Annotated in this window: 100 protein-coding genes, 4 tRNA genes, 3 pseudogenes and 3 riboswitches (1 of these 110 only partly in view); of the genes and pseudogenes, 57 read left to right on the forward strand and 50 right to left on the reverse strand. The window is 61.7% G+C overall.

Going from position 1 to position 115,343, the window contains the following annotated elements; genetic code table 11:
* Window positions 1-156, forward strand: the end of a protein-coding gene (locus ACSW29_RS16095) for a hypothetical protein (protein WP_448277692.1). 429 nt of this gene lie to the left of the window's left edge; 156 of the gene's 585 nt are visible here — the last part of the coding sequence; the start codon falls outside the window, past its left edge; it ends in the stop codon at window positions 154-156.
* Window positions 157-346: 190 nt separating this feature from the next.
* The gene (locus tag ACSW29_RS16100) at window positions 347-574 is read left to right on the forward strand and encodes a hypothetical protein (protein ID WP_448277693.1); all 228 of its coding nucleotides are present in this window, start codon (window positions 347-349) and stop codon (window positions 572-574) included.
* Window positions 575-668: 94 nt separating this feature from the next.
* Here ACSW29_RS16100 and ACSW29_RS16105 read toward each other — a convergent pair whose 3' ends face one another.
* Entirely contained in the window at window positions 669-1,085 is a 417-nt protein-coding gene (locus tag ACSW29_RS16105; protein WP_448277694.1) for a DUF7144 family membrane protein, read from the reverse strand.
* 147 nt (window positions 1,086-1,232) lie between these two features.
* Here ACSW29_RS16105 and ACSW29_RS16110 point away from each other — a divergent pair, with 147 nt between their 5' ends.
* Window positions 1,233-1,865 carry an alpha-ketoglutarate-dependent dioxygenase AlkB gene (locus tag ACSW29_RS16110; RefSeq protein ID WP_448277695.1) on the forward strand — a complete coding sequence of 211 codons (633 nt, stop codon included), beginning with the start codon at window positions 1,233-1,235 and terminating at the stop codon, window positions 1,863-1,865.
* Here the strand turns inward: ACSW29_RS16110 and ACSW29_RS16115 are convergent.
* Complete coding sequence (locus ACSW29_RS16115) at window positions 1,858-3,396, reverse strand: AMP-binding protein (RefSeq protein WP_448277696.1); 1,539 nt, start codon at window positions 3,394-3,396, stop codon at window positions 1,858-1,860. The genes ACSW29_RS16110 and ACSW29_RS16115 overlap by 8 nt on opposite strands.
* A complete protein-coding gene (locus tag ACSW29_RS16120; RefSeq protein ID WP_317828700.1) occupies window positions 3,393-4,220 on the reverse strand; it encodes a crotonase/enoyl-CoA hydratase family protein in 828 nt (275 codons plus the stop codon). The genes ACSW29_RS16115 and ACSW29_RS16120 overlap by 4 nt, the downstream gene beginning before the upstream one ends.
* A 105-nt stretch (window positions 4,221-4,325) precedes the next feature.
* On the opposite strand from ACSW29_RS16120, the gene ACSW29_RS16125 reads away from it, so the two are divergent.
* Entirely contained in the window at window positions 4,326-5,099 is a 774-nt protein-coding gene (locus ACSW29_RS16125) for a hypothetical protein (RefSeq protein ID WP_317828699.1), read from the forward strand.
* Window positions 5,100-5,121: 22 nt separating this feature from the next.
* Here the strand turns inward: ACSW29_RS16125 and ACSW29_RS16130 are convergent, their stop codons facing one another.
* Complete coding sequence (locus ACSW29_RS16130) at window positions 5,122-5,814, reverse strand: SDR family NAD(P)-dependent oxidoreductase (protein ID WP_448277697.1); 693 nt, start codon at window positions 5,812-5,814, stop codon at window positions 5,122-5,124.
* Window positions 5,815-5,948: 134 nt separating this feature from the next.
* On the opposite strand from ACSW29_RS16130, the gene ACSW29_RS16135 reads away from it, so the two are divergent.
* The 8 genes from ACSW29_RS16135 (at window position 5,949) to ACSW29_RS16170 (ending at window position 15,763) form a co-directional block, all read left to right on the forward strand.
* Window positions 5,949-6,866, forward strand: coding sequence for a LysR substrate-binding domain-containing protein (locus ACSW29_RS16135; protein ID WP_448278159.1), 918 nt, complete (start codon window positions 5,949-5,951; stop codon window positions 6,864-6,866).
* A 139-nt stretch (window positions 6,867-7,005) separates the two neighbouring features.
* The gene (locus ACSW29_RS16140) at window positions 7,006-8,382 is read left to right on the forward strand and encodes an MFS transporter (protein WP_448277698.1); all 1,377 of its coding nucleotides are present in this window, start codon (window positions 7,006-7,008) and stop codon (window positions 8,380-8,382) included.
* A 63-nt stretch (window positions 8,383-8,445) separates the two neighbouring features.
* Window positions 8,446-9,327 carry a shikimate dehydrogenase gene (locus ACSW29_RS16145; RefSeq protein ID WP_448277699.1) on the forward strand — a complete coding sequence of 294 codons (882 nt, stop codon included), beginning with the start codon at window positions 8,446-8,448 and terminating at the stop codon, window positions 9,325-9,327.
* A 44-nt stretch (window positions 9,328-9,371) separates the two neighbouring features.
* The gene (locus ACSW29_RS16150) at window positions 9,372-11,324 is read left to right on the forward strand and encodes an oxidoreductase (protein ID WP_448278160.1); all 1,953 of its coding nucleotides are present in this window, start codon (window positions 9,372-9,374) and stop codon (window positions 11,322-11,324) included.
* Complete coding sequence (locus ACSW29_RS16155; protein WP_347874532.1) at window positions 11,321-12,145, forward strand: aldo/keto reductase; 825 nt, start codon at window positions 11,321-11,323, stop codon at window positions 12,143-12,145. Before ACSW29_RS16150 ends, ACSW29_RS16155 begins: the two co-directional genes overlap by 4 nt.
* A complete protein-coding gene (locus ACSW29_RS16160; RefSeq protein ID WP_230814574.1) occupies window positions 12,145-13,239 on the forward strand; it encodes a Gfo/Idh/MocA family protein in 1,095 nt (364 codons plus the stop codon). The genes ACSW29_RS16155 and ACSW29_RS16160 overlap by 1 nt, the downstream gene beginning before the upstream one ends.
* Window positions 13,236-14,963 (forward strand): FAD-dependent oxidoreductase, encoded by a 1,728-nt coding sequence (locus ACSW29_RS16165; protein ID WP_448277700.1) that lies wholly within the window; start codon window positions 13,236-13,238, stop codon window positions 14,961-14,963. The genes ACSW29_RS16160 and ACSW29_RS16165 overlap by 4 nt, the downstream gene beginning before the upstream one ends.
* Complete coding sequence (locus ACSW29_RS16170) at window positions 14,960-15,763, forward strand: sugar phosphate isomerase/epimerase family protein (protein ID WP_448277701.1); 804 nt, start codon at window positions 14,960-14,962, stop codon at window positions 15,761-15,763. Before ACSW29_RS16165 ends, ACSW29_RS16170 begins: the two co-directional genes overlap by 4 nt.
* Before the next feature lie 54 nt (window positions 15,764-15,817).
* Here ACSW29_RS16170 and ACSW29_RS16175 read toward each other — a convergent pair whose 3' ends face one another.
* Complete coding sequence (locus tag ACSW29_RS16175) at window positions 15,818-16,906, reverse strand: 3-deoxy-7-phosphoheptulonate synthase (RefSeq protein WP_003940571.1); 1,089 nt, start codon at window positions 16,904-16,906, stop codon at window positions 15,818-15,820.
* A gap of 256 nt (window positions 16,907-17,162) precedes the next feature.
* Between ACSW29_RS16175 and ACSW29_RS16180 the strand changes: the two genes are divergently transcribed.
* The gene (locus ACSW29_RS16180) at window positions 17,163-17,873 is read left to right on the forward strand and encodes a hypothetical protein (RefSeq protein WP_230814577.1); all 711 of its coding nucleotides are present in this window, start codon (window positions 17,163-17,165) and stop codon (window positions 17,871-17,873) included.
* On the opposite strand, the gene ACSW29_RS16185 is transcribed toward ACSW29_RS16180, so the two are convergent.
* The 3 genes from ACSW29_RS16185 to ACSW29_RS16195 are packed head-to-tail and all read right to left on the reverse strand — an operon-like array spanning window position 17,795 to window position 20,879.
* On the reverse strand, window positions 17,795-18,895 hold the full coding sequence (locus tag ACSW29_RS16185; RefSeq protein WP_448277702.1) for a DNA alkylation repair protein: 1,101 nt from the start codon (window positions 18,893-18,895) through the stop codon (window positions 17,795-17,797). The two genes, ACSW29_RS16180 and ACSW29_RS16185, sit on opposite strands and share 79 nt — an antisense overlap.
* Entirely contained in the window at window positions 18,895-19,212 is a 318-nt protein-coding gene (locus ACSW29_RS16190; protein WP_019744997.1) for a nuclear transport factor 2 family protein, read from the reverse strand. Before ACSW29_RS16190 ends, ACSW29_RS16185 begins: the two co-directional genes overlap by 1 nt.
* Window positions 19,209-20,879, reverse strand: coding sequence for a PucR family transcriptional regulator (locus ACSW29_RS16195; protein WP_448277703.1), 1,671 nt, complete (start codon window positions 20,877-20,879; stop codon window positions 19,209-19,211). Before ACSW29_RS16195 ends, ACSW29_RS16190 begins: the two co-directional genes overlap by 4 nt.
* 195 nt (window positions 20,880-21,074) lie before the next feature.
* On the opposite strand from ACSW29_RS16195, the gene pruA reads away from it, so the two are divergent.
* Entirely contained in the window at window positions 21,075-22,736 is a 1,662-nt protein-coding gene (gene pruA, locus ACSW29_RS16200) for an L-glutamate gamma-semialdehyde dehydrogenase (RefSeq protein ID WP_020723601.1), read from the forward strand.
* On the forward strand, window positions 22,736-23,701 hold the full coding sequence (locus ACSW29_RS16205) for a proline dehydrogenase family protein (protein WP_448277704.1): 966 nt from the start codon (window positions 22,736-22,738) through the stop codon (window positions 23,699-23,701). The genes pruA and ACSW29_RS16205 overlap by 1 nt, the downstream gene beginning before the upstream one ends.
* Here the strand turns inward: ACSW29_RS16205 and ACSW29_RS16210 are convergent.
* Together ACSW29_RS16210 and ACSW29_RS16215 are read right to left on the reverse strand one after the other, a co-directional pair.
* Complete coding sequence (locus tag ACSW29_RS16210) at window positions 23,698-24,996, reverse strand: NtaA/DmoA family FMN-dependent monooxygenase (RefSeq protein ID WP_448277705.1); 1,299 nt, start codon at window positions 24,994-24,996, stop codon at window positions 23,698-23,700. The genes ACSW29_RS16205 and ACSW29_RS16210 overlap by 4 nt on opposite strands.
* 113 nt (window positions 24,997-25,109) lie before the next feature.
* Entirely contained in the window at window positions 25,110-25,655 is a 546-nt protein-coding gene (locus ACSW29_RS16215; RefSeq protein WP_230814584.1) for a CGNR zinc finger domain-containing protein, read from the reverse strand.
* Window positions 25,656-25,723: 68 nt separating this feature from the next.
* On the opposite strand from ACSW29_RS16215, the gene ACSW29_RS16220 reads away from it, so the two are divergent.
* From ACSW29_RS16220 to metE, 7 genes are all read left to right on the forward strand, one after another.
* Window positions 25,724-26,671 (forward strand): EamA family transporter, encoded by a 948-nt coding sequence (locus tag ACSW29_RS16220; RefSeq protein WP_448277706.1) that lies wholly within the window; start codon window positions 25,724-25,726, stop codon window positions 26,669-26,671.
* A 45-nt stretch (window positions 26,672-26,716) separates the two neighbouring features.
* Complete coding sequence (locus ACSW29_RS16225; protein ID WP_448277707.1) at window positions 26,717-27,655, forward strand: ABC transporter ATP-binding protein; 939 nt, start codon at window positions 26,717-26,719, stop codon at window positions 27,653-27,655.
* Window positions 27,655-28,449: an ABC transporter permease gene (locus tag ACSW29_RS16230; protein WP_448277708.1), complete on the forward strand. Its 795-nt coding sequence runs from the start codon at window positions 27,655-27,657 to the stop codon at window positions 28,447-28,449. Before ACSW29_RS16225 ends, ACSW29_RS16230 begins: the two co-directional genes overlap by 1 nt.
* Window positions 28,450-29,574: a sensor histidine kinase gene (locus ACSW29_RS16235; RefSeq protein ID WP_448277709.1), complete on the forward strand. Its 1,125-nt coding sequence runs from the start codon at window positions 28,450-28,452 to the stop codon at window positions 29,572-29,574.
* Entirely contained in the window at window positions 29,571-30,200 is a 630-nt protein-coding gene (locus ACSW29_RS16240) for a response regulator transcription factor (RefSeq protein WP_095968766.1), read from the forward strand. The genes ACSW29_RS16235 and ACSW29_RS16240 overlap by 4 nt, the downstream gene beginning before the upstream one ends.
* Before the next feature lie 220 nt (window positions 30,201-30,420).
* Window positions 30,421-30,858: a helix-turn-helix domain-containing protein gene (locus tag ACSW29_RS16245; RefSeq protein ID WP_124567623.1), complete on the forward strand. Its 438-nt coding sequence runs from the start codon at window positions 30,421-30,423 to the stop codon at window positions 30,856-30,858.
* Window positions 30,859-30,955: 97 nt separating this feature from the next.
* Window positions 30,956-31,164, forward strand: a riboswitch (cobalamin riboswitch).
* Window positions 31,165-31,323: 159 nt separating this feature from the next.
* Window positions 31,324-33,588: a 5-methyltetrahydropteroyltriglutamate--homocysteine S-methyltransferase gene (gene metE, locus ACSW29_RS16250; RefSeq protein ID WP_448277710.1), complete on the forward strand. Its 2,265-nt coding sequence runs from the start codon at window positions 31,324-31,326 to the stop codon at window positions 33,586-33,588.
* Window positions 33,589-33,646: 58 nt separating this feature from the next.
* Here the strand turns inward: metE and ACSW29_RS16255 are convergent, their stop codons facing one another.
* A complete protein-coding gene (locus ACSW29_RS16255) occupies window positions 33,647-35,245 on the reverse strand; it encodes an ABC transporter substrate-binding protein (protein ID WP_448277711.1) in 1,599 nt (532 codons plus the stop codon).
* A gap of 173 nt (window positions 35,246-35,418) precedes the next feature.
* Window positions 35,419-36,033 carry a TetR/AcrR family transcriptional regulator gene (locus tag ACSW29_RS16260; protein ID WP_448277712.1) on the reverse strand — a complete coding sequence of 205 codons (615 nt, stop codon included), beginning with the start codon at window positions 36,031-36,033 and terminating at the stop codon, window positions 35,419-35,421.
* 104 nt (window positions 36,034-36,137) lie between these two features.
* Here ACSW29_RS16260 and ACSW29_RS16265 point away from each other — a divergent pair, with 104 nt between their 5' ends.
* From ACSW29_RS16265 to ACSW29_RS16285, 5 genes are all read left to right on the forward strand, one after another.
* Window positions 36,138-36,689, forward strand: coding sequence for a MarR family winged helix-turn-helix transcriptional regulator (locus ACSW29_RS16265; RefSeq protein ID WP_317828678.1), 552 nt, complete (start codon window positions 36,138-36,140; stop codon window positions 36,687-36,689).
* Between the two features lie 109 nt (window positions 36,690-36,798).
* The gene (locus tag ACSW29_RS16270) at window positions 36,799-37,998 is read left to right on the forward strand and encodes a homogentisate 1,2-dioxygenase (RefSeq protein WP_347874541.1); all 1,200 of its coding nucleotides are present in this window, start codon (window positions 36,799-36,801) and stop codon (window positions 37,996-37,998) included.
* Window positions 37,995-38,864 (forward strand): hypothetical protein, encoded by an 870-nt coding sequence (locus tag ACSW29_RS16275; protein WP_448277713.1) that lies wholly within the window; start codon window positions 37,995-37,997, stop codon window positions 38,862-38,864. Before ACSW29_RS16270 ends, ACSW29_RS16275 begins: the two co-directional genes overlap by 4 nt.
* Entirely contained in the window at window positions 38,861-40,051 is a 1,191-nt protein-coding gene (fahA, locus tag ACSW29_RS16280; protein ID WP_448277714.1) for a fumarylacetoacetase, read from the forward strand. The genes ACSW29_RS16275 and fahA overlap by 4 nt, the downstream gene beginning before the upstream one ends.
* A gap of 103 nt (window positions 40,052-40,154) precedes the next feature.
* Window positions 40,155-40,248: riboswitch (SAM riboswitch) on the forward strand.
* A gap of 4 nt (window positions 40,249-40,252) precedes the next feature.
* The gene (locus ACSW29_RS16285; RefSeq protein WP_448277715.1) at window positions 40,253-42,145 is read left to right on the forward strand and encodes an FAD/NAD(P)-binding protein; all 1,893 of its coding nucleotides are present in this window, start codon (window positions 40,253-40,255) and stop codon (window positions 42,143-42,145) included.
* Between the two features lie 52 nt (window positions 42,146-42,197).
* Here the strand turns inward: ACSW29_RS16285 and ACSW29_RS16290 are convergent, their stop codons facing one another.
* The 4 genes from ACSW29_RS16290 to ACSW29_RS16305 all read right to left on the reverse strand — a co-directional run bounded on the left by ACSW29_RS16290 (window position 42,198) and on the right by ACSW29_RS16305 (window position 46,906).
* On the reverse strand, window positions 42,198-44,621 hold the full coding sequence (locus tag ACSW29_RS16290; protein WP_448277716.1) for an ATP-dependent Clp protease ATP-binding subunit: 2,424 nt from the start codon (window positions 44,619-44,621) through the stop codon (window positions 42,198-42,200).
* A 114-nt stretch (window positions 44,622-44,735) separates the two neighbouring features.
* Entirely contained in the window at window positions 44,736-45,251 is a 516-nt protein-coding gene (locus ACSW29_RS16295) for an Rv2253 family sensor-like surface protein (RefSeq protein ID WP_317828673.1), read from the reverse strand.
* Between the two features lie 12 nt (window positions 45,252-45,263).
* On the reverse strand, window positions 45,264-46,463 hold the full coding sequence (locus tag ACSW29_RS16300; RefSeq protein WP_448277717.1) for an MFS transporter: 1,200 nt from the start codon (window positions 46,461-46,463) through the stop codon (window positions 45,264-45,266).
* On the reverse strand, window positions 46,460-46,906 hold the full coding sequence (locus ACSW29_RS16305) for an NAD-binding protein (RefSeq protein ID WP_448277718.1): 447 nt from the start codon (window positions 46,904-46,906) through the stop codon (window positions 46,460-46,462). The genes ACSW29_RS16300 and ACSW29_RS16305 overlap by 4 nt, the downstream gene beginning before the upstream one ends.
* Between ACSW29_RS16305 and ACSW29_RS16310 the strand changes: the two are divergent.
* Window positions 46,853-47,104 (forward strand): annotated as a pseudogene (locus ACSW29_RS16310) (CGNR zinc finger domain-containing protein); the annotation flags it as partial. The gene ACSW29_RS16305 and the pseudogene ACSW29_RS16310 sit on opposite strands and share 54 nt — an antisense overlap.
* A gap of 1 nt (window position 47,105) precedes the next feature.
* Here ACSW29_RS16310 and ACSW29_RS16315 read toward each other — a convergent pair.
* Window positions 47,106-47,714 carry a TMEM175 family protein gene (locus tag ACSW29_RS16315; protein ID WP_448277719.1) on the reverse strand — a complete coding sequence of 203 codons (609 nt, stop codon included), beginning with the start codon at window positions 47,712-47,714 and terminating at the stop codon, window positions 47,106-47,108.
* Between the two features lie 216 nt (window positions 47,715-47,930).
* On the opposite strand from ACSW29_RS16315, the gene ACSW29_RS16320 reads away from it, so the two are divergent.
* The 3 genes from ACSW29_RS16320 to ACSW29_RS16330 all read left to right on the forward strand — a co-directional run bounded on the left by ACSW29_RS16320 (window position 47,931) and on the right by ACSW29_RS16330 (window position 51,610).
* Entirely contained in the window at window positions 47,931-49,181 is a 1,251-nt protein-coding gene (locus ACSW29_RS16320) for an MFS transporter (protein WP_448277720.1), read from the forward strand.
* A 16-nt stretch (window positions 49,182-49,197) separates the two neighbouring features.
* A complete protein-coding gene (locus ACSW29_RS16325) occupies window positions 49,198-50,862 on the forward strand; it encodes an amidohydrolase (protein WP_448277721.1) in 1,665 nt (554 codons plus the stop codon).
* Window positions 50,863-50,959: 97 nt separating this feature from the next.
* A complete protein-coding gene (locus tag ACSW29_RS16330; protein WP_448277722.1) occupies window positions 50,960-51,610 on the forward strand; it encodes an LppP/LprE family lipoprotein in 651 nt (216 codons plus the stop codon).
* Window positions 51,611-51,702: 92 nt separating this feature from the next.
* On the opposite strand, the gene ACSW29_RS16335 is transcribed toward ACSW29_RS16330, so the two are convergent.
* The gene (locus ACSW29_RS16335; RefSeq protein WP_448277723.1) at window positions 51,703-55,158 is read right to left on the reverse strand and encodes an indolepyruvate ferredoxin oxidoreductase family protein; all 3,456 of its coding nucleotides are present in this window, start codon (window positions 55,156-55,158) and stop codon (window positions 51,703-51,705) included.
* Between the two features lie 321 nt (window positions 55,159-55,479).
* Between ACSW29_RS16335 and ACSW29_RS16340 the strand changes: the two genes are divergently transcribed.
* A complete protein-coding gene (locus ACSW29_RS16340; protein WP_347874553.1) occupies window positions 55,480-56,235 on the forward strand; it encodes a MerR family transcriptional regulator in 756 nt (251 codons plus the stop codon).
* Window positions 56,236-56,242: 7 nt separating this feature from the next.
* On the opposite strand, the gene ACSW29_RS16345 is transcribed toward ACSW29_RS16340, so the two are convergent.
* Entirely contained in the window at window positions 56,243-58,762 is a 2,520-nt protein-coding gene (locus tag ACSW29_RS16345; RefSeq protein ID WP_347874554.1) for a helix-turn-helix transcriptional regulator, read from the reverse strand.
* A gap of 364 nt (window positions 58,763-59,126) precedes the next feature.
* On the opposite strand from ACSW29_RS16345, the gene ACSW29_RS16350 reads away from it, so the two are divergent.
* The gene (locus tag ACSW29_RS16350) at window positions 59,127-60,128 is read left to right on the forward strand and encodes an AraC family transcriptional regulator (RefSeq protein WP_317828790.1); all 1,002 of its coding nucleotides are present in this window, start codon (window positions 59,127-59,129) and stop codon (window positions 60,126-60,128) included.
* A 198-nt stretch (window positions 60,129-60,326) separates the two neighbouring features.
* Window positions 60,327-60,485 (forward strand): hypothetical protein, encoded by a 159-nt coding sequence (locus ACSW29_RS16355; RefSeq protein ID WP_448277724.1) that lies wholly within the window; start codon window positions 60,327-60,329, stop codon window positions 60,483-60,485.
* Between the two features lie 568 nt (window positions 60,486-61,053).
* Here the strand turns inward: ACSW29_RS16355 and ACSW29_RS16360 are convergent.
* The 3 genes from ACSW29_RS16360 to sthA all read right to left on the reverse strand — a co-directional run bounded on the left by ACSW29_RS16360 (window position 61,054) and on the right by sthA (window position 64,485).
* The gene (locus ACSW29_RS16360) at window positions 61,054-61,926 is read right to left on the reverse strand and encodes a class I SAM-dependent methyltransferase (protein ID WP_448277725.1); all 873 of its coding nucleotides are present in this window, start codon (window positions 61,924-61,926) and stop codon (window positions 61,054-61,056) included.
* Window positions 61,927-62,018: 92 nt separating this feature from the next.
* Window positions 62,019-62,921 (reverse strand): hypothetical protein, encoded by a 903-nt coding sequence (locus ACSW29_RS16365; RefSeq protein WP_448277726.1) that lies wholly within the window; start codon window positions 62,919-62,921, stop codon window positions 62,019-62,021.
* 151 nt (window positions 62,922-63,072) lie between these two features.
* Window positions 63,073-64,485, reverse strand: coding sequence for a Si-specific NAD(P)(+) transhydrogenase (gene sthA, locus ACSW29_RS16370; protein WP_448277727.1), 1,413 nt, complete (start codon window positions 64,483-64,485; stop codon window positions 63,073-63,075).
* A 473-nt stretch (window positions 64,486-64,958) separates the two neighbouring features.
* Between sthA and ACSW29_RS16375 the strand changes: the two genes are divergently transcribed.
* From ACSW29_RS16375 to ACSW29_RS16400, 6 genes are all read left to right on the forward strand, one after another.
* Window positions 64,959-66,455: a condensation domain-containing protein gene (locus ACSW29_RS16375; protein ID WP_448277728.1), complete on the forward strand. Its 1,497-nt coding sequence runs from the start codon at window positions 64,959-64,961 to the stop codon at window positions 66,453-66,455.
* Window positions 66,388-67,860, forward strand: coding sequence for a condensation domain-containing protein (locus ACSW29_RS16380; protein WP_448277729.1), 1,473 nt, complete (start codon window positions 66,388-66,390; stop codon window positions 67,858-67,860). Before ACSW29_RS16375 ends, ACSW29_RS16380 begins: the two co-directional genes overlap by 68 nt.
* Window positions 67,860-69,257, forward strand: coding sequence for a condensation domain-containing protein (locus ACSW29_RS16385; RefSeq protein WP_448277730.1), 1,398 nt, complete (start codon window positions 67,860-67,862; stop codon window positions 69,255-69,257). The genes ACSW29_RS16380 and ACSW29_RS16385 overlap by 1 nt, the downstream gene beginning before the upstream one ends.
* Window positions 69,258-69,335: 78 nt before the next feature.
* The gene (locus ACSW29_RS16390; protein ID WP_003940568.1) at window positions 69,336-69,797 is read left to right on the forward strand and encodes a MarR family winged helix-turn-helix transcriptional regulator; all 462 of its coding nucleotides are present in this window, start codon (window positions 69,336-69,338) and stop codon (window positions 69,795-69,797) included.
* Window positions 69,794-70,222 carry an organic hydroperoxide resistance protein gene (locus tag ACSW29_RS16395; RefSeq protein WP_003939720.1) on the forward strand — a complete coding sequence of 143 codons (429 nt, stop codon included), beginning with the start codon at window positions 69,794-69,796 and terminating at the stop codon, window positions 70,220-70,222. Before ACSW29_RS16390 ends, ACSW29_RS16395 begins: the two co-directional genes overlap by 4 nt.
* Window positions 70,219-71,226 (forward strand): NADP-dependent oxidoreductase, encoded by a 1,008-nt coding sequence (locus tag ACSW29_RS16400; protein ID WP_448277731.1) that lies wholly within the window; start codon window positions 70,219-70,221, stop codon window positions 71,224-71,226. The genes ACSW29_RS16395 and ACSW29_RS16400 overlap by 4 nt, the downstream gene beginning before the upstream one ends.
* A 76-nt stretch (window positions 71,227-71,302) precedes the next feature.
* Here the strand turns inward: ACSW29_RS16400 and ACSW29_RS16405 are convergent, their stop codons facing one another.
* The 5 genes from ACSW29_RS16405 to ACSW29_RS16425 all read right to left on the reverse strand — a co-directional run bounded on the left by ACSW29_RS16405 (window position 71,303) and on the right by ACSW29_RS16425 (window position 76,789).
* A complete protein-coding gene (locus ACSW29_RS16405; RefSeq protein ID WP_317828652.1) occupies window positions 71,303-72,178 on the reverse strand; it encodes an oxidoreductase in 876 nt (291 codons plus the stop codon).
* Between the two features lie 50 nt (window positions 72,179-72,228).
* On the reverse strand, window positions 72,229-73,158 hold the full coding sequence (gene yidC / locus ACSW29_RS16410; RefSeq protein WP_448277732.1) for a membrane protein insertase YidC: 930 nt from the start codon (window positions 73,156-73,158) through the stop codon (window positions 72,229-72,231).
* A 112-nt stretch (window positions 73,159-73,270) separates the two neighbouring features.
* Entirely contained in the window at window positions 73,271-73,576 is a 306-nt protein-coding gene (locus tag ACSW29_RS16415) for a DUF6412 domain-containing protein (RefSeq protein WP_448277733.1), read from the reverse strand.
* A gap of 34 nt (window positions 73,577-73,610) precedes the next feature.
* On the reverse strand, window positions 73,611-74,180 hold the full coding sequence (locus tag ACSW29_RS16420) for a LysR substrate-binding domain-containing protein (protein WP_448278161.1): 570 nt from the start codon (window positions 74,178-74,180) through the stop codon (window positions 73,611-73,613).
* Window positions 74,181-74,452: 272 nt separating this feature from the next.
* Window positions 74,453-76,789 (reverse strand): ATP-binding protein, encoded by a 2,337-nt coding sequence (locus ACSW29_RS16425; RefSeq protein WP_448277734.1) that lies wholly within the window; start codon window positions 76,787-76,789, stop codon window positions 74,453-74,455.
* A gap of 196 nt (window positions 76,790-76,985) precedes the next feature.
* On the opposite strand from ACSW29_RS16425, the gene ACSW29_RS16430 reads away from it, so the two are divergent.
* From ACSW29_RS16430 to ACSW29_RS16440, 3 genes are all read left to right on the forward strand, one after another.
* Window positions 76,986-77,711 carry a GntR family transcriptional regulator gene (locus ACSW29_RS16430; RefSeq protein WP_230814622.1) on the forward strand — a complete coding sequence of 242 codons (726 nt, stop codon included), beginning with the start codon at window positions 76,986-76,988 and terminating at the stop codon, window positions 77,709-77,711.
* A gap of 107 nt (window positions 77,712-77,818) precedes the next feature.
* On the forward strand, window positions 77,819-79,393 hold the full coding sequence (locus tag ACSW29_RS16435) for an NCS1 family nucleobase:cation symporter-1 (RefSeq protein ID WP_448277735.1): 1,575 nt from the start codon (window positions 77,819-77,821) through the stop codon (window positions 79,391-79,393).
* 5 nt (window positions 79,394-79,398) lie between these two features.
* On the forward strand, window positions 79,399-80,127 hold the full coding sequence (locus ACSW29_RS16440; protein WP_317828647.1) for an aspartate/glutamate racemase family protein: 729 nt from the start codon (window positions 79,399-79,401) through the stop codon (window positions 80,125-80,127).
* On the opposite strand, the gene ACSW29_RS16445 is transcribed toward ACSW29_RS16440, so the two are convergent.
* Both ACSW29_RS16445 and ACSW29_RS16450 read right to left on the reverse strand, forming a co-directional pair.
* On the reverse strand, window positions 80,094-81,269 hold the full coding sequence (locus ACSW29_RS16445; RefSeq protein WP_448277736.1) for an MFS transporter: 1,176 nt from the start codon (window positions 81,267-81,269) through the stop codon (window positions 80,094-80,096). The two genes, ACSW29_RS16440 and ACSW29_RS16445, sit on opposite strands and share 34 nt — an antisense overlap.
* A 100-nt stretch (window positions 81,270-81,369) precedes the next feature.
* On the reverse strand, window positions 81,370-81,681 hold the full coding sequence (locus tag ACSW29_RS16450) for an ArsR/SmtB family transcription factor (RefSeq protein ID WP_230814626.1): 312 nt from the start codon (window positions 81,679-81,681) through the stop codon (window positions 81,370-81,372).
* 338 nt (window positions 81,682-82,019) lie between these two features.
* Between ACSW29_RS16450 and ACSW29_RS16455 the strand changes: the two genes are divergently transcribed.
* Window positions 82,020-83,270, forward strand: coding sequence for an MCE family protein (locus ACSW29_RS16455; protein WP_448277737.1), 1,251 nt, complete (start codon window positions 82,020-82,022; stop codon window positions 83,268-83,270).
* Between the two features lie 82 nt (window positions 83,271-83,352).
* The gene (locus ACSW29_RS16460) at window positions 83,353-84,108 is read left to right on the forward strand and encodes a class I SAM-dependent methyltransferase (RefSeq protein ID WP_448278162.1); all 756 of its coding nucleotides are present in this window, start codon (window positions 83,353-83,355) and stop codon (window positions 84,106-84,108) included.
* Window positions 84,109-84,152: 44 nt separating this feature from the next.
* Here the strand turns inward: ACSW29_RS16460 and ACSW29_RS16465 are convergent, their stop codons facing one another.
* The 8 genes from ACSW29_RS16465 to ACSW29_RS16500 all read right to left on the reverse strand — a co-directional run bounded on the left by ACSW29_RS16465 (window position 84,153) and on the right by ACSW29_RS16500 (window position 93,740).
* Entirely contained in the window at window positions 84,153-84,905 is a 753-nt protein-coding gene (locus ACSW29_RS16465; RefSeq protein WP_448277738.1) for a MerR family transcriptional regulator, read from the reverse strand.
* Window positions 84,906-84,980: 75 nt separating this feature from the next.
* Complete coding sequence (locus ACSW29_RS16470) at window positions 84,981-86,468, reverse strand: flavin-containing monooxygenase (RefSeq protein ID WP_448277739.1); 1,488 nt, start codon at window positions 86,466-86,468, stop codon at window positions 84,981-84,983.
* The gene (locus ACSW29_RS16475; protein ID WP_283302521.1) at window positions 86,465-87,385 is read right to left on the reverse strand and encodes a ferritin-like domain-containing protein; all 921 of its coding nucleotides are present in this window, start codon (window positions 87,383-87,385) and stop codon (window positions 86,465-86,467) included. Before ACSW29_RS16475 ends, ACSW29_RS16470 begins: the two co-directional genes overlap by 4 nt.
* A gap of 1 nt (window position 87,386) precedes the next feature.
* Window positions 87,387-88,298 carry an SDR family NAD(P)-dependent oxidoreductase gene (locus tag ACSW29_RS16480; RefSeq protein ID WP_317828643.1) on the reverse strand — a complete coding sequence of 304 codons (912 nt, stop codon included), beginning with the start codon at window positions 88,296-88,298 and terminating at the stop codon, window positions 87,387-87,389.
* A gap of 159 nt (window positions 88,299-88,457) precedes the next feature.
* Window positions 88,458-89,399: an allantoinase PuuE gene (gene puuE / locus ACSW29_RS16485; protein WP_448277740.1), complete on the reverse strand. Its 942-nt coding sequence runs from the start codon at window positions 89,397-89,399 to the stop codon at window positions 88,458-88,460.
* Window positions 89,400-89,415: 16 nt separating this feature from the next.
* A complete protein-coding gene (gene alc, locus ACSW29_RS16490; RefSeq protein WP_448277741.1) occupies window positions 89,416-90,402 on the reverse strand; it encodes an allantoicase in 987 nt (328 codons plus the stop codon).
* A gap of 3 nt (window positions 90,403-90,405) precedes the next feature.
* Complete coding sequence (locus tag ACSW29_RS16495; protein ID WP_448277742.1) at window positions 90,406-91,650, reverse strand: DUF6986 family protein; 1,245 nt, start codon at window positions 91,648-91,650, stop codon at window positions 90,406-90,408.
* 62 nt (window positions 91,651-91,712) lie between these two features.
* Complete coding sequence (locus ACSW29_RS16500; RefSeq protein ID WP_448277743.1) at window positions 91,713-93,740, reverse strand: CocE/NonD family hydrolase; 2,028 nt, start codon at window positions 93,738-93,740, stop codon at window positions 91,713-91,715.
* A 92-nt stretch (window positions 93,741-93,832) separates the two neighbouring features.
* On the opposite strand from ACSW29_RS16500, the gene ACSW29_RS16505 reads away from it, so the two are divergent.
* From ACSW29_RS16505 to ACSW29_RS16515, 3 genes are all read left to right on the forward strand, one after another.
* Window positions 93,833-94,804 carry a pseudouridine synthase gene (locus tag ACSW29_RS16505; protein WP_448277744.1) on the forward strand — a complete coding sequence of 324 codons (972 nt, stop codon included), beginning with the start codon at window positions 93,833-93,835 and terminating at the stop codon, window positions 94,802-94,804.
* Window positions 94,805-94,879: 75 nt separating this feature from the next.
* The gene (locus ACSW29_RS16510; protein WP_448277745.1) at window positions 94,880-96,415 is read left to right on the forward strand and encodes a CYTH and CHAD domain-containing protein; all 1,536 of its coding nucleotides are present in this window, start codon (window positions 94,880-94,882) and stop codon (window positions 96,413-96,415) included.
* A 49-nt stretch (window positions 96,416-96,464) separates the two neighbouring features.
* Window positions 96,465-97,355 (forward strand): universal stress protein, encoded by an 891-nt coding sequence (locus ACSW29_RS16515; RefSeq protein ID WP_230814637.1) that lies wholly within the window; start codon window positions 96,465-96,467, stop codon window positions 97,353-97,355.
* Window positions 97,356-97,407: 52 nt separating this feature from the next.
* Here the strand turns inward: ACSW29_RS16515 and ACSW29_RS16520 are convergent, their stop codons facing one another.
* Window positions 97,408-98,148 carry a VIT1/CCC1 transporter family protein gene (locus tag ACSW29_RS16520; protein ID WP_317828635.1) on the reverse strand — a complete coding sequence of 247 codons (741 nt, stop codon included), beginning with the start codon at window positions 98,146-98,148 and terminating at the stop codon, window positions 97,408-97,410.
* Between the two features lie 131 nt (window positions 98,149-98,279).
* On the opposite strand from ACSW29_RS16520, the gene ACSW29_RS16525 reads away from it, so the two are divergent.
* On the forward strand, window positions 98,280-99,038 hold the full coding sequence (locus ACSW29_RS16525) for an SDR family NAD(P)-dependent oxidoreductase (RefSeq protein ID WP_448277746.1): 759 nt from the start codon (window positions 98,280-98,282) through the stop codon (window positions 99,036-99,038).
* 3 nt (window positions 99,039-99,041) lie between these two features.
* On the opposite strand, the gene ACSW29_RS16530 is transcribed toward ACSW29_RS16525, so the two are convergent.
* From ACSW29_RS16530 to ACSW29_RS16575, 10 genes and pseudogenes are all read right to left on the reverse strand, one after another.
* The gene (locus ACSW29_RS16530) at window positions 99,042-99,674 is read right to left on the reverse strand and encodes a TetR family transcriptional regulator (protein ID WP_019745059.1); all 633 of its coding nucleotides are present in this window, start codon (window positions 99,672-99,674) and stop codon (window positions 99,042-99,044) included.
* Between the two features lie 114 nt (window positions 99,675-99,788).
* Window positions 99,789-101,165: a putative lipid II flippase FtsW gene (gene ftsW, locus ACSW29_RS16535; protein WP_230814752.1), complete on the reverse strand. Its 1,377-nt coding sequence runs from the start codon at window positions 101,163-101,165 to the stop codon at window positions 99,789-99,791.
* Between the two features lie 224 nt (window positions 101,166-101,389).
* Window positions 101,390-102,384: pseudogene (locus tag ACSW29_RS16540) on the reverse strand (MFS transporter).
* A 117-nt stretch (window positions 102,385-102,501) separates the two neighbouring features.
* On the reverse strand, window positions 102,502-103,896 hold the full coding sequence (locus ACSW29_RS16545; RefSeq protein ID WP_448277747.1) for an NtaA/DmoA family FMN-dependent monooxygenase: 1,395 nt from the start codon (window positions 103,894-103,896) through the stop codon (window positions 102,502-102,504).
* 29 nt (window positions 103,897-103,925) lie between these two features.
* Window positions 103,926-105,005 carry an LLM class flavin-dependent oxidoreductase gene (locus ACSW29_RS16550; protein WP_448277748.1) on the reverse strand — a complete coding sequence of 360 codons (1,080 nt, stop codon included), beginning with the start codon at window positions 105,003-105,005 and terminating at the stop codon, window positions 103,926-103,928.
* Window positions 105,006-105,009: 4 nt separating this feature from the next.
* Window positions 105,010-105,105, reverse strand: a riboswitch (SAM riboswitch).
* 183 nt (window positions 105,106-105,288) lie between these two features.
* Complete coding sequence (locus tag ACSW29_RS16555) at window positions 105,289-106,917, reverse strand: ABC transporter substrate-binding protein (RefSeq protein ID WP_448277749.1); 1,629 nt, start codon at window positions 106,915-106,917, stop codon at window positions 105,289-105,291.
* Between the two features lie 242 nt (window positions 106,918-107,159).
* Window positions 107,160-107,236: transfer RNA gene (locus tag ACSW29_RS16560), tRNA-Phe, on the reverse strand.
* Between the two features lie 70 nt (window positions 107,237-107,306).
* Window positions 107,307-107,380: transfer RNA gene (locus ACSW29_RS16565), tRNA-Asp, on the reverse strand.
* A 135-nt stretch (window positions 107,381-107,515) separates the two neighbouring features.
* Window positions 107,516-107,588: transfer RNA gene (locus ACSW29_RS16570), tRNA-Glu, on the reverse strand.
* A gap of 112 nt (window positions 107,589-107,700) precedes the next feature.
* Window positions 107,701-108,354, reverse strand: coding sequence for a TetR family transcriptional regulator (locus ACSW29_RS16575; protein ID WP_448277750.1), 654 nt, complete (start codon window positions 108,352-108,354; stop codon window positions 107,701-107,703).
* Window positions 108,355-108,759: 405 nt separating this feature from the next.
* On the opposite strand from ACSW29_RS16575, the gene ACSW29_RS16580 reads away from it, so the two are divergent.
* From ACSW29_RS16580 to ACSW29_RS16590, 3 genes are all read left to right on the forward strand, one after another.
* A complete protein-coding gene (locus ACSW29_RS16580) occupies window positions 108,760-109,257 on the forward strand; it encodes a MarR family winged helix-turn-helix transcriptional regulator (RefSeq protein ID WP_448277751.1) in 498 nt (165 codons plus the stop codon).
* The gene (locus ACSW29_RS16585; protein WP_448277752.1) at window positions 109,254-110,645 is read left to right on the forward strand and encodes an MFS transporter; all 1,392 of its coding nucleotides are present in this window, start codon (window positions 109,254-109,256) and stop codon (window positions 110,643-110,645) included. Before ACSW29_RS16580 ends, ACSW29_RS16585 begins: the two co-directional genes overlap by 4 nt.
* A 12-nt stretch (window positions 110,646-110,657) precedes the next feature.
* Window positions 110,658-110,733: transfer RNA gene (locus ACSW29_RS16590), tRNA-Lys, on the forward strand.
* Window positions 110,734-110,948: 215 nt separating this feature from the next.
* On the opposite strand, the pseudogene ACSW29_RS16595 reads toward ACSW29_RS16590, so the two are convergent.
* Window positions 110,949-112,106: pseudogene (locus ACSW29_RS16595) on the reverse strand (site-specific integrase); the annotation flags it as partial.
* Window positions 112,103-112,819, reverse strand: coding sequence for a helix-turn-helix domain-containing protein (locus ACSW29_RS16600; protein ID WP_448277753.1), 717 nt, complete (start codon window positions 112,817-112,819; stop codon window positions 112,103-112,105). The gene ACSW29_RS16600 and the pseudogene ACSW29_RS16595, both read right to left, overlap by 4 nt.
* A 113-nt stretch (window positions 112,820-112,932) precedes the next feature.
* On the opposite strand from ACSW29_RS16600, the gene ACSW29_RS16605 reads away from it, so the two are divergent.
* The 5 genes from ACSW29_RS16605 (at window position 112,933) to ACSW29_RS16625 (ending at window position 115,164) form a co-directional block, all read left to right on the forward strand.
* Window positions 112,933-113,175 carry a DNA-binding protein gene (locus ACSW29_RS16605; RefSeq protein ID WP_448277754.1) on the forward strand — a complete coding sequence of 81 codons (243 nt, stop codon included), beginning with the start codon at window positions 112,933-112,935 and terminating at the stop codon, window positions 113,173-113,175.
* 109 nt (window positions 113,176-113,284) lie between these two features.
* Window positions 113,285-113,749 carry a hypothetical protein gene (locus ACSW29_RS16610; protein WP_448277755.1) on the forward strand — a complete coding sequence of 155 codons (465 nt, stop codon included), beginning with the start codon at window positions 113,285-113,287 and terminating at the stop codon, window positions 113,747-113,749.
* Entirely contained in the window at window positions 113,749-113,991 is a 243-nt protein-coding gene (locus tag ACSW29_RS16615; RefSeq protein WP_448277756.1) for a hypothetical protein, read from the forward strand. The genes ACSW29_RS16610 and ACSW29_RS16615 overlap by 1 nt, the downstream gene beginning before the upstream one ends.
* A 100-nt stretch (window positions 113,992-114,091) precedes the next feature.
* Complete coding sequence (locus ACSW29_RS16620; RefSeq protein WP_448277757.1) at window positions 114,092-114,922, forward strand: hypothetical protein; 831 nt, start codon at window positions 114,092-114,094, stop codon at window positions 114,920-114,922.
* Window positions 114,919-115,164 carry an FDXHR family putative zinc-binding protein gene (locus ACSW29_RS16625; RefSeq protein ID WP_448277758.1) on the forward strand — a complete coding sequence of 82 codons (246 nt, stop codon included), beginning with the start codon at window positions 114,919-114,921 and terminating at the stop codon, window positions 115,162-115,164. The genes ACSW29_RS16620 and ACSW29_RS16625 overlap by 4 nt, the downstream gene beginning before the upstream one ends.
* The last annotated feature ends 179 nt before the right edge of the window (window positions 115,165-115,343 follow it).

A 115,343-nucleotide genomic window follows, 5' to 3' on the forward strand; every position in this document is an offset into this window, starting at 1 on the left:
CAGACCGACATCGTCTACTACGGGGCAAACCTCCTCGAATATCTCGCCAATGAGTTCCCCCGCGGACAGGGCCGAAAGACACTCTCTCCCATTAGCGTCCGCGTACCGTGCTGGTCCCGATTCATCGAGGCGGCCAACCGCGCGGACTCGATCTGACCGGGCAAAGGTCCTGTTCTATCGGTCAGGAGTTTCACGGACGAATTTGCCGGGTATTGATCACTTGCGGCGGCGATTTCCAAAGCGAGGGGTCAGCCGCGCAAGGTCTGCCCCCGGCTGTCACTCGCCGGGTGGCGGGCCGCCAAAACAAGCGGGCCGCCAAAACAATCTGCGCCAGGCGATGATTTCGATGCAAACGACACGACTCGACACCATCCTGATTCTGATCGTCGGGACGGCAATCGGACTGAGCGTATGGCTGGCCACACAGGAACCAATCGCGTCGATCGGACTCGGAATAGTAACGGTCGTGATCTGCTGGATTTCTTGCTCGATGATCCACGGCTTCCCACACCGATCGACGAAGGACATGCGTCCGCGCGAGAACCAGGAGCGCGAATCACCGAAACGGCGTTGACGCCGTGCGGTGATGGAGCCAACCGTGGAGGCCCGGACACAGCAGAGTGAGTGGTTCACCTGTCGCAGGTGAACCACTCACTCTGGTCAGTCGATCAGACCTCGTCGGGTCGCCATGTCGCGACAGCCCAGATCACAGCGACGTCGAGAGCGATGATCACGATCGACCACAGCGGGTAGTAGGGCAACCACAGAAAGTTCGCCACGATCGAAAGTGCCGCGATGACGAATGCCATCCCGCGGGCCCACGCCATGCCGACGAACAATCCCAACGACACCGCGATGCCGATGATTCCGAGCACGGTGTGGATCCAACCCCACGTCGTGACGTCGAATTCGAAGGTGTAATTGACTCCGACGATCAGAAGATCGTTGTCCGCGAGAGCCGCTATGCCTTGCAGCAGCGCGACGATTCCCGCAACGAAGAGCAGGCAGGCTGCCGCCACTGTGGTCCCGATGGCAAAGCCTTGTCGGACAGGGTGGTTCGCATGAGATTGGCGCGGAGCAGTCATGACATCCCCTTCATCGGCGAAATAGCGTGAGAACAGTATTCAAAGGTTCACGCCGCCGGACATCACCCAGCAAGGATGAACAGCCGTCCAGCACTGCAATCCGAATTCATGGGAACATATGTTCGATTCCGGTGTACTGTGGTGCCCATGACCGCCACGATGCAACCGTCTTTGTTCGACAACGGTGACCTGGGCGTCTCTTTGGACGATCTCGAGGGCACGGTGCAGAGACGTATCCTCACCGCGGGCGCTTGGGTCGACCATCGCCCTGCTTGGCTGACCGGATCGGAGGCCGTGTTCGACAATCTGGAAGCTACGGTCCCGTGGCGATCCGAACGGCGTCAGATGTACGACCGCGTTGTCGACGTCCCTCGTCTGGTGTGTTTCTACGCGGAGAATCAACGACTGCCGGACGCACTTCTCACCGAAGCGAAGGACGTGCTGAGCAGGCACTACTTCAACGAACTCGGCGAACCATTCACCACATCGGGTCTGTGTTTCTATCGCGACGGTTCCGACAGCGTTGCCTGGCACGGGGACGACACCGGACGAAGCCGCACCGAGGACACGATGGTTGCCATCCTGTCTCTCGGCGCCGCTCGCCCACTACTACTGCGTCCCCGTGGGGGCGGCGAATCCATCCGGTTCAATCTCGGGCACGGCGATCTCCTCGTGATGGGCGGATCCTGCCAACGCACGTGGGAACACTGCGTCCCCAAGAGTGCGCGGGCCCTCGGGCCGAGAATCAGCGTTCAATTCCGCACTCGCGGAGTCAGATAGCGTCGCGGAGTCCGTCTCGCAGCGCCTTCCGATTGAGCTTGCCGACGGCCGTCTTCGGTATGGATTCTGCGAAAACGACCCGACGCGGCTTCTTGTACGACGCCAGTCGCTCGCCAACATGAGCGACCAATGATGCTTGCAGTGAGTCGTTTTCGACGGTCCCGTCCGCGAGGACAACCACGGCCGTGACCGCCTCCACCCACTTGGCATCTGCGGTGCCCACCACGGCGACCTCACGAACAGACGGATGCGTCAGGAGTGCATCCTCGACTTCACGGGGGTAGACGTTGTATCCGCCGCTGATGATCATGTCCGAAGCCCGGTCCTTCAGGAACAGGAATCCGTCGGCATCGAACTGGCCGATGTCGCGTGTGTGAACCCAACCGTCTTCGGTGAAGGTGTCCGCATTCAGTTCCGGTGCGTTGAAGTATCCGGCGATCGCAGATGGCGAGCGGATCACAATTTCACCCGGTTCTCCCTGCGGCACTTCGCGTCCTTCGCCGTCGAGCAGCCTGATCTCGACGTCGATGGCGGGCTGACCACAGGACAGTAGTCGATCCTCCGTATGGTCTTCGGGCCGAAGGACTGCGATACACAGCGGCGCCTCGGTCTGCCCGTAGTACTGCAGGAAGCGGTGTTGCCCCCACGCCTGCATTGCCCGTTCGATGGTGGCCAGTGGCATCGGCGACGCACCGTAGATCACGGATTTCAGACTCGAGACGTCTGCGCTGGCGAAATCAGGGCGTTCGAGGAGCATCTGAATCATCGTCGGCACCAGATTGATCGCGGTGGCACGATGCTCGGTTATCGAGTTCAAGAACGTCGACGGGTCGAAACCGGGAAGGATGACGGTTTTTCCGCCGCGGAGCCAGAACGGAAGCACGAACACACCGCTGGCATGGATCAGCGATGCCGCATGCAGCATGGTGTCGTCCTGAGTCGCCGGAAGAAGATTGAGCAGCACATTGCGGCAGATGGCGGCGTAACTGCGCTGAGTGTGCTGCGCGGCCTTCAATGTTCCCGTAGTGCCGGACGTGAACAGCGTCAGGATCACATCGTCGGGAGCCACCTCGATGTCCGGCATGTCCGAAGGCATGCTCTGCGCTCGATCCAACAGCGAAAGCTGTCCCTCCGAGTTCGTTTCCAGCCCGACGAACGTCCGATCTGGGAACCTGGCGGACAGTTCAGCAGCTCGGTCCGCAAGGTCAGTACCGAAAACGACGTGCGAGGTGTCGGTGTCCTCGAGCATTCTCGCGTGCTCGTCCAGCGACAGTCGCGAGTTGAGCGGAACCCTGTTGATGCCGGCTTTGACACACGCAAAATCGACAGGCACGCTGGCAAGAGAGTTGTTGACCAGCAACGCAACCCGTGCACCCCGCCCGATACCGAGGGCGATGAATGTATGCGCCAATCGGCTGCTGAGTTCGTCCACTTCCGTGAACGTCATCGATCGATCGCCGAAGACGACGGCTGTTCGCGGTCCGTGCTGTCGCGCGCCACGGGCGATCAGGTCTTTGGTTATGGGCATCATGGTTCAGTTTCCTCGTTCGAATTCGGGTTGTTCTCGAATCGGCCGTGCCGGCCGGCGCCCGCGGCGAACGCAGCAGCGCCGCGCACACCTTCAGCGATGACAATGGGATTTCCTGCGACGCCCTCGGCTCGCAAGGCTTCCGCAAGTGGTCGATCAAAAGATCGGTAGGCCGACGCGCGATCCGCGAGCATGCAGAGTTGAGGAAAAGCGGTCAACTGGTGCGCAAGGTCCTTGGCCGCCTGGAGTGATTGACCCACTGGAACAACACGATTGGCCAGTCCGAAGGTCAGCGCCTCCGGAGCGTCAACCGGACGACCGGTCAAGATCATGTCGAGCGCTCGCCCCTGCCCGACAATTCGCGGCAGTCGCACGGTCCCGCCGTCGATGAGTGGAACTCCCCAGCGTCGGCAGAAGACTCCGAACACGGAATCTTCCTCGCAGATCCTCAGGTCCGCGAGCAACGACAGCTCGAGCCCTCCTGCAACCGCGTATCCACTGACGGCGGCGATCAACGGTTTGGACAACACCAACCGACTCGGCCCCATCGGACCGGTGCCGCCGCCTTCCGGATGCAACTCGTGCACGCGGGCGGGATCGGAGACTGCGGTCAAATCCGCACCGGCACAAAATGTGCCGCCCGCACCCCACAGAATCGCCACCTTCTGGCTCTCGTCCGACTCGAACTCCAGGAAGGCATCACGCAACTGCGCCGCCATCGGTCCGTCAACCGCATTCTTGCGATCGGGGCGATTCATCACGACAACGGTGACGCCACCGTCACGCTCCACATAGACATCGCCACCTGGTCGATCGGAGTCGGTCACGATATTTCCTCACTGCTCGCGGATAAGGTTTCCCGGTACCCACCATGCCACTTGTAACAGAATTTGTCAGGAGTTGTTCAAAAGTTGTTACAAACTGATCGAGGAATGTCCGCAACCCGAGTTGTGCTGGACCTCGCAACGGCGAGCCCGGACGCCGAGTTCAGCACCGCCGTGCTGACCCGGGCCGGCGAGATTGTCGGCGTCAGCGCATCGAGCATTCGCGTGGCAGCGGGCCGTCTGTGCCGCGAGGACAAACTGCGTCGCACCGCCCGGGGAACGTACGTCCTCAACCCGGACGGCATCCCCACCTACAGCGAGGTCGAGGGGTGGCGAACTCGTACCGATCGCATACGTCCATGGGACGGCACCTGGATCGCCGTCGAGCACTCAGGGCTCAAACGAAGCGATCGCACCGCCGCCCGCCGGCACGATCAAGCGTTGCGCCTGGCGGGCTACGAGGACTGGAAGCCCACACTGGCAGTCCGTCCGAACAATCTCGCCGGCGGAATCGACATCGCTCGCCGCACTCTCCGTCGACTCGGCGCCGCTCCCGAATCGTCGCTCATGAAAGTTGATCACCTTGCCCCCGAGGATGATTCGACAATCCGCACACTCTGGAACTCGGAGGCCCTGTTGGCCGACATTGCCGAGGCTCGCCAAGCACTCACACAGGCGCAAACCCGCCTGGCGGCAATCGGCCGCGAGGAAGCCGCCCGCGAATCACTTGCCCTGGGCAGTGCGATCATCGCGGTCATCGTCCGCAATCCACTACTTCCGGAAGAGCTCGAACCAACGCAGCCACTGCGAGACCTGATCTCGCACATGCTCGAGTACCAGGATGCGTCTCGTGAACTGTGGCAGTCGCTGCTCCAATTCTGATCGGCTCCCTCCAGAAGGCATTTCAGTACGTTGCGCGGCCACCGCTGGCGTCGTACACGGCACCGGTCGAGTAACTCACCGCAGACGACGACAGCCAGGAGATCAGTTCGGCGATCTCGTCCGCCTTCCCCATCCGCGCCATCGGCGTCAATGATTGCGAACGGGCGAGAATGGCCGGATCGGTGCCGGCATTCATGGGGCTTTCCACGGCCGCCGGCGCTATCGCGTTGACCAGCACGCCGGTGGTGGCGACCTCTTTGCCGAGTGATTTAGTCAGCGCGACAACGGCCGCCTTGGACGCCGAATACGCACTCTGATTCGGGTTTCCGTCCTTGGCAGCAATACTCGCGAGATTGACGACCCGCCCCCACCCCGACGCGACCATCCCCGGCACGAATGCCCGGCACATGAGGAATGTTCCCTCGACGTTGATGCGGAACGTACGCTGCCAGGCCGCAAGATCGACGTCGACCAGCGGCGCTGACGGCCCGACAATTCCCGCACTGTTGATCAAGATGTCGACACTGCCGACTCGGGCACGAAGCGCGTCGACGGCGACCGGGTCACTCACGTCGAGTTGTTCGTGCGCTCCCTCGGTAAGATCTGCCGTTATCACCCGAACCCCCTTCTCCATCAGCAACTTTGCGCTGGCGGCGCCGATTCCGCTCGCACCGCCGGTGATGAGCGCGGTGACACCTTCCGGGTAACTCTGCATCCTCTTCACTCCTGAGTTTCTGTGCATTACGCACTCAGTTTATGTTGCAAATAGGCATAATTGCCGTCACACTGTGTAGAAATTCTGAATATATGGCGTTTGTCCTCGACGTCAAATACCTGGAGGCGTTGTCGATGGAAACCCGCTGGTTGCACGCGTTCGTCGCGGTTGCGGAAGAACTTCACTTCGGACGGGCCGCGTCACGGCTCCAGATGGCGCAGTCGCCGCTCAGCCAAATGATCCGAAAGCTCGAAAAAGACATCGGCGTCAAGTTGTTCGAACGAAGCACCCGTAGCGTCGCGCTCACGTCCGGCGGACACGCCTTTCTCCCCCACGCCTATCGCGTCATCGAGAACATGGAAACCGCACGGCACGCTACGCGTGCGTCCTCGGGAGGCGTCTACGGACGAGTCACGATCGGATTCACCGGAGTGCTCAACTATCAAGCACTTCCGCCGCTCACCCGCGCGTTGCGTCAGCGCTATCCCGAAGTCGAACTGACACTTCTCGGCCGGATCATGACGCGCGACGCGGTCATTCAACTCGAGAGCGGCGCCCTCGATCTCGCCTTCGTCGGGCTACCGGTGGAATCCGCATCGCTCTCTACCCGACTTATCCGACGGGAGGCGTTCGGCGCAGTACTTCCGATCGACCATCCCCTTGCCGAGAGGGACGCGATCGATCTCCGCGAATTGGCCGGCGACGGATTCGTGACCACCCCGCTCTCGGCCGGCTCGGCACTGCAGGAGACCGCGATGCGGGCCTGCATGAATGCCGACTTCAGACCTCGCGTAGTCCAGGAGATCACCGATCCGTACATGATCCTGATGCTTGTTGCTGCCGGCGTCGGTGTAGCCCTGATGACGTCCGGCATGGCTGCCATCACCCCACCTGGCAGTGTGTTCGTCCCGCTCACCGGCGAGCCGACGTTCATGAATCACGGAATTGCCTGGTCACCCCGACATATGACCGATGCGCTCGCCGTCGCACTGGAGACATCCGAGGAGATTCTGCCTACGCCGGATATTGAGACCAAAAACGTCATTATCTGAGACTCATTTAGTGTTGGACGCGCCATAGTCCTTCGTGGCACTGTCGTCTCAGCCGCCGAAAGGTGAGGGACGTCACCGATGCGTGGTGCATCACCAAACGTGCCGCCACGGCCGGCCCATCGGGACGAAAGGACTTCACATGGCACCACCGATCACCTCCACCGGTTCCACGCACTCCACCGAGGAGCACCCGAATTCGAATGCGCGCCGCGCCGCTGTTTCGGGCTTCCTCGGCAGCACCCTCGAGTACTATGACTTCTTCATCTACGGCTCCGCAGCCGCGCTCGTGTTCCCCAAGATCTTCTTTCCTGGCGGCGGCTCGACGGCAACGCTGCTCTCGATCAGCACCCTGGGCGTGGCCTACGTCGCGCGCCCACTCGGCGCAGTGATGTGGGGACACCTCGGCGATCGGTACGGACGCAAGAACGCGCTTCTCGCCTGCCTGCTCCTCATGGGTGTTGCGACGGTCATCGTCGGTTGCCTGCCGACCTACGACCAGATCGGCATCGCCGCGCCGATCATTCTCGTCTTGCTTCGCCTACTTCAAGGGCTCTCTGCCGGCGGTGAATCACCCGGCTCTTCGGCACTGACGCTCGAACACGCACCGGATCACCGTCGTTCGTTCTTCACCTCGTTCACCATGAGCGGGATCATGTTCGGCATCGTCGTCTCCAGCCTGGTATTCATCCCAGTGGCGAGCCTGCCCGACGAAGACCTCTACTCGTGGGGTTGGCGAGTTCCCTTCTGGCTCAGCATCATCGTGACCGTCGTTGCGCTGTGGCTACGTCGAGCCCTTGATGAGCCTGAGGTATTCGAAGAACTCAAGGAACAGGACGAGACGGCCGGAATTCCCGTCGTCGAGATGTTCCGCTCGCACTGGCGCACCGTAATCCGTATCAGCATGAGCTCGACCTTCGCGATGATCAACACCATCGTCAACGTCTTCGCCCTGGCGTACGCCGTCGAATCCGGATTCGAACGCTCCACGATGCTGTGGGCCATCGCGACCGCCAATTTTGTTGCCGTACTGACTCAGCCGCTGTTCGGCATTCTCTCGGATCGCTACGGACGTAAGCCCATCTTCGTCGTCGGTGCCATCGGAGCCGGCCTGATGATCTTCGTGTTCTTCCATTCGATCGGAACCCAAAGCGTCCCCATGGTCTTCGCTTCGGGAATTGTCATGATCGGCATCTTCTACGCGATGCCCAACGGCACGTACCCGGCATACTTCCCGGAGCAGTTCCCCGCGAAGGTCCGATACACCGGAATGGCCGTCAGCCTCATGCTCGGACTCCTTGTCGCCGGCTTCACACCTGCTATCGCCCAAGCGATTTCGGCCGGAGACAAGAGCAACTGGACACCGGTTGCATGGATGTGCCTGGGCTTCGCCGTCATCTCAGCCATCGCGGCAATGACCGGACCGGAAACGTACCGCACGCCCACAGCGGAACTGGGCCAACCGAAGCCGAGCCTGCCGAGCAAGCAGGACTCAGAGCTCACCAGCAACAACGCTTGACCGGACCGGCCCCTCGCGCTGAATTGCCGCGAGGGGCCGTCCCCACTTATGCAGGAGAATGTCATGACTACCGAATACACACGTCACCGCATCGGCCTGGTCGGGTCGGGTATCGCCACCTCACTCTCGCCCGCGTTGCACGCATACGAAGCAGCAGCACTCGGACTCGACGATTACAGCTACGAACTGATCGATCTCGAGAACCTGAATATCTCGGTCGAGAAAACCGGTGAGGTGGTGCGTGGCGCCGTCGCGAGCGACTTCACCGGACTGAACATCACCCACCCGTGCAAGCAGGTTGTCGTGGACGCGCTCGACAAGCTGTCCGACAACGCGCGGTTGCTCGGTGCCGTCAACACGGTTGTGGTCGACAACGGGCGTTTGATCGGCCACAACACAGACCACAGCGGATTCCTCACAGCACTGCAGCGCGGTTTGCCCGACGCTGCCTTGGACCGAGTGGTGCTTGCAGGGGCAGGAGGGGCGGGTTCCGCTGTGGCATACGCACTCGCCGCCGCCGGTACCACGGATCTTCGCATCGCAGATATTGATCCCGATCGCGCTGCCGATGTGTGTTCTCGCGTCGCCTCGGCCTTCCCTGGCACGCGCACAACGGCTTTGACGATCGATCAGATCGCCGACAATCTGGCTACGTGCGACGGAGTCGTGAATGCGTCACCAATCGGCATGGTCGGTCATCCCGGAACCCCCTTCGACCCCGCGGCACTGCACTCCGAGTTATGGGTCGCGGACATCGTTTATCGACCGATGCGCACCGAATTACTCGACGCTGCACTCGCTCTCGGATGCTCGGTTCTCGATGGTGGCCAGATGCTGGTGGCACAAGCCTCGGACACCTTCACTCTCCTGACCGGTATCGAAGCCGATACAGATCGCATGCGCAGCCATCTGCGCGAACTGCTCTCCGAGACGGCACGCGCATGAGCACAACCGAACACCTACTTTCTCGCGAAGTGCCAGGAGCACTGATGAACGTGACTGCGCCGTTCGCCGAACCTCTCGACATGGGCAGAGTCCGACTCCGGAACCGGTTCGTGTCCGCCCCGATGGAACGCAACTACTGCGAAGTCGACGGCACCATGACGGACGAGTACATCGCGTACCTCGCCCGCCGCGCCGAAGGTGGTGCTGCACTGATCTTCACCGAAGCGAGCTACGTGCGTGCCGACGGCAAGGGACGCATCCGGCAGATGGGCGTCGACGTCGACGAACGGATTCCCGGCATCAAGAAGATGGTCGACGCGATCCACGCTCACGGCGCCCTCGTCGGAGTCGAACTCAACCACGGTGGACGCACGGCGCAGGGGTCGGTCAGTGGATTTGTTCCCGTTGCCCCGACACCGATTCCGTGTTTGGTTGTCGGCGGCGAGATGCCAGAACAACTCGACGGCGACGATATCGAGCACATCATCGAGTGTTTCGGTGAAGCCGCGGCGCGCTGCCAGCAGGCGGGCGTCGACGTCATCTCCCTGCACGGTGGCCACGGGTACTTGATCCACCAGTTCCTCTCCCCTGCTTACAATCACCGCGACGACGAGTGGGCCGACCCCACCTTGTTCGTCAACAAGGTAATCGCCTCCGTCCACGAACATGCTCCGGGAATCACTCTGGGACTACGATTCTCAGCCTTCGAAGGCATTGACGGCGGGCTCGACGCCGAGACAACCCGCGCGCGCATCGACGCCATCGACACCGACCGACTCGATTTCCTCGACGTCTCGGCCGGCAACTACGAAGCGGGACAGTGGATCATCCAGCCCGGTGAATGGTCCCGCGGACTCCTCGCGCCGTACTCCGAGCAGTACCAGCGAGACTTCGATATCCCGGTGGGTGTGGCCGGACGCATCACGTCGCCAGAGATCGCCGCGCAGATCATCGAATCCGGGCAGGCCAACTTCGTCAGCATGGCGCGTACGTTGCACGCTGATCCGGATTTCCCGAATCGCGCTATCGACGGTGGCCGCTACCGCCCGTGTATCGCCTGCAATTACTGCATCGACAGCCTGGCCGCCGGCCCCATTCCCTGCTCCGTCAACCCGTGGGTCGGACGTGAACTGGACCAGCCTACAAAGCCGGCTGATGCCACCGTGCGGGTCGCCGTCATCGGTGCCGGTCCCTCCGGAATGGCCGCTGCCCGCGACCTCGCACTTGCCGGTCATCGCGTCGACCTGTACGACGAACGCCCCAGCCTCGGCGGCGACTTCGCTCTGGCATCGAAGCTGCACGAGTATCCCGAATACGGGCAAATCATGGACTGGTACGTCGCGGAACTGGCTGAACTCGGGGTCCACTGCCACACCTCGACCCGGGCAGATGCTGCTTTGCTCTCTGGTGGCGATTTCGACGCCATAGTTCTTGCCGCCGGCGGCGTCGGCCCTGTGATCGATCTCCCCGGAGCAGCAACCCGTACCGTTCGCGACGTCCGCGAATTCCTCGTCTCCGGCGATCCTGCCCCCGAAGCAATCACCATTTTCGGCGCCGACCGCGAGGCTGCCGCCGTCGCCGACGAGCTGCTCCAGAATGGTACGCAGGTCGTCATGATCGGCCCGCAGGAAACCATCGCGCACGACGTCGGACGCCGCGGAAAGATCGTGCTGCTGCCGCGCCTGGCCGCAAGTGAGAACCTCACGACCTACCTGCGCTCGATCGTCACCAAGGTCGACACCGCCTCGGTCACGATCTCGACGGCCGGTGTGCTGAGCGAGGTTGATGCTCCCGGCGAACTCCTGATCTCGCAGGGCGTCGAGCCGCGTTCGGAACTTCTTGCAGAACTCCGTTCACTGGCACCACGACTCGGAGTCCATACGGTCGGCGATGCGAGCGGAGACGGCGGGTCCATTCACGCTGCACTCGTCACCGCAGCCGATGTCGCCGTCACGATCACGGCCGCCGCTGCGGCCCGTCAGGAGATTCACGCATGACTACACAGGCAGCCGCATCGGTGGCAACTGCATTGCCGCCCATCGGACTCGGAACCTGGCCCCTGGTAGGCGCGGACGCCACGAAGTCCGTCCTCTCCGGCATCGAGGCTGGATACCGCCTCATCGACACCGCCGCGATCTACAGCAATGAGGATGCTGTCGGTGTGGCGCTGGCAGAATCTGGTGTGCAGCGAGACGAACTGTTCGTCACGACCAAACTTCGTGGAAACGAACAGGTTTCCGGTGACATCCGCGGAGCGCTCGAGCAGAGCCTGGAACGACTGGGACTGGACCGACTGGATCTGTTCCTGATTCACTGGCCCCTCCCACGAATCGATCGTTACGTCTCGTCATTCGAGGCGATGCTCGCCTGCCGCGACGCCGGGCTGGTTCGGTACGTGGGTGTGTCGAACTTCCTCGAGCACCACCTGCGCCGCGTCGTCGCTGAAACCGGCGAGGCACCGGCAGTCAACCAGATTCAGATGGACCCTTCACTCGCTCGTATCCCGGTTCGCCGCGCAAACGACGAACTTGACATCTTCACTCAGTCGTGGAGTCCGCTCGGCCGGGGCGATGTGCTCGACAACGCCGTTGTGAGCGAGATCGCCGGTCGAATGGGTTGCACCCCTGCGCAGGTGGTCCTCGCGTGGCATGTCGCGCAGGGCGTGGTTCCGGTCGCGCGGTCCGCGAATCCGACGCGCCAGGCCGAGAACCTGGCAGCACTCGACGTGACCCTCACCGGCGAGGACATCGAAGCACTGAACAGTCTCGACCGCGGCGAGTCTGCGGCGCGGGACGTCGAAGCAGAGGAACATTTCTGATGACGTTGAAAGTCGGAATCGTCGGCTGCGGCAAGATCGCCGGCAACCATGCCCGAGCCCTGCAACAAGTCCCCGGCGTCGAGGTGATCGGCTGCTGCGATCCCGATCTCGGACGCGCCCAGGAGTTCGCGGCAGCGCACGGCATTCCCGCAGCCGTGAGTTCAGTGGAGCAACTTCTCGCTCTCGGACTCGACGCCTGCACCGTTTGCACGCCGCACCCGGTACATGAAGAGGTAGTCGTGGCCGCTGCCGACGCGGGTGTACATGTGTTGTGCGAGAAGCCCATCGCGGTCGATGTTGCTGCCGCCGACCGCATGATCGAGGCCGCCGACCGCGCCGGTATCACCTTCGGCGTCCTCTTCCAACGCCGCTTCTGGCCGGCCGCGCGTCGTATCCGGGACGCCATCGACGACGGCCGGATCGGACTGCCCACGCTCGGCGAGGCGTCGGTGATCCTGCACCGCCCGTCGAGTTACTACTCGGCCGACGCCTGGCGTGGACGGTGGGACACCGACGGCGGCGGCGTCCTCATGACGCAGGCCGTGCACCAGATCGACATGCTGGCCTGGTTCATGGGCGAGGCCGTCTCGGTCAGCGGCTTCATCCGCACCCACACCCACGGTGAGCACATCGAGACCGAGGACAGCGCGTCAGCTGTGATCTCCTTTGCCTCGGGCGGCACCGCCACCGTCACCGCGACTACCGGTGCAAATCACAATCTGGGCAACCGCGTCACGGTGATCGGGCGCACCGGCGCAATCGCCAGTGTCCTCGAGTTCCCCGAAGGGCACGAGGGTGTCAACGAAATGTGGACCGTGCCAGGCGAAGTGGAGTTCCAAGCGCCGTACTCGGCGGACATCGATGCGAATCTTGATGTGGGCGCGGTCAATGCGGCACTGACCGACTTCCACACCCTGCAGGTGCAAGACTTCGCCGACGCGGTCCTGAGCGGGCGCGAACCCGCTGTCACCGGACGCGACGCCCGCGCGTCGCTGGCCATCATCGCCGCAATCTACGAATCGTCACGAACTGGGAAGGTTGTCGAACTGACATCGACACCGACCCTCGCAACAACTGCCAAGGAGCAGAAATGAGTAGCAGTACCCCCCTCACCTACGACGTGGTTGTCGTGGGCTCCGGCGCAGGCGGGCTTTCCACAGCAATTGCCGCAGCACATGGCGGCGCGTCGGTACTCGTTGTCGAGAAGGCCGACACCTGCGGCGGCGCAACGGCCTGGTCAGGCGGGTGGATGTGGACCCCGCGCAACATGTTTGCCATAGCCGACGGAGTTGTCGAGGATCGTTCGGCGCCGCGGACATATTTGGAGAACCGACTCGGCGACAACTTCGACGCCGCCAAGGTGGATGCACTCCTCGACGGTGCACCGGAGATGGTCGAGTTCTTCGAACGCAAGACTGCGCTGAAGTTCGTCCCCGGAGCCAAGATCGCCGATATTCACGGCGACACACCGGGAGCCGGCACGGGTCATCGTTCCGTCGGACCGAAACCGGTGAGCTTGCGAAAGCTCGGTCCCGACGTCGCGGCGCTGCTCCGTCGACAGTTGTACGAGACGTCATTCCTCGGCATGGGCATCATGGCCGGCCCCGACCTGCAGGCATTCCTGCACTCGACTCGATCGCCGAAAGCATTTGTGCACTGCGGTGTTCGCGTGACAAAGCACATGTTCGATCTCGCCACCAAGCGTCGCGGTCAGCAACTCGTCAACGGCACCGCCCTGGTCGGCATGATGCTTCGCTCAGCGCTCGATCTCGGCGTCGAGTTTCGGGTGAAAACGTCGGCAACATCGCTGCAGACTGACGATGACGGTCGCGTTGTCGGTGTCCGCCTCGAAGGCCCGGACGGTGCGTACTCGGTAACAGCCACGCGTGGCGTCGTACTCGCCACCGGCGGCTTTGCACAGGACATCGACCGACGACGCGAATTGTTCCCGCGCACCCCCACCGGACACGAGCACTGGTCGCTCACCCCGAAGACAACCACCGGCGACGGCATCACCCTCGGCGAATCCGTGGGTGGACGACTTGACCGCACGCTCGCCTCCCCAGTTGCCTACTGCCCCGTCTCCATCGTTCGTTACCGCAACGGCAAGGAAGGTGTGTTCCCCCACATCCTCGACCGCGGAAAGCCCGGAGTCATCGGAGTTCTCGCGAGCGGCAAGCGTTTTGTCAACGAGGCACTCGGCTACCACGACTACACCCTCGCGATGGTCGAGCAGGTTCCTGAGGGCGAAGAGGTGTGCTCGTGGCTGATCGCCGATCAGCAGTACGTGCGCTACCTCCCGCTCGGTATGGCCAAGCCACTACCGATCCCGATCCAGCCGTACCTGCGCTCGGGATACCTCATCCGTGGTCGCACTGTTCGGGACTTGGCCGAGAAGATCGGCGTCGATGCGGCGCAGTTGGAAAAGACCGTCTCGACATTCAACGCCGGAGCTCGCAGTGGCGACGACCCCGAGTTCGGTCGCGGCACAACACCGTTCAACCGGGGATCCGGTGATACCGCCAATCCCTGGCCGAACCCGTCACTCGCGCCCTTGCAGAAGGGTCCGTACTACGCGGTGAAAGTTGTACCGGGTAGCTTCGGTACCTTCGCCGGGCTTGTCACCGACTCGTCGTCGCATGTGCTCGACGACAACGACCGTCCCATCGAGGGATTGCTAGCAGTGGGCGTCGATCAGGCCAGCGTGATGGGCGGGCACTACCCGTCCGGCGGCATCAACCTCGGCCCGGCTATGACGTTCGGGTATCTAGCAGGTCGGGAACTGGCCGGAGCCAAGACAGTTGGAGCGCACGCATGACACTCTCACTAGGGCTGGCAGCCCTCACGGTGCTCGATACCGCACCGATGCAGCACGTCGACTTGGCGGAAAAACACGGCTTCGACACCATCGGCATCCGCCTGATGCCCGCGGCACCAGGTACGACGGCCTACCCTCTGCACGAGGACAAGCACGTGTTGAACGAACTGGTGCGTCGACTGGAAGATTCACCGGTGGAGGTATTCGACCTCGAAATCATCCGTCTTGCAGCCGACTTCGACCCCACCGACTACGTTCCGCTGCTCGAAGCCGGCGCACAGCTCGGAGCCAAAGCCGTTCTGGTGGGCGGCGACGACCGCGACCGCGCTCGGCTCACGGACTCCTATGCCCGCCTCGCTGAACTGTGCGCGAACTACGGCATCGTCGCCTCGCTCGAATTCATGCCGTGGACTGCGGTGCCCGATGCGCGTGCGGCCATCGAGATCGTCTCGGCGGCAGACGGTCCGGCTCGTAGTGTCCTGGTCGACGCATTGCACACCGACCGCTCAGCGACCACACTGGAGGATCTTGCGTCCATCCCGCGTGAGTGGCTTCACTACGCCCAGATATGTGACGGTTCGATCCCCGCTCCCACCGATGACTCAGAGCTGATCCGTCACGCCCGCGAAGAGCGTCTGGTGCCCGGCACCGGCGACATCGCCCTGGCCGACATCTGGTCGACCCTGCCTGCCGGACTGCCGGTCAGCATCGAATTGCCCAACGAACCGCTACGTCAGGCCGTCGGCACCGACGCCTGGCTGGAGCGCCTGGTCACGGCCACGCGAGAAGTACTGGCCTAGCGGCCCTGTGCGCCTTTTTGGTAGTTGGCGCTACCAGAAAGGCGCACGGGGGCGTCAGCCCCTCCGAGCCGCAACGGCCTGCGCCAGACGGTCCAACTGCGCTGCCGTGGTGGACCAGTCGATGCACGCGTCGGTGATCGACTGACCGTAGGTGAGCTCGTCCGCCTTACCCAAGGTCAGGTCCTGACGACCGGCCTCGATGAAACTCTCCAACATGACGCCGGCGATTCCCTGCTCGCCCTCGGTCAGACGTCGAGCAATGTCGTCCAGCACGATGACCTGACGCTCGTGGTCCTTGCTGCTGTTACCGTGGCTCGCGTCGATGACCACGCGCTCGGGCAGGTTCGACTTACGCAGGCGAGCAAGGGTATCCGCGACGGTCTCGGCATCGTAGTTCGGTCCGTCGCTGCCGCCACGAAGAATGACATGGCAGTCCGGGTTGCCCGCGGTCCGAATCAAGGCAGCCTGGCCGTCGAGATCCGTTCCGGGGAACACGTGGCTCGCCGCCGCGGCGCGGGTACCGTCGACGGCTACCTGCACATCACCTTCGGTGGAATTCTTGATGCCGACGGGCATGGACAGCGCGCTGCACAGCTGACGGTGAACCTGACTGGCGGCGGTCCGGGCGCCGATTGCACCGTAGCTGACCAGGTCGGCGATGTACTGCGGCATGATCGGATCAAGGAACTCGCAGCCGACAGGCAGGCCCAGACTCGACACGTCGAGAAGCAACTTGCGGCCGATACCGAGCCCGGTGTTGATGTCGAACGTGCCGTCGAGGTGGGGGTCGTTGAGCAGGCCCTTCCACCCGAGAGTGGTGCGCGGCTTTTCGAAGTAGACGCGCATGACGATGTGCAGGTCGTCCCGCAGTTCTTCGGCCTTGGCGGCCAACCGGCGGGCGTAGTCCATCGCCGCTTCCGGATCGTGCACGGAGCACGGACCGACAACGACGATCAAACGATCGTCGTCACCGTTGAGGATGTTGATCGTGTCGGCCCGACCGGTGCGCACGGTTGCGGCCGCGACCTCGTCCGGAGCGTGCTGAGCACGAACAGTCGCCGGTGACACGAGCGGACTGATACTCACAGTGCGCTGATCGTCGAGGCTGTCCGAAGCTGCGGTGGTGTCGATGGTGACAGTCATGGGGTTTTCGGTTTCCTGTTCTCAGGCCGACCCCAGAGATGAAGAGAAACTCCAGCGAGCCGGTCTGTAGTCCGGCTCTTGGGTGGAGGTTGTCAGCGCGTGGTTACGCCGGCAGGCCCACCCGGGGCCGGCCTGCTAAACCAGAAATAGACGCGCTGCATGACGGCCACGATACCTCGAGTTCGGATCAGATGGGCGCGCCCCTCCACAACAAGCCGAATCGAGGGGCGAGTCCCGTGGCACGAGTCCGTGAAGAATGGCCAAATCCGCTGAGCGGTTGGCGCTTTCGAGTAAGGCTCCGGCTTCGAAGTTCGAATACGTTAATTGGGCACCCCACGATCCCGATCTGTTGGTCGTCGGGAAGGGCTGGTGGGATCACTACCAGGACAAGGGCCTGCTCGGCACTGACATCGCCGCGGCGCTCGTCGTCAACGAGGGCACGACGGGCTCGTCCTGGAAGCAGCCCATGACCGCGCAGCTCACGGCGCTCGATCGCCGCGAAGTCGCCGAACGCGTCATCGCCCGATACAACGCCGAACTTGCACAAGCGCGAGCCAAGATCGGTGGTCTCCTCGAAGGCAAGTCGATTGCGATCGCCGGCGCAGACAGCGGTCAGATCTGGCTGCAAAACAACACCTTCGCAGTGTCGGTTGCGCAGGACCTCGGCTTGAACGTCGTGACCGACACCGCCCATGCTGCACCCGATCGGAAGGTTTCGACCTTTTACAGCCTCGAAGAGCTCGCCATCTTCGACCAGGCCGACTTCGTGTTGCTACAGAACCCCGGTGCCGTCGAAGCAGAATCGCCGAACAAGTACAGGTCATGCGCTGACGTCTGTGCGGGCATCGTTCAGGACTCGAGTGACCCCGCCTCAACGGGTGGGGTCATTCACGCGTCCAAACGGAATACCCCTCGCACTTGGCGTACGCCGTTGATCTGTACCTCGACGGCATGGTCGCCCGCGTAGTACTTCCGGGTACTGATCGGTTTGAAGGAATGCCTCTTCGCGATACGGACCGGCACCCCAGGTTCCAGTGTTCGTGTTGTCAGTTTGAAGACCTTGGGCGTCGTCTGCCCGTTGGCCTTCACATGGTGGACGATGTAATCGATCACGACGGTGACGGAATCGCTGCCGTTGTTCATGACGGCGAAGTCGAAGGTGAGTTCTCCACCCGCATCGACTGTTTCGCGGTCGATGACGAACCCCTCGACCACGACGTCGGTAGGCGGCGCGAAACCCAAGAGAGACAGAGCATCTGGGTCGCCGGCCTTGATCAACGTCCGCAATGCATGTTTGACGATTTTCAGTGTGTTGGAATCCTGTGTCTGTAACCAACGCTTCGCAGTCGACACGGCGAGCGCTGCGTCAGCACGACTGAGATCGTTGAGATGGTTTGCGACCGAACGTCGTACGTATTCCGAATCATCCCGATACAGCTCGTCGAGAATGACGATTGTCGACTCGGGACGCGCCGTCAATTCTTTCACTCGTCTTCCCCAGGGCAAACGAGTACGAGTGCCTTCGGTCGCCAAGCGCCGGACGTGTTCGTCTTCATGGCCGGTCCAGGTGAGTGCGATCGCCAGCGAACGGTCAAGGTCCGTCTCGAGAAATGTGCGAATTGCGAATTCGGCCGTCAGACGCGACGTCAGCTCGGCAAGGAGAGCCATTCCCTCGTCGAAATCCGACTCGGAGCCACTTCGTGTCGCCGTGACGGCGACGGCTTCGGTCACCGGCCAGATCATCCAACCAGTGAAGGTCTCCTCTGAAAGCGCACGGCGGATGATCTCGGCGAAGGCCGGAAGATCCTGAGGCAGTTCGGCAGTCATCGCGTCCCGCACGACGCGGGTACGTTCGCCGAGACTCATACCGTCGAATTCGGATGTACTACCCCGAACGAGGGCGAGGCGTGTGTGACCGGAGGCTCGCTCTAGACAGCCTGCCAGATCGGCGACGACGGATTTCCCGAGCAGTTCGTCAGCGGTGGGCATCAGGGGCACACCGTGAGAGCGGAAATCCGATCACCGTCGAGAGTGAAATGGTGATGTAACTGGACGGGGCTTCCGGGAAAATCACCCTCGACCTTCACCGACACGACAACGGCCGAGCCTGGGGTGTTGACCGACTCGATCTTCTGGGTGAAGGTGAACGCCGTCGACACGGCGGACTTCCACGCCACGATTTCTTCGATCCCGACGTACGTCCGGCCGTCGTCACGCACCACGGCGTCTTCGGTGAACACATCGCGGACGTCTCCGCCGTCGAAATACGCGCGCGCTGCGCCTGGCACCTTCGCTGAGTCGATCATTCGCGAAGAGTACTGCTGGGGTCCGACAGGTTCGGCGAACTCACTGCGCGAGCGGACGCCGCCAACTGAATCTCCATCAACAGCCTCGTCGAGGGCTCGGACAGGTCGGTATCTGTTATCTCCTCGACCCTTTTGATCCGATACCTGAGTGTGTTCGGGTGAATGCGAAGCTGCTCGGACGCGCGTCGGACATCGCCCGAATGCGCGAGGTAAACGGAGACGCTTTCACGCATGTTCGACCCGTTACGCCTGTCGTAGACGTCGAGCGCGTCGATTCTCGGATCGTGCAGTTGCTCGTCGGCCGCAATCGTGTCCATGATTTCGCCCAGCAGCACCGGAGTGCGCGAGTCCGCGAGGGTGGTCACACGAACATCCCCCGACGTTCCGTCCAAGACCCGATCCACTTCGGCGCGAGCCCTAGCCACCTCAGTGAGCGTCGAAACCGGAGATGACACGGCGGCCCGTAAACCCGAGGGCGACACCTTGTCCAAACGCGCGACAACTTCACGGGTCCACGAGACTGTGGATTTCACGGATTGGGTTCGCGGAAACAGCACATAGATCCGGGCGCCGAATGCACTCACCAGCGATTCACGATGAAAGGCACTGGCGTGCAGGCGCAACGACGACACGAGTTCGCCCGAAGACGGCAGCCCACCGTTTCCGATACTTGCCACTCCGACGACCATCGCCGGTCCGGACATCGGGATGGACAACGAGGCCGCCAGAGAAGGAACATCGACACCGCCGCCGCGAACCCCGAGCAAGCGCTGAACCTGTATCGCCTCGTTACTCGGCGCGTCTCGGATGCGCGAAATCAGCCGAGCTGCAACGGCCGCGGCACCGCGGAGCACTCTCTCGGCATCGCCGACGATGGGAAGCGGGCCTTCCTGAACCCAGATAGTGCCGAGCAGATCAGAACTGAAACCGCTCTCCCCCTTGACGTTCTCGGATATTCTGCGAATCGGAACCACCAACCGTCGCCTGATCGCGAGGTCTTCGTGCGCGGGCACCTCGACCACGTCGTCACTTCGCCGCAAGCTTTCGAAGACGCCCCAATCCTGCAGCTTCCGGAGGTATTCCCGAGGTCCTTCGCGGCCGAGGATCGATTGCCGGCGGAGCTCGTCCGCAGCATCTCCTGATGCCGAATATGCCATGACGTGGGAACGCTCGTCCTCGATACTGACCATCCCCCGGGTGAGTGACGCGACGTTCTGCGCCAGCTCGAACAAGTCTGTGTCACTGCCGAATACAACGTCCTCAGAATCCTGACGGGATACCGAATGATCGAGCACGCCCCGGATCGTGGTGAACAATCGATCCCAACGAGCGTCCGGATGGACTGCTATCAAGGCGATCCCGGCGCGCTGTGCCGCCGCGCGCACCGACGTGTCCGAGGCCTCCTTCGACATGACGGCCCGAGGCGCTGATCCCTTCTGATCGACGCGGTTCAGCCAGGCTGCCAATTCGGCTGCGCCGATACCGACAGCGAGCCAGAGCTCAGAGGATTCGACGTCCGCGGTTCCGGGGCGTGTGAGGTCCCCGACCTCCGCGAACACCACGGAGTCGACGAAGACGTCATCACCTGACGGTGCGAGGACGAGCTCGACAAAGGCTCCGCCCAGCGCCCGAAGGACCGCGTCGAGCCTGACCTCACGGATAGCCACGTACCACCCACTTTCCGGACTGTTCCAACGCCTCAATTTCGAGAATAGTGCATTTTCCTGCGGAAATGGTTCAGCCGATCGAACAAACAGCGTCCGAGAAGTTTGGCCGATCAGCGGATTACTCGCCGACTCCTTTCGGCTTGACTGATGACGACACGACAACTGCCCCACCCATCAGTCTGCCGAAGGATCGTCATGGACGCCGTCACCAATGTCCCCCACCCCTCCAATGAGCCGGTCAACAATTACGGGCCGGGAAGCCCGGAACGATCACGCCTACGCACCAAACTTTCCGAACTGGCCGAGACTCCCACCGACATCCGACAGGTCATCGGGGGCGTCCACCGAACTGCGGAGGGCAAGCGGGAGAACGTAGTTCAACCACACCGTCACAGCTCGGTCATCGGATCGTTTGCGGGCGCAACGCACTCGGATGTTCGTGATGCCATCGACGCCGCTACACTCGCCGCCCCGGCCTGGCGCGACCTCTCGTTCGACGACCGAGCTGCGGTCTTCCTCCGCGCCGCCGATCTACTCTCCGGCCCGTGGCGCGAAACCATCGCCGCCGCAACAATGCTCGGTCAGTCGAAGACCGCATATCAGGCCGAGATCGATGCCCCGTGCGAACTGATCGATTTCTGGCGTTTCAACGTCGCGTTCGCACGTCAGATACTCGCCGACCAACCCGTTTCCGCTCCGGGAGTGTGGAATCGCGTCGAATATCGACCACTCGAAGGTTTTGTCTACGCGATCACCCCCTTCAATTTCACCGCCATCGCCGGAAATCTCCCCACCGCACCGGCCCTGATGGGCAACACCGTGATCTGGAAGCCGTCACCGACGCAGGCCGTCGCGGCGTACCTGACGATGCAACTACTCGAAGCCGCCGGCCTCCCACCCGGGGTGATCAATCTTGTTCTCGGCGACGGACCCACGGTGTCCGAGGTCGCGCTGGCCGACCCTCGCCTGGCGGGCATCCACTTCACCGGATCGACCGCAACTTTCCAGCGTTTGTGGCGTGAGGTCGGAGCCAACATCTCGAACTACCGGACGTATCCGCGTCTCGTCGGCGAAACCGGCGGCAAAGATTTTGTACTCGCACACAGTTCAGCAGACCCCGACGTACTCACGACGGCATTGATCCGCGGGGCCTTCGACTATCAGGGACAGAAATGCTCGGCCGCGTCACGGGCATTCGTCCCGAAATCGGTGTGGGCCAAGATGGGCGACACGTTCATCGACACAGTGTCGTCACTGAAGTACGGCGACGTCACCGACCTGACGAACTTCGGCGGCGCCGTCATCGACCAGCGTTCCTTCGACCGCAACGCCGCCGCGATCGTCCGCGCCAAGTCGACCGGCAGCCTCACCATCGCAGCAGGCGGCGACTACGACGACCGCGAAGGATTCTTCATCTCGCCGACGGTCCTGCTCGGTGACGACCCCAGTGACGAGGCCTTCAGCACCGAGTACTTCGGCCCCATACTCTCCCTGCACGTCTACGACGACTCCGCACCGAATGCCTACGCCGACATCCTCGCTCGTATCGACAGCGGATCCGCGTACGCCCTGACCGGTGCCGTGATCGCCACCGACCGTGCGGCCGTCGATCAAGCTCACCACGGTCTGCGGTTCGCCGCCGGAAACTTTTACGTCAACGACAAGCCGACGGGCGCGGTAGTCGGACAACAGCCCTTCGGCGGCGCTCGAGCTTCCGGTACCAACGACAAGGCCGGTTCGCCGCAGAACCTGCTCCGTTGGGCGTCGACACGCACCGTCAAGGAAACCTTCGTTCCTCCCACCGATCATCGCTACCCCCACCAGGACGTCGATCGAGCCGAGAGCGAGAACCGTTGATGAGTGCCGTCTCGCTGAGCAACCCGCTGCGCCCGGTACTCCTCGCGGCGGCACGCTCGTCGCGGCTGGAGAAGACAGTCTCCGGGATGACCGTGACTCGCAAGCTGGTAGACAGGTTCGTCGCCGGGGACGCGGAACCCGCAGCGGTGTCAGCCGTACGCGACATCCTCACCAGTGGCCGGTTCGTGACGGTCGACTACCTCGGCGAAGACACTACCGATCCAGCTCAGGCAACAGCTACCGTCGACGCCTATCTGTCCCTTCTCCGCTCGTACGCAACGCTTTCCGAAGCGGCTGGGACGCAACACACCCTCGAGGTTTCGCTCAAGCTCTCAGCGTTAGGGCAGTCACTTCCCGGTGACGGCGAGAAGATCGCCCTGGCGAACGCTCACCGAATCGTCACAGCGGCAGACGAAGTGGGCGCGTGGGTCACCGTCGATGCGGAGGATCACACCACCACCGAATCGACACTGTCCATCGTCGAAGAGTTGCGCCGCGACTTCCCGACGCTCGGCACGGTCCTGCAGGCGTATCTGCACCGCACCGAGGCCGACTGCCAGCACTTCTCCGGATCAGGTTCACGAATTCGGCTGTGCAAGGGCGCATACAAGGAACCGGCCGGCGTTGCGTTCCAAAAGCCCGGCGAAGTCGACGCGTCGTACCTGCGTTGCCTGAAGGTCTTGATGGAAGGTGACGGGTACCCGATGGTCGCCTCCCACGATCCCACCATGATCGACGCCGCCCTCGAACTCGCCACATTGACCGAACGGACAGCCGAGGATTTCGAGTTTCAGATGCTCTTCGGCATCCGCGACGGCGAACAACGCAGATTGGTAGCCGAAGGCAATCACCTGCGGGTCTACGTTCCCTACGGCAGCCAGTGGTACGGCTACTTCATGCGTCGCCTGGCGGAACGGCCGGCCAACCTCATGTTCTTCATGCGCTCACTCGCCTCCAACAACTAGGTGCTGGAAACCTGTGGCAGCGGTGGCAACTCGAGGTTTTCGCGAAAGGTACCGCCGACGTAGTCGGATCCCACGATTCCGCGCTTGCGCAGTTCCGGCAGCAGCCCGTTCGTGACGAAATCGCATGTACGCGGATCGGCAAGGTCACCGAGCGTGATGACGTCGAGTACGCCCGCGTCGTATCGTTCCTCGATCGCGTCCGCGAGCTGTTCCGGGGTGCCCGCCGCTGCCCAGTGGCCGGTGTCCTTGGACGCGATGATCAACTCACGCAGAGCCTTTCCTTGTGATGCGAGCTTGCCGAAGATCTCGACCCGGCCCCGTCGTCGATTCACCGACGACGGGTCCGGCAACAACGACTCCGGGATCGGCCGGTCCAGCGGCAATTCCGAGAAATCCACGTCACCGCCGAACATGTCGGCAAGCCTCGTGCGTCCGGCATCGAAGTCCGTCGATTCCTCGGCTTCTCTGACCAATCGTTCGACTTCGACTTCGGTGGCGCCGTACGTTGCGTGGAACGAGCTGAAAATCAGTGGCAGTTCGTCCCCACGCCCCAACTCTGCCGCCCGGGCGCGGATCGTCTTCGTGTAGGTGACCGCGTCCTCGAAGGTTGCGAGAGAAGTGAATACGACCTCCGCGAAGCGAGCACCCAGTTCGATACCTCCGGCAGATTGGCCGGCCTGGAATTGGACCGGACGACGCTGCGGCAGGGAGGGGATGTTCAGCGGCCCCTGCACCGTGAAGTACTTGCCTCGATGCTCGATGGGGACCACCCTCGACGGATCGAGCACCGCTGAGCCCTCTCCCCGGGTCAGGGCGCCGGGCTTCCAACTGTCGAAAAGCGCGTTGACCACCTCGAGCGATTCGGCCGCTCGGGCGTACCGCTCCTCCGGACTCGGCAGATCCAGGTCGCTGTAGTTCTCTTCTCCGAGTGAGGAAGTGACGGCATTCCATGCGGCTCGACCATTGCTGACGTGGTCCAGGGTGCCGAACAACCGTGCCAGGTTGAAAGGGTGATGAAACGTCGTCGTGACGGTCGCAATGAGCCCCACATGGGTGGTGACCGCACTCAGCGCAGCAAGGAAGATCAACGGCTCCTGCGCGCCGATCGCACCCTGCGCACCGAAGCTCAGGAGATCGGCGGCAAACAGTCCGTCGATCTTGTTCGCCTCGGCCGTCTTTGCGACGTCGATCGCGGACGCGACCGTCGAAGTCGACGGATCGATCGCGGCGTCGTAGATGCTCACCGCCCCGCTGACACCGGTCACCGTCTTGAGCGGACGCCTACGATCGGCCACCGACCGTCCTCCTAGCTTCGCGAAATCTGTTCCGGATTCACAACGCTAGACCGATCCTGGCTCCCGACAAGGTATTCGCTCAGCCTGGTTCTATCCCTGCGAACACCGCTTGGTCACGCCCCGGATTTACGGGCACGATAGGCGGCGACGTGCGCCCTGTTCCCACAGTTTCCGGTGTCGCAGTATCGCTTCGACCGATTTCGCGACAAGTCCACGAAGACCGCTTCGCAGTCCGGAGCCTCGCACCATCGCAACCTCGAGAATTCGTCGGTTCGGATCAGATCGAGCACACCCATCGCCGCTTCTGCAGCCATCCGGTCCACGAGGGGCGAATCGTCAGCGGTGACGTGCAGATGCCAGCCGAGATCATCGTGCCTGGTGAGCCGCGGCCTCGCGCCCGATTCGAGCAGCAGTGAGTTCACCACCTCGACGGCGTCGTCCACTCCCGTGGCTTCCCAGAACTTTCGCAGTCGTGGACGCAGTGCACGAACCGCCGCCAATTCCTCCAGAGTGCCGTCCCGCCGGCCGGTCCAGCGGTCGGCGTCGAGGAACCTGGTCAGTTCCTCTTGATCCGGCAGCAGCTCGGCCCCGCCGCGGGCCGTGTTGACCAACGAGGCAGCGAAGACGAGCGCCGATTCCGTGTCACCAGCAAAATGCACTTTGACTCCTGAGCCGTATCAACCTAATGTCAGCATCGTAATCGCTTTTACTCCTGACGGGTGACGACGTGAACTCTCGCAACGGCTTGATCTTCGCTCTGCTGTCCGCGGCAACGTTCGGCGTATCGGGCCCGTTCGCGAAATCTCTCATCGAATCAGGGTGGTCCCCCGGCGGCGCAGTGTTCGCGCGCGTTGCCGGCGGCGCACTGGTGATGATGGTGATCGCGGTAGCCACCCAATGGCCTCGACTACGACAGGTCGGCGCCCACACGCGAACCGTACTGCTGTACGGAGTGTTCGCGATTTCCGGCGTTCAACTGTGCTTCTTCAATGCTGTGAAACATCTTTCGGTCGGAGTCGCATTACTCCTCGAGTACCTTGCACCGATCATCGTCATCGGATGGGTGTGGATCACCAAAGGCGCGCGGCCGAGCGTGCAGACACTTCTCGGTGCAGCGGTTGCCTTGATCGGCGCCGCAGTGGTGATCGACGTCTTCGGATCGGCAGAGATCAGTGCCGTCGGAGTCGCGTGGGGACTGGCCGCAGCGGCATGCCTTGCAGTCTATTTCGTCATTTCCGAACGTGCGGACGGCGATCTCCATCCTGTTGTGCTCGCGGCATCGGGGCTGACCGTCAGCGCACTGGTCATCGGCGCACTCGGGCTCGTCGGCATCCTCCCCCTCGAGTTCTCGGCCTCGAACGCAGTCGTGGCAGAACACTCGGTGGGCGTGTGGCTGCCCGTGGCGGTCCTGGTCCTGGTCAGCACTGTCATCGCCTATCTCACCGGCATCGCCGCGATCACGCTGCTGGGGCCGACAATCGGATCTCTCGTAGCGCTGACCGAAGTGCTGTGCGCGGTCCTCGCCGCGTGGATCCTGGTCGGGGAATCCGTCACTGCACTCCAAGCTGTGGGTGGCGCATCTATCATCGCGGGGTTGGTCCTCGCTCGGCTCGGCCAGAGTGCACCGAAACAGATACCGGCCGACCCGATGACAAATGTCATGGCAGAAGAATGACGGACGGACGAGGGCTCGCGTCCTCGAAGCGAGCAGATTCTATGTATGACCTCAGCACAGGCACTGCACACACTCACTGAAGGATCGGCACACGACGCCGTCCGGTTGACCGGACTGCGCAAGAGTTTCGGAACCGTCGACGCCGTCAAGGGCATCGACCTGAGCATCCGCCCCGGCGAGATCGTCGCGTTCCTCGGCCCGAACGGCGCAGGCAAGACGACAACCATCGACATGATCCTCGGACTGTCCCGACCGACGTCGGGCGACGTGAGCGTCTTCGGAATGTCACCCCGATCGGCGATCGCCCGCGGACTCGTGTCCGCAGTCATGCAGACCGGCGGGCTGCTCAAAGAACTGACGGTGGCCGAGACCGTGCAGCTGACCGCCAGCCTGTACGCCCAATCCCGTCCGGTCGACGAAGTGCTGGGGCGAGCCGGAATCCTCGACATCTCCGATCGCCTCGTCAGCAAATGCTCAGGCGGACAACAACAGCGCCTGCGGTTTGCGATGGCGTTGCTGTCGAACCCCCAATTGCTCATTCTCGACGAGCCGACCACCGGTATGGACGTCGAAGGGCGTCGGGACTTTTGGTCCGCCATCCGCGCCGACGCAGATCACGGTCGCACTGTGCTTTTTGCGACGCACTACCTCGAAGAGGCCGATGTCTACGCCGACCGCATCATCCTGGTCCGGCAGGGCACAGTCGTCGCCGACGGAACCACCGCCGAGGTCAAGGCGATGGCGTCCGGGCGCACCCTGCGCGCACGAGTCCCCGGTATCACCGACGAACTGCTGCGAGCCATACCGAACTCGGACGCCGTCGAGGTGCGTGGTGAGTCATTGCTCGTGCACTCGGGTGACACCGATGCCGTTGCACGGTTCCTGTTGACCAATACCCAGGCTCGCGATCTCGAAATCGTCTCGCGTGGCCTCGAAGACGCATTCATCGCACTCACGTCGAACAACTCCGAAGGACAGAAGTGATGACCACTGCAACCGAAGCGAACACGTACGGAGCCGAGCGAACCGTCGTACCTCTCGGCGGATTCAACACGACGCTGTTGCGACTGGAATTTCGTCGCCTGACTCGCAATCGGCGCACGATGATCTTCACGCTCGTCATGCCGGTTGTCTTCTTCCTCGTCTTCGGGCTCGGTCAAGGCGACGACGATCACGGGATCGGGCACGGCAATGTCGCCGCGTACATCATGATCAGCATGGCCCTGTACGGCGCGATGCTTGCAACTACCAGTGGCGGGGCGATGGTCTCGATCGAGCGAGCGTCGGGATGGAGCCGTCAACTTCGGCTGACTCCCCTGACGCCGGTCGCCTACATCGCCGTCAAACTGATCATGGCGATGCTGCTCGGTCTCGTCTCGATCCTTGTCGTCTACGTCGTCGGCGCGTTCACCTCGGCGCAGATGGACGGATCACTCTGGTTCACAACGGCATTGATCGCCTGGTTGGGATCGTCGATCTTCGCGGCCTTCGGCCTGTTCATGGGGTATCTACTCCCCAGTGAGAACGTCATGCAGTTGCTCGGGCCGGGACTGGCTCTGCTCGCCTTCGGCGGCGGACTCTTCGTACCGCTCACCGACGGTTCCGTATGGGCGACCATCGCACAGTTCACCCCGATGTTCGGCATCAACGCCCTCGCCCACGCACCGTTGACGGGCAATAGCATTCACTGGACCTGGATCGTCAATATCCTGGTGTGGTTCGCCATCTTCGCCGGCGGAGCGATCTGTCGGTTCCAACGAGATACGGAGCGTGTGTAGTTGTCGCAAACGACTGACCGAGAAGATTCCGTCGCGCTCCCGCGGCGGAATCGTTTCGGCGTTCTCTTCGCGGCGGTCTGGATGGTATTTCTCGGCGGGCCGCTGATCGAGGGATGGAATCTGCGCGACGAACTGCGCGGCTGGACAGGGATTCTCGCGACGATCACCTTCAGTGCGCTCTACCTCTACACGTTCGCCACAACTCAGCAGCGGCGCCGAATGACCATGACTCGGCCGAAAATTCGCGAAGCTGCACTGGCTCTGGCCGCTCTGACCGCGTTGGCCGCCGTGATGATCGTCAGCGTCGGGCCGACGGGTTTGGCAGCCGCACCGTATCTCGCGGTGACAGCGGTGACGCTGCTGCCGACCGTCGCGGGCGGCATTCTCGCCTTGGTGTTTGCAGCCTCCGTGGAGATAGTCAGCCTCTCATCCGGGTGGGGTAATTACTCCGGGCTCTCACTCGGAGTCTGCGCGGCCGCATTCGCGACCTGGGGAATCATGTCCCTGATCAGCCGCAACTTCGCCATGCTCCATGAACGCGAAGAGCAAGAGCAGCGAGCAATCATGGAGGAGCGAACGAGGATGGCGCGCGATCTGCACGACATACTTGGGCACTCGCTGACCGTCATCACGATCAAAGCCGAACTGGCCAACCGCCTACTGGACGTCGACATAGAACGTGCACGCAGCGAACTCGACGATCTCGAAAGACTCTCTCGAGACGCGCTTGCGGACGTGCGCTCGGCCGTCGAAGGATTTCGTGGAATTTCACTTCCCGTCGAGATAGCCCGTGCGCGAGAGGCATTGCGTGCGGCAGGTATCGAAGACGAGGTGCCGAGCAGTACCGACATGGTCCCCACTCGCCTCCGAGAACTCTTCGCATGGACGATCCGTGAGGGCGTCACCAACGTGGTTCGGCACAGCGGGGCAACACACTGTCGGATCACGGTCGACGAAAGAAGCGCATCTGTCGTCGACGACGGACGAGGGGCCGGGTCGACGTCTTCCGGCAACGGTCTGATCGGATTGCGTGAGCGGGCCGGCGCGTCGGGCGCACGAGTGGTCATCACTCATCCCGAACCACAAGGGTTTGCACTTCAGGTCGTCGAACAGGAGAAAGTGTGAGCAACCAGGGCGATCGAGCAACCATACGGCTGCTCTTGGCGGACGACCAGGCGCTCGTGCGAGGAGCTTTGGCCGCGCTACTCGATCTGGAATCCGACCTGTCCGTGGTGGCCGAGGTCGGACGCGGTGACGAGGTGGTGGCCGCCGTACTCGAGCACCGCCCGGACGTCGCGCTTCTCGACGTCGAGATGCCCGGCATGGACGGTATCGCCGCGACAGCGGCCCTTCGCGAAGCAGCACCCGAGACCCGGGTTCTGATCGTCACCACGTTCGGGCGCCCAGGCTTTCTCCGTAAAGCCCTGCACGCGGGGGCCGGCGGGTTCGTCGTCAAGGACACACCCGCCAGGCAGCTTGCCGACGCGGTCAGGCGTGTTCATGCCGGACTGCGCGTCGTCGATCCCACCCTTGCGGCTGACAGCCTCGTCAGCGGCGAATCGCCCCTGACGGAGCGTGAGACCCAAGTACTGCGCGCTGCTCACGACGGCGCACCCGTGGCGGCCATCGCAGGGGCGCTGTTCTTGTCCGCAGGGACAGTTCGAAATCACCTGTCGTCCGCAATGGGTAAGACGGGTGCCACGACCCGCGCCGAAGCCGTGAGAATCGCCGAGTCGAACGGCTGGCTCTGATCCGCGTATGCCGGAATCCGCTTCGCCGGCAAATAGTCCGCCGTTCGATTCTTGATGACGATTTGTCCAGATCACTCAAAGTAGGGACCTTCTACCCTAGGGATTTTCCCTGCAACGACTCCCTTCGTGAGAATCCAAAACAGCTAATCGTTCGATAACTGGCTATGATTCAGTTAATTGAATCGACGGAACCTGCGCGTAACGAGGGAAGGGATGTCTCATGTCGAACCAGTTCAACGATCGCTTGAACTCGCTGTTCGAGACTGCCGACTTTCACGTCACCAACGCGATGGTCGTTCGCGGCATGACCGAGTTCGGTTGCCGCATCTCGACGCCGTACCTGTCGCAACTACGCACCGGCGTCCGAACCAACCCGTCACCCGAAGTGGTCGCTGCCCTCGCACACTTCTTCAACGTCCATCCGGACTACTTCTACGCCCCGTCCGACCACACTCCACCGACCATTTCCGGTGGCGAAGCAGACCTCTCACTTCTCGAACAGTTGCATAACGTGCGCCTGCGAAACCTCACTGCTCGGGTCGTCGACCTCTCACCGTCTTCGCAGGATCTGCTTGTCGAAATGGCGGAGAATCTACGTTCCTCCGAGAATCTTCCGCGCGTACCACCGGACTCGAATTCCTACATGTCACGCGCGTAGCGCCCTTCGCCGACTCTCCTTGACTGCGCAGGGAGGGTTGGCCTTATGCTGATCGATGCAGCTGGTTCGCCCGGCACGGTCATGAGGAGCCCCGAAGACCGTTCCCGGCGTCGAAGCCCCGTCAGCGCAAGCTGACGGAGTGAGAGGGAACCCGGTGAAAATCCGGGACTGTCCCGCAGCGGTAAGCAGGAACGACCGCCGTTTATGTGCACTGGGCATCCGCCTGGGAAGCGACGGCCAGTAGGTTCGATCCAACTCGATCGAGTGCCCGCGAGTCCGAAGACCTGCCGACTGTGTCGGGCACGCCGTGCCCGACGGTCCACCGCCTCGTGGAATGGGCGTGTAGATCTCCATCGGACCTCGTGTGTGGTTCGGGCAGTGCTGCCCGCCGAAGCTCGGGGTCTCGTGAGGTATACCCGTCTGCCGGCAGTGGCCATCAGTGCATTGGCAATCTGGAGAAACTCCGTGACAACGACATTCACTTCGACCGTGCTGGGCTCACCGCGCATCGGTCCTCATCGAGAACTCAAGCGGGCAACCGAAAGCTACTGGGCGGGGCGCATCGGCGCCGACGCCTTGCAGAGCGTCGCCCGTGACCTCCGTCGGCAGGGCTTGGCCGACCTCCGTGACCTGGGCCTCGACTCGATCCCGGTCAACACCTTCTCCTTCTACGATCAAATGCTCGACACCGCAGTTCTTCTCGGAGCACTTCCCGATCGCGTCGCATCGGTCGCCGATCCGTTGGACCGCTACTTTGCAGCTGCCCGTGGGACGGACACCATCGCGCCGCTCGAAATGACGAAGTGGTTCGACACCAATTACCACTACCTGGTGCCGGAGGTCTCGCCGTCCACCACGTTCGCACTCGACCCGTCCAAAGTCTTGTCCGAACTCGCAGAAGCACTTTCCGACGGCATTGCTGCCCGCCCGGTCGTCATCGGACCGGTCACCTTCCTGTTGCTTTCGAAGTCTGTCGGCACTGACGAGCCTCTGCTCTCGCGGCTCGACGAACTGCTCCCCCTCTACGCGGATCTACTCGGTCGGCTCGCGAAGGCCGGCGCGGAGTGGGTTCAGCTCGACGAACCGGCTCTCGTAGGTGATCGCACCGACGAGGAAATCGAAGCGGCACGCGCTGCGTACGAACAGCTTTCGGCACTGACCGAGCGGCCGTCGATCCTGTTGGCGTCATACTTCGGCTCGCTGCGTGACGCGCTGCCCGCACTCGCGTCCACCGGTGTCGAAGGATTTGCCGTCGATCTGGTGGCCGGTCAGGACTCGATCGGCTCCGTCCCCGAACTCGCCCGCAAACTGGTCGTCGCCGGAGTGGTCGACGGACGAAACATCTGGCGGTCGGATCTGGATTCGGCACTGAGCACGTTGGGTGCTCTGTTGGGCAGCGTGGATACTCTTGCCGTCTCCACATCGTGCTCCCTGCTGCACGTTCCGTACACTCTCGACGCAGAAGCCGATGTCGACAAGGCCCTGCGCTCGTGGCTCGCGTTCGGCACCGAGAAGGTCAAGGAAGTAGTAACTCTCGCAACCGCTCTCACACAGGGCCGAGAGTCGGTGGAGGACGAGTTCGCTCTGGCACGAGCGGCCGCGTCGACCCGCAAGGACGATCGCAGACTCAATGATGCGAGTGTTCGAGGCCGTCTGGACGCGGTGCTGAACTCGGCGACCGGTCGCGCGCCCGCCGCCGAACGTCGCGCTGCCCAGGACGAGTTGCTTTCTCTGCCGCCGCTGCCCACGACGACCATCGGTTCATACCCGCAAACCTCGAAGATCCGCATCGCTCGCGCAGCACTGCGCAAGGGCGAGATCGACGAAGCCGAGTACGTCAACCGTATGCGCGCCGAAATTGCCGAAGTTGTTGCGCTCCAGGAAAAGCTGGACCTGGACGTGCTTGTTCACGGTGAGCCGGAACGCAACGACATGGTCCAGTACTTCGCGGAGCAGTTGGACGGATTCTTCGCCACCGCCAACGGTTGGGTCCAGTCGTACGGCACCCGCTGCGTGCGTCCGCCGATTCTGTACGGCGACGTCTCGCGCCCGAAGCAGATGACCGTCGACTGGATCACGTACGCACAGTCGCTGACAGACAAGCCTGTCAAGGGCATGCTCACCGGGCCCGTCACCATTCTGGCCTGGTCGTTCGTCCGTGACGACCAACCCCTCGCCGACTCGGCAAATCAAGTCGCACTGGCCATTCGAGACGAGACCGTCGACCTGCAGGCCGCCGGAATCGGAATCATCCAGGTCGACGAACCGGCTCTGCGAGAACTACTCCCGCTGCGTGCCGAGGAACAGCGCGCCTACCTGGACTGGTCGGTCGGCGCCTTCCGATTGGCCACCTCGGGCGTCGCGGATTCCACCGCGATCCACACGCACCTGTGCTACTCCGAGTTCGGAGCGGTGATCGGCGCCATCGCCGGCCTCGACGCGGACGTCACGTCCATCGAGGCTGCCCGCTCACACATGGAGGTCCTCGACGATCTCAGTTCAGTCGGGTTCGACCTCGGCGTCGGCCCGGGTGTCTACGATATCCACTCGCCGCGTGTGCCGAGCGTCGACGAGATTGCCGAATCACTGCGAGAGGCACTCAAAGCTGTTCCGGTCGAGCGGTTGTGGGTCAACCCGGACTGCGGTTTGAAGACCCGCGGCCCGATCGAGGTCGAGGCATCGCTGCGCAACCTCGTCGAAGCCGCGAAGTTGGTACGAGCGGAGCTTTAGGGGCGAAGCCCCTGTGCGCCTTTTTGGTAGTGGGCACTACCAAAAAGGCGCACGGGGGTCAGCTCAACCACGTATTGCCGAAGAGCAGAATCCCGTCCGCACTCGGGGTCACTCCGTGGACGTTCTCGCGCCACGGGATGAAGACCTTTCCGGAGTTGACCACGGCCATCGGCGCCGTCGCGTTGACCACTGTCTGAATATCGTCGATGACGACTCGCCGCTCATCCTCGCCCGACGCTGTTTGCAGCTTGCCGAGCAGCTCGTCCATCCGAGCGTTCTTGTAGCCGAGGATGTTCGACGGCGATTCGCTGAAGAGGTTGCCGTACATGCGCACGAACGGCGACTCTTCCAACACGTTGAACGCGAAGTAGGACACGTCGTAGTCATGCTTTGCGTATAGCATGGAGATCAGATCGTTGATGCTGGTTGCGTAGGTGATGTCGACGGTGAAACCCACTGCCTGCAAGAGGGACTGAAACGTCAGCGCGCTGCGCTGCGTCGCCGGATCGTTCATTCCGACGTATGTCAGTTTTCCGTCGTACCCGTCGGCCTTCGCCTCGTCCAGATACTTCTTCGCGGCCTCGGGATCGAAACCGTTTCCGGCCACCGAACCGTGCCACCGCGACCACGACGCAAACATGTCGGTGCCGGGTTCGCCGAAGCCGCCCTGAACTCGCTCGTTGAACGTAGTCGGGTCCACCGCAGCGACAATCGCCTTACGTACGCGCTCGTCCTTCGCTGCCCGATCGTCGCGCTGATTGATTGCCAGAACTCCGGCCATGCTGGCCGAGTACACAAATCCGGGATCGCCGGCTTCGAAAGCCTCGTGAATGAAATCGGGAGACTTCAGATAGGCAACCTGAATTCCGTCGGTGTGTAATCCATCGAGTTTGCTCTTCTCATTGACGATTGCGGGAAAGCGCAACTTCTCGAGGTACGGCGCCCCGTCCCAGTACGTCGGACGGGCAGCGAGCACCAATTCGTCCTGGGAGGCGAACTTCTCGACGGTGAACGGACCTGCCCCGATCGGGGTGAACGTGCCGGTAGCCATCGACGAGGGTGCCACGATCATGCCGGGACCGGTGGTGAACATGATCGGGAACTCGTCCCACGGCTGCGCCAATGTGAACACGACTGTACTCAGGTCCGGTGAATTCGCCTCGCGCACAGCGGTCTTCCATACCAGGGCGTGAGTTCCCTTCTTCTGCAAATAGTGATCGATGCTCCACAGGACTGCCGCACTGTCCACCGGAGTGCCATCGCTGAAGGTGACGCCGTCGCGCAGTTTCAGTGTCCACACCGTGTTGTCGCCGTTAGCCGACAAGGATTGCGCCAAGTGGGGAACATATTCGCCCGCCGCCGTATCGAAGCGCATCAGAAGGTCGTAGATGGCTGCCATTTCGCTACCACCGGTAGCTCCGCCGTCCTGACGGTTCGCCGGGTCGAGACTGCTGATCCCGTTGTACGTGGCAAACGACACGGTGCCGCCCGAGCGCGGCTCTCCCCCGTTGTTCTGGTCACCGACAACTCCGACCGTCACGTCCGATGCATCCGTGGTCGTACCTTGGCTGCTACCCGCGCATCCTGTCACCACCAGTGTCGCCGACGCCAGGACAACCATCCAGATTCGAGCGCTAGCTCGGTACGAGCGCTTCATTGCGACTCACTTTCACAGTTCACGGATACGTCGATCCCTGGATCGGACACCCGATAGATTTGTAAGTGAATTCTAGATAAGGACCCATCCTGCGTCTTCGTTTTCACAAAGCAGAAGCGATAATTCGCATTCACCGCGGAAGAAACAAGAATTGATTTCTAGAGTGACGCCGTTCAGCGAAGTACCAGTCCGATGACGTCTTCGACGTTCCGCTGGGCTTCTGCGAATCCGATCCGGCCACTGGTCCACAGCGCAAGGGCCGTCAACATCGTGCCGCCTATTGCCACGGCCGCAACCCGCGCCGTCTCGGCCGGAACACCGTCCATCAATTCGAACAGCATTCTCCGATGTGCAGCCGCGCGCAGATCCAACGACTCGATCACGAACTGATCCGAGGACGAATGGAGTTCGATCTCCAGCCGAGCGAAGTGAGGCCTACGCTCGAATGCCTTCATCTCGCGGCGATGAAGTGCCAGAACCCGCTCGTACGCATTGCTCTCTTCGCCGCCTGTTCGCGGCTCCTCAGGACGACGAGCGGATTCGAGACCGCTCCACGCCGTCATCGCCGCAGCAAGAAGTTGCTGTTTGGTCGGAAAGTAGCGATACAGCGTTCCGAGCGCGACACCCGAACGCTCCGAGACGTCTTTCATCTGGATTCGATCCGACGGCACCTCGGCCAGCATCTCGACCACCGCCGTGGTCAGTCGTCCTCTCCGCTCGAGTTGTCCCACCGACATGAGGTCGACGTCCAAGGGAAACTCGTCGCTGCGCACAGTCACGCGCGTCACGATAGTTCAGAATCTTGGCCACAGTGCCGGGTTGCGCAGTTTCATCAGAACCCCGAAATCTAATACATACATTAATCAACTCCAGATCGCGCTAGGGTTAGTCCATGACTGACCGGACAACCGATGACCAGCCAGCCGTCGGCGAGCTCAATTTCTGGTCGTTCATCGAACTGGCCAACAAGCGACTGGCCACTGAACACGGCTTTCGCGACCAGCTGGCCACCGAGGTACTGCTGACACTCAATCGGGCCTCGAACGTGGTCACCTACGATCTCGAGTCGTCGATCCACCGCCCTCGAGGCTGGTCATGGTCCTCCTTCCGACTGTTGTTCGTCACCTGGCTGGCCGGTCCGATCGAGCCGAAGGCTGCCGCCGAGCTCACCGGGATGAGCCGGGCCGCTGTCTCCAATCTGTCCAAGTCGCTACTGGCGGAAGGCCTAATCGATCGCCGCCCCACCGAGAACGACGGACGTTCGGTCCAGCTGTACCTGACCGACAAGGGCCGAGAAGCCATGGTCGAAGCGTTTCGCGAGCAGAACGAACGCGAGCACGCCTGGGTCAGCGTCCTGAGCGAGGCCGAACAGCGAATTCTTGTCATGCTCCTGGACAAACTGATCACCAACCGCAGCCAGTTCGACGTACGCGGACGTAACTGACATAGACCCGTGCACCCTCAAAGGGTTGCGCCGATCACATCATTTTAGTTAATGTGTTTACTATCTGGTGAAGGTGATCCAGGCAGAACAGCACAGAAGGAGCCCCGTCATGGCGTTCTATCGACAACTCGGCAACATCCCACCGAAGCGTCACACCCAACACCGTGACGAGTCCGGCAACCTCTACTACGAGGAGCTGATGGGTGAGGAAGGATTCTCCTCCGATTCTTCGTTGCTTTACCACCGCCAGATCCCGTCGGCCATCGTCGACGCAACGGTCTGGGAACTGCGCGATCAGAGCACAACCCCCAACCATCCCCTCAAACCGCGTCACTTGAAACTCCACACACTGTTTCCCGAAAGCACCTGGAACGAGACCGACGTGGTAACCGGCCGTCGTCTCATCCTCGGGAATGCCGACGTGCGGCTGTCCTACGTCGTTGCGGCCGCGCCATCTCCCCTGTACCGCAACGCAATCGGCGACGAGATGGTCTACATCGAATCTGGCGAGGCGACCGTCGAGACTGTCTTCGGCACACTCGAGGCCCGTGAAGGTGACTACGTCCTGATCCCGATGTCCACAACGCATCGATGGATCCCTAAGGGTGACAAGCCACTTCGTTCCTACGCCATCGAGGCGAACAGTCACATCGTCCCGCCCAAGCGCTATCTTTCCCGCTTCGGCCAGCTGCTCGAGAACGCACCGTTCTGTGAACGAGACCTGCACGGACCGACCGCGCCCATGATCGCCGAAGGAACCGACATCGAGGTACTGGTCAAGCACCGTACGTCGGCAGGCATCGTCGGTACCCGAATGGTTTATCCCACGCACCCTTTCGATGTCGTCGGTTGGGACGGATGCCTGTACCCGTACACCTTCAACATCTCCGACTACGAGCCGATCACGGGCCGTGTTCACCAGCCGCCGCCCGCGCACCAGGCATTCGAGGGGAACAACTTCGTGATCTGCAACTTCGTGCCCCGCAAGGTCGACTACCACCCCCTGTCGATCCCCGTGCCGTACTACCACTCGAACGTCGACTCGGACGAGATCATGTTCTACTGCGGCGGCGACTACGAGGCGCGCAAGGGTTCCGGCATCGGGCAAGGTTCGATATCGATTCATCCCGGCGGTCACGCCCACGGCCCGCAACCCGGCGCGTACGAGCGAAGCATCGGCGCCGAGTTCTTCGACGAGCTGGCCGTGATGGTCGATACGTTCCGGCCCCTGGAATTGGGTGAAGGAGCCTTGGCCTGCGAAGACGAAGCGTACGCCTGGAGTTGGGCAGGGCGGGGGCCTCAGCAATGACGATCATCTCCCCACTCCTGCGCGGCCTGTGCGACGATGCAGCACTCTTCCCACCCGGCAATGCTCCTCTCGCCGAGGCAGTTACGGCCCATGCGGCCTACCTGCAGGCGGACTACGACGCACTGGTCGGGCCCTTCGTCTTTCCCGCACCGCGATTGAGCGAACTGGCCGCGTACGTTTCAGCGGACAGCCCGGTGACGCTGAGCCTGACCGTGCCGGCCGGTCCAGCCGATACCGCGGCCGCGGTGTCGAACGCGCTCGCTATCCCCGGTGTCAGCGTCGCCGCCGTCGAAGTGGGAATTCCTGACGGCCTGGACGCCGATGCCGCGTTCGCGGAGCTCGCCCGTGTCCATGCCGCTCATCCCGACATCGACATTTTTGTCGAAGTACCCCGAGGCGGCCGGCGCGTCGACTATCTCACGGCTCTCGAAACCGCTGGGTATTCCGCGAAGTTTCGCACCGGAGGGATTGTCGCCGAGGCATACCCGAACGAGGACGAGCTCGCCGATGCGCTGATTTCCGTCGTCCGAGCGAATATCCCGTTCAAGGCGACTGCGGGACTGCACCACGGCGTGCGCAACACCGATCCGGAAACAGGCTTCGAGCAGCATGGCTTCCTCAACATCATGGTGGCCGTCGACGCTGCGAGGCGGGGCGCCGATCGTTCTGAAATTGTTGCTGCTCTGGCGCAGCGCGACAGCAAATCGATCGCGCGAGCCCTCGCCGACCTGACCGAAGACGAGGCCGGCGAGGTGCGTCGCCGATTCCTCTCGTTCGGGACCTGCAGCATCTCGGACCCGCTTACCGAGCTGGAAGGCCTCGGGTTGATCGTCCGCTCCAACAAAACCGAAGGAACACTCGTATGACCGTCACGACCATCGACATTCCCGCCGACTCGTTGTTCGGGATCGACAATCTGCCCTACGGCATCTTCTCTCCTGCAGGAGGTTCACCGCGTGTTGGTGTACGAGTGGCCGACTCGGTAGTCGATCTCGCAGCGACACTGGGTGATTCCGTGTTTGCCGAACCGACCCTGAACGCATTCATGGCTCAGGGCCGAGCTCAGTGGGTCTCGGTGCGAAATCGAATCACGGACCTGGTAACCGGCGAAATAGTTTCGGATGCCGTGTTTTCCATCGAATCGGTGACACTGCACTTGCCGATCGCCGTAGCCGACTACGTCGACTTCTACGCCTCGGAGAATCACGCAACGAACCTCGGAAAGTTGTTCCGTCCGGACTCCGCCCCCTTGATGCCGAACTGGAAGCACCTTCCCGTCGGATACCACGGACGCTCGAGCACCATCGTCGTCTCCGGCACCGATATCGTTCGCCCTTGCGGACAGCGGAAAGCACCCGATCAGGAGAACCCTGACTTCGGACCGTCTCGTCGCCTCGACATCGAAGCCGAGATGGGGTTCATCGTCGGAACTCCCTCGAAGATGGGCGATTCCATTACCCCGGACGAATTTGCCGAGCACGTCTTCGGCGCGGTCGTCGTGAACGACTGGACAGCCCGAGACATCCAGGCGTGGGAGTACGTGCCCCTCGGTCCGAACCTGGGGAAGAGCTTCGCGACCTCCATCTCGCCGTGGATCGTGCCGTTGCTCGCCCTCGAAGCAGCCCGAATCGACACTCCGGTGCAGGACCCCGAACCGCTCTCATACCTGCGAGGTGAGGAGAAGTGGGGACTGGACATCGATTTGGCCGTCGAATGGAACGGTCACGTCGTCTCGCGACCGCCCTACGCGCAGATGTACTGGTCACCTGCGCAGATGCTCGCGCACACCACCATCAACGGTGCAGCAGCGAGCACCGGCGATCTCTTTGCGTCCGGAACCATTTCCGGACCGGACAAGGATCAGCGCGGCGCCTTCATCGAACTGACCTGGGGCGGCGAGGAACCCGTAACTGTGGGTTCCGAGACTCGCGCTTTTCTCGAAGACGGCGACACCATCGCCATCTCGGCCACCGCTCCCGGCATCGGCGGTTCACGAATCGGCTTCGGGGATGTTCACGCCCGTATTCTGCCGGCGACGCAGACCGAAAGGTAACCGTCGATCTGTCGACTCGGGAGACCGATTGACAACTGTTTGATTCACGCTGATCTGATGTCCGGAATTCCTTGCCTCACGATTCTCCGAAGATAAGCTGGACTAACCATCCAGAGCGATCGAGAGTCCTGGCTCCGTGACGTCGCAGCAACCCCCTCAGCTGAGGTGCGGGTGCTTTCTGCCAGGTCCGATGGAGGACTCGTGCCCGGCGATCGACCCCTTACCTCAGTGAGGGCAGCAACTGTCATCGTGATCGTGGGCGGTGGACCACGCGGGACCGGCGTACTCGAGCGGATCCTCGCTCACGAATCGGTGAACGCCGATCCCACACCGATCGACATTCACGTTGTCGACCCGTATCCGGCAGGCGCCGGCCGCATTTGGCGAGGCAGCCAGGCGCCGCTTCTGTGGATGAATTCGACAACCGCGGACGTCACGATGTTCACCGACGCGACCACCGCCGTAACCGGCCCGGTGCTGCCGGGACCGACACTCGCGGAATGGGTCGCCGAGCACTCGGCTGAACTTGCCGAATTCCCCGAAATCGCGGCAGAAGTTCCGATGATCACCCCGTCGTCGTTTGCATCGAGGTCACTGCAGAGCCGATACCTGAACTGGGTGTTCCAGACCGCGGTCGACTCCGCACCAGCGCACGTCGACGTCCGAGTTCATCGACGATCCGTGGTCGACATCGTGAACGTCGGCAAGACACAGACGGTTCATCTGGATGACGGAGCTGTCATCGACGCGACGGCCGTCCTTCTCGCACAAGGGCACCCCGATGCGTTGCCTGCCCCACGTGAAATCGCACTGACCAGCTTCGCGTCCGATCACGGATTGACCTATGTAGGGCCGGGATACACCGCCGACCTCGATGCCGATGTCATCCCCGAACGCGAACCGGTTCTGATCGCCGGGCTCGGGCTGGCTTTCATCGACTGGATGGTTCTCCTCGCCGAGAGCCGCGGCGGCATCTTCGAACGCGGTGAGGACGGTGCCCTCACTTACGCTCCCTCGGGTCGGGAACCTCTGTTGTATACCGGATCTCGTCGCGGCGTGCCGTATCACTCCAAGATTTCGTACTCGATCGCCGACGCGCGGCCACCGCTACCTCGGTTCTTCACCGCTGATCTTGTGCCCGGCGACGGACCGTTGGATTTCCGAAACGACATCTGGCCCTTGGCGTCGAAAGAACTGGCAGGCGCCCACTATCACGAACTGTTCGCGTCGCACCCGGATCGGACGGTGGGCACCTGGGAGGAGTTCGACGCCAAATTCGCCTCGCTGGCTTGGGGATCACCTCGATTGCAGGAACTGGTAGAGAACGCAGTCCCGAAGCCGGAAGACCGCATCGATCTCGAGCGGCTGAACCGCCCACTCGACGGTGAGCGCTACGACGGACTCGCCGAGGTCCAATCCCGGATCAGCGAATATATCTCGGCAGACGTCGTGCGGAGATCGGACCCGTATTTCAGCGCCGACGCAGCTGTCTTCTCAGCGCTGCTCTCGACGTACATGACTGTCGGAGAATTGTTGCGGCGCGGCAGAATCCCGGCCGAATCCGTCGCCAAGGACGTCGAGGGTTGGCTGCATTCGTTCTTCAGCTTCATTGCCAGTGGTCCGCCACCCGAGCGTCTGGAACAGTTGATCGCGCTCAACGAGGCCGGCATCGTCCAGTTCCTCGGGCCGGATTCAGCGTTCTCCACCGAAATCGACCCGGTAACGGGTGCTGGGATCTTTGTCGCTCGTAGTGCGTCGCACACCGACATCGTGGCCGCGAACACCCTCGTCGAAGCACGCTTGCCGGTTGCTTCCATCAGCGCGAGCGGTGACTCGCTCCTGCGGACGCTTCACGGTCGGGGCGAGGCAGTCGAACTTCTTGCGACCGTGGACAGTTCGGCGAAGCTCGCCGTCGACGGTACTTCACGAATTCTCGACCAGGACAACACAGCTCATCCTCGCCGCTTCGCGGCCGGGCCGTGGGTTGCAGGCCACAACTGGTCGGCGGCTTTCCCTCGTCCCCGTACCAATGCGGGGTTTTTCCGGCACAACGATGCCCTGGCGGCGGAGATTTTGGGCGCTGCGCGCCTGTGAGCGGTTAGGGAGTCCAGAGACTCCCTAACCGCTCACGGGGGCTGTGCCCCTCCTAGCTGAACACCAACTCGCCCTCGTCAACCGCGACGGTGATACTGCCGCCCTCTTCGAGGAGATCGTCGAGCAGCATGTCGGCGATCTTGTCGTCGACCACACGCTGAATCGAACGACGCAACGGGCGAGCCCCGAACTCGGGTTGATGCCCGTGCTCGGCAATCCAGTCCACTGCGTCGGCGGTGAACTCGATGTCGATGCCCTTGGACTGCAACCGCTTCCGGCTGTCGTCGAGCAACAGATCAGTGATCCGGTGCAGTTGCTCGGTGTCGAGCTTGCGGAAGATCACGATCTCGTCGATGCGGTTGAGGAACTCCGGCCGCATCGATTCGCGCAACCTGGCCATCACGCGGTCGCGCAGTGGCTTCTCCGCCGACTCTGCATCACCTGTGGTGAAGCCGAGTCCACCGGACTTGCTCGAGATGATGTCCGAGCCGAGGTTGCTGGTCATGATCACGACAGTGTTCTTGAAGTCCACCGTTCGACCCTGGCCGTCGGTCAGACGCCCGTCGTCGAGCACCTGGAGCAAGGTGTTGAACACGTCCGGGTGTGCCTTCTCGATCTCGTCGAGCAGGATCACCGAGTACGGGTTACGACGCACCTGTTCCGTGAGCTGTCCGGCCTCGCCGTAGCCGACATATCCGGGAGGAGCACCGACCAATCGGCTTACCGTGTGCCTCTCACCGAACTCACTCATGTCGAAGCGCAGCATCTTGTTCTCGTCACCGAAGAGTGTGGCAGCCAGAGCTTTTGCGAGCTCCGTCTTGCCGACACCGGTAGGTCCGAGGAACAGGAAGCTACCGACGGGACGATCCGGATCGCTCATACCGGTCCGGCTACGACGCACCGCACGCGCGATTGCGCGAACGGCGTCATCTTGCCCGATGACACGACCGTGCAGTTCCTCTTCCAGACGGCGCAGGCGATCTTTCTCTGCTTGAGTCATCTGGCTGGCCGGAATACCCGTGGCACGGGCGACAACTTCGGCGATCTGTTCAGCGGTCACATCCGGAGTTTCCTCGGAAGGAACCGAGGATCCTGCCTCCTCGAGACGCTTTGCGACGCCGTTGATCTCGTCACGCAGGGTCGACGCCTTCTCGTACAACTCGTCGGCGACGGCTTTTTCCTTGTCGCTCTCGAGCTGCTCGAGACGCTGCTGCAGCGCAGCGGTGTCCACCGTGGCAGTCTTCAAGCGAAGCCTGGCGCCGGCCTGGTCGATCAAGTCGATTGCCTTGTCCGGCAAGAACCTGTCGCCGATGTACCGTGCCGACAGCTCCACCGCAGCGGTGATCGCCTCGTCGGTGTAGTGCACCTTGTGGTGATCCTCGTACCGACTGCGCAGTCCGCTCAAGATGGCGATCGCGTCCTCGATCGACGGCTCCCCGACCTGTACGGGCTGGAAGCGCCGCTCGAGCGCGGGATCCTTCTCGATGTTCTTGCGGTATTCGTCGAGCGTGGTGGCGCCGACGATATGCAGTTCACCGCGAGCGAGCTTGGGCTTGAGGATGTTTCCGGCATCCATCGCACCTTCGGCGCCGCCTCCGGCACCGGCGATGGTGTGCATCTCGTCGATGAAGACGATCAGCTCGTCCTTGTGCGCGGTGATCTCGTCGATCACCTTGGTCAGCCGTTCCTCGAAGTCTCCGCGGTAGCGAGTACCCGAGACCATGCTCGAGAGTTCGAGCTGGACTATCCTCTTGCCCACCAACGATTCCGGGACATCCCCGTCGACGATGCGCTGGGCGAGACCTTCGACGATGGCCGTCTTGCCGACGCCGGCCTCACCCACCAGGACGGGGTTGTTCTTGGTGCGGCGGGAGAGGATCTCGATGGTCTGTTCGATCTCGTCGGCGCGGCCGATCACCGGATCGACGCCGCCGTTGCGTGCGCGATCGGTGAGATCGACGCCGTACTTGTCGAGCGTCGGTGTGGTGGACTCGTCTTCGACTGGACCGGCTGCAGGGTTCTGAACCGCTGCCTGCAGCTTCTCCGGCGTGATGCCTGCCGAAGCGAGCAGACGCCCCGGAACATGATCGGGGTCACCGGCCAATGCGATGAAGAGATGTTCGGGGTCGATGTACGTCGATCCCAGGGCTCGGGCCAGTTGATGAGCCTCGAGTAGAGCGGTTTTCACGGCGCTGCTGAGCGCAGGAGCAGAGTAGGCCCCCTGCTCACGGCCTTGTGGCAGCCGCAGGTCGACGGCGTCGACCACGGATTTCGGGTCGGCTCCGGCGCGCTGCATGAGCGTGCGGACCGGATCCTGCTCCGCCATGACGCGGAGAACGTGCAGTGCATCGAGATCCGAATCACCGCGAGCAGCCGCTACACGTGCAGCGTCAGCCATGAGTTGCTGGGTGGCCCTGCTCATGAGCCGGGAAATATCGATGCGACCGGGACCCTCGGGCCCGAAGAATGCTGGCATTCCGAAGCCTCCTTGCAGAAAGTTGAGCGTTACTGACTCAATTAACGTGCATGGGGCTCGATCAATTCCCGCGGGCTCAGATTTGTTTCAACACCTTCAGGACGAAGATCGTTCTCAACTGCCGAAAGATCCGGTAGATCGACCGACCGGGTACGCCTCGATGTGCATGATCACCGATCCCTCGCAGGGGCCACTCTTGATGTCGGTACGCCACGAACCTTTCAGGCTGCCATCGGGCTGAGGTGTGTAGTACGCGTCCGAGTGCGCCGGCGCCCACACCTTCGGCACACCCTCACCCTGGTAGCAATCCCACTCCCAGTCATAGGGGTGCACCCAACTGGTTCCGTCCCAGGTGTATTGCGCCGGCTGCGGCAAAGTCGGATTGGCGGGAGCCGGCCCGCCCACCACGGTGGCAACACACACTCCGCCCGAGCAGTCCGTCTCGAACGTGTACGTATCCGAGAAATCCGGCTCCCATTGGCTGGCGGCCAGACTTGTACCCGTCTTGGTCGCGGCGAAGCGCTTGAGCGAGTAATCACCGGACCAGTTCGCGTCCGCCGCCCCCGCGGGCATCGCCCCTGCTACCAACCAACCAGCAACCAGCGTGACCAGCACAAATGACTTCCGCATGCGTGAAGTGAATCACAAGCTATGTCCGATTTGTCGGATACTGGCCACAAGAACACCGATTACGATCAGCACCAACGCCACCAACGGCAACGCTCCCGCATCCCTGTTCGCCAGGACCAGTCCACCCACAACGCCGCCCGCTGCGATCGCCGAATTGAAGATCGTCACGAAAACCGATTGCGCAGTGTCCACAGCGTCGCCCGTCGTGTCGGCGAGCGCAGTCTGAAGGAGAGTGGGAGCGCCTCCGAATGCCACGCCCCATACCGCAACGCTGAGTGCGATCACTACGAAGCTGTCACCGCCGACGCCCAACGCCGTCAAAGCTGCGGCAAAGACCACCAAGCTCAGCACGGTGAGACTTCGAAGGGCCCGGTCGACAAACACCCCGACCACACCGATGCCCACGAAGGCGAAAAGTCCGAACGCGAACAAAACGATTCCCAACCGATCGCCGAAACCGATGCGATCCAGAAACGCCGCCAGATACGAGTACACGATGTTGTGCGCGAAGATCCACAAGAACGCGACAAACAGAATCGGTCGTACGCCCGGCAGGACCAGGACTTTCCGCACCGACAGCTGCCGATCCGCTTGTTGCCCGGGAAAGTCCGGCATCACCGTGAGTATCCATACGACCAGAAGTAGCGCAGCAACCGACATCACGGCGAAGACGACGCGCCAATCGGCCAGGGTCCCGAGCCACGCACCCATCGGAACGCCGATTGCCAGCACGATCGGCTGTCCGACGGAGGCAACCGCAACGGCCCGCCCCTGCAGGTGAGGGGGTGACATCCTGCGTGCGTACCCGGCAAGCAACCCCCACACCACACCTGCTGCCATGCCGGCCAGAAACCGAACACCCAAGGTGAGAACAAGATTCGACGACAGCGCTGTCACCAGATTGAAGACACCGAACCCCAGAATCGCCGACACCAGGACTGCGCGCCGCTGAAATCCACGAGTCAGAGCGATCAACGGTACCGCCCCGACGACGGAACCCAATGCGTATGCGGTGACCAATTGCCCTGCGCCGGAGACAGATACGGACAGCCCCGATCCGATCTGCACCAGTAGTCCGGCCGGCATGGCCTCAGTGGTGATCGCGATGAAACCCGCCATCGCGAGCGCCGACAACCCGGCCAGCGGCAGCGCCCGAGAGGAATCGGCCTCCTCCGGTGTCGAAGTCGCCGTCCTGTCCGAAGTCGAGCTCACCGCGTCGGGGTTTCGGAGCTGCCTTTGCCCGGCTCGCCGGAACGGACCAGTTCTGCAATCGACGCCCAGTCCATCTCGCCCTGACCGTTCGCCAGAGCCTGAGCGAGCACGCCTCGAAGTACGCCACCGAACGGCAAATCCAGATCGACGCTGTCGGCGGCGTCGAGCGCAAGCCTCAAATCCTTGAGGCCCAGAGCGGTGGTGAATCCTGCAGGCTCGTACTGACGCGTCGCGACGAGGTTTCCGTAACTGGAGTAGACCGGCCCCGGGAAGATCGTCGAGGTCAGCAGTTCTACGAGTCGGCTTCCGTCCACACCTGACCTCTCCCCCAATGTGATTGCCTCACCCAAGGATTGAATCGCAGAGAGGATGAGGTAATTGCCGACCTCGTCCTTCACGACGGCCGAGCTCTCTGGAAATCGACCGGAGGCAGTCCGATCCATGACGCCCTGTCGATCGTGGCAGCCGACGCGATCGCGGTACTGGGCGGCCCCGACCGCGACCGCGTCAAAGCATGCCAAGGCGACGGGTGCACCGGCCTCTACGTCGATACCAGCCGCGGCAGCAACCGACGCTGGTGCTCGATGAACATCTGCGGAAACAAGGCGAAGAAATCCGCGATGACCGCGTGTGCCGACTAGCTCATTTCACCTTCGCCGCCACTCGATCCCACAGCTTCTCGATCGGGGTCGACAGCAGGAGAAGCAGCAACGGGAAGTACGACGTCGCCGGGACAAGCACGCTGACGAGCAGTGCCACCACCATTATCAGGAAGGTGACGATCTCGGCCGTGAAATGCGGCTTTGCACTCTCTTCGCTCAACGACGGGTTGCGAACCAGTCCCCACGCGACCACCGCCAGGCACGCGGCGCTGGCAGCCATCGTCCCGATGTAGAGGGCCCTGGTTCCCAGGTCCGGGGACGGCGCTGCAACCAGCGCCGTCGGGAAGGGCAGGAACACGATGGTCAGTACCCACAACCCCAGTCCGCGCACAACCACCTTGTCTGCGTCGACCACAAAGCGAAGGAGTCGATGCTGCGACCACCACAGGCGGAAGATCACGAGAAAGCTCAGGGCGAAGGAGTAGAACTGTGCAGAGTGTTCGCGCAGCAGTTCCGACGTGGTTCCGTGGTGGTCGCTGGTCAACTCGACCAACGGCAGGACGAGCAGCGTGATCGCGATGGCAACTATCGCGTCGATGAAAGTGACGTAGCGCTCGAAGTAGCGGGTTCGTTCCGCGATCTCAGCCATTGCGGAAGCATAAGCCTCACAACAAGAAACAGACCGGCGACGCCACTGCGCGGGAGTCAGGATCCCGAAACATACTATTAACGAATCAAATTCGTTATACCTCTTGACCGAGCCCTCGGTCGTCCCCATACTTAACGAATCGCATTCATTAAGTGACTCGCATCACGCCATCAGGGGTCGGTTCCGCCACCCCCTTCAGGACTTGGGGTTGCCCTAGTGCCAAACAACGCTTCTGCGAATACGAAGTCAGACCGGGTTCCACTCACCACCAACCGTGGTGTTGCCGTCTTCAGTATCGGCGTCATGGGGTTCATCACCGCGAACCTCATCCCCCTGATGATCGTGGCAATGGTCGAGGACCTCGGTGTCACCGAATCTGCCGCCGGTGCAGTTCTGACCGCATCGCTGCTGGTCTGCGCGGTCACCTGCCTCGCCAGCACGCGGATCGCATCGGGTCCGCATCGCCATCTCCTCGGCCGCATCAGTCTGATCGCGATGGCGGCCGCATTCGGCGTCGCGGCCATCGCACCGTCGACGGCAATCGCGTGTGCCGCGATCATCATCGGCGGTGTCGGCGCTGGTGGAGCCGCATCCGTCGGTGGCGCGGCACTGGCCGCGCTCACGAACCCAGACCGGGCATCGAGCATCAGCGGGCTCGTGAACCGTCTCGTCGTCACAGCGGTCCTCGCTCTCATTCCCATCCTCGGCACACATATGACCAACGCCTTCGGCATCGTCGCAGTCCTGGCACTGGCTACCGCAGCAACGGTCACCTGGTTGCCGTCGTCCCCGGTGAAAGAGTCGCCGGAGACGGCGAAGTCCGCCAATGCGACCACAACTCTCCCCGCCGGGGTAAGCGCGAAACGACTCACTTTTGCCGGGACTGCCTTCCTCGCGATGCTCGCCGTCTGGGCGATCAGTGAGGACTCACTGTGGGCAGTACTCGGCATCATGGGTTCCGAGCACGCCGGGCTCTCGGATCAACAAATGAGTCTCGCACTGAGCGCATCAACGGCGGGTGGTGTGCTCGCGGCTGTTACCTTGACCGCGTTGGGTTCTCGGGTCAGTCGGACAGTATCGATCTCCGTGCTACTGATACTCGGGGCAATCCTGAAGCTGTCTGCCAGCCTCACCACCGATCCCACGATCTACCTCGCACTGGTCATCGCGTGGAACACGATCTACGCGGCCACGTTCATCGTCTTGGTTGCCATCTCGGCCGCGCTCGACGCGGCCGGCCGATGGTCCGCCCCACTGCTGGGTACCTACCTCATCGGCTCCGCGTTTGCGCCGTTGTTCGGCACTTCGGTGACTGCGAGCCTCGGGTATCCGACCTTCGGAGTCATCATCTCGGGGATCAGCTTCGTCTTGTTGGTCCCGTTCGCCTTGGTTTCCCGGCTCTCCGTGCGTACCGAGGGTGCGTATCGTCACCACAGCGCCGCCATCACTACTACCGTCATCGCGTAAGGATCACGTAGAAGTCATGAATGACAACATCACTCACTACCGCAACGGAAAGATCTTCACCGCTGCCGAGGACGGGTGGGCCGAATCGATAGTCGTCGAGGGCCAACAGCTCAGATTCGTGGGCGAAACCGTCTATGCCGATATCCTGGCTCCCGACGCCGAGGTGATCGACCTCGAAGGTGCCCTCGTGCTCCCCGGTTTTGTCGACGCCCATACGCATTTAGTCATGATGGGATTTGCGCTGCAGAAACTCGATCTCCTCGATGCCACCGATCTTGCCGACATTCAGTCCAGCATCCGGCAATTCGCGGAATCGAACCCGGACGCACCACGCCTGCTGGGTCGCAGTTGGTTGTTCTCCGCGCTGGACGGAGGGCACCCGACGCGAGAAATGATCGACGCCGTCGTGCCCGATCGCCCGGTGTACCTCGACGCCAACGACGTACATTCGGTCTGGGTGAACACTGCAGCACTGCGAGAACTCGGCATCGACGCGGACACGCCCGACCCGATCGGCGGTCGTATCGGCCGGGACCCGGACACCGGAGAAGCCACCGGAATGCTGTACGAGACGGCCATGATGCTCTACGTCTGGCCGAAACTGGCGGAGCTCGCATCCGACGAAGACCGGGACGCCGCCCTCTCGCTCGCGTTCCGCCACTATCTCGAGGACGGCGTGACCGGCACGGTCGACATGGCGCTCGGCGCGGACGAATTAGCCTCGCTGGAAAGAGCATTGGACGCAGGAGACGGAACACTGCCGCTGCGCGTCGCGGCTCACTGGCTGATGACCCGCGAGGACAACGAAGCCGACAACGTCCGACAAGTTCACGACGTGATCGAACTCCACGAGCGCGTCCAAGGTCCGTGGCTCCGTATCGCCGGAATCAAGATCATCATCGACGGTGTGATCGACAGCTGCACTGCCGCAATGAAAGAGCCGTACTCTGACGGCACCAACGCCGAGCCAATCTGGGATCTCGAGTCCTTGATCCCCGTCGTGACAGCCGCTGACGCCGCGGGTCTGCAGATCGCCATGCACGCGATCGGCGACGAAGCGTCGGAGATCGGTTTGACGGCACTCGAGTACGCGATCGCCGCCAACGGAGACATTCCCCGCAGGCACCGAATGGAACACTTGGAGTCGATCACACGAGACAACGTCGAACGGCTTGCCCGCCTGGGCATCATCGCCTCGATGCAGCCAGTTCACGCTGACCCTGCGATTCAAGAGAACTGGCAGGAGATGCTCGGCGACTACCGGGTGAATCGCGCGTACCCCTGGCCCGAATTCACCGAGGCCGGAGCGGTTCTGGCGTTGGGTTCGGACGCTCCGACGGCGCCTCACCCGCCGCTGCCGAACATGTTCATCGCCACCACCCGCCGATCCGCAATCGATCCGTCGCTTGCACCCAATCTGCCGAAGTACGCCCTCCCCCTCGCGGACGCGCTGGCTCACGCAACTCGTGACGCTGCCTACTCGTGCAGATGGGAAGATGTGACCGGCCAACTGGTTCGGGGTAAAGCAGCCGATTTTGTCGTGCTGAAACAAGATCCGTTCACCGAAGGGGTCGATTCTCTCCTGACCACGGAGATCGCGAAGACCGTGGTTGCCGGATCCGTGCGATACGACGCATCCGAAGTTGCGAACACCGGAGCCGCGAACAGCGAACCCCGATAGCCGATCGTTACCAGTTGTTCGATAACGCAAACGCATATCCCGGCGACAGAACGAAGGAGGGACTTGAACACGTGAACCCACACTCTCTGGAGGACGCATGCGCAGGAAAGCTCCGATTTCGGCCGCCGTCACTGTCTCTGCCCTGGCAACCACCGCCGCCCTGATCGTCGCCGGTTGCGGGTCGACCGAAGGAACACCTGAAGCGGCGGCGAGTTCCACGGCAGCCAGTTCAACGGAGTCGGCGACCTCGACGGCAAACGAGCCCGAGACGACGGTAACGAGCTCTCCCCCGCCACAATCGAACACCCGCACAAGCTCGTCAACGACGCCTGCAGTCCCGGCTTCAGGTCCCTGTCTCGACGTCGACTCCCCGGTCGTCACCGACGCAATCGGTACCTTGGGAACCGACGTCAACGGCGGCAGCTGGATACCGAGATCCGCGAGCGAGGAGCAGATCGGTAATTGTCCTGACCTGCTCTGGGTTTCGGTCGATGGTGACGGCGTGGGCGATGCGACGTATCAGTCACACGTCCTGTTCTTCCACGACGGAACATACCTGGGCACCGCTACCAGCGAGCCGTACTCGTACACACACGTCATCGACAGCAACAAGGATTCGGTATCCGTCCAATACCGTTGGCTGCTGGACGACGATGCATTCTGCTGCCCCCAAGGCGGACCGAACATAGTGAACTTCACGTGGAACGGCAGCGCCGTGGTTGCCGACGGCCAGTTCCCGCCCTCCTGAACCTGCCCGGGTCCGAGTAGGCCTGAATACAACTGTGCCCCAGTGACAAGGTCACTGGGGCACAGTCTTCTTCGATCTACTCGCCGGCGCTCCTACTCACCGACACCGAGTTCGCGCAGGCGAGTCTTGTACAGCTCGATGTTGCCGAGCTTGATGTCCTCGTAGCCGCGAACCACGTCCGGCAGTGCCGCGATCTCGACGGCGCGATCGTATCCGTCGGTTGCGAGCGTACGAGAGAGATCAACGATCATGGCCTCGTACTCGGCGAGCAGTTCACGCTCGACCTTGCGAACGTGCATGTAACCGAAGGGATCGAGTTTGGTACCGCGAAGCTTCTTGCCCTTGGCCAAAACCTTCAGTGCAACATGCGACTTGGGCCCGAGACCGATCTTCTTCTTGCGGCCCATCACTCGGAGGATCGGGGGGTGGAGCTTGTAGGTCAGGTTCTCCCCGGCCGGCACCTGCGACTTGACGTCTTCGATGAAGGCAGGATCGACCAGCATGCGAGCAACCTCGTACTCGTCCTTGTACGCAGTGAACTTGAACAGGCCGCGGGCAACCGCTTCGCTGAAGTCGGTCCGCTCGGTTGCGGCACGCTCGGCGGTCCAGACTGCCTGAACCTGATCGATGTAACGCTGGGCGATCTTGACGGACTGGAACTCGATGAGCTGCGCCGCACGCAGTTCCACCAGTCGCAGGGTTTCACCGGTGAAGGTGGTTCCGGCGAACATGTGAGCCGGTGCGACAACGGGTTCGCGGACAGACTTGGCCGGCGTGGTGACGGCCGAGAATGCAGCGGTGTCGGCAATTGCTGCGCGACCCCAACGGAATGCTGCGATGTTCGCTTCCACGGCAACGCCGTTGATGCCGATCGCTTCTTCGATGGCCTCGGCCGGCAGACGAAGTCCGCCGCTCTGGTAGGCCGCACCGATCAGCAGGAAGTTGGCGGCTGCGGTGTTACCGAACAGTTCCTGCGCCGCGGCGAGGGCGTCAAACGAACGCAGGGTGCGCGACACCTTGTCGAGACGGGCGAGGAGTGACGTCTCCTCGGGGTAGCGAACAGCCTTGTCGTAGACCATGTCTCCGGTCGGCGTCTGCGACGTCGACGCGATGGAGACCGTCTTCTCGGCGTTACCGTAGTCGAGGTTCTTGTTGTCCGTCGCGGTCAGCAGGTCGAATGCGACGATGCAATCCGCACTGCCCGGGGTGAGGCGGTTGGACGGCTCGAGCGCGCTGGAGCTGAAACGTAGGTGCGAGACAACGGGTCCGGCCTTCTGGCTCAGTCCGATCTGGTCAAGGCTCTCCACCTCGAGGCCGGCGCGCAATGCCGCAGTGGCGAGCACCTGGTTGACGGTCACGATGCCGGTTCCGCCGATACCTGCCAGGAAAACGTTCTGCGTGGTGGTGAGCGGGCCGAAATCAGGATCTGCGACGACCGGCGGGACGGGACGTGCGGCCTTGGGAGCCTTCTTGCCCGGTACCAGTTCGACGGTCACGAACGACGGGCAATCTCCGTCCATGCAGGTGTAGTCGGTGTTGCAGGACGTCTGATCGATCTTCGTCTTGCGGCCGTACTCGGTGTCCACGGGCTGGACCGAGAGGCAGTTCGACTTGACGCCGCAGTCACCGCACCCCTCGCACACTGCCTCGTTGATGACGACGCGAGTGTTGCGAGTGGGCAGCGTGCCGCGCTTGCGCTGACGACGAGCGTCGGCCGCACAGTGCTGGTCGTAGATCAGCACAGTGACGCCCTTGATCTCGCGAAGCTCCTTCTGAGCCTCGTCGAGGCGATCGCGGTGCCAGAGCTTGGTTCCCTTGGCCAGTGCACGCTTGTTGTGACGCGAGGGCTCGTCAGCGCAGATGATGATCTGCTTGACGCCCTCGGTGGTCAGCTTGTGGCTGAGTTGAGCAACGGAGAGGGCACCTTCCGCGTCCTGTGCACCGGTCATCGCCACTACCTCGTTGTAGAGCAACTTGTAGGTGATGTTCACGCCTGCAGCGATGCACGCCTGGACAGCCAACTGACCGGAGTGGAAGAAGGTGCCGTCGCCGATGTTCTGGAACAGGTGAGGCACGTCGGTGAACGGTGCCTGCCCGATCCACTGGCTGCCCTCGCCGCCCATCTGCGTCAGACCGGTGACAGCGCTGTCCTCACGGCCGGACATGGTGACGAGTGTGTGGCAACCGATTCCGCCGCCGCCGATGGAACCCTCGGGGATAGCAGTGGAACGGTTGTGGGGGCACCCGCTGCAGAAGTACGCGGTTCGCTTGGCGGAGAGCACGTTCAGCGACAGCGGGGCCGGGAGGGTGCGCTTGAGCTCGACGTGTGGCTTGAGTACGCGGCGCAACGGGCCGAGCAGCCGACCTGCGGTCAGTTCACCGCTGGCAGGCATGAGCAGACGGCCCTGGCCGTCACGCTTGCCGATGATGCGTGGGGCATCGTCGGTGCCGTACAGGACTTCCCGGATCTGCGCCTCGATGAACGCGGTCTTGTCCTCGACCACGACGATCCGCTCGAGGCCTTCGGCGAACTCGCGAACCTTCTCACCCACAACGGGATAACACATGCCGATGCGAAGGAGACGGATCCCGGCGCGGTGCAGCGCGGCGTCGTCGACACCGAGGTCTGCCAGCGCCTGCCGGACGGAGTCGAAAGTTGTACCGGTGGCGGCGATACCAATCTTCGCACCGGAGGGGTTGACCTCGATCACATCGAGATTGTTGGCAGTTCCGTACGCGTGCACGAGATCCCATCGCGGGCCGTACAGATCGGCCTCGGCGATGACACTGTCCGGCGGCGCGGCCATCTGACGCTGCTTGTAGACGAAGGGCTTGCCCTCGAACTGCACCTCCGGAACCACGATGTCGAAGTCCGCGATGCTGCCGTCGATCGTCCAGGCACCGTCGGCGACGTCGGCGACGATCTTGAGCGCCACGACACAACCGGACACACGCGAGAGTGCAACAGCGTGCATACCCATCGTGATGATCTCTTCGGCATTGCGCGGGAACAGAACCGGCACACCCATCGCGGCAAGCGAACGCTCACTGACGGCAGGAACCGTAGATGACTTCGACGCCGGGTCGTCGCCCACCAGCAGGACGACGCCACCCTTGGGGTTCACGCCGTACATGTTGGCGTGGCGAATGGTGTCTGTAGCGCGGTCGACGCCTGGGCCCTTGCCGTACCAGACACCGGTCACGCCGTCGTGGGTCGCGGTTCCTGCAGGGAGGTCCGTCTGGCTTCCCCACACCGCGGTGGCAGCAAGTTCCTCATTGAAGCCGGGGATGAAGGTGATGTCGTGCTCCGCGAGCACCTTGGGCATCCCGTGAAGCATCTTGTCGACGCCGCCAAGGGGGCTGCCCTGGTAACCGGACACGAAGGTGGCAATACGCTTACCTGCTCGAATGTCGCGAACGTGCTGCTCGACGAACCCGCGTGCAATTGCCTGAACACCGGTCAGCAACACCGGTCCCGATCCCGACCGGTACCGATCATCGAGGTCATAGGGCTTGGCCTGGGCTACGCCCGACACCAGTTCAGTCATCGTGGACCACCGTTCCGTCTGCAGTGCATTTCAACTACCGTGCATTCTCAACAACCGCGTAACTCGATCTGTTCAGATGATCGTGGTCGAGGTATGTGAAAGCGTCAACAGAGGCTCGTTCAACTATTCAAATTGACAATTTGTGAGCCAAATCACGTGACCTAGGTCATCGAATCAATCAGTTGGAGACCTGTTCGTGGCGATACGGCGAAACGGACATAAAACATTCCAGACAATGCAAACCGAGAACATCCTTGACATTGACGCAACGTCAACTTGCATGCTGAATGAGCACAACCGATCCGAGAGTAGGAACTCCACGTGAGCGAATGGTCCATCCAAGAACTCGCCAAATCCGCCGGTACCACCAGCAGAACACTGCGTCACTACGGCGATCTCGGACTCCTGGAACCGAGTCGCATCGGCGCCAACGGCTACCGCTTCTACAACGAAAACGCCCTGGTGCGGTTGCAACGCATCCTGTTGCTCCGAGAACTTGGACTCGGATTGCCGGCCATCGCCGAAGTCCTCGCCGGCGAACGCGACACGGCCGCCGCGCTGCGCACCCATCTCGAACTTCTCGAGCAAGAGCGCACGCGAATCTCGAGACAGATCGAATCTGTCAACACGACCTTGAACAAGACGAAGAAAGGTGAATCACTCATGCCGGAAGATGTTTTCGACGGGTTCGACCACACCCGATACAAGGACGAGGTCATCGAGCGTTGGGGCAAGGACGCTTACACCAGCGGCGACAACTGGTGGCGATCGATGTCCGAGCAGGACCGGAAAGCGCATTTGCAGACTCAAGCTGACATCGCTGAGGCATTCGGCACCGCACTGTCAGCTGGCCTGTCCGCGGAGAGCGACGACGTCCAGTCGATTACCCAGAGACAGTTCGAGTGGATAAAGATCGGTTGGCAGGGAAGGACTCCCAGCGCCGATGCTTTCACCGGACTCGGACAGATGTATGTCGACGATCCCCGCTTCACTGCAAACTACGACAGGTACGGCGACGGCACCGCTGTGCTGGTCCGTGATGCGATGAAGGTCTACGCCGAGCGCAACCTGCACTAGTCGGTAGTCAGTCCTGCCCGCTGACGAGCAGGTTGTGTCGGTGCGCTGCCGCGACGGCCTCTTCCCGGGAATGCGCACCGAGTTTGCGATACAGGGCACGGAGATGACTCTTCAATGTGTTGTTGGATACGAACAACTTTCGCGCTATCTCACCGATCGGAATGCCGAGACCCAGTTCCACGAGAACGTCCATCTCCCGCTTCGTCAATTGAACTCGAACGATCGCCGCCGGATACATCTGCGCCGCTTCGGATTCGAGAAAGGTTGCGACGGCGCTGCTCGAGCCCTCGGCCCGATCTTCGAGTTGCCTGATCAGATCACGCGGTATCGTCGCCAGCGCCGACAGGACACCTGAGGTTTCGAGCAGTCCGCGAGCCTCCTCCCACGGACTCGCGGAAGCGGGGATCCTGCCCAGTTCACACAGAGCGGCGCATTCGATCAGCAGGGACTCGAGCCGAAACCTAGTGAGATACTGCCCGCTCCAGTCGATTTCGCGGCACAATTCCAATGCCTGGGACGGCGACCCGGTCAGGAGATGCGCCCGCGCTACGGAGACCGTGACAACAGCAAACGTATGTGGCGCAGCGACTGATTCTTCCAGCGCCTTGGTGCCCTCCCCGGACGCCAACAGAAGATCGATACGTGCCGCGGTGAGAAGCGCGTCACCGAGTGATCGTTCACACGGATTCACGTGCCCGTGCGTTGCCACTGCGCGCTGGAGGGAAATCAGCCCCGAGAACGGGTCCGATTGCAGCAGTGCAAATCTGGTGTAAGTGTAGGCCGCGAACGCCCACAGGTCGCCCGGCGGTGTGATCTCGGCGAGTGCGTCCATCGCGGCAGCGCCGGCGTGCAGGTCCACGCTGTCGCACGCCACCAGTGCCCGCGCGATCGCTCCCCCCATGTGCGAGGGCGGTCCCAACCATCCCGAAACGTCCGGGTGTGTGTTTTCTAGGTGCAGCCAGTCTGTCGCGTGCGCGACGTCCCCGATCAGCGCTGAGTTGAGCGCGGCATTGCTTGAGGCGTGACGCAGGACGAACTCCGGACCATGTTGCACCGCACCTTGATAAGCGAGTCGCAATTCCACCGCGGCATCACCGAGGTCACCGGTCAGTTGATGCGAGACTCCCCAGATCAGCCGCAGGGCGGGCAGTTGAGACCCCAACGCGCCCAACGACTCGTCGCCGAGTCCGTACACGACGTGCGCCAACTTGCGCGTGATCTCGGTGGAGCGTTGGTACTTACCGGATGTTCTCAGCACCACCGATTGGACCGTTCCGACGTTCAACAAGCTGTGTGCATGCGGACTACCACCTATCGCACGCAATTCCGCCGGTTCCGTCGGTAACGAATCGCCGTTGATCAACTGCGGCCGCAGACGTGATTCGAGCAGGTCACGGCCCACCAGAATCGAAGGGTTCGAACTGAGTACGTCGCCGGGTATGGATTGCAACGCAGTCCGGACCAATCCGGTGTGATCGACCAGAAGATCGGCCCAGTGACGCTCGAGTATGTCGAGCACCCTGGTCCACTTGCGTCCGTCCAAGGCGTAGTGAACGGCACCGGCTATATCCGAAGTCCCGAGAGCGTGATCGACGAGAATCTGGAAGGGATCTTCGAATCCATCCCCTTGTTCGGTCCGTATCTGTATGAATGCCAGTCGAACTGACGGCGCAAAGTACCAGGACGGTTCTCCCTCGAAACCATTCCGGAAGATAAGACCGAAAGACTCGAGCAAGTCCAGTTTGCCCGCCACGTCAAGATCGCCGGACAGGACACGAGCGATCTCTGGCGTCACCGTGCGGGCAGCGGCGATCGTAGTCGCGAAGTCGAACAACTCGAGCGACTTGCCCGATCGAGGAGCGGTCCGACTGACGTACGCGTGGATCGCCTGGTCCACTCGCTGCTGAACGCGTTCGCGTCCACGGCTCGGTTCACTCAGCCCCGCAACCGCACTCAGAGCAACCTTCATCAGCACGGGAACGCCGGCAACGCGTTCACAGATCGAATGGACGATGCCCGAGGGAAGGTGGATCCCTGCCTCCGCGAACAGAACTGTCGACTCGTCGAGCGTGTATCTGAGGTCGTTCGCGCACAGGTACTCGTCCACGCGGACGTCTTCGAGCAAGTCTGTCGCAGACCGATCCTGCAGCGTGACGATTACTTTCAATCCGGGAAGCCGCACGATCAGATCCACGATTCGGCGTCCCACCTCGTCACCCTCAACCAGGTCGATGCGGTTGAACACCAACACGAATGGTGCGGACGACGAGTCGAGTAGTGATTCGATCGCGCCCACCGGATCCTTGCGCATTCGTGGCGGGGCCTCGAGTGATTCCAGCGAATCCTGAATCACTGCGAGCGCGGTGTTCCAGTACTCGAGGGGGGTCATCCGATGCGATGGCGCCGGCACCCAGACAACCGGTCTGCTCGGCACCTGCCCGAGAGTCGTGAGCCACAATGCGGCGAGTTCCGTCTTGCCGAACCCACGCGGCGAATCGATGACGGTCAATCCCGCCGAGCGTTCCATCAATCCGAGCAGACGAGGACGAATCGCCGTGGCTCCACGCCCGGCAAGCCGTCTTTGCAGCGTCCCCCTTCCTCGAGGATTTCGCTTTGCTCGAGATAGCTGCGATCGATTCGAAGTGGACGTCATAATGGCCGACCAACGAGCAGTCGATCCCCGCCGAACTCGAGATTTCGTTCGAGCATCGAACTCCCAACCTGTCCACCCATAACGAACAACATAGACAGGATCGCCGCGACACGCGAGCACTGGCCGTCTCACAAATACGCCCGAATTGTCTCATTATGTGGGCTCGGTCACTATTGACGATTATTTGCGGGAGAGTGACTGCGACCTGCAAGATCTGACATATCATGCCCGCGTGTCGATGAATTCCGCCCGCATCCGCGTGTCGACTCGATCGGTTGATCCGGAGGACGCCGACGACTTCTGGCGCGGCGCGACGCGTCCGTTCTTCGTCACCGAACCAGTGGGTGCCGACACTCCGCTCGAAGGCTCGATATCCGCTCTGCCCATCGGGACCTCGCTGATCGGTGAAACTACCTTCAATGCGCAGAAGTACACCCGAAACAAAATTGTCATCGCCGAGAGCGGACTCGACGATCAGTACATGATCCAGGTCGTCCTCGACGGGCAGGTGAGTGGTGATGCCGAGGGGGTGGATTTTGTCGCCCGCCCAGGGGACGTCACGTTCCTCGACCTAGGGCGTACCTGGACCGCCGACGCCGAAGCCGAGGTGACAGGGCGCACCATCACGCTCCTCGCCCCGCGCTCTCTCGTCGAGGCCGAGTCCAAGGGTCGTTCCCTCCACGGGACGGTACTGCGCGGAGTTCCTGCCTTCGTTCTCGCTCAGTGCATGCAATCGGTCGTACTGGCGCTGCCGCATCTCGACCCCGATGCTGCGGCGGGTTACGAGGACGTCGTCGCTTCCCTTCTCCGTGTCAGCTTGGGCATCGCCGAGCCGGACTTGTTGCCGCGGCCCGATCACTCTCTCCGCGATCGTGCGTACGCCTACATTGCCGAGCATCTCTCCGAGACCTGGCTGGGGCCGACGACCATGTGCGCGGCCTTGTCGGTTTCCCGGGCACAGCTCTACCGTGCATTCGCGTCCGACGGCGGAATTGCTCTTGTCATACGGCGCAAGCGCCTCGAACTCGTCTACCGCGAGTTGACCCGAGCCGAGATGTCGAACGAAACGATCGAAGCGCTGGCGCAGCGTTGCGGCTTCACGTCCAAGTCCCAGTTGGCACGCGCGTTCAAGGACTTCTACGGGATGACACCGAGCCAGGCTCGTACCGACGGCAGACGCACGATCGGAGACCCGTCGATCGCGCGTCTGCACCGCCGTCTCCGGTTCTTCAGCCCTTGAATCGCAATACTTCACAGCCTCGGGATCGTGCCTGTGTTCTAGTTGATCCATGAGCTGGGTCGACAAGGAACTGAGTCTGGCTGCGCTCACCGGCGCCGTCACAGTGCGCTGAGCACAGGCCACAGATGGCCGGCGCGCACAGTCCGCCGCTGGAAGCATCGGTTCGCTGCGTATCCGACAATGGCGGTGACGCTACTGGTGGCCACAGTGTTCATAGCGGCTGTCATCGCTACGGGTGACCCGGTGCGAGATGCCGGAGGATTCCCGACGTCCTTGATCGTACTGGCGGTCGTCGCCCTGGTGACGTATGCGTTCTCCTACGTGCTCGCCCCGGCCCAGGCCCCCGCAACTCCGTAAGTAACTCTGCTTCATCACAATTCAGTACCCGAACCGCGGTAGTGGCCAGAACTATCCACACCGAGCAACTCAGATCACTTCAGCTGGAAATGAACCGAAGAACAAACTGCTCGATGCCTTCCGATACGACCTTGGTGAGGGCGGTGAAGTCGTTCGACCAACGTTGAATATCCAAGCTGCTCATTGATTTCCTCCGGTCTACATCCCGCTGCCTTGTGACCGCATGACGAATGCGAGGCATCGGTCGCGTACTGGAACTATCTGCGAAAATGCGGTTTCCGTTAGCCGGACCTACCGAACAGCGACACTGGTTCCTGCGAACCTGGTACCGCAGATGCCGTCGAACGGTTGCAACAACGCCGTGCAGAATTCGAGCGAAAAGCGCTATCCGCCAAAAGTATTAGCTCGAAAGAACTACGATCCACGCGATTTCCGGGCGCACAAGACCCACAGCGCACCGAGACCGATCAGGGCGAGTTGGCTGCTCGATTGTCATGCACCAAACGCGGACGCCACTCCAGGAAGTAAGCGAAGTCCCCCCAATGGGAATCAGGCCTGCTTACTCACTTCACTGATTTCGTCTGGCGACGATGGCGAAGTTCAAGGGGATCCTCGGAGCCTGGTCCGACAGAGTCCATCCGTTGGCGCACGCAATGAGTTCCGGGAAGGCCGGCCAGTCCATGTAGGGAAGTTCCGAAACTGATTCGATATGAAGGCCCGCATCCAGCAAGGAACCAATGACCTCGCCTAGGTCGTGGCGCCATTCGTGGTTAGTGGCGTGCGCTATCTGTCCGTCGGAGTTCCCGGTGTAGGTCGCAGAGTCTTCGTACGAACGCACGCCGCCTCCGGAGAGGTAGTCGTCGGTGATCGTCCACGGTTCGAATGCCATTGCGCCGAGGATCGGATGATTGTCGCGGATCAGAAACACCCCACCCGGCTCGAGGAGGTCGTGGATCGACCGAGCCCAAGTAGCGAGTTCCGGCAACCAGACGATGGTCCCGGCGCTGGTGACGATCGTGTCGAAACGCCTGCCGACAAGAGTCGAAGCGAATCGCGCATCACCTTCCACCCAGGCGATCCGGCGGTTGTCGGCCTTCGCGATACGAGCTGCGTGGTGCAGGGAGTTGGGTGACAGATCAAGCCCGTGCACGTCGATCGTACCAAGTCGCGCCCAGGAGATGGTGTCGATCCCGATGTGGCACTGCAAATGCAGGAGCGAGCGACCCCGCATTCCTGACTCCGGCAGATGCGGGGCCAGAATTGACAAGTCGTTTTGCACAACTGTGGAAATAGCCGCTCTGTTAGCGAGAAACCCTCCGACGTCGTACATTTCGGAGCGCACATGCACATCGGCGCGATCATCCCAATTCGCCTTGTTGCCGGCGATGGCTTCGGCCTCGTGTTTCGCTTCGGCCTCGTGCTTCGCTTCTGGCCCGTGCATCAGTGCCCCTCCGAGATCGGCTTGAACTGCCTTTCTAACACGTCTGAAGTCGTGTTCGCGGTCGTGTTCTCGAGGACACTTTCGTTAACGGATCAGACGGTCACTTCTTCGACCGGTTTCTCCTCGTGGGTCGCGGCGCCGAAGACGGCCACGGCGACGGCACCGGCGATCGCTCCGACGAAGCCGACGATGGCAAGCCATTCCAGGCCCGGTCGCGACGCGTCACCAAGTACCACGACGCCGACGATTCCCGGAACAACCGTCTCGCCGACGACAAGGGCCGCCGTCGCTCCGTTGACGGACCCCAGTTGCAGCGCGACCGTGTGCAGATAGAAACCGCCCAGGCCCGAGACGAGGATTGCCCACCCGGCCGGATCGCGGAGCATCGTGCCGATTTCGAACGGATCGATTCCGTAGACCACGCGTACGGCAATGGCCAGACAGCCGAACAGCACACCCGAGATCAATCCGGCGACAACTGCTGCGCGTGAACCCAACCATCGGATCAAACCGATGCCGATCGACAAGATCAACACCGAGACCACGAGGACACCCCAGTGGACGACGTCATTGGAACTCCCGCCGCCCGCGTGACCCGACGACAAGCCGAGCAGCAGGAGCGATCCGATCACAGCGGCGATCGCGAACCAGTCGCGGCGATGCAACTGGATGCCGAGGACCACGGTCCCCAGCACTGCCGTGATGACGAGATTGGCGCTGACCACGGTCTGCGACAAGAACAGTGGAATGAGACGCGCGGAGATCGCACTACCGGCGAATCCGACCGCATCGAGCACGGTACCCAGTATGAACGACGCCGTCAGCGCGGCCGCGAACGTCGAACGCAAGGTCGGGCCACCCGACGCCGTCACGTGCCCGGACTCGCCCCGCTCCTCGGCGGCAGCTGCCGACTTACGCGCACCGTACGCCTGCAGCACCGACGCAACACCGTATCCGACACACGCCACGATTGCGGCTATCAGTCCGATCAGCATCGAAAGTCCACACGAAGTTCCAGGGCAATGGTCATAGAGGTAAACCCTGCCCTATTTCCCCAGTCCTGACATCACCCTCAGGTATTCCAACAAGTGCTACCCGAGAAGTACACCGGCCACCCCTGACCGGTACCTGAGGACACCCCGACCCCTAGTGGAACTGCTTGAGAGCCCTGATCTTGTTCATGACGTCGAGCGCCGCCACCTTGTACGCCTCGGACAGCGTCGGATAGTTGAAGACAGCGTCGACAAGGTATTCGACGGTCCCGCCGCACCCCATCACCGCTTGACCGATATGCACGAGATCTGTTGCACCCGAACCGAAGATATGAACGCCGAGCAGTTTCAGGTCATCTGTCGACACCAGGATCTTGAGCATTCCGTAGGTGTCGCCGCCGATCTGCCCACGTGCGAGTTCCCGGTATCGGGAAACTCCGACCTCGTACGGCACCGACTCCTTGGTCAGATCCACTTCGGTGGCGCCGACGTACGACACCTCGGGAATCGAGTAGATGCCGATCGGCTGCAGATCCATCAGCTTCGCGCCGGGTTCGTCGAAGGCATGGTAGGCCGCGAGTCGACCCTGATCCATCGACGTCGCCGCCAATGCCGGGAATCCGATGACGTCACCGACGGCGTAGATGTGTTCGACCTTGGTGCGAAAATTGTCGTCGACGTAGATACGCCCGCGTTCGTCTGCCTCCAGGCCGGCGTTCTCCAGCGCTAGTGGCGCTGTGAGACCTTGACGTCCAGCCGAATACATCACGGTCTCGGCGGGAATCTGCTTGCCGCTGCGCAGCGTCGTGAGCGTTCCGTTCGCTCCGACGTCGACGGCTGTCACTTCCTCACCGAATCGGAAGGTGACCGCCAGATCGCGCAGATGGAACCGTAGCGATTCGATGACCTCGGGGTCACAGAAGTCCAGCATCGACGTTCTCTTCTCGACGACGGTGACCTTGGTGCCGAGCGCCGCGAACATCGACGCGTACTCGATACCGATCACTCCCGCACCCACCACGACCATGGTGGTCGGGATGGAAGTCAGATCGAGGATTCCGTCGGAGTCGAGCACCCGGTGACTGTCGAAGGACACGCCAGACGGACGGGCAGGCAACGTCCCGGTCGCGATCACGACGAATTTCGCAGTGATCGTCATCTTGTCTCCGCGCGAGGCGTCCTCGACGAGGATGGTGTGCTCGTCGAGGAACGAGCCGACCCCTACCAACAATTCGACACGGTTGCGCAAGAGCTGAGATCGCACGACTTCGATCTCTTTGGTGATGACATGCTGGGTTCGCGCCAGCAGGTCGGCCGGAGTGATGTTCTCCTTGACGCGGTAACTCGCGCCGTAAAGTTCGCGCTGGTTCATCCCGGTGAGGTAGAGAACCGCCTCGCGCAGTGTTTTCGACGGAATGGTGCCGGTGTTGACGCACACTCCCCCGAGCATGTTGCCTTTCTCGACCATCGCCACCCGTTTACCCAGCTTGGCGGCCGCGATGGCAGCCTTCTGCCCACCCGGGCCGGAGCCGATCACAACCAGGTCGTATTCAATCGGATCAGTCATCGCTTACAGGTACCGTCTGCATACGACCGGCAGATGCCGAGCATGTCAATACTCGGTGAACAATCCGCGGCACCGAGCGCGCACGCCGGACCGACACGAACCAGGTTGCAATAGAAAGAGATACAGTCGAATCTCTACGAAACTTGCTACACACAAACACATTCCACTATTTGCATGTTCGAATGTGTCGCGATCTCACAGCTGTTGCAGCAGGTTGATGAAATTTGTTTCACCACAAAGTGATTGATCAATAAACTGACAGGTGACCAGGACTGTAAACCGGATGTCCAGTATTCGAATTGTCCGAAATAACGAGCGGAATGTTCCTCGTCACATACCGGACCGAAGCAGTTGCGCGCAGCCTCGGGTCGCGTTCTACTTGCCTTGACTAATCATCTGTCACTCTCGGTTACAAACATCCGCCCCCGTTCACGATCCCCACCTTTCGCCATCTCGAGAGATCAGGTTTGCCAATGGAATTCACGGAACTTGCCGACTATCCCTTGCCGCCTGGGACCGTCACCGAGTGGACTCCCGCCGCGGTGAATCCGCCCGAGCAGTGGCCCGTCGACCAGCGTCCCGCCAGCTACATTCACGAAGCACACTTGAAACATGCCGAACAGGTGAAACAGCAGGTGCACCATCAGATCGACGGATGCACTCCGTCCTGGTTGGGTACCTCGTTTCGCATCCGCGATCGACTCGACCGACGGATCTGGGCGGCCGCACTCGATCATTGGATCGATCGCCACGAAGTGCTCCGGACACACGTCGCCGCAGAGGGCGAAGCGATAGTCCGACGCACCGCGGGGCCCGGAGACGTCCGGATTCTGGGCACCGAAGTCGGACACCTGGCGTCCTCGATGTCCGTCTTCACTCATCTGCAGCAACTGCTCGACCGGTCAACCGATCCACTTGTCTGGCCTGCATATCAATTCGCGACGATTGAAAGTCCCAGTCATTTCACCGTGGTTTTCGCCGCTGATCATGCTCTGCTGGACGGATATTCGGTGGCGCTGACCGCGCACGAACTGCAGACGATCTACCGATCGTTGAGCGAGGGACGCCCTCCTTCACCGACGGAGACCGGGAGCTACATCGACTTCGGCACCACCGAACGAGATCTCGTGGAACATGCGGACTGCTCCCACCCTGCGGTGCAGACGTGGCATGAGTTCTACACGCACGGTGAGGCTCCGTTCTTTCCGGCGTTACCCGAACCGGTCACCGGACGCCGAGTTCCTCAGCAAAGCCTGTCCGCCTGGCTTCTGAGCGCCCGGGGAGCCGAACGCCTGGCAGAAGCGAGCAAGCGCAACAACCAAGGATTCCTGGCCGCGATACTCGCGTGCGCGGCCAAAGTGACCGGCGATCTCACCGGCGCAGACGAATTCCGCGTCGTCGTGCCACAACACACCCGTTCAGAACTTCGATGGGCTGCGTCCCTGGGATGGTTCATCGGTGTTGTGCCGGTGAGGATTCCGATAGCCCCCGACGTTACCGTGAGCGATCTGGCCCAGGTTGCCGGCGCGGAGGTACGACGCGTCCGACCCGCAGCGGCCTTGCCGTATTCGAAAGTGTGCGAGCTGATCGACTGCCCGCAGCACCTGCCGTTCGTGCTCTCCTACATGGACGTTCGTCACGTTCCCGGTGCCGAGCAGTGGACGAGTTGGCAGACCAGAGGCCTTCGTAGTCGCGATCATTCGGGAACCGACGTCTACATCTGGCTGACGCGGACGCCGGAAGGGCTCAATCTGGCCATACGCCACCCGGGCAACGCGCGCACGAGCCGCCACATTCATCAGTTCGCCGGGCTGCTCCGCCGTGAGATGGAGGACTTTGCCTTCTTGACCGACACATGCGCACCTCCGACCAACACCGCTGCAACGATCGAGGAGAACTCCCATGGAAATGACACCCATCGATCTCTGGGCACCGAAAGCCGGGACGCTCACCGAGTTCAGGCCTACTGAGCAATCCCTGGCGGCGGCATCCCGGGCACCGCGGAGCGACCAACCACTCTCGTTCCTACAAGAGGGACACATTCGTACGGCCGACCACAAGCGTGCACAAGGCGTCGACTGGTCACCGTGGATCGGATTCACGTTCACTCTGCCCGGTGATCTCGATCGGGAGGCACTGCGGCGGGCAGTGCAGGCTTTTGTCCTGCGGCACAACACACTGCACAGTTGGTTCGAGGTCAGACCATCCGAAGATCCTGGTGGTAGTGGGGTCATCGACCGTCGGGTGGTGGATGCGTCGACGATCGAGCTCACACCACACAGCGTCGGTCCCCTGAACACGACAGATGCGGTTCGTGAGCATGTGAGCCGAAGTTTCGCCGGCGATACCAGCCCACTGCAGTGGCCCTCGTTCATCAGTGGCGCCGTCGAACATGGAACGGGCGCCGGCTTCACCATCTACTACGGCGTCGATCACTCGCACACCGACGGCTTGTCGCTGATGCTCGGCGTCGAAGAACTTCGTGCGCTGTACGTCGCCGAAAGCGCCGGCATCGACGATCAACTTCCCTCTCCTGGAAGTTATGTCGAGTACAGCGGCGAAGAACGGGCGGCCGCGGGGGATCTCGATCTGTCCGCAGCAACTGTGCAGCAGTGGATTTCGATTCTTGCGGCCAATGCCGGACAACTCCCGACGTTCCCCCTCCACCTCGGCGTCGCGCGGGGCGAGCAGACCCGGTCGACGCGCACACATATCGACGTTCTCGACAGCGACGAGTCGGCCGCATTCGCGGCGCTGTGCAAGGCCAATGGTGTCGGCTTCTCCACGGGGATATTCGCAGCCCTCGCCCTCACCGAGATCGAGGTCGCGAACAGAGCGAACTACTTCGCGCTCAACGCAGTCGGCACTCGCTCCGATCCGAGATACCGTTATTCTCAAGGCTGGTTCATCAATCTCGTCCCGGTCTCGTTCACGCTGAGTGGTGTCACGAGCTTCACCGATACACTCCCCCTTGCCCACGCTGCTCGCGCCGCAGTGAAGGGGCTCGCGGACGTGTCCATCCATTCGGTGATCGCCGAGGTGTCGAAGTTGACCGGATCCGACATCGGCGGAACGTCGGTCCCGCCGATGGTGTCGTACATCGACATGCGCCTGATTCCAGGTGCCGAGCACCACGACGAACTCGAAGCGCGTGCACTGGGTGGACCTGGAACGACGGGTGACCTGTCGATGTGGATCAACAGGAAGAAAGACCGTACGTATGTGATGGTCAGTTTTCCCGACACCGAGCAGGCGCACACATCGGTGGATCGGTACCTTCGACACCTCCGCAACGTCCTGAGAACGGTCACTGATACCGGCGACTACCGCGTCGTTCATCAGGCGGATGCACGTCAGGAAGTGGAGACCGCCTGATGCACATCACCTTTCTCGACAGGTTCGAGGCACGGCCGGGCCGCATCCTGCAGTGGACGCCGAGCAAAATCTCCACCGGATCGACGTATCCGGTTCCTCCGACCTCCAATCAGCAGCTGCATCTTGCCGGCAGACGCGGCGATACGACTTGGCTCGCTGCCACTTTCGACGTTCCCGGCCCCATCGACACGGACGCACTCAAGGCCAGCTTCGAGGAATGGACGTCCCGTCACGACGCCCTGTCGTGCTCGTTCTCCCAGGCCGAAGAACCGGGCGAATCCTCGGCACTGTTCGTCGACGTCGCCGACGTCGCCGATCTGCGCCTGCGTGAGGAAACAGTGGCTGACGCACGAACACCTGAACAGGTACGAGAACTCTTGGGCGAGCGCTTGGATCGATGGTGCAATCCTTTTGCGTTTCCCGCGTACTTTCTCGGTGCCATCACCCGTGAGGACCAGTCAACAGTGATCTGCGGGTTCGACCATGCCATCTGCGACGGCTGGTCCATGAGCATCGCAATTACCGAGATCAGCACTCTGTATCGCGAATACACGCGGGCGGACCGTGTTCCGACCGCGTCGGATCTCCTGCCGGAGCCCGGGAGTTTCCTCAACTACTGCTTCCGCGAATCGGCAACCGCGGATCCAGAGCCCGGCGACCACCGCATTGCGGGTTGGCGGTCCTTCCTCCGATCATGCGGGGGTGACACTCCCCATTTTCCCGTAGATCTGGAACTGCCCGCCGGGACCATGTCGCCCCAGGGTACAGACACCCGGATGCTCCTGGACCCCGGCGAAGCAGAGCTGTTCGACCAGAACTGCGCCGATCATCGGCACTCGTCGTTCGGCGCGATACTTGCGTCGATCGGTTTGGCCGCAACACAATTGACCGGCAAGAGGGACACACACCTACTGTTCCCGGTCCACACGCGTAGGGAACCGCGACACAACCACACCTTCGGTTGGCTGGTGGCCAATGCGCCCATGACCGTGACGAGCATGGACAATCTTCACAGCACTGCTCGGGCAGTCAATCTCGCTTTCCACGAGTCACTTTCACTGTCATCCGTGTCGTCGAGACAAGTGTTGCGGAGCTTGGGGCCCGAGGTTTCGCCCACTCGCAGGGACGTCTTCTCGGTGTCCTACGCCGACTACCGAACCATGCCTGGTGGATCTCGCCCCCGTGAATCACAGTCCTGCGAATCACGGCCCGGCGACTCACAGCCTGCGCCGATCAATCCGCAGCAACTCAGTCGCGTGTCGAGCGCAGACGACGTTCAGTTCTGGTTCTCACGCACTCACGACGGGTTGGCAGTGCGCACCAGGTTTCCGGCACCGGGGGCCCGCACAGTGCACACCTTCCTCGAGCGTGTCTCCGAGATTCTGTCGACGCCGTAGACAGACTGCCGCCCATCCGCAGATCTATTTGACACTTCTTTGTTGTGCACAACTTAACTGTGCGCTACAGTTGTTCTCGTGACCAACCCACTCGCCCTCGAACGCCAGGTCTGCTTCGCCCTCTATTCGGCGTCGCGGGCCACTACGGCCGCGTACCGGGCAATGCTCGACGACCTGGGAATCACGTATCCCCAGTACCTCGTCTTGTTGACACTCTGGGAACGAGACGGCCGCGGGGTACGTGAGATCTGTGAGGCACTCGATCTCGATACCGGAACTCTGTCGCCGCTGCTCAAGAGGCTGGAGGGTCTGGGATTCATCGAGCGCCGACGCCTCACCACCGACGAGCGTCGCGTCGAGATTCACCTGACCGAGGCGGGTTCCACCTTGCGCAGCAAGGCCGAGGACATCCCGGCCAAACTCGCAGGCGCCACGGGTCTGAGTAACGACGAACTCACCGAGCTTCGAGACGTTCTCACTCGTCTCGGCGAATCACTTCAAGCATCCAATGCCCACTCCGACGGAAAGAAGAAGTCATGAACATCGTCTACACCGCAGAAGCACTTGCCACCGGCGAAGGCCGCAACGGTCACGCTCGCACCTCGGACGGACGCCTCGATCTCGGCCTCGCCATTCCCAAGGAAATGGGTGGCAGTGGCGAAGGCACCAACCCCGAGCAACTCTTTGCCGCCGGATACGCAGCCTGCTTCCACTCCGCTCTGCAGATGGTCGCTCGCGCCGAGAAGGCCAACGTGGCTGATTCCGCAGTCGGCGCGCGGGTCGGCATCGGCCCCAACGGTGCAGGAGGCTTCGGTCTCGCTGTGACGCTGGAGGTTTCACTCCCCCACCTACCCCATGATCAGGCCGTCGAGCTGACGGAGAAGGCACACCAGGTGTGCCCGTACTCCAATGCAACTCGCGGCAACATCGAGGTCACCCTCGAAGTAAGTAAGGACGACGAATGAGCACCACCACTGTCAGCCGGGAAATCCGCCTCGCTTCACGCCCGAACGGTTGGCCCACCTCGGAGAACTTCGCCACTGCCGAAGTAGAACTCCCCGAACTCGAAGACGGCCAGATCCTGGTCCGCAACATCGCGATCTCCGTCGACCCGTACATGCGCGGCCGGATGAACGACGTGAAGTCCTACCTTCCGCCGTTCCAGGTCGGTGCGCCGCTCGACGGTGGCGCCGTCGGCGAGGTCGTCGAATCCAAGTCGGCTGATCGCGCCGTGGGCGACGTTGTCGTCCACGGCCTCGGGTGGCGTGAATACGCCATCCTCGACCAATCCGCGGTGACTCCGGCCGACACCTCCATCGCGCCGGCGACGGCTTACCTGGGCGCTCTCGGCATGACCGGTCTGACCGCGTACGCCGGCCTCACCGCGGTTGCGGAGTTCAAGGAAGGCGACACCGTATTCGTGTCCGGCGCAGCCGGAGCCGTCGGATCGCTCGTCGGTCAGATCGCCAAGCTGCTCGGGGCGAAGCGGGTTATCGGTAGCGCCGGTTCGCCGGCGAAGGTTGCCCGGCTTCTGGAACTCGGATTCGACGCGGCATTCGACTACCACGACGGCCCGATCACCGAACTGCTCGCCGCTGCTGCCCCTGAGGGCATCGACGTGTACTTCGACAACGTCGGTGGCGAACATCTCGAAGCCGCCATCGATGCCATGAACCCGGGTGGCCGGATTGCCCTGTGCGGGGCCATCGCTCAGTACAACACCACCGAGAAGCCCACCGCTCCCCACAACCTGGCACTGGTGATCGGCAAGCAACTCACTCTGCGCGGATTCCTCGTGGGCGGCTACCGCCACCTCGGCGGCGAATTCCGCACCCATATGGCAGGGTGGCTCGCCGACAACAAGATTCAGTGGGACGAGACCATCGTCGAGGGCCTGGAGAATGCACCACAAGCCTTCATCGACCTGATGCGCGGTGCGAACACCGGCAAGATGGTTGTCACGCTGTAACCCGAACAGTATTAGCTCGAACAGATTGACGGTGGCCGCGAACTTCTCGAAGTTCGCGGCCACCGTCGTATCCGAATCAGATCCCGTACGAGACTCCGGTCAACTTCTCCGACAGCATCCACAAGCCCGAGGCGGTCTTCTTGTCGTGTGACTTCTTGTTCGAGCCAACGACCTTCGGATAACCTCTCTGTTCGAACGGACCGTCCGGTCCGATGTAACTGCCGCCGAAGGCATCCGGCGCGGTTGCGGCCCACAGTTCGGGGAGTGCACCCATCTCCGCGGACTGCGCGAAGATCTGGTTTCCGATCCCCATCAGCTTGTCCTGGATCGACTCGGTATGCCCCTGCAGGTTCGTCGACGCATATCCCGGATGCGAAGCCAAAGCTTTGAGCGGTGAACCGGACGCCGCGAGTCGGCGCTGAAGTTCATACGTGAACAACAGATTGGCCAGCTTGGACTGCCCGTAGGCCAACCAGCGGTTGTACTTCCGACGCTCGAAATTGAGATCGTCCAGATCGACAGTTCCGAGCTGATGCAGAGCACTGGACATCGTCACGACACGGTCGGTGAGCTTGTCCTTCAGCAATCCGGTCAACGCGAAGTGTCCGAGATGGTTTGTGCCGATCTGCATTTCGAATCCATCGATAGTCCGGCGGAACGGAACCGCCATCACGCCGGCGTTGTTCACCAGGACGTCGACCTTCTCCGTTGCGTCGGCAAAAGCTCGCACCGACGATAGATCCGAGAGGTCCAATTTGCGGACAACCGCGTTGGGCCCGATCTCGGCGGCTACAGCGTCGGCCTTCGTGGTGTCACGACAGGCGAGGACGACGTCGGCCCCGGCTTTGCCAAGAGCCCGTGCGACTACCTCCCCCAGTCCGCTGTTCGCCCCCGTGACGACAAATGTGCGGCCGGTCTGATCGACTACGTCTTCTGCGGTCCATTTGGTCATGCATTCCAGCGTACGTGCCGTACCCGCCGGTAGGGAGGGTCGCTTTTCTGTCATCGCTTGCGTTTGGCGCGGATCGGCTTTGCACCCGGCAGCGGTCCTGCAGCCACCCCGGGTGTCGGCGACGATTCGGCTTCTTTCTGTTCCGCCGCGATGCGCCCGTACACGAAATGCTGTTGTCCCAACGTCCAGCAGTTGTTACTCACGAAATAGAGCAGGATCGCGACGGGCGCAAAAGCACCGAAGGCAATCACTCCAACCGGAAATACCCACAGAGCAAGTTTGTTCATGATTGCCGTTTGAGGGTTGACGGTTCCGGTGTCGACCTGACGAGCGATGGACGCCCGCGACGTGAAATGTGTAGCGACGGCGGCAAAAATCATCAGCGGTACGGCAACCAGAATGATGGAGATCCGACTGACGTCGCCGAACGCTTCCAACTGCGCTACCGGACTCGAAATCATGGCGGACAACGGCGCGCCGAACAGTTTGGCGTCCAGAAACGACTGCACGTCCGAGGCACTGAAGAAGTAGTTGGCCGTGTTCGCGTTGTCCGCCACCGACATCGGTTCGGTCGGGCTCAGAAACGGGACGTGGGATGCCGCTCCGGTTCGATTGAATGATCTCAGGACATGGTAAAGACCAATGAACACCGGTGCCTGGACGAGCATCGGCAGGCATCCGAGTAACGGACTGTAGTTGTGTTCCTTCTGCAGCTTTGCCATCTCGACAGTAAGTTTCTGCCGGTCGCCTGCGTACTTTTTCTGCAATGCCTTCAACTGTGGTTGCAGCTTTTGCATGACCAATTGGGTGCGAACCTGCTTGACGAATGGTTTGAACAGCAAGGCCTTGAGTGTGAAGACCAGAAATACGACCGACAACGCCCACACGACGCCGTTGTCGGGCGATCCGGAGATCAGTGAGAAAACTTTGTGCCAGAACCAGAGGATTCCGGACACCGGGTAGTAGACAAAATCGAGCATGACGAATGAACCTCACCGAGAGGCGCGCTCAGGCAACCGAGAGCGCGGGAATGGTCGTGGACGCAAGACGTCTGACCGACCTATGACGAGTTCACACCCGCCGACGGCCGATCTACAGACCGATTCCGGGTGCTCGAAGTTGCGGACGGCCTGGCGCATCCGGGCTGCTCTGCCTGCGGAAAGCACCACGCAGGCACCGTTCGTCATCAGACGGGCCGGTGGCCGAAACCGCGCAGAGCTGCAGAAGTTCGTACTTCGAGGAGGTTGCGAGGGCAGCGACCACGAAGACTGCGATCGCAGTTCCCAGCACCGCGGCACTGCCAGAGGAACCGAGCGGCGGCACGGCCAGGAGGGCGATGAACGGCAGCAGAAGCAGCAACAGTGACCGTGTCACCGTTCCCGTACTCCGCTGTTGCATGACTGCGAGAGTACAGAACGACCACCGAATCCAGCTAGACGCTTGCCTCCCGGACATGTCCGCGCAGCCATCTATGAGCGGGATCGTGATCCAGCCGACCGTGCCACTGTTGGTGGATGATGACGGCCGGTAGTTCGGTCGGCACCGCAAACCAGGCCACCTCGAGGCGAGCGGCAAAGTATCGGGCGTGCCTTTCCGGCACCACTGCAACGAGATCGCTGTCGGCGGCCATCAGTGCCGCCGCAACGAGCGAGGCGACCACGGCGATCACCCGCCGGCGCAGTCCGACCGCGGCCAACACGTCGTCGATCGGTCCGTGTGTCCGGCCGCGTCTCGACGTCGAGACGTGTGGGTGCTCGCACAACTGCGCCAGCGACGGCTGAGCCGAACGGGCCAACGGTGACGACTTCGCTACCAAGCCCACATGCCGCTCTCGGTAGAGAATCTCACTGCACACATCTGACGACGACAACGGATCAGCGCCGACATCGAGGTCGATCGTTCCGCCCCGAAGCGACTCGACATCCTCGTTTCCCTCTACGACACAACGGATTACAATGTTCGGGGCTTCCGCAGCAATACGCCTGACCAGAGCCGGCGTCAGGCTGGCCCGCCGCGCCCTCGTTGATTCGGATCACAAAGGTCCGCTCGAGGCCTGAAGGTTCGAAGTTCCTGCGGTCGATCAGCAACCCTTGCGCGCCTTCGAGGAGCGATCGGAGCTGAGTCACTGCGCAATCCGCGTGGTCGAACAAACCGCGAACGAAGGAGACAGAACAGGTGCATTGACGGCTCGTCCGGCTAGTTCTTCCGTCAGCACCTGGACGAACAACTCCGCATCGTCGATCAGCCCACAATACGAAAACCGGCGTCCGCGGCCTAGCCTCGAGAGTCGGTCTCCTGCGCGGTCGAGACGAACCACGCCGCGATCTGTGCTCTGGAAGTGAATCCCAGTTTTGTCAGCACGTGCTCCACATGCCCCTGAGCCGTGCGCAGCGAGATGACCAACTGCTCCGCGATAGCTCGGTTGGTCAGTCCCTGAGCCACCAATTCGGCGACCTGCTGTTCGCGAGGGGTCAGGTGAGGTGCGTCGATCGGCGATGCAGCCGGGGCGCTAAGACGCTCGTCGAGCGCGTAAACGACAGCTTCACCTTCAGCCATCTCGAATCCTCTGCGAAACTCCTTCTCGAAAGCACTCTCACCCAATGCCTTTCGAGCGGAAACTGCAGCGTTGTCGTGATGGGCTGACAAACTCGAAAGCCCGCTCAGTCGACCCCCGACCCGCTGCCAGAACATCGATGCGGCACCGAGCAGAACCGCTGCATGCTTCCAATCACGTTGCGCTGCAGCAACCCAGGCCATCGGTTCGACACACCATGCCGAGTTCAAAGAGGCGTCGGTGGTCCGCAGGCTTCGCGTCAGATGATCACGGGCGCGCTCGAGGTCACCCCGCAGCCAATCCACAAGCCCGAGGTTGGCCAACGTCGACGCCTGATACATCACTTCGTGCAGCGGTGCGGTGATCGCGAGGGACTCGTCGAAACATTCCACAGCACGCTCCAGAGCACCGGTAAAGATGTACGCGAGCCCGAGGGTGCCCAACCCGATCACTTTGTGCTGCAGATTCTCAGCTGATCGGAACAGCGTTACGGCAACTTCCAACTTCTCGGCGGCAGTGTCGAATTCGCCATTGAACGCGTCGACATATCCGTCGGCCCATCCGGCCAGGCCTCGCGAGCGTACGTCTCCGATGACGTCGGCAAGGCGCAAACTCTCGTCCGCCTGTCCGCGTGCACGAACGAGATCACCCTGCATGCCGTGTGCCACAGCATCGATGCACAGAATTTCCAGGCGATACATGTCCGGCTCTCCATCGGAGGCGCTCAGCGTCCGATCCGCCCAGCGCCTCGCCGAACCGATCCGCCCGCCGTTGAGCCAGAATCGGTACAACGCCGCGACCATTCGTGTCGCAGACCGTGCCTGACCCGGCGTCGAAATCGAGAACTCCAGCGCTTCGTGTACGTTGCGCTGTTCACGACTCAGCCACTCGATCCACCCAGCCTGCCCACTACTGATCCATTCTGAATCAGACTGTACAACAAGAGATTCGAACCAATCACGATGCCTTCGACGTCGATCGGAATACTCACCGGAGGACTCCAACTTTTCATGTCCGTACTCCCGGAGAAGATCCAGGAGGTGGTATCGAACATCCCCGTTGGTTTCCTCACGAATCAGGATGGACTTCTCTACCAACGCGGTGACGAGATCGAGCACTTCGGTCGAATTCAGATCCTGCCCACACACACCCTCGGCGGCATCGAGATCGAACCCACCCGAGAACACCGACAGCCTCCCCCACAACTGTTGTTCGGATGGCGAGCAGAGGTCGTAACTCCAATCGATCGACAATCGCAACGTCTGTTGACGACTCGGAACGTCGCGTCCACCAGTTGTCAGTAGTCGGTATCGATCCGAGAGCCTGTTCATGATCTGCTCAGCAGACATACCACGCAGGCGAGCTGCCGCCAGTTCGATCGGTAACGGCAAGCCGTCCAGATCGTGGCAGATACGCGCTACAGCAAGCTTGTTCCCCTCCGTGAGGACGAAGCCTGGGACTACCGCGGCCGCACGCTGGGTGAACAGTGACACGGATTCGTACCGAGCCAGCCCCTCGAACGCTCCCGAGTCATATTGCTGCGGAGTGCTGAGGGAGGGAACACGCATCGTCGCTTCACCACCCACACCCAGCGACTCGCGGCTCGTCGCGAGGATCTTCACACCGGCACATCGACGTAAGATCGACCCGGTGAACAGGGCAACTGCATCGACCAGATGTTCACAGTTGTCGAGCACCAAGAGCAGACTCCGATCGGCGCAGTAGTCGATCAATGCCTGCAGCGGGTCCGCCGACGAGACTGACCGGACACCCAGGGTCACGGCGACATAATCTTCGAGGAGATCTGGATCCGTCTGCTCCCCCAGTTCCACCAACCAGGCGCCATCTCGAAACACCCGTTGCAACGCTCCCGCAAGTCGGATCGCGAGCCTTGTCTTGCCCACGCCACCGATCCCAGTCAGTGTCAACAAACGGGACGTCTCGAACAATCTCCTGGCGTCGGCCAACTCACGCCGGCGACCGACAAAACTTGTCAGCTCCAAGGGCAAGTTACCGACAACTCGCTGGTCGGCTTCTGAGCGCACAGCGGATGCCATCGACCGACTCGCTTTCTGCCATACCACTACACAACAACGCTACCCCCACGATCGGCTTCCTGAGCAGCACTCACTTTCGCTCGTGATCGGAGCCCTCATGTTCCCCCTCGAGTGCGCGATTCACGACGGCCACACCGGTGTCACGCGGGCGAAACAACATATTTCTACGCTGGCAGATACACGAAGGGAGAGCGACATGCCGCCGCGCCGTAGATCGGTACTGCTGACGCAACTGGTAATCGATGCTCCCGGTAGTCCACAACAAGCGATCCTCGACGAACTGCGGCGAGTAATTCTGTCCGGTTCGGCGCCTCCGGGTACCCCGATTCCTCTCGGCGACGTGGCTGATGTATTCGGTGTCAGCCGAATACCAGTGCGGGAATCACTGAAAACCCTGGTCGGAGAATCTTTGGTCGACCACCGACATCAACTCGGCTACACAGTTGCTCAGTTGACGCCGGCGGAATTGCGTGAGATGTACATCGTCCGCGAAACTCTCGAATCAGCTGCGTTGGCCGTCGCGGTCGAGCAGGCCACCGAGGAGGATCACGAACACGCCGTCGAGGTGAACTCCCGTCTGGAGATCGCATTGCGCTTCGACGACTCTCAGTCCTATCACTGCGAGAGCAGAAACTTTCACCTCGCACTGACCCGACCTTCGCACATGCTTCGACTTCTGCACATGTTCGAAGCTGCCTGGAACATCACCGAACCGGTTCAGCCGATGGTCCATGTTGCCGGCGTCGATCGCCAGGTTCTGCACTCGGATCACACCGCGATGCTGGACGCATTCCTGCACCGGGACGCAGCCGCCCTACTGAGTGCTTCCGAAATCCATCATCGCCGACTCAATACCGTGATCGCGACTCTGCCCACAAACACCGGTCTACTGGCCGAAAAAGATATACCGATCGCGCAATAACTGTGCAACACAGCGTCGATACCCTTTTCTCAACACGGTTTTCATCACTGACGCTGAGAGCTTGTGCTCTGTCCGCTGATTTCCTGCACTGATGCACAGGAGCTGTCATGACCGACATTCTTCCGTCTCGAACGACCTCTACACCTACTCCCGCAATGGACACCGGCCCAGGTGACCTGGTCGAAGCCGCGGGCCACCCTGCCGGCAGCGGTTTGATCAAGCCCGGCTACGACCCACGTTTGACCAATGAGGATCTGGCTCCGCTACGCAAGCAGACCTGGTCGTCGTACAACATCTTCGCCTTCTGGATGTCCGACGTACACAGCGTCGGTGGATATGTCACCGCTGGTAGCCTTTTCGCGCTCGGACTGGCCAGTTGGCAAGTACTCGTCGCCTTGCTGGTCGGCATCACGATCGTCTATTTCTTCTGTAATCTGGTCGCCAAACCGAGCCAGGCCACCGGCGTGCCCTATCCGGTGATCTGCCGTAGCGTGTTCGGCGTCCTCGGCGCGAACATCCCGGCAATAATTCGTGGCCTGATTGCCGTGGCTTGGTACGGGATTCAAACCTTCCTTGCTTCGGCAGCGCTCGATGTCGTACTGATCAAACTCTTTCCGTCACTCGCGCCCTATGCAGTCGTCGAAGACTACGGATTCGCTGGGCTCTCCGCGCTTGGTTGGGGTAGTTTCATGCTGCTGTGGGTATTGCAGGCCTGCGTGTTCTGGCGAGGCATGGAGTCGATCCGCCGGTTCATCGACTTCTGTGGGCCGGCAGTATATGTAGTGATGTTCATGCTGTGCGGCTACCTCATCTACCAAGCAGGCTGGAGCGCAATCGATCTCACACTCGGCGACGTCAAGTACTCGGGTTTCGACGCCGTACCGGTCATGCTCGGTGCAATCGCTCTGGTTGTCTCGTACTTCTCCGGACCGATGCTCAACTTCGGCGACTTCTCCCGCTACGGGAAGTCGTTCGCTGCAGTCAAGAAGGGCAACTTCCTCGGTTTGCCGGTCAACTTCCTCGTGTTCTCGGTTCTGGTCGTCGTCACGGCATCGTTGACACTGCCGGTGTACGGCGAACTGATCACCGATCCCGTTGCAACCGTGGCACGAATCGACAGTACCTTCGCCATCGTCCTCGGCGCACTAACCTTCACCATCGCCACGATCGGCATCAACATCGTCGCCAACTTCATCTCTCCGGCCTTCGACTTCTCCAACGTCAGCCCACAGAAGATCAGCTGGCGCGCCGGCGGAATGATCGCAGCGATCGGCTCGATCCTCATCACCCCGTGGAACCTCTACAACAATCCGGACGTCATCCACTACACGCTCGAAACCCTCGGAGCGTTCATCGGTCCGCTGTTCGGAATCCTGATCGCCGACTACTACCTCGTGCGCAAGCAGAAGGTGATCGTCGACGAACTGTTCAGCATGTCACCTACCGGAACCTACTGGTACAGAAAGGGATACAACCCGGCCGCAGTGATCGCAACCGTCGTGGGAGCAGTCGTCGCGATGGTTCCGGTGCTGGCCAAAGATCTCACCGGGATGTACACGGCAGCACAGTACAGCTGGTTCATCGGTTGCGGACTTGGCTTTGCCGTCTACTACTTATTCGCCACGCGTACCCTCCTGGCTGTCCGGAATACTTCCTCCGCGGAAACCACGACGGTCGATTGAAAGTCATGAGAATCAAGGTGATCAACCCCAACACCACGTGGGCGATGACTGCCAAGATCGAGGAATGTGCCCGGGCCGTCTCCGGTCCGGGCACATTCGTCGAGGCGGTCAGCCCTGTCATGGGTCCCGCGTCGATCGAAAGCCACTACGACGAAGCTCTCAGCGTCCCAGGGATTCTCGCCGAGATCGCGTCCGGCGAGAAGAACGGTGTCGACGGATATGTCATCGCCTGCTTCGGGGATCCAGGTCTGGATGCAGCCCGCGAACTGGCCAGGGGTCCAGTGGTTGCGATCGCCGAGGCGGCGATGAATTACGCCGGCTTCCTGGGCCGCGGATTCAGCGTTGTGACCACCCTCGGTCGAACCCGTGGCCGCGCTGCCGACCTGGTGGACCGTTACGGGATGCAGGCCCGCTGCCGTGGTATCCACTCCTGCGAGATTCCGGTTCTCGAACTCGATCGTGATCCCGATGCGCGAAAAGTGATCCTGGAAGCCTGTTTCGACGCACTGGAACGAGACGACTCGGACGTCCTCGTTCTGGGTTGTGCAGGTATGGCGGACCTGTGCCAGGAACTGTCCGCCGAGCTGGGGGTGCCGGTAGTGGACGGCGTTGCCGCTGCCGTCACGATGGTTCAATCCTTGATCACGCTTGGATTGTCGACCAGTGCGCGCGGTGAGTTCTCGCGGCCACTTCCCAAGAATTACACCGGAACTTTGGCGCCATTCTCGTTGTGAGCCCGCCCGAGCGACAATCGAGCGATGATCGTTGCCAGGGCGAGAGCGGCGAAAATGACTCCGGCCCAGACCAATTGACGTGTTCCGAGATGTGCGAGAAACAAGCCGCCTGTCGCTGTTCCGAGCGTGATTCCCAGATTGGAGAACGAAATGAACAGGCTGTTACCGAACTCGGGCGCATCAGCCGAATCTCGTCCCATCCAACTCTGCGAAACGACCAGTCCACCGGAATGCACCATGCCCCACACCAACACCGCAACAGTCATCGCGGCAAAGTACGGCCCCACCAGATAGATCACGACGTACACGACGATGTACAGCAACGGGAAAGCCACCACCGTTCGCACCACATTCTTTCCGAGCATCGCACCGAACACGAAGTTCCCGAAGATCATCACGACACCGAAAGCCAAGAGCATCGCGCTGATCCACGATCCGCTCATCCCGGTCACCCCGCCAAGATATTCGGCGAAGTATCCGTACACCGAAAACATGGCTGCGAAGACGAAGGTGACGGAAAGAATGGTCAACCACACGCGGGGCCGGCGAAGTATTCCGACCTGCGCGCCGTACGACATGCGTTGTGTCACCGGGGTCGAGGGCAGAAGTGTCAGAATTCCGAAAAACGCGAAGACGTTGACTACAGCGCCGAAAACGAATGCTGTCGACACCGTGAAGTTCTCGGCCAGATACGACGTCAACGGCACACCGAACGCAAATCCGACAGTGACACCGGCAAATACCTTCGTGACCGCAGAAGTTGCCTCCTCCGGTGGCACCAGACGAACCGCACTCGCGAGCGCGAGAGCGAAGAAGACCGGATGAACGACGGCGGGGATGATTCGGAAAGCAAACATCACCTCGAAACTCGACGTTGTCGCATACACCAGATTGGAAACCGCGAAGACTGCAATCGCCACCAACAGAACGGTTTTCCGGTTGATTCCCGAAGTGAAAAGCGTCGTGAAGGGACCGGTCACCGCCACGACGAGCGCAAACACGCCGACCAACCATCCAGCATCAGACGCGGTGATGCCGAACTTGTCGCTGACCTGGGGCAGAACCCCAATAATCCCCATCTCTGTGGTGATGATTCCGAATACGCCCAATGCCAGAACGGGAATCAACAATTTCGACTTCACAACACACTCCTCGTACTGCGCCACACGGGCGCGAAACAAATATATATCTAGATATGTAGATATGATTGGAGGACAACGATCGTCGCGGAAAACCCAACTGTCACAGTTTTTCGCGAACGAATTCCCTGAACTCGTCGATCACGGCTTCATTCCGCCGGTAGTACGTCCACTTCCCGATACGTTCGGACTCGAGCAGGCCCACATCCTTCATGCCCTGCAGATACCCCGAGATCACCGACTGCGCGAGCCCCGATCGCGACTGAATGTCACCAACACAGACTCCGATGTGAAAACCGAGATCCTGTTGCGTGTACGAGTCCTCGTCGAAGTACTTCGCCGGATGTGCGAGCCACTCCATAATCTGCAGGCGAGTCGGGTTGGACAGCGACTTGAAGATCGCCAAAGCATCCATCGATCACACCTCACCCTTCGCCGAGCGGAACGCATCTACTTTTATAGATACGAACGGCGAAGTCAAGCTTGCGCGGCGCATGGAAGGGTGTACATCACACATCGAGGCGCGAAGTGAGCTGCGCCACTTGAATTTCAGTGACCTGCGGAAACATGCGCCCCGACTTTCTATCTGTGACGACTTGTTTATAGTTATCGCCAACAACGAATTGTCGGAACTTTCCGGTTCACCTCAGAACGTCCGTGGGTGAACACAATTCGCTCAACATCAGCCGTACCCGGCTTGTCATTCGGGAGTCGAACCATGAGCACACCACACCAGTTCGGGCTCGATCTCTGATGGTGATGTCGAGGCTCGCCAAATGGCAGCTGGTCGCTCTCGTCGCCGTCGCGCTACTCGGGTTGATCTACGTCGGTGCCAAATACGTACGGCTGGACAATCTTCTGGGATTCGGCCAGTACACGATCAAGACCGAACTGGCGACGTCCGGCGGCATCTTCACCAACGCCGAAGTGACCTACCGTGGTGTGCCTGTCGGACGCGTCGGCGACATGTCGCTCACGTCCGACGGAATCGAAGTCGACCTGTTGATCGACAGCAGTGCTCCCCAGATCCCCGCATCCGCGCGAGCCGTCGTGGCCAATCGCTCAGCCATCGGCGAGCAGTACGTCGACCTGCAGCCCGATACCGACCAGGGCCCGTTCCTCGAAAACGGCTCGGTGATCGCCGTGGGCGACACCACCACGCCGATCCCGATCGAGAACGTCTTGACCAGCGCCGACGGTCTGGTGCACTCCGTTCCGGTCGACGCCCTCCACACCGTCGCGAAGGAACTCGGCGCGGCATTCAACGGCAAGGGCGAAGATCTCCAGGTACTTGCCGACTCGCTGTCGGGGATTTCCCAGTCGGGCCTCGACACCCTTCCCCAGACCCTCGGACTGATCCGCGACAGCCAGACGGTACTCACAACCCAGTCCGATCAATCGTCGGCGATCAAGCAGTTCAGCACCGACCTCGACGCACTGACCGCGCAGTTGCGCACCAGCGACCCCGACATCCGACGCGTGATCGACAACGGCATACCGGCCAGCGAACAAGTCGGCGCACTCGTCACCGAAGCCGGTCCTGCGCTTACGACCAACCTCTCCAACCTCGCCGCCGTTGCATCGGCGGCCGCACCGACAGTGCCTACCCTGCAGCCCTTCTTGCTCTTTCTCCCTGCGCTCGCCGGTGCAGCGCCCACTGTGGCACCAGCAGATGGAACCGTGCACCTGGGCTTGGTGCTCGAGACCAACAACCCGCTCTCGTGCACCGTCGGATACGAAGGGACCATGGCGATCCTCGACGAGATGAAGCGCAAAGACCCGAACTTCGACGACACCACACAGGACTTTCCGCTGAACACCGCTGCCAACTGCCAGGCACCTCAGGGCAGTGAAACGGGTGTCCGCAGCGCCAACCGCATCGCCTTCGCCGATCCGAACACCTCGCAGCCGTGGGACAGCAAGCCCAAGGTGGACCCGGACAAGCTCGATCTCAATCCGATCGCCACCCAACTTGCACCGATGCTCGGCGCCACCCCGAAGTAGCCGTAAACGACTGGCACCGTCAGTGCTCGCCGACCATGATGATGTGATGTCAGAAGGAACGCCTGAGGGCAAGCCACAGGGGATGTCACGAAGTTTCGACGAACTCGTAGCCGAAGCCGAATCCGCCTCCGTCGACGGATGGGATTTCTCGTGGCTCGACGGGCGCGCTACGGAGCAGCGTCCCACGTGGGGATACCAGAAACTGATGGGTCAACGTCTCGGCGGTGCCGGCGCTGCGCTGGACATCCAGACCGGCGGCGGCGAAGTCCTTGCCGCCGCACCATCACTCCCGTCCGTGATGGCAGCTACCGAATCCTGGCCACCGAATGCCGCCAAGGCCACTGCCCTTCTGCGTCCCCGAGGTGTGGTGGTCGTCGCGGACGCAGACGAGCCACCGCTACCGTTTGCCGATTCGGCATTCGATCTGGTGACCAGCCGGCACCCCGCGACAGTGTGGTGGTCCGAGATCGCGCGCGTGCTCGAACCCGGGGGAACGTACTTCGCCCAACATGTGGGTCACGCCAGCGTGTTCGAGCTTGTCGAGTACTTTCTCGGACCCCAGCCGGAGGCTCGTCGCGGACGGCACTACGAGGACGAAAGTGCTGACGCGATTGCGGCCGGGCTCACCATCGTCGACCTTCGTTTCGAGCGTCTGCGCATGGAATTCTTCGACATCGGCGCCGTTGTCTACTTCTTACGCAAGGTGATCTGGATGGTTCCGGGATTCACCGTGGCGCAGTACCGAGGCCGACTCCGCGAACTCGACGCGCAGATCCGTCGCGACGGATCGTTTGTCGCATACTCGAGTCGATTCCTGATCGAGGCACGCAAGAGCTGAGCGCACCGCGACGGGGCAGCGCATCCCGAACGTGATCGAAGCTGCTACTCCGACTCGTCGACGTCGCTCCGCGAGCCGATCGCAGCGGCGAGATAGTCGCCGAGTTCACGCTGAAGGTTCGCGTCGAGCGCCCTGGCCAGTGCCGAATGTACCGACGCCACACCGAGTTCACGCATCGTCTGGAGCATCTCGGCGGTTCCGGCAACCTCGTCGCCCTCCGGGAGCCAACCGACCCCGTGCTGATCGACGATGCGATCCTTCGCCGCCTGAATCAGGTCTTTCGCGATTCCGTCCACGGCGTTGTGGAGCTTTTCATGCACATCGACAAGGTGATCGAGAGTGAAACCGTATTCGAGGAGACTCGAAAACCCGCTGAGCAAAGCAGGATCGGTGAAAACGCAGTTCTCTCCTTCGATCTCTACCAGTCCGAGATCTACGAGACGATCCAGTTGACCATCCGCATCGCCCCCGAGAAATTCGCGTACGACGGTCATCTCGATACTCACGGTGTCACTGCGGGACCATGGTTCGGTGACCGCGTGTTGCAGACCCAGCACCTCTGTCAGGTCTTTCCCGGTTTCCCACCCGGTGATGAAGTCGTCGATATGCGCAGTGGTGAAACCTCGTTGAAGAAGTGTGTCGATCAGTTTGAGGCGTTCGAGGTGCGCGTCGCCGTAGATGCCTACCCGCCCCCGCTTCTCCGGCGGAGGAAGCAATCCGCGTTCCTGATATGCCCGTACATTCCGCGAAGTAGTGCCCGCAGCCCGCGCGAGATCGTCGATGCGGTACTCGGTCACCGCCTCGTCTCCTCTGCCGCGTCGGTCGTCACGATTCCAACTTAGTGGCAACACCAGGCCTGTCAGAACCCGGGATCAGGTCTGCGCAGTGTCTTTCTCGCGCACCGTGCTCGTGTAGTCCCGAAGATCCACCGATTTCAATTGGTTCACGTACTGGGTCGCGAAACCGGGAAACATCGTGGCGTTGAAACCTTCGTCAGTGAGATACCAACTCGAACATCCAGAGTTCCACGTGGTCTTCGACAGCCGCCGCTGCAACTCGACGTTGTACGCATCTTCGACATCTTGACGAACATCGAGTGCCTTGAGGTCGCGCTCGAGGACGATCTTGATCGCTTGTGCGAGATAGTCGAGTTGCGCTTCCATGTACACGAGGGCGGAGCTGTGCCCCGGACCCGAGTTGGGTCCGAAGGTGAAATACAGGTTGGGGTAGCCGGATACCGCGATGCTCTTATACGCACGCGCCCCGGATTTCCACTCCTGTGCGAGCACACGTCCACCCCTTCCGATGATCGGGACCGGTGTTCCGGTCTTGCAAACGTCGAAGCCGGTGGCGAACACAATGCAGTCGAATTGATGCTCGATCCCTTCGACCGTGCGAATGCCATGTGGGGCCAGTCTCGCGATCGGCCAGGTCACGAGTGTGCAATTGTCCTGCTGGAGAGCCGGGTAATACTCGCTGGTCATCAGCAACCGCTTACACCCAGCCCGAAAGTCGGGAGTGAGTTGTCGCCGCAACCACGGGTCCTTCACCTGCATACGCAGATGAAGACGCCCGACTGTCTCCACCACCCTCGTCAACGGGGATTGCCAGACCACCCCGAGTGCTACCGATTCGTGCCCCCAGTACCAAGCCCGACGCGCCAGAGTCTGGACGCCCGGATGACGACGGTACAGCTCCTTGGTCCGAGGTCGGGTGCGTAGGTTTGCTCGCGGCAATGCCCATCCGGGTGTTCGTTGGAAAACCTTCACAGATCGTGCAGTTTTGACGAGTTCCGGGACGATCTGGACGCCGCTGGCGCCGGTTCCGATCACTGCGACTCGCTTGTCGGTGAAGTCGTAGTCATGGTCCCAGCGAGCGCTGTGAATCTTGTGTCCTTCGTAGCTCTCCAAACCCGGAACAGCAGGAAAGCTGACGTTCGCGAGCGGACCCGACGCCATGACGACGGTCCGGGCAACGAGCGCTTCACGGCCCTCGAGCGCGATCGTCCAGACACCGGTCTGCTCGTCCCACTCGATGCCCGTGACGTTGCACAGAAACCGAATCTTCGGATCGAGGCCGAACTCTTTCACCATCGTTCGGATGTAGCCGAGGATCTCCGCGCTGGCTGAGTAGGTGTGCGACCAGTCCGGATTCGGGGCGAAACTGTACGAGTACAGACGGGACGGAATGTCGCACGCAGCGCCCGGATACGTGTTGTCACGCCACGTCCCGCCGACTTCCGTGCCCCGTTCGAGAATGACGAAGTCCTCGATACTGTTCTGCTTCAACCGAATCGCCGCTCCGATTCCTGCGAAACCTCCACCGATGATCGCCACTGACAGCGGCTCGGCAGTACTCATGCGAGTGGCTCGTACGTCAGTTCCTTGGCCCAGGTCGGCTCGGAATTGAGTCTGCTGCCGGAAAGCCGGCCCGTGACCTTGACCATCCGATCGGCAAGCAGATGGTAGGGATGGTTGCGATTGATGACCATGTTGCCGTGCCACTTCACCACCCGATACATCGGGACGCGGAGCGCGGCCGGACTCCGTTCGCCTACGTTCCTGAACCGCTTCATCGCGGTGTAGAGCCGTTCCTCGTTCACTCCCATGTCGACGATGTTGTCGCGCATCTTGTTCAGCAACGGGATGTAACGAAGTGTCCCGATGATCAACGCCGGGTTCATCCAGGCGCCGACGGTTTCGACAACGAGCTTGCGCGTCGTCGAGTGCCCGAGCATCTCGATGACCGCAAAATCCACCGCCAGATGCCTGGACTCGTCTGCGTTGATCTTCTTGAACACAGCCTGACAGACCGGATCCTCGATCTCGTCCATGATGAACTTGACCAGGGCTCCGTCGAGCGCCACCTCGAGCATCGGTATGACGGTCCCTAGAATCGAGAGCGACAAACCATCGGAATGCTTGTCCAGCCAGTCGATGACGAGCTTGACGTTGATGTTGGGCTCGGGCATCTCGTCGCCGTCGAGCATTCCCCACCTACGCATCAGCGCGAGTTCGGCGTTGGCGTGCTTCTGTTCCTCTGCGTGGAAATGCCGATAGATGTCTCGGAGAGTTTCAGTCGGCGCCTTGAGAGCCATCGCAGCGAAGCCGCGGGCACCGACGTTCTCGATCCACATCAGGTCCGACATGAACGGTTTCAGCTTCGCATGAAGCTCTGGACTGATCGTCTCGGCACCGGGAGCATCCCAGTCGATGTCCACCAGAGCCCATTGGCGGTCCTTGATCTTCTGCAGCATTCCGTCGAAATCGAAGGACATGTCACGCTCCTTTCGTGCTCAGCGAGTTCGTCTCCGGCACCGCCGAGGTTCCAGATGATCCCGACTTCTGTTTCGGCGCAAAGCGATTGAGAACTCCGCAGCCCCACGTGTATGCAACGGGTAGATACCGCTTGAGTCGCCAGATCACCTTCGCATCGAACTGCGGCACCACGTAGAGGCGACCCTTGTCGTAGGCGTCGAGAGTGGTAACGGCGATGCGCTCCGGCGAAAAGCCGGTTCGTCGCATCAACGCCTGCGCCAATTGTGTTGCTTCCGCGGTGATTCGACCGTCGAGAGCAACATTTGTCTTGACGAAGGTCGGACACAGCACCGTCACCCGCACTCCCGTACCGGCAAGTTCAGCAGACAAGGTCTCCGAGAGCGACATCACGGCCGCTTTGCCGACGTTGTAGGGCGCCATCAGCGGCGCAGCCGCAAACCCAGCGGCCGAGGCCACGTTGATGAATCCCCCGGCGCCGCTCGCACGCAGTTGTGGAGCGAATATCTCACAGCCGTGGACGACACCCCACAGATTGATCCCGAGTGCCCACTCCCAATCGTCGAAACCGATCTCGCCCACCGGTTTTCCACCGATACCGACCCCGGCATTGTTGATCACCAGCGAAAGCGGACCCGCAAGTTCGAGTTCCGCGAACAACGCCAGGTCCTGAACCTGCTCACGAATCGACACATCGCATTGGACGGCGTGTGCGGTACCACCGACCTCATCGATGAGTGCCACTGTTTCCTTGGCCCGTTCCAGCGAGATGTCCGCGCAGATCACCTCACCGCCTCGGCGCGCCAACTCCAACGAAAAGGCACGGCCGATTCCGCTGCCGGCGCCGGTCACCACTGCGCGGGCGTTGTAGGACACCTTCGATCCGCGGTTCTTGGTCGGCTTCTTGGTTGACACTGGTCGGCTCACCTTGAAGACGCTTCGACTGCTGTGTGTTTCTCCATCTACAAAGAGTCATCCACAACCGTGCCAGTTGTCAATGGCCTAGAATTTGATGGCGGAATACGCGCCGGTCGAACGAGTACCCGAACTGCGCGAATGAAGTCCTTTGTCGACCTACCGTGATCCCTGAGCGGGGTGCGCGGCCTTCCAGTGCTCGGCGATGTCGATTCGTCGCGTGATCCAGACCTTCTCGTGCGACTGCACATGATCCAGGAAGCGCTCGAGGGCAGCGGCACGGGCGGGGCGGCCGACAATGCGGCAGTGCAACCCGACCGACAGCATCTTCGGCGATCCGGCCGCTCCCTCCGCATACAGCACGTCGAAGGCGTCGCGTAGGTGCGCAAAGAACTGATCGCCGCTGGGAAATCCTGCGGGAGAGGCAAACCGCATGTCGTTGGTGTCAAGGGTGTAGGGAACCACCAGGTGCTTCGCCGACTCTGTTCCACGGGGCACGTCCACCCAGTACGGCAGATCGTCGGCGTACGAATCGGAGTCATAGACGAAGCCGCCGTGCTCGACCACCAGTTCACGGGTGTTCGGTGAATCGCGTCCGGTGTACCAACCGAGAGGCGCCGAACCCGTCAGATCTCGCAGAATCTCGACTGCCTCGGCCATGTCGGCGCGTTCACGCTCGATGTCCACGGATTGGTAAGACTTCCAACGTAATCCGTGACACGCGATCTCGTGACCCAACTCCTGAAAAGCACTGACTGCTTCGGGGTTACGCTGCATTGCCCGCGCCACCGCAAAGACTGTGAGAGGCAGGTTTCGCCGCTCGAAGGTCCGCAGGACACGCCACAACCCGGCCCGAGAGCCGTACTCGTACAGCGATTCCATGCTCATGTGTCGATTCGGAAATGCTTCCGCCGGAGTCATTTCCGACAGAAAAGTCTCCGAAGCCGCGTCCCCGTCGAGGACGTTGTTCTCGGCTCCCTCTTCGTAGTTGAGTACGAACTGAACCGCTATCCGCGCGTCGCCGGGCCAGTGCGGATGCGGCGGATGAGGGCCGTACCCCACCATGTCCCGGGGATAGTCGTCGCGCGGATAGTCGCTCATGCCAACAACTTTACCGTCAGCGCCCGGAGATCACAGCGCGAGCAGCGTCGGTGAGTACGCCGAAGACTCTCAGCCGCGCCAGGCCACCGTCCGGGAAGATGTCCAGACGGACATCGGTGACCGGAACTTCGGAATCGATCGGAAAGCGATGGCGCGTGTCCGGACGCAGCGTCGTACGCGGCAACAGTTCGATCCACTCCCCTTCCGGAGTTCGGCCGGTCAGAACGCCCTCACCTGGACTGTTTCCGAGGAAGTACGAGGTGTCGATCTCGGCGAAACTCAACACGCCTTCACCCGCGAGTTGTACTTGCACCCAGTCGTTTCCGTCGTCGCGGCGTCTGGCCGTCTCCCACCCGTCACCCATCGAAGCAGCGCGTCCGGGAAACAGAATGTTCTGCGGCGAGCTGTAGAACATGTTGGAGCAATCGGTTACGCGGCCACCGTTTTCGAGTGCTGCGAGGTCCAACGGCCCGGCATCGAGGAAACGCGGGTCTGGTCGCGCTTCACCGTGAACACGGAACCTGGCAACACCGCCGTCCGGGTAGATGGTCAGCTTGACGTGTGTCCACCGCTCCTCCGAAAACACCGAGAACGGATTCTCGGAGTCGCCGTGCACGGTCGAGCGCTCGACGATGGTTGTCCACTCGTCGGAACCGGCCAGGTCGAGTGGATCCGGATACCCGTCCACGGAGATTGCTTCCACCGAGATCTCGGGCGGGTAATTGCCCTTGAACCAGGCCGTGTCGACGACGACACCTCGCACCACTCCGGGAACACCGAGGCGCACGATCGCCTCGTCATGGCCTGCCACCCGGCGACGACGCGTCTCCCAACCGTCGTACACCTGCCCCTTGTGACCGAACGTCGCCGGTTGGTATCCCGCTTTACCCGGTCGGATCAGGGCCTCACGCTCGGCGAATGCCTCGTCGTTCGCCCAGATGACGGCTCCGCCGAGGGTGCGCAGTGCCAGGTCGGGCAGCAAGGTGAATTCGGTGGTGCTCATCGGTCAGTGTTCTCCTGTGATCGGTGTGGTGCGTCCTACGAGATGGCGGAGTGCGTCGGTGTCGGCGCTCGGCGCGAGCAGGAGCACCTCGGATTCCGGATAGGCCCCCGCGTCGAGCCCGCGCAGAACAACCGCCGCCAGAGCCTGTGCGGTTGCGGGTTCGTCCATCACATCGCCACCTTGGCGTCCCAGGTACGACTGGATGCGCGGGGCGGCGGCACCAAGCGCGTTGCGGTAGAAACCGAAGGTGGCGAGCCAGCGGGTGACCAGGTGCCCGGGGTGCATGTCCCAGCCCTGGTAGTAACCGCGTTCCAGGGATCGTGTGACGAGCCCATGGTGCCGAGTGATCGCGTCGCGGATTGCCGTGGCACTCCCGACTGGCGCGACCTGAGTGGACCCGTCGCACACCCACACGCCGGTCTGCGCGGCAGCAGCCAACATGACAGCCTTTGCGTGATCTGCCACCGGGTGTTCGAGCGACTGATGACGCGATGCAATTCCGCACGCCGCGCTGTAATCGTAAGTGCCGTAATGTAAACCGGTCAGACGACCGGCACCGCGATGGATGGCCGGAGCAACAGCCACCGTTCCGTCGGCAGCGATGACTGCCTGCGGGCTCTCGATCTGCAACTCGAACCGAAGCGAACCCGGCTCGAGTCCGTGAGCCTTCTCCAGTTCTTCACAGAGCAACACCGTCGCCGTGACCTGCTCCACCGCGCGCAGTTTGGGGACGGTGAAGACAAATCCGTCCGGCACTCCGCCGGCCGCGTCGAGCACCAACTCGAGCGTCCTGATCGAGCGCCGACGTTCACTGGCCGGCAGCCCCTTGAACCTGATGCCACCCCAGTTCGGCCCGGCAGGATCAGCGCTGAGCGCCGCGAGTGTCCGCCCGGCCGACGTCGCTGCAGCGTCTTCTTCCTCGTCGCTGCGGCGTCCGTATCCGTCCTCGAAATCTATTCGAAAGTCTTGGACCGGCTTGCGGCCGAGTTGAACTCGCACATCGGCGAGTGCGTTCTCGGTGTCGAGTTCGGCGAACACATGCGCGTGAGAATCGAGAAGCGCAATCGCCTGCTCACCCCAGAGACGAGGGGTGTCGACAGTTGCGTCTGCGGCACTGACGTAAATCGTGTGCACTGGCTGGATCTCGTCACGGTTTCCCGGGTACTGCGCCGCGAGCCGCTCGTCCACCGGGTCCAGAAGTTCGTCCAGACGATCATGGACGGCGGCGGAGAGTCGGGATTCTGTCATCGGACGATCTTCTCAGAACCTCCGCGAACCCGCAGGTTCTCACGCCGCCGTCGTAGTCCGGGTCAGCGACCCCCGACGAAGGGGACGTTGACGAAACTCGGCCGGTCTGCAGCCAACTCGATGTGCTGCGGCTTTAGTTGACTGTCGGCGAGCATCGGCCCGAGGGCCAGGTAACGCGGCACGCTGGCAGCGTAGACGTCGACGCGGAGTCGGTGCCCCGTTTGCAGCACTGCGTCCGTCGGGAGCATGTTGATGTCGACGGTGGTGACCTCTCCGGGAACGACCGGCTGACGCGTGTCGATCGTCAGATAGTGGTGCGGTTCACTGTAGTCACCGTTGGCCGAGCGGGTGCTTTTGGAATCGTCGACCGCCCGGAGCGACGCAGTCAGAGCGCCGTTCGTGATCGGCGTCGAGGTTCCGTCCGGTGCTACGTCGTTGACCGTCGCTGCCCAGAATCCGTCCGTCGCGTCCAGGACTGTCTCGAGATGGACGTTGATCGGGCCCGAGAGTGTGGTCGGCTCGGTCACGGCCTCACCGGTGAACGTCAGACCCTCCGCTTCCTGGAATCGGGAATCCTTGGAACACGACGCACCGAGCACCACGGAAATACCGGCAGTGCCCTGAGTTCCGTCACCGGAGCAGAAGCCTCGCAGTCCGGGTGCAACTGTCAATCGCGCTGCGGCACTGGCCGGGTCGTCGGTCAGGGAACCGTCGTACGCCGCGTGGGCGGCAGTACCGCTGGGCGCTGAGTTCAGATACATACGTTCGTAGCTCACACCCGCTCGCGGGAACTGGTCGTCCGTGATCCATCCGCCACCTTGCTGGAACATCGTCACTGGACCGTATCGATCGATTCCGTTGTCGATGCCCTTGAGCCACTTGTCGAACCACGCACGTTCGAGCACGTCGAGGCGCGGCGGCGCACCGTCCTTGCCGAACCCACCACCGGGAGTGACGTGATAGCCGTTCCCCATGATCAACTGCTTCTGTCCGAGCGGCAGATCTATTCCGTTGTAGATCCGCGGCTCACTGTTGGCGAAGATGTCGTGCCAACCGCCGTAGACCATCGTCGGAACAGTGATGTTACCGACGTCTGCGGATCGGTCCTGATAGAACTGACCGTCCTGCGCGACTTGCAGAGTCGACGGTGACACGTCCTCGATTCTCTGAGCCGTCATCGCTTGCACCAGTTCGGGAATCAGCGTTCCCGGATCCTCGAGGCGGCTCGCCAACCACAGGGGATCGAAGTTTCCTTGCAGGATGTCTTGAACGTTCGGGACGAGTTTGAGCCCGTTGACCGCAGTCAACCACAACGGCATGAACCCGACGCCGAGGCCGCCACCGGTTCCGACGATGTCGCGCAGCAGATCGTTGCCCGGTTCGACCGGGAAGATCGCCTTCAGTGCAGGTGGATTGTTGCTCGCCGCCTGCACCGAGTTGATCGCGGAGTACGAGATGCCCGCCATCCCTACTTTCCCGTCGGACCACCCTTGCTTGCTCATCCAGTCGATGACCTCGACCGAATCCTGTTGCTCGCGCTTGCCGAGCACGTCCCAATTACCCTGGGAGAAGCCGGTTCCACGTGCGTCGACCACAACCTGTGTATATCCGTTCTGGACCAGATCACGGTTGACGCCGAGGACCCTGGCACCCCCGCCTGCGATGACGCCCGTCAACTCCGACACTCCGTCGAACGGCGCAGCGAGGTCGAGCGAGTTCGCCACGTCCATCAACGTCTCACCGACCTGCGGGATCGACAGAGCTGAATCCACCAGAGTGTCCAGCAGTTTCGTGTACGGCGTGATGTTGAGGACCGAAGGCGTCTTCGATTCCACGGCCCGCCCCGATGCATCCGCCGGTCGGTACACATTCGCTTGCAGAACGGTTCCGTCACTCATCGTGATGGGCACGTCCCATTCGATGGAGACCCCCGGATACTGCGGCGTCGCCTCCGTTGCCGCGAGCCAGGACTGCCCGTCCGACCCTCCCGTCGGATCCGCAGAAGCGACGGCGCTCGGCACCGTCAATCCCACGACGCACAGCCCCACCGCAATCGTTGTCGACCTTCGACGTAGAAGTCGTGTCTTCACGAAAACCCCAATTTTCTGTTGTGATGACCCAGCCCTGCCCCCACGACAGTGACCGGTGTCACTAACTTACCGGATAGTAACTTCCGCCCCATATGCCGTCAATAGGTCTGAATGCCGACCGGGCGGCTAGCTTTGAAGATGTGTCACGATCACCCCTTCCCGTCCGCGACGGCCTGAACCCCAGTCGCATCCGTCAGCCCGACGACGGCATGTGGGCGACGACGCTCGACTACCTGCTCGAACGGTTTCCTCAGGATGCCGTCCGCCTGCGGGAGAAAGTCGCTGCCAGGGAAGTCGTCGACGAGAAAGGCGTCGGAATCACCGAGACGAGCGCTTTCGCTCCCCGGCGGTTCGTCTACCTCTACCGCGACCCTCCCGTCGAGCCGCGGGTGCCATTCGAGATCGACATCCTCTATCGGGACGAGAACATCCTTGTCGTGGACAAGCCGCACTTTCTCGCGAGCACCCCGCGCGGGCGATACATCGCCGAATCGGCGTTGGTCCGCTTGCGTCGGGACCTCGATCTGCCGGAGCTGAGTCCAGCTCATCGCCTCGATCGCGTCACAGCGGGACTGCTGCTGTTCACCGTGCATCAGGCGGCCCGGCGCGGCTACCAGACCATGTTCGCCGAGCGCAGCGTCGCCAAGGAGTACGAAGCCATCGCGCGTTACGACGCTCAGGTGAGCACCCCCGTAGTCGTGCGCAGTCGCATCGTGAAAGAACGAGGGGTACTCAAGGCCGAGGAGATCGAGGGCGAGCCCAACAGCGAGTCGCGGATCGAACTGATCGAGACGCGGGACGGATTCGCGCGGTACCGGTTGATCCCCCACACCGGCAAGACCCATCAACTTCGCCTGCACATGAGCGCTGTCGGGCTCCCGATTCACGGCGACAACTTCTATCCCGACTTCTACGACGTTGCCGCAGAAGATTATTCGAATCCGCTACGCCTGCTGTCGAAGGTTCTCGAGTTCGAGGATCCGATGACCGGCCGGCTGCGACGGTTCGAAAGTCGGCGAACCCTGTCCTGGCCGGACGAATCAGGCGGTGGCGACTCGCCGTAGGGACCCCGGACCCTTCCACTGCGCCGCCGATACCGGGAGGATGGAAGCGCAGACCGCACCGCAAGAGGAGACCAGATGAGCAAGACCGCTGACGTACCCGAAGCCGTACGGGAGATCGAGCGCAAGTACGAGGCGCCGGCCGAGCAGGAAGTCCCCGCCTTGGGTGGACTTCCCGGTGTTGTCGGTGAGCCGGTTCACGACTCGATACAGCTCTCTGCCACCTACTTCGACACCGCCGACTACCGGTTGCTCGCCGAGAAGATCACGCTGCGCAAACGCGAGGGCGGCGATGATGCGGGGTGGCACATGAAACTTCCCGCAGGCCAGGACACTCGAACCGAGATCCAGCTTCCGCCGGACGAGAGCACCGATGTCCCCTCGCCGCTGTCGAGTCTGATCCGGGCGATCATTCGCGGTCACGACCTGGTTCCGGTCGCCCTGATCATCACCGACCGGGAGCGCACCAGGCTCAACGGCGAAAATGGTGTTCTGCTCGCCGAAGTGGTCTCCGACACCGTCATCGCCTGCAAGGCAGACGGTTCCGGTGAGTCGACGTGGCAGGAAGTCGAGGTCGAACAAGGCGCAGGCGGACAAGATCTGGCCGACGCAATCGAGACGGTTCTACTGGACGCCGGGCTGGAGCGTTCTGCAAGTCCGTCCAAACTCAAACGAGCACTGGGCACTTCGGTGACCCCGTACGCCGGTCACGAGATCACCACAGGCAAGGCGTCGAATCCGCGGATTCTGTTGCGCAATTACCTCATCGAACAACTGCGCGCACTGGTCGCAGCGGATCTGGGGACGCGCCGCGCCGACGACGAAGCCGTTCACGATTTCCGGGTCGCAGCACGTCGCATCCGAAGCGCTCTCCAGTCGTACGCCGGCCACTCCCCCAAGACCGACGATCTCATCACGGATCTGCGATGGATCGGCGGAAAGTTCGGCGACGCCCGCGACGTCGAGGTCCAGTGGGAGCGTCTTGTGGAACGCCTCGGCGAAATCGACGAGATGCCCGAACGAGAAGCTGTGCGAGCTCGAATCGACGAGTACTTCTCGGCACGCGGTGAAACCGCACAGGAAACAGCCCTCGAAGCGCTCGATTCCGAGCGATACACCACGCTGCTCGATCGTCTCGACGAGTACGTCGGCGACCTCGAGTTCGACACCGTCGCGCACCGCGTGGGAAAGAAGGCGTCGGCACGAGAATTGGCTCATACCCTGCGCCACCTGGCACACAAGGTGGGTAAGCGAGTCGATCACGTCTTCGACGCCGATACCCGCACCGATCGTGACGAGCGAATGCACCGCGCCCGCAAGGGAGCCAAGCGGATGAAGTACGCGATCGAGGTCATGGAACCCGTGTCGAAGAGTCGAGCCAAACGCGCCTTGAAGCACTTCAGCCACTTCCAGGACGTTCTCGGCGAGCATCAGGATTCCGTTGTCGCCCAACATCATCTACTCGAAATTGCTGCGGAGCAGGAACACACTTCATTGACCAGCTTCGGGTTGGGTATGGCCTATCGGCGGGAATTGGAAATCGCCGACGGGCAATCAACCCTGCTACGCAAGACGTGGAAGGAAGCCGTGAAGTCAGCATCGTCACTCTGGTGACTTCGCTGTAACCAGTCGACCGATCTCGATCATTTCAGAGGGAGTAGACATGAACACACTTGCAGGACACCAGGATGTCGTCGCCGGTATCGACGGATCCGAGGCCTCGACGGCGGCGGCCCGGTGGGCGGCTTCGGTCGCGAACGCGGTGAACTCACGACTGATTCTGGCGCACGCCCTGCCACAGGAGGGCCCGATCTACAGTCCCGCTGCAGTGATGTTGCAGTCGCAGTTCCTCAGCCAAATCCGCGAAGACGGCGAGGCGATCGTCGAGGCTGCCGCCGCGGTGATTTCGGCTGAATTCCCGGAACTGACCATCGAATCCGAGATCGCTCCGGGGCCGGCGTCGACGCACATCCTCGAATCCTCGAGTACCGCACGCCTGATCGTGATGGGTTCGACCGGATCAGGCGCATTGCGATCGAGGCTGCTCGGATCGACCGCACTGAAGGTGGCAAATCACGCCACCTGTCCGGTCACCGTCTGGCGTGGTTCGGCGCAGAATCCCGGTCCGGATCAGCGTCCCGTGATCGTCGGAGTCGACGGAAGTGCGTTGAGCAAGAAGGCCGTCGAGTACGCGTTTCGTTATGCCGATCAGTTCGACGCGCCGCTCATTGCGGTCCACACCTGGCAGGGTTCGTCTACCTTCCGCGAAGGCGGAGCGGGAATCCTGATCGACTGGGAGGCCGTCGAGCAGGAAGAATCGGCGCTACTGGCAGAGAATCTCGCGGGCATGGCCGATCAATACCCGGACGTGCCCGTCACCCGCATCAGTGAACCCGGTGCCGCTGCCCCGGTCATGCTCAAATACGCCGACGACGCGCAGTTGATAGTTGTCGGAAGCCATGGCCGCAGTGCGATGGCCGGCGCCGTCATGGGCTCGACCAGCCAGAATCTCCTGCACCATGCGCCAGGGCCGGTCATGATCTGTCGCGCCTGATCTCCGCCGTTCGCGGTTGAGGAGTCCAGGGGGTCCTCAACCGCGCACGGGGTCAGCCGAGGCCCGTGCCCACCAGCTGACCTACTCCGTACGTCACAGCCATCGCGAGCGCGCCGCCGATCACCACGCGCAGCACCGCTCTGGTCTTGCGCGCTCCGCCGAGCGTCGCGCTGATCGTTCCGGTCAATGCGAGTGCGATCAGCACCGCGAAAAATGCGATGGGTACGCGGATGCCCGTCGGCGGCAACAGAATTGCGACCAACGGGATCGCCGCGCCGATCGTGAACGAGATTGCCGACGAAATCGCTGCATGCCACGGATTGGTGAGATCGTCTGGATCGATACCCAATTCGACTTCTACGTGCGCCGCGAAGGCATCGTGCTCGGTCAATTCCTCGGCGACGCGGCGGGCCGTCTCCGGACTCAATCCCTTGTTCTCGTAGATCTCCGTCAGTTCCTGAAGTTCAGCCTCCGGGGTCTCGAGAAGTTCCTTCTTCTCCTTCTGCAGGAGTGCGCGTTCGGTATCCCGCTGAGCGCTGACCGAGACGTACTCGCCCAACGCCATCGATACAGCGCCGGCAACCAGACCTGCAAAGCCGGCCGTGAAGATCGCGGAGCGCTCGGTTGTCGCTGCCGCAACACCGACCACGAGGCCGGCGGTCGAGACGATTCCGTCGTTTGCGCCCAGAACACCGGCACGCAGCCAGTTCAGGCGATTGTTCAAACTCGGTGCGTGAGGTTCCGATTCTCCACCGGGCGCCCCGTCGGTCAACTGCACACTGTCTCCGGACATGGACCCAGATTAGGGCGATCAGTCCGGTTGCGATAGCAATCTGAGCCTGTCCTTCGCGTACTGATATATTCCGACTAGTACACCAACCAAGCATTTGTTAGGTTGAAGATCGGCAGACACTTGGAGGCATTGTGAGCGCAGCACGCACCGCTTTTGTCAGCGGCGGAACGGGCGGAATCGGGTCGGCGATCGCCTTGACTCTCGCCGAACGCGGACACGACGTCGCCTTCACGTACCGAAACAACAAGGACGCCGCCGAGCAACTGAGCGAGCAGATTCGAACCCATGGCGTGCGCTCCCACTCGTACTCTCTCGACTTGACCGACGAGTTGTCGATCAGCGCCGCCGTCAACGATGCGGTCCGTGATCTGGGCGCATTGACGACGCTGGTCCACGCTGCTGGACCGCACGTCCCGATGACCCACCTCTCACGCGTGACACCCGCGTTCTTCACCGAACAACTGAACCAGGAAGCAGCGGCGTTCTTCACACTCGTCCACACTGCCCTGCCTGCGCTGCGTGCATCCTCGGGTTCGGTGGTAGCGGTGACAACCGCGGCAACGGATCGCTTTCCCGTGCGCGACGGACTCTCCGCAGGCACCAAAGGGGCTGTCGAACAACTTGTTCGCGGATTCGCCGCAGAGGAAGGACGCTACGGCGTCCGGTTCAACGCTGTAGGACCAGGCATGTTGACGGACGGAATGGCGGAGCGACTGATCAGCTCTGCCGAACTCGACCAGAGCGCACTCGACGTGACAATGAGCCGAATCCCGTTGAAGCGCTTCGGATCAGCTGCCGACATTGCCGAAGCAGTATGTTTCCTCGCAAGCGATGCCGCCGGATTCATCAGCGGCCAGAAGCTCAACGTCGACGGCGGCTACACCGTGTGAGTGCTATCCACCCAACTTGCGAAAGACCAGTCGCACGGCAAGTTCGAGGTGCGCCATCACCTCGTCCGTCGTCATTCGGCCGGCAACCCACGAGACGAGACTCGACATCCAGACGTCGTCGATCACCTTCACCGCGTCCATCTGCTGTTGCGAGACTTCCTCGACGCCGATCGCCTTCGCGAACATCTCGGTCACGACCCCACCGAGTGCGTTGAGTTCCGGAGTCGCCGACGCGTCCGCGAACATGTACGCCCGAACCAACGCTTCGTAACGGAGGTGATCGGTCTCGAGGACCTCCGTATTCTTGCGCAGCACAAACAGAATCCGGTCCGACGGAGTCTCGCCCGGGATTACAAAGTCTTGGAATCTGTCACGCAAACCCTCGAACATCCACAACAATGCGACGACAAGCATGTGGTTCTTGGACGGGAAATACCGGTAAACAGTGCCGATCGCGACGCCGGCGCGATCGGCCACCGATCGCATCTGCACCGCGTCGTAGCCGCCCTCGGAGGCGGATTCCATTGCGGCGTCGACAATCCGGCGAAAACGCGCTCGCTGCGACGGCGTCGTTCGACGCCCGGTCACCGAGCTACGTTCGACCACCGACTGGTCTGCCTTGTCGCCACCTGCCATGTCCACAACCCTTATTAGACGTCTTTTTGCCGATCCCCAATGTAGTCGCCCACCGCAATTGGCGGGTGCATGACTGCCCACTTCCAAGTTGCCGGGCAGCGGGACTGACCGAGATCAGGACGCGCGCCGCGGCCGATCGGATCGGCCGCGTCTACGTGGATCTTCCGACCAGTCGCGAGAGGGTGCGCGTCGGCCCGGAGCTTGAGTCCGGCGCCTGTCGGGTTGCGGTGCCCGTCGCTCCGGTCGGCGTTGACCAGTAGGGGCAGTCTGGGCGCGGCGAGCAGGCGGCCTACGTCGATCAGTCTGCGGTTTCTTGGCAATGCCGAACCGAGGCTTGCCGAAGACCAGCGGAATCCAGCCACGACCGCTGCTCTCGGCCGAGGCGACTGCCTCGGGCTCACGGAAGGCTGCGTGCGCGATGAGCCCGAACATCAGCAAAGTGGTGATCATCGACGTTCCGCCCGCCGAGATGAGCGGTAGTTGCAGACCGGTCACCGGAATCAGGCCGACCACGTAGGCGATGTTGATGAACGCCTGTACGACGATCAACGTCGTTGCCGTCGCCGTCATGACCTTGAGGAACGGATCAGTGGACCGTTTCGCGATCCGCAACCCGACGATCAGAACCGCGGCGAAGAGAGCAACGACGATCAGCGCGCCGACCAGACCCAGTTCTTCACCGATCACGGCAAAAATGAAGTCGTTGTGTGCCTGCGGGAGGTAGCTCCATTTGGCGTCGGACTGACCAAGACCGCGACCGAAAATGCCGCCGTTGGCCAATGCGTACTTGGCCTGAGTGCTCTGGAAGTTCAACCCCTGCGGGTCGAGGTCTGGATTCAGGAATGCCTTGATGCGATCCGATCGGTAACCAGCAGTAAGCCCGAGCACGAGAAACGCGACGGCAGAACCGAGTGTGAGGCTGATGAACGTCTTCATCCGGAACAGTCCGAACCACAGCACCGACATGAAGATGATGCCGATCGTGATGGTGGTTCCGAGGTCCTTCTCCAACACCACCAGGACCAGAACGAGCAGCGTCGTACCGCCGATCACCGGCAGCGCACGGTTGACATCCATCCGCGCGTTCATGAACGACGCAACTGTCGCCGCGGACCAGATCGCCAAAGCAAGTTTGGCCAGCTCCGACGGCTGAAAGGAAATGCCCGCGATCACGAACCAGCTGCGAGCACCCATCTGTTCCGAGCCGATACCTGGAATCAGGACCAGGACAAGCAGAACAAGACACAGGATCAGCAGCCATGGTGAGGCTCTACGCATCGTTTCGGTCGGCAACCGCACGACTGCCACGAACATGACCAAACCGATCGCTGCGAACATGCACTGCGGCCAGAAGCGGGCGTAGGACGTCCCGGACAGAACATAGGACTCGACGCCTGAAGACGACAGCACCATCAGCAGTCCGAACGCGACGATCAGGACGACCAGACCGACGATCATATGGAAATCGAACAGTGGCCGATTCGTCCACAACGCCGTTCGAGCGCGGAAGGGTGTCGATGTGCGGTCACGTTTGTCCGACGATCCACGGGGTGAGTTAACTGGCTCTCCACTCCCGCGACCGTTGGGCTTGTCTTCACTGCGACCGGTCACCACACAAGTATCGTCCCACGACTCCTAACCCATGGGTAACACAAGTCCCACGAGTCACACGGGCTCGGCCTCCCGGGGGCACTGTTGACCCACGAAATACCAGGTCACGCCCTGCACCGACGGCTGTCTGCCACCGCTCCCGCCAACGACAGCGTCAACATGACGACGCAGACAGCCAGCGCGAACCGAACGCACGTCCGTATCCCTCGGTCGACGACCCGAGCACACCGAGATACAACCCCGATACCGCGGCCAGAGAGATGGTCGCCGACAAGCGCTGCGACAGTTGAAGGAAACCCGCTGCAACTCCGTTCGCACCCGCCGGGGCATATTCGAGAGTCAGCACCCGATTGGGCGCGTCGACGAAACCGCTGGCAACTCCCGACAACACCGCCAGGACTACCAGCACCGGGATCAGATATTCCCGAGGAATCAGATTGACCGCCACGATGTAGCCGAGGATGACAAGGATCTCGCCGACTATCGCGAAAACGACCGCACTTCGGCCGAACCTGGCAACCAGCCGCCATCCGAACGCCGACGTCATTGCCATGGCGAGTGAGCTACCGGTCATGATCAACGCCGCACTCAGCGGGGCGAAGCCCAAACCTTCGATCAGATAGAGGCTGAGCACCGCGTTGACGGCGAGGATGGATCCGAACCAGAAGAGTGCAACGGTTGTACCCAGTCGGAACCACCGGTTCGGGTCACGATGGGCCACAACAGGAGCCCGGTCGTAGCCGCCAGCAGACACAATCCCACCGGATCGATCGACGCGCCCGATCGGGTGGTTCGATCACGGCGCAGAAAGCGAAACGCCAGAATCAGTGTGATCAGAGCGAACGGCACGTTGAGAACGAGAAGCAACCGCCATCCGAAGTCGGCGTCGGCATATTTCAGCAGTACGCCACCGAGGATCGGTCCGGAAACGCCGGCCAGACCACCCGCGGTGCTGTACGCGCCCGGCGACGTCACCGAGTCGGCCCGCCGGCACCAGTGCCAAGCCGAAAGTCAGCGAATAGCACGCAAGAATCCACTGCACCTCGGAGGTCGACGCGCCCAGCGACGCGCGGATCGACGCAACCCCGATTCCGAGCACCGCCGAATCGAGAAGAGTGGTGAAGCCCGCGGCTACGCAGACGATGATCTCCCAGCGGACGGCCGACTCGAGCTCGGTGGATTCGGCCGCCGCTGTGACCGTGTGGGACAGGACCCGTTACCCCGCAGCTTCAGACGCGGCCCGACGCGTGAGCGGCGGTCGCAACCCCAAGTGCTCTCGCAGCGTCGATGTGGAGTACTCGGTGCGGTACGCCCCACGCTCCTGCAGCTCCGGGATCAACCAGTCGACGATTTCGTCGAGCCCGGTCGGCACCAGGTACGGCGAGATGTTGAAGCCGTCCGAAGCTCCGTTGCGCACCCAATGGACCAACTGATCGGCGACCTGCCCCGGAGTGCCCGCAAAACCCGAGCGCTGCGAGGTCTCGATGGCGACCTGACGTAGGGACAGATTCTTTGCCTCGGCCAGAGCCCGCCATTCACGCGCAATCGCAATGGGGTCGTTGCCGTCTCGCGCGGAACCGCGCGTCTCTGAAACCGGGCGGGCAACCGGATCTTCCTCTGGAAGTGGACCGTCCGGGTCTCGGTCGGAAAGATCCTTCCCCCAAACCAATCCGACGAGGGACAGTGCAGTTTGGCCGGTGAACTGACCTTCAAGGACCCACCGTGCCTTCTCCTCGACTTCGGACTCGCTCTCCGCCAACACGATCTGCGTGCTGGGCAAGATCTTGACGTCGTCCTCCGGCCGCCCGACTCTACGCAAACGAGCCCGAATGTCGTCGGCGAAGTCGAGTGCGCCGTCGAAATGCGTCCCGTGCCGCGAGAAGATGACGTCGGCGTGCGTCGCCGCGAAATCGCGTCCAGACGGCGAATCGCCGGCTTGAAAGATGACCGGATGTCCCTGTCGACTGCGGGGAAGCGTCGGCGTCACGGAGATATCGAACTGCGAAGTCTGACGTCGTACGTCGCTCACGGCTCCCGGAGTCGACCAGTTCTCGGACGTGCGAGAGTCCGAGATCGCGTCGTCGGCCCACGAATCCCACAGTGCCCGTGTAGTTTCGATGAACTGTCCGGCACGCTCGTAACGCAGGGCGTGGTCGAGGAAACCACCGCGACGGAAATTCTCTCCCGTCCAAGCGTTGTCGGTGGTCACCGCGTTCCAGCCGGCCCGTCCGTCGGAAAGTAGATCGAGGCCGGAGAGTCGACGGGCGAGGTCGGCCGGTTCGTTGTACGTGGTGTTCTGTGTCGCGACCAAACCGATCTTGTCGGTGATACCGGCGAGGGCGGCCAACTGTGCAATGGCGTCGGGGCGGCCGGCGATATCCAGATCGAGAATCTTGCCGTTCTGCTCGCGAAGGCGAAGGCCCTCACCGAGGAAGAAGGCGTCGAACAGACCTCGCTCGGCGGTGAGTACCAAGCGCCGAAACGTCTCGAAGTCGATCTGAGATCCGCTCGAGGAATCGGACCAGATGGTGGTGTGGTTGACCCCTTGGAAGAAGACGCCGAAGTGAACGTGAGCGTCGGGTCGAGGTACGGCGGAGCGTGATGCAGTCATAGCCGAAATGTCCTTAGCGCGAAGTCAAGTCAGGAGGAGTGGACGAATCGATTTGCGGGCCGCTGCAGGCCGAGGTTGCCCCTCAGAGTCGATCCCGGAACCGGGCGTCGCGTCAACCCGGACTTCGACAGCGCCGGAAGCACGAATTTGGCCAGCACCGGAAGGTCCTCGTCGATCACGAGAGGGTGGAAATGAACACCGTCGAGGTGTCCGGCCAATTCCTTCAGAACCACGGCCGCTTCCCCCGGATCTGCAGCCAGGAGCAGTCGGCCAGTGACGACGGCATTCCCGTACGAGTTCAGCTCGATCAACCGCTGCGCCGCAGACAGATTCAGCGTATCGAAAGCCACATCGACCTCGGCGACCACCAATGACGCGCCCTCATCGCGCGCCTTGGCGGCCGACTGTGCAATGGTTTCCACCGAATCACCGGACACGAGAACAACATCCGACTGGCGTGGATCGATTTCGCCGTATCGACCGAATACCACCAACTGGCCTTGAGGCGGCCGCGGAACGATTGCGGGCCCCTTCACCGAGAACGTGTCGCCCTCGAAATTGACGTAATGCAGACGATCACGCTCGAGGAAACGCCCACTGAGATAGTCACGGACGACAGCGTCGTCCTCCCATGAATCCCAGAGATCGGTCACAACGGTGACCGAATCCCGCTGCTCTTGCTGACGCGCCGACTCCGTTGTCACCGGAGCCCTCCCCCACGCCCTCGACGCGGCATCGTCTTCGACCGGAACAGCAAGCCAGCCGCCACGCCCACGCGAGGAGTAGTCCAACGTCGCCAATTGCGAAGAGGTGTGGAACGGTTCGGCGTAGGTGGTCCCGACGACGGGGACCAGTCCGATCGTGCTGGTAGTCGCCGCCACGTATGACGCCCTGGAGACGGCATCGATGCGGCCGACAACGTCACCACTCGGAGGGAGGATGGAATCGTCGAACGTCACGAAGGTGAAGCCAGCATTCTCGGCAGCCGCAACGCGATCACGCACGGCGTTACCCGTGAGCAACTGATCCGGGCGGCGTGAGCTTCGGCGCCAGGCAGCGGGGTGAGTGCCCTCGCCGTCCAGTTCGATACCCACGGCAAATACAGTCATGTGTCCTCCATCGGTCCTGGCGGTAGCACCCACACTGCGGTTAGGTAGCGGGTTGCTGCGGCATCATCGAGCCAGGTCTCTCAGCCACTCTGGATGGTGGGTGCAATCTATGCGGGCCACGCGGGGCAAGTCAAATCATGCTTGTCGAATCACATTGACCTACAACATATTTCAATACAATCACCCTGATCGAAAGGGTTGCGCAAACACTAGCCGACATCGAAACCAAAGAACCCCGCCCGACTGTCGTCGGACGGGGCTCGTCTGGAGGGCAGCAGTTGATCTACTTCGCGCCCAGCCAAGCCTGGTCGAACAGCATGATTCCCGTGGCTGTGGGAACGACGCCGTGGACGTTCTTCTGCCAAGCCCAGAACGACGTCAGCCCGCCGATAGGCGCCGACGGAACCGTCTCGTTCCACAGCGTCTGAATCTTGCCGATGATCGCCAGAGTCGACGAATTATCCTTGGCTTGTTGTAGATCTGCGATCAGCTGATCCATCGCCGGGTTCGCGTATCCAGCAGTATTCGCCATCGAGGTGCTGTTGGTCGTGGAGAACAATCCGAGATCGAGAATCGATTCGTACATTCCGATGCCCGCGTGCGCGAGGTCGAAATCGTGCTTGACGTAGACGTTCTGCACGATGTCGCCGGCGTTGTTGGCCAAGATCAAGTTCACCTCGAACCCGACGGCCTGCAACAGTGACTGCACGGCGAGGCCGATCGCTTGGTCCTTCGGCTCACTGAGAACGACGTAGTCGAGAGTGCCGTCGTATCCGTCTGCCTTCGCCTGATTCAGAAGCTCCTTGGCCTTTTCGGGGTCGTAGGCAATACCCGGCGTGTCTACATGCCATTGCGACGTCGGACCGAACAACTCCGAGCCCGGCAGTCCCTCACCGTTTTCCACGCGCTGATCGATCAACGCTGGGTCGAGCGCATAGCCGATAGCTTGGCGGACACGAACATCCGAGCCCGGCCGGCCTTCACGGTTGTTGACAATCTCGGCACTACCGGCGTTGAGCACGTCGATGTAGCCGGGGTAACCAGTGGACTTGGCGGAATTGATCGCCGAAGTAAGGCCACGAATATAGGCGACATCGAGCTGACCACTGTTCAATGATTCGAGATTGGCCTGTGGACCGTTGAGTGCAACCATCCGCAATTTGTCCAGCTTGGGAGCACCGCCGTAGTAGGACTGGTTGGCCTTGAAGATTCGCTCGACGCTCGGCGTGAAGAGATCTTCGGTGAAGGGTCCGGCGCCCACGGCGGTGAACTTGTCGCCTTGCTGCGAACTCGGGGCGACGATCATCCCGTGCCCGAGAGCGAGCATCGACGGAAAGCGCATCCACGGCGTCTTCAGCGTGAAGTCGACCGTCGTGGAACCGCTTGCCTGCGCCGATTCCACCGAAGCCAGCCACAACTCGGCGCCATTGCCCTTGCCCGCGTTGTACCGATCGATGCTCGCGATCACGGCGTCGGCGTCGAGCGCGGAGCCGTCGCTGAACTTAACACCGTCGCGAAGTTTCAACGTCCAGGTGGCTCCGTCGTCAGAGGTTTCGAGCGATTCGGCAAGCTTGGGCTTGAATTCGCCACCAGCAGTGTCGTAGCTCATCAAAACGTCGTAAACAGCTGCGAATGCTTCTCCGCCGGAACCGCCGCGCGCGGCAGTCTTGGTCGGGTCGAGAGAGGGAACGAGCACCTGCACGCCGTACGTCATGGTCCCGCCGGCGACCGCATTCCCCGGATCGGGCTGCTCGTTGACCATGCCGGTCACGATGTGTCCCGACGCGGTCGTCGTGTCAGTACCGCTGTCGTCATTGCTGCTCGAGCAGCCCACCAACAGGGCACCGGCACCGATCAGCGCCACTGCGACACGGCTGACGTTCCCGATAGGCCAAGATCTCGAGTGCGACACGGAGATTCCACCTCACTTCCAGTAGACGCGGCCAGGGATCGGCCGCAACCGGCTAATAGTGAGGTTCTTGACGGAGTGACACGCAGCACGTTCCCGGTGACCGGAATCATTCACGGAGACAAAGAATGCGTACAACTCAGATGATCGAGCCGAGCGGTTTACGGCGACTGACATCCGAACACGAAAAAGCTCCAACCTCATGTTCAAAGAACATCGAAGTTGGAGCTTGTCGATAAGAATTATGGTGGCCAGGGCCGGGATCGAACCGGCGACCTTCCGCTTTTCAGGCGGACGCTCGTACCAACTGAGCTACCTGGCCGGACGGCACCCGAACCGAATGCCTATCGCATTGCGTTGTTCTCAATCAAGTGACTGAGAACAACGCTTTGCGACCCTGACGGGACTCGAACCCGCGACCTCCGCCGTGACAGGGCGGCGCGCTAACCAACTGCGCCACAGGGCCTTGCTTTTTCCTTGCTGTGAAACCGTACTACATCTTCGAGCCGCTCCCAAACCACTGTCCTGGCCTGGCATTTGTGCATCTCAAAGCGTGTCGTGCGGGTCAAACCATACTGCATCGTTTCGCTTTCGCAAAACGTACCCCCTACGGGATTCGAACCCGCGCTACCGCCTTGAAAGGGCGGCGTCCTAGGCCGCTAGACGAAGGGGGCCCGCCGGATCTCTCCGAACTAGTACCCCAACGGCGTTCCGTTGGGAGCTTGGATAGCTTATGGCACGGCATTCGGAAATCACAAATCGCCTGTTCACGGGCAGAAAAGTGCACTATTCAGTGTCATGGAACTCCACTTGGGGCCACCCGTCACGATGAAACGTCTCCAACCACTGCGGCGTAGCCATGGCTTCGAGGACTACTTCGAGAGACTCCTCGAACCACTCGCCCAGATCCCCGCTGGAGGCAATCAGGTCTGCCATGTACCGCTGACCCGCAAGGCTCGCCGCCAGTACGCGTGTGAATTTGACCGGGTCGGCATCTTCTCGCAGCAATCCGTCGTCCTTGGCACGCACCGCCAACTCGTAGGCGGTCTTACCCCAGACCTGCCCGCCACCCGATTGCACATCCTTGTAGAACTCGGGCTCGATGATCAGGCGGAATTCCGCCTGCACGATCACCTCGGCACGAAAGACTTCTGCAATGTCGAGCACGAGTCCGTGCAGTGCAACGAATGGATCGAGGTCTGTCCTCTTGGCCCAACGATCAGTGATTTCAGTGAAGGTTTCGATGGCCGAGGTCAGAACTGCTCGTGCCAACTCTTCCTTGGACTGGAAATGAAAATACATGGCGCCTTTGGTGGCGCGGGAGCCCTCGAGGATCGTGTTCACCGACGCAGCTGCATAGCCGCGCTTGGCGAATTCGACTGCAGCCGCTTCGACCAGGGCGGCGCGGGTACGCCGCGCACGCTCTTGTTGACGTGCCATTTACGGTGTTGTGCCTCTCGCAGAGTTGTTACGCAGAATCGCCGTGATCGGCGCCTGTCATCCCCCGAAACTTCACAATATCCCCTCCAACACACCCTACGTAAGGACTAGAGCGATACCCGCCGAAAGTACTAGACGCAATCGGCTGCAAGGGGGGTAACAACCGACTTTATGCCCAAAAGACACCAAGTGGTATGGTTTTGGCCGCTCGGGTGCGCCGCAGGGGGTGCGCATCCGAGCTTTTTCGTGCCCGAGATTCCGATAATCCGACCTCACAGACGGAACTGCTTCGCCGACCGATGGACGGCAGCCCCAAGCTTTTGAACAACTCGTGCAATTGTTTATTCCCACTTTTCCGTCGAAACCGTACTGGCAGCATCGAAACAACACAGTTAGACTGTCTAAATGAACGTAGTTGGGGGTCGCAGCAAGGCTCGAGACGAGATCGACGTACTTTGGGACGATCTGGGTGCCTTCGTCCGACGCCTGCGCACCAAACGCAACGACCACAAGCTCACGCCGAGCCAGATCCAGGCCCTCGGCCACCTCGATCGACAAGGTCCGTTGACCGCCAAAGAGTTGGCAAAATTCGAGCGCGTCACGCCGCAATCAATCGCAAAAACCGTGGCCGCGCTCGAAGAACAGGGCATGGTGACGCGAAGGGCGGATCCATCGGACGGCCGCGCGGCCTTGGTCACGATGACCGAACTCGGCACCTCGACCCTTCACGAAGACCGAACGAAACGCACAGAGTGGCTGGCCGAGGTCATCGACGCCGAGTGCACCGAGGCCGAGCGCGATCTGCTGCTGATCGCCGGCCGCATCCTGCGCAGACTAGGCCAGGGCGCTTCCCCGGTATCAGCATCGACACCGACTTCAGAGGAGTCACTGATGAACCCGTGACCGCAGTCGTCGAAACGCCGACGCCCCAAACCTCCGTTCCACTGAAGCTGAGCCTTGCTCTCGGTTCGGGGACCGTTCTTCAGGCACTGAACTCGTCGATGATTGCGGTGGCAATCGTCCCGATCGCCACATACTTCGGTTCGAGTTCCGGTACGGCCTGGGTAATCTCGGCCCTCTACATCGCGACCGCGGTCACGGCCCCTGCGGCCGGGCGACTCGGATCGATCCTCGGCGCCAAACGCGTCTACCTCGCCGGGTTGGGACTGATCGCTGCCGGATCGATCCTCGGCTCGCTCGCTCCGTCGCTGGGTTGGCTGATCGCCGCACGAATCCTGCTCGGAATCGGCACGGCGACACAGTATCCGAACGCAATGACCGTCATCCGCGAATACGCGGACCGCCACCGGACTGAAACCCGTTCAGCTATAGCAACACTCACCATTTGCGCTCAATCGGTCGTCGCGCTGGGGCCCACTCTCGGCGGGTTGCTGGTCGGCACACTCGGGTGGCAGTCGATCATGTGGGTGAACCTCCCACTTGTCGTCGTCACTGCGATATGGGTCCTCTTCGCCGCTCCGGGCGACTCCGCCCTACCCGACCGGGCCGGTGCCGCTGCGTTGTTCAAGTCTCTCGACCCACTCGGCATCGCCCTGTTTCTGGCACTGACGACGTCGACGATGCTCTTTCTCCTATCTCTCGCCGAGCAGACGAAGTGGTACCTCGTCCCATCGACGGCCCTCTTCGCGTTCCTGTTCGTCTGGTGGGAACGTCGAACCGCCTCGGCGTTCATCGACGTCCGTGCCGTCGCGCGAAACCGCGCACTGAGCATGACTCTCGGTCGGACCCTGCTGACCTACACAGCGTTCTACTGCATCTTCTTCGGACTCCCCCAGTGGTTACAGGTAGCCCGCGGAATGTCACCGAACAGCGCCGGGCTCTTCATGCTCCCCGTCGCAGCGGTCGGGATCTTCGCGACGATGTCTGCGTCCAGGGTGTACGGGAAATTCGGCCCACGGATCACCCTGCTGATCGGCACCGCCGCCTTGGCGGTTGGCGGGGTTCTGATCGCCTATGTCGAATCGACCTCGACTCCCCTCGTGGCACTCCTGTTGATTGCGGCGATCCTGGGCATTCCCAACGGCTTCAACAACATGGGAAACCAGAACCTGATCAACTCGGTGACCACCTCCGCCGACGTCGGGACCGCGATCGGCCTGTACCGAACAATCCAGTACATCGGCGCCAACCTTGCTGCCGTCGTCATCGAGTTGACCATGCGCGGAACCATCGACGACGCGGGTCTGCATCGCACTGGCGGGACCATCGCCGTCATCGGAATTGCCCTTCTGGTGGGGGTGGTGTTTTCACGGACTCTGCGGTCCCGTTAGACTCTGCGCCGCGCCCCTATAGCTCAGTTGGTAGAGCTACGGACTTTTAATCCGCAGGTCGTAGGTTCGAGTCCTACTGGGGGCACCATCCTGACCAGGATCTTCCTGTTCAGATTGTGGGACAGGCACGTTCGGATCGGCGGGAGTGGTCACCAAGTGGTCACGCCCGCCTTTTTGTTCCCTGTTCGAGCGCGGTACGAGACCGGCCGCGGCCTCGGCAGCCTTGGAGTCCACACCAGCCAAAAGGTGGCTGTACGTGTCAGCTGTGATGGCGATCGACGAGTGTCCGAGCCGCTTACTGACGATGGTCAGATCGACGCCGGCTGCGAGCAACAGTGACGCCTGACCGTGTCGCAGGTCGTGCAGACGGATCGAGCGCACACCCGCGGCCTTGGTCAGCTTGTTGAACTGATCGGTGACGTACTGCGGCGGGTAGGGCTGTCCGTTCTCGCGAGCGAAGACGAGACCGTGTTCGACGTACGCCTCACCCCACTCGGCTCGTTCCATGTCCTGAGCGAAGCGGTGAGCCAGCAGAACGCCCGCGGTGTGCGCGTCGATGCCGACCACACGATCTTCACCGCTGGCCGTCTTTGGCTTACCGAACTGGAACTGTCGGTGCTCGTCCCCACAGAACTCGCACTTGATACCCGTTCCGTCGATCTCCACGAGCTGTTGACGAACGATGACGGTGTTCTTGTCGAGGTCCACGTCATCCCAACGAAGCCCACAGGTCTCACCGCGGCGCAGTCCTGTCATAGCCATCGTCTCGTACAGCGTGCCGAGTCGGTCGGTCGTGGCGTGGTCGAGGAACTTGCCTAGCTCCTCGGCTTCCCACGGCTTCACCTTCGGACGAGTGGCGCGAGGCAGTTCGAGGTTCTCGGCAGCATTGAATGCCACGAGGTGCTTGCGTTTCGCTGAAGTGAGCGCGGTGCGCAGCGTTGCGTGGACGCGTCGGATTGTTGCCGGACTCAGTGTCTTCGGGTTGCGGCGCGCTCCTTTTGCGATCTGGACGTCTGCTTCAGGCTTGGTCTTCGGCTTCGCGATGTCTCGTAGGAACTTCTCGACGTGCGTGGCGCGCAGCTCGCCGAGACGGAGCCGCCCGAGGTGCGGGATCAGGTACGAGTTCACGTGCTGCTCGTACGACCGGATCGTCGTGGGCCGGATCCCCGAGTCTCGTTTCGCTTCGATCCACCCGAGAAGGTAGTCAGCGACAGTCAGCTTGTCGTCGTGCGCGAGTTGCCCGGTACCGGCAGCGTGCAGGAACGCGGACAGTGCTGCCTCGGCGTCATCGCTGGACTTGAATCCGGACTTACGAACCTGGCGACGCTTGCCCGTTGCCGGGTCATTTCCCATGTCCGCAATGAACACCCACGAGCCGTGGGCTTTGCGGCAGGCTTTGCGCCGGCCCTTTGCGTCGCGCTCGACGGGGCATTTGCACCGCTTCGAAACACTCCCCCTCATAGCTTCCCCTCAATGATTCTCAAGTCGTCAGGTAGGCGCGGCGGCGTGAGGCCATGCCTTCGCATTTCTGCTCGTACCGAACGTAAATCGTCTTGAAACTGTCGCTTGGCCGTCGCCGGCAGCAGCATCTTGAAGGCTGTCGATTCGTAGCCTTCAGATTCCTCGCGATCCATGTCCAATTCTCCGTACGGAAAATCGTTGAGCAGAATCTCCACAAGCTGGTCGTGCTTGTTCCTGAGCGTGATCGGTGCCGCTCCGACCTCCCAACCGGCCTCTGGATCGTTGTACCAATCCCGAACCCCAGTCGCCTCGTCGTACTCCCCTCCACCCGGGTCCCCGATAGTTGGCATTGGGCCGCTTCCGACGAACCATTTGTAGGCGCCCCAAGTTGGCACTTTCACGCTGGGGACTGGTTCGACCTCGTCAACGAGACCGACAGGAAACATAAGGACTGCGGGCGGAACTCGGAGAGCCCGAGCGATCACGACCAATTCGTCAATCGTTATGTCCCGCCGACGTTTTCCGTCCTTCTTGCGTCCAGTCTCGATATTGGTCAGTGCGGCAAAAGTGAGGCCGGGGGCACCCAGCTCCGAGCATCGCTGGGCGAGTTGTTCGCGGTTCATGGCGATCGTTGGCCGCTTCCGGTACGCGACGATCTGATCAGCCACCCGATCACTTAGCGACGGGCCCGACCACTCAACCTCATTTGTCATATCGACAAGTTAGCGCATCCCCTTGCACACCTCAAGACGTTCGGTTACATTTCATCTCATAGGTACGCAATTCGCCAACCTATCGTGTCGATACGACAAGTTAAGGAGCCGAAGTGAAGAAGAAGGTGAAATGGAGCGAGCAAGCCGTCCGAGATCTCGGGGTCACTACGAATCTGCCAACTGCGTGCTCTGTGCTCGCCCTCGGGACTGTAAAGGGCTACGAAATGGCTGGTCAGGGTGAGTTTCCTGTGCCGGTGCTCCGTCTCGGCAGGAAGTACGTCGTGCCCGTCGCCGGACTACTGACGGCGCTCGGACTAGAACCGGCGCCGACCGAAGATCTAGCCCAAACCGCATGAGTACGCAGATGAGTACAGACAGCAAAAAGGCCTTCGCCGGAATCCAGCGGTGGCGACCGCTGGCGACGAAGGCCATCACCCGAACCCGCAACAGGAACGAGCTTTAATCATGAACGATACGGCAACACCCCGACAGGTTCCAGACTCCTACGAGCAGTACATCTTTCTCTGCCCGCGACGTTCCATCGAAGAAGTCCAGTTCGTCGGCGTACAACTGCGAAAGCCGTCCGGGCGCCCCCACTACTACACCGACGACGACGGCGGAATGTGGAAGCAGCTCGGAGCGGTATACGTCCTCGACTCAGGCCGCATCATCGTCTGGCCCTACGAAGGATTGAGTCAGCGAGAACTAAACACCCTCACTGGCGCTGGTGAAGAAGCGTTCCGAAGCCCGCCGTCGAAGAAGACAGGCTGGACGTTCTGCCGCAGAGCGTCGAAGAAGTGGTGGAGAACGCACCTGTCCATCCGCATCGACAACGACCACGACGCAGCCTCATCGGTAGCGCGAGCGCACGAGGACTTCGAAACCTTCCAACACAACGTCCTCGACTCGCAGATCCGCGAGGTGGCGTGATGATCGTTCCCATTCTCGTCAACGTGCCCGACACGATCACCGCAACCCTCGACGCCGACACCAGCCGTGTCCACGTCGCTGTCGGAACCAGTCACCGACTGTCGCTCTCCATCCCTGAAGCCGTCGATCTCGTCACCGAGGTAGCGGTAGCACTCGCTGAAGCAGAGGGCGACGAAGTACCTGCCCTGACGCGGAACAACGAGGAAGTCCAGATGGCCGCGCAGATTCGGGAGGACATGTGAGCACCACCGAACTTGTCCTCGCTGTCTTGCTCGTAGTTCAGAGCGTGGCGTGGATGGCGCACGACTACAAGCACTTCGAGCCGGGGAGGAGTGACACAGAGTGACCTCAGGTCTCAAGTTCCGATGGCACCGAGAGTTCCTCGCTTCGGATCTCGGCAAGACAGCAAAGCTGGTGGGAGTCCGAGTGTGGGACTACGCCTCTGGCGATGGTGGCGGCGCGCATCCTGGCCGTTCCGTCCTGTCCGAGGATCTTGGGATTTCGTTGTCGACGGTTGACCGAGCATTGCGTGATTGCAGGGACTCGGGATGGCTGAAGCGAACGAACGAATCGAACAGCCACCCGAGTCGTGCGTGGGCTGATGTGTACGCGTTGACGTTTCCTGATCGGTCGTCATCAGTGACTACCGATCAAGACATCAACCACTCGTCACCCATGACGACCGTTCCCGCAGACCGGTCGTCAAACGACAGAGACCGGTCGTCAAACGAGCCGCTATCGGTCGTTACCGATGACGACCCAACAGAACCTAACCAACAAAACCTTTTACAAGAGAGGGCTCTCCCTTACGTAAGTAACGCAGGCGCGAGCGCGTACGAGCGCGAGACCGAAAAAGCGGCGCAAACCAAAGAACCCCCTTCCCATGCGAATTCAATCGATCGCGACGGCAACAAGCAGCCACCGGAACCCGAGCAATCACCGATGGACCATCTACGGAGAACCTTGGGCGCGCTGTCCGAAGACGAGAGCACCTACGCCGTGGACATGATCGAGTGGGGCCACAGCTGGTATGCGATTCGCGCCGAACTCGTGAAGTACCGCAACAAGCAACGTCTAGGGCGACGCAAAACCCTTCACCCACCCAAGGACACCAGTGCACCCCTAAACGGCGCTGAAATTCCTACGGCAACAGCAGAGAAGAGCACAGCATGACTACTTGCATCAAGTGCGGAGCAACTTGGGGCGGCATGAACACCTGCCACTGCGACGGCTGCCACCACACCTTCACCAGCCCCTCAGCATTCGACCTCCATCGACGAGCCGAACAGTGCCGAACACCCGCACAAGCCGGACTCGTACTCACCGACCGCGCCTACCCATGCTTCGGACACCCACAAAGCGACACAGAACGCCCCACTAGCTGGGCAAACAACGGTCAAGGCCTCATCGCATGACCAGCCCAGCCAAACCTTTGGCAGCCCTCCCGCGTGCGCGGGCACGCGGGAGGGCGCCGCCCCCATCTCGTCTCAAATCGGACGTCCGGCACCGTCGCCGCATGCGCGAGAAATACACGTTTACTTGCCTCTCCGCGCACGGGAATCACACGTTTGATGGCGACCCCGCGCACGGGAGA

Source organism: Rhodococcus sp. GB-02, from assembly GCF_053470465.1.

Bases quoted from the DNA above. Each gene is read 5' to 3' on its own strand.
- ACSW29_RS16270 (WP_347874541.1), top strand. From the start codon at position 36,799: ATGGCGTTCTATCGACAACTCGGCAACATCCCACCGAAGCGTCACACC.
- ACSW29_RS16365 (WP_448277726.1), bottom strand. From the start codon at position 62,921: ATGCTGATCGGACTGATAGCCGCAATCGTGGCGTGTGTCGGATACGGT.
- ACSW29_RS16550 (WP_448277748.1), bottom strand. From the start codon at position 105,005: ATGACTGTATTTGCCGTGGGTATCGAACTGGACGGCGAGGGCACTCAC.
- ACSW29_RS16345 (WP_347874554.1), bottom strand. From the start codon at position 58,762: ATGGAACGCTCGGCGGGATTGACCGTCATCGATTCGCCGCGTGGGTTC.
- ACSW29_RS16175 (WP_003940571.1), bottom strand. From the start codon at position 16,906: ATGACTGTCACCATCGACACCACCGCAGCTTCGGACAGCCTCGACGAT.
- ACSW29_RS16575 (WP_448277750.1), bottom strand. From the start codon at position 108,354: ATGGCACGTCAACAAGAGCGTGCGCGGCGTACCCGCGCCGCCCTGGTC.
- ACSW29_RS16510 (WP_448277745.1), top strand. From the start codon at position 94,880: ATGAGCAAGACCGCTGACGTACCCGAAGCCGTACGGGAGATCGAGCGC.
- ACSW29_RS16495 (WP_448277742.1), bottom strand. From the start codon at position 91,650: ATGACAGAATCCCGACTCTCCGCCGCCGTCCATGATCGTCTGGACGAA.
- ACSW29_RS16265 (WP_317828678.1), top strand. From the start codon at position 36,138: ATGACTGACCGGACAACCGATGACCAGCCAGCCGTCGGCGAGCTCAAT.
- ACSW29_RS16130 (WP_448277697.1), bottom strand. From the start codon at position 5,814: ATGCAGAGTTACCCGGAAGGTGTCACCGCGCTCATCACCGGCGGTGCG.
- yidC (WP_448277732.1), bottom strand. From the start codon at position 73,158: ATGCTCGATTTTGTCTACTACCCGGTGTCCGGAATCCTCTGGTTCTGG.
- ACSW29_RS16615 (WP_448277756.1), top strand. From the start codon at position 113,749: ATGATCGTTCCCATTCTCGTCAACGTGCCCGACACGATCACCGCAACC.
- ACSW29_RS16580 (WP_448277751.1), top strand. From the start codon at position 108,760: ATGAACGTAGTTGGGGGTCGCAGCAAGGCTCGAGACGAGATCGACGTA.
- ACSW29_RS16460 (WP_448278162.1), top strand. From the start codon at position 83,353: ATGTCACGAAGTTTCGACGAACTCGTAGCCGAAGCCGAATCCGCCTCC.
- ACSW29_RS16395 (WP_003939720.1), top strand. From the start codon at position 69,794: ATGAACATCGTCTACACCGCAGAAGCACTTGCCACCGGCGAAGGCCGC.
- ACSW29_RS16185 (WP_448277702.1), bottom strand. From the start codon at position 18,895: ATGCCCACCGCTGACGAACTGCTCGGGAAATCCGTCGTCGCCGATCTG.
- ACSW29_RS16360 (WP_448277725.1), bottom strand. From the start codon at position 61,926: ATGCACGGGCCAGAAGCGAAGCACGAGGCCGAAGCGAAACACGAGGCC.
- ACSW29_RS16150 (WP_448278160.1), top strand. From the start codon at position 9,372: ATGAACGTGACTGCGCCGTTCGCCGAACCTCTCGACATGGGCAGAGTC.
- ACSW29_RS16105 (WP_448277694.1), bottom strand. From the start codon at position 1,085: ATGACTGCTCCGCGCCAATCTCATGCGAACCACCCTGTCCGACAAGGC.
- ACSW29_RS16110 (WP_448277695.1), top strand. From the start codon at position 1,233: ATGACCGCCACGATGCAACCGTCTTTGTTCGACAACGGTGACCTGGGC.
- fahA (WP_448277714.1), top strand. From the start codon at position 38,861: ATGACCGTCACGACCATCGACATTCCCGCCGACTCGTTGTTCGGGATC.
- ACSW29_RS16230 (WP_448277708.1), top strand. From the start codon at position 27,655: ATGACCACTGCAACCGAAGCGAACACGTACGGAGCCGAGCGAACCGTC.
- ACSW29_RS16415 (WP_448277733.1), bottom strand. From the start codon at position 73,576: ATGCAACAGCGGAGTACGGGAACGGTGACACGGTCACTGTTGCTGCTT.
- sthA (WP_448277727.1), bottom strand. From the start codon at position 64,485: ATGACTGATCCGATTGAATACGACCTGGTTGTGATCGGCTCCGGCCCG.
- ACSW29_RS16430 (WP_230814622.1), top strand. From the start codon at position 76,986: ATGCCGCCGCGCCGTAGATCGGTACTGCTGACGCAACTGGTAATCGAT.
- ACSW29_RS16325 (WP_448277721.1), top strand. From the start codon at position 49,198: ATGAATGACAACATCACTCACTACCGCAACGGAAAGATCTTCACCGCT.
- ACSW29_RS16425 (WP_448277734.1), bottom strand. From the start codon at position 76,789: ATGGCATCCGCTGTGCGCTCAGAAGCCGACCAGCGAGTTGTCGGTAAC.
- ACSW29_RS16135 (WP_448278159.1), top strand. From the start codon at position 5,949: ATGGAAACCCGCTGGTTGCACGCGTTCGTCGCGGTTGCGGAAGAACTT.
- ACSW29_RS16115 (WP_448277696.1), bottom strand. From the start codon at position 3,396: ATGATGCCCATAACCAAAGACCTGATCGCCCGTGGCGCGCGACAGCAC.
- ACSW29_RS16380 (WP_448277729.1), top strand. From the start codon at position 66,388: ATGGAAATGACACCCATCGATCTCTGGGCACCGAAAGCCGGGACGCTC.
- ACSW29_RS16470 (WP_448277739.1), bottom strand. From the start codon at position 86,468: ATGAGTACTGCCGAGCCGCTGTCAGTGGCGATCATCGGTGGAGGTTTC.
- ACSW29_RS16190 (WP_019744997.1), bottom strand. From the start codon at position 19,212: ATGATCGACTCAGCGAAGGTGCCAGGCGCAGCGCGCGCGTATTTCGAC.
- puuE (WP_448277740.1), bottom strand. From the start codon at position 89,399: ATGAGCGACTATCCGCGCGACGACTATCCCCGGGACATGGTGGGGTAC.
- ACSW29_RS16625 (WP_448277758.1), top strand. From the start codon at position 114,919: ATGACTACTTGCATCAAGTGCGGAGCAACTTGGGGCGGCATGAACACC.
- ACSW29_RS16170 (WP_448277701.1), top strand. From the start codon at position 14,960: ATGACACTCTCACTAGGGCTGGCAGCCCTCACGGTGCTCGATACCGCA.
- ACSW29_RS16125 (WP_317828699.1), top strand. From the start codon at position 4,326: ATGTCCGCAACCCGAGTTGTGCTGGACCTCGCAACGGCGAGCCCGGAC.
- ACSW29_RS16160 (WP_230814574.1), top strand. From the start codon at position 12,145: ATGACGTTGAAAGTCGGAATCGTCGGCTGCGGCAAGATCGCCGGCAAC.
- ACSW29_RS16435 (WP_448277735.1), top strand. From the start codon at position 77,819: ATGACCGACATTCTTCCGTCTCGAACGACCTCTACACCTACTCCCGCA.
- ACSW29_RS16520 (WP_317828635.1), bottom strand. From the start codon at position 98,148: ATGTCCGGAGACAGTGTGCAGTTGACCGACGGGGCGCCCGGTGGAGAA.
- pruA (WP_020723601.1), top strand. From the start codon at position 21,075: ATGGACGCCGTCACCAATGTCCCCCACCCCTCCAATGAGCCGGTCAAC.
- ACSW29_RS16330 (WP_448277722.1), top strand. From the start codon at position 50,960: ATGCGCAGGAAAGCTCCGATTTCGGCCGCCGTCACTGTCTCTGCCCTG.
- ACSW29_RS16145 (WP_448277699.1), top strand. From the start codon at position 8,446: ATGACTACCGAATACACACGTCACCGCATCGGCCTGGTCGGGTCGGGT.
- ACSW29_RS16545 (WP_448277747.1), bottom strand. From the start codon at position 103,896: ATGACTGCATCACGCTCCGCCGTACCTCGACCCGACGCTCACGTTCAC.
- ACSW29_RS16450 (WP_230814626.1), bottom strand. From the start codon at position 81,681: ATGGATGCTTTGGCGATCTTCAAGTCGCTGTCCAACCCGACTCGCCTG.
- ACSW29_RS16350 (WP_317828790.1), top strand. From the start codon at position 59,127: ATGAATTCCGCCCGCATCCGCGTGTCGACTCGATCGGTTGATCCGGAG.
- ACSW29_RS16205 (WP_448277704.1), top strand. From the start codon at position 22,736: ATGAGTGCCGTCTCGCTGAGCAACCCGCTGCGCCCGGTACTCCTCGCG.
- ACSW29_RS16505 (WP_448277744.1), top strand. From the start codon at position 93,833: ATGCCGTCAATAGGTCTGAATGCCGACCGGGCGGCTAGCTTTGAAGAT.
- ACSW29_RS16295 (WP_317828673.1), bottom strand. From the start codon at position 45,251: ATGCGGAAGTCATTTGTGCTGGTCACGCTGGTTGCTGGTTGGTTGGTA.
- ACSW29_RS16335 (WP_448277723.1), bottom strand. From the start codon at position 55,158: ATGACTGAACTGGTGTCGGGCGTAGCCCAGGCCAAGCCCTATGACCTC.
- ACSW29_RS16245 (WP_124567623.1), top strand. From the start codon at position 30,421: ATGTCGAACCAGTTCAACGATCGCTTGAACTCGCTGTTCGAGACTGCC.
- ACSW29_RS16140 (WP_448277698.1), top strand. From the start codon at position 7,006: ATGGCACCACCGATCACCTCCACCGGTTCCACGCACTCCACCGAGGAG.
- ACSW29_RS16315 (WP_448277719.1), bottom strand. From the start codon at position 47,714: ATGGCTGAGATCGCGGAACGAACCCGCTACTTCGAGCGCTACGTCACT.
- ACSW29_RS16385 (WP_448277730.1), top strand. From the start codon at position 67,860: ATGCACATCACCTTTCTCGACAGGTTCGAGGCACGGCCGGGCCGCATC.
- ACSW29_RS16405 (WP_317828652.1), bottom strand. From the start codon at position 72,178: ATGACCAAATGGACCGCAGAAGACGTAGTCGATCAGACCGGCCGCACA.
- ACSW29_RS16515 (WP_230814637.1), top strand. From the start codon at position 96,465: ATGAACACACTTGCAGGACACCAGGATGTCGTCGCCGGTATCGACGGA.
- ACSW29_RS16100 (WP_448277693.1), top strand. From the start codon at position 347: ATGCAAACGACACGACTCGACACCATCCTGATTCTGATCGTCGGGACG.
- ACSW29_RS16180 (WP_230814577.1), top strand. From the start codon at position 17,163: ATGGCCAAATCCGCTGAGCGGTTGGCGCTTTCGAGTAAGGCTCCGGCT.
- ACSW29_RS16155 (WP_347874532.1), top strand. From the start codon at position 11,321: ATGACTACACAGGCAGCCGCATCGGTGGCAACTGCATTGCCGCCCATC.
- ACSW29_RS16530 (WP_019745059.1), bottom strand. From the start codon at position 99,674: ATGGCAGGTGGCGACAAGGCAGACCAGTCGGTGGTCGAACGTAGCTCG.
- ACSW29_RS16455 (WP_448277737.1), top strand. From the start codon at position 82,020: ATGGTGATGTCGAGGCTCGCCAAATGGCAGCTGGTCGCTCTCGTCGCC.
- ACSW29_RS16610 (WP_448277755.1), top strand. From the start codon at position 113,285: ATGAACGATACGGCAACACCCCGACAGGTTCCAGACTCCTACGAGCAG.
- ACSW29_RS16305 (WP_448277718.1), bottom strand. From the start codon at position 46,906: ATGGATCGGACTGCCTCCGGTCGATTTCCAGAGAGCTCGGCCGTCGTG.
- ACSW29_RS16255 (WP_448277711.1), bottom strand. From the start codon at position 35,245: ATGAAGCGCTCGTACCGAGCTAGCGCTCGAATCTGGATGGTTGTCCTG.
- ACSW29_RS16400 (WP_448277731.1), top strand. From the start codon at position 70,219: ATGAGCACCACCACTGTCAGCCGGGAAATCCGCCTCGCTTCACGCCCG.
- ACSW29_RS16225 (WP_448277707.1), top strand. From the start codon at position 26,717: ATGACCTCAGCACAGGCACTGCACACACTCACTGAAGGATCGGCACAC.
- ACSW29_RS16165 (WP_448277700.1), top strand. From the start codon at position 13,236: ATGAGTAGCAGTACCCCCCTCACCTACGACGTGGTTGTCGTGGGCTCC.
- ACSW29_RS16440 (WP_317828647.1), top strand. From the start codon at position 79,399: ATGAGAATCAAGGTGATCAACCCCAACACCACGTGGGCGATGACTGCC.
- ACSW29_RS16275 (WP_448277713.1), top strand. From the start codon at position 37,995: ATGACGATCATCTCCCCACTCCTGCGCGGCCTGTGCGACGATGCAGCA.
- ACSW29_RS16290 (WP_448277716.1), bottom strand. From the start codon at position 44,621: ATGCCAGCATTCTTCGGGCCCGAGGGTCCCGGTCGCATCGATATTTCC.
- alc (WP_448277741.1), bottom strand. From the start codon at position 90,402: ATGAGCACCACCGAATTCACCTTGCTGCCCGACCTGGCACTGCGCACC.
- ACSW29_RS16475 (WP_283302521.1), bottom strand. From the start codon at position 87,385: ATGTCCTTCGATTTCGACGGAATGCTGCAGAAGATCAAGGACCGCCAA.
- ACSW29_RS16375 (WP_448277728.1), top strand. From the start codon at position 64,959: ATGGAATTCACGGAACTTGCCGACTATCCCTTGCCGCCTGGGACCGTC.
- ACSW29_RS16600 (WP_448277753.1), bottom strand. From the start codon at position 112,819: ATGACAAATGAGGTTGAGTGGTCGGGCCCGTCGCTAAGTGATCGGGTG.